The organism is Microbacterium hydrocarbonoxydans, from assembly GCF_000956475.1.
GTDB classification, from domain to species: Bacteria; Actinomycetota; Actinomycetes; order Actinomycetales; family Microbacteriaceae; genus Microbacterium; species Microbacterium hydrocarbonoxydans_A.
Window position 1 is genome coordinate 1 of sequence record NZ_JYJB01000010.1, and the last position, 113,530, is coordinate 113,530.

The window sequence follows — 113,530 nt, forward strand, 5'->3', positions numbered from 1 at the left end:
TTAGGTCGGCCATAGCGTGAGGGAAACGCCCGGTCACATTCCGAACCCGGAAGCTAAGCCTCACAGCGCCGATGGTACTGCAGGGGGGACCCTGTGGGAGAGTAGGACACCGCCGGACTTCTTTTAAGTAAAATGGCCACCCAAAGCTGGGTGGCCATTTTGCGTTTACAGGGATAAGGAAGAACCATGCCGGAAGAAGAAGAACGCCGTCCGCGTCGCAACGACAGCGGCGGGCGAGGAGATCGATCTTCCGGAGGCCCTTCGCAGAACCGTAACAGTGCCCCTCGTCGTGAGGGTGGCTACAACCGTGATGGTGGAGCGCCCCGTCGTGAGGGTGGCTACAACCGTGATGGTGGAGCGCCCCGTCGCGAGGGTGGCTACAGCCGTGATGCTGGCGCCCCGCGTCGCGATGGCGGTGCCCCGCGTCGCGAAGGCGGTTACAACCGTGATGGTGGTGCGCCTCGTCGTGAAGGTGGCTACAACCGTGATGGTGGTGCGCCTCGTCGCGAAGGTGGCTACAACCGCGATGGCGGTGCGCCTCGTCGTGAAGGCGGGTACAACCGCGATGGCGGTGCGCCTCGTCGTGAAGGTGGCTACAACCGCGATGGCGGTGCGCCTCGTCGTGAAGGTGGCTACAACCGCGATGGCGGTGCGCCTCGTCGCGAAGGTGGCTACAACCGCGATGGCGGTGCGCCTCGTCGTGAAGGCGGGTACAACCGCGATGGCGGTGCCCCGCGTCGTGAAGGCGGGTACAACCGCGATGGCGGTGCCCCGCGTCGTGAAGGCGGGTACAACGGCGATGGCGGTGCCCCGCGTCGTGAAGGCGGGTACAACCGCGATGGCGGTGCCCCGCGTCGTGAAGGCGGGTACAACCGCGACGGCGGTGCCCCGCGTCGTGAAGGCGGGTACAACCGCGACGGTGGTGCCCCGCGTCGTGAAGGCGGGTACAACCGCGACGGTGGTGCCCCGCGTCGCGAGGGCGGATACAACCGTGACGGTGGTGCCCCGCGTCGCGAAGGCGGATACAACCGTGACGGTGGGGATCGGCAGCGCAGCAATCGCTCGTTCCCGGAGCGGGGAGGCGTCGGGCGCGAGCGGTCGGCAGCCGTCGATCGGGACCGGCCCCGCCACAACGACCCCGTCGTTCCCGACGACGTCACGGCACGCGACCTGCATCCGTCTGCCCGCAATGAGCTGAAGACGCTGAGCAAGGAGAACGCCGAGCGCGTCGCCCGCCACCTGGCGATGGCATCGCGACTGATCGACGAAGACCCGCAGCTCGCGCACGAGCACGCCCTCGCGGCCTCACGCAGCGCCGGCCGCATCGCAATCGTGCGCGAGACGCTCGGGATCACCGCCTACGCGACCGGTGACTTCGCACTCGCGCTCCGCGAGCTGCGCACCTACCGTCGCATCTCGGGCAAGGACGACCAGATCGCACTCATGGTCGACAGCGAACGCGGCATCGGTCGCCCCGACCGCGCGCTCGAGACCGGTCGCGCCGTCGACAAGTCCGCGCTCAGCACCCCAGTGCGCGTGGCGCTCGCGATCGCGATGTCCGGCGCGCGCCTCGATCAGGGCGATCTCGAACTCGCACTCGGCGAGCTCGAGATTCCGGAGCTCGACCCCGACCGCGCCTTCGAGTGGAGCCCCGCCCTGTTCGCCGCACGGGCCGCTGTGCTCGAAGACCTTGGTCGCACTGATGAGGCGGAGTTCTGGGCGAAGCGTGCCGATGTTGCCGCTGAAGCGCTGGGAATCGACGAGGCAGGCGATGAGGAGATCTTCGTCGAGGACGGTCTGATCGAGGACGACGAGTTCTCCGACGACGAGCCTGCCGAAACGATCGAGGACGCCGCATCCGACCCCGAGCCGATCGACGCGGATGATGACGACCACGTGCCGGCTGTCTCGGAGGAGGAGCCGGCGATGGAAGTCGCCGAAGAGACCGAGCTGTCTGTCGAAGACGAGGTGCGCGAGCTCCTCGGCGAGGATGAGGACGGCACCGCGGACGACTCCGACCAGAGCGTCTGATGGGTCTGTTCTCGAAGAAGCCGGCGCTGCGCACCCCGCTGGATGGCGTCGACACGGTCCTGGCCGACCTCGATGGCGTCGTGTACGCGGGTCCCGGTGCTCTGCCCTACGCGGTGGAGAGCCTGAACCGGGCCGCGGAGAGCGCCCGGCTCGGCTACATCACCAACAACGCCTCGCGCACCGACGCTTCTGTCGCCGAGCATCTCACGAGTCTCGGCCTCACCGTGGCGGCATCCGACGTGGTGACCAGCCCACAGGCCGCGATGCGCCTGCTCAGCGAGATGGTTCCCGCGCCCGCGACGATCCTCGTCGTCGGGGGCGACGGCCTGATCGACGAACTGCAGAAAGCGGGCTACACGCCCACCCGCAGCGCGGAGGACTCCCCGGCTGCCGTCGTCCAGGGGTTCGCTCCCGAGGTCGCCTGGACGGATCTCGCCGAGGCCGCATTCGCGCTGAAGCTGCCCGAGGAAGAAGGCGGCATCCCATGGATCGCCACCAACACCGACTGGACGATTCCGCGTGAGCGCGGCGTCGCACCGGGCAACGGAACACTGGTGTCGGCTGTGCACACCGCGATCGGCCGCCTGGCGACCGTCGCAGGCAAGCCCGAGGTGCCCATCTTCGAAGAGGCCAAGGCGCGTTTCGATGCGAAGAACACGCTGTTCATCGGCGACCGGCTCGACACCGACATCCTCGGCGCCGTCCGCGCCGGCATCGGCTCGGCGCTCGTGCTGACCGGCATCGACCGGCCCAAGCACGTCCTCGCCGCTCCTGAGGGTTCGCGGCCGACATACATTCTCAGCGACCTGCGGGAGCTTCATCAGCCCTATCCGGCCGCAACGCAGAAGGATGACGTGCACTGGGTCAACCAGGCGGCCGTCCGCGTGGTCGGCGGCGATGTCGAGATCATCGCCGAGGGCGACGCGCAGATCGACCTGCTCCGCGCCGGGGCCTCGGCGATCTGGGCCTCCGGTACCCCCGTGTTCGTGCTCAACGTCCCCGAGCGGCTGTACGACGATCCTTTCCACAGACCCTGACGTGGCGACGGCGCAGGGTCGGCCGCCCCGCGTACAGTAGAAAGCGTGAGCGATGAGACGACGACTGCGCCGACCGATGGCCTGTGGAGCCGCCTGCGCCTGATCGAGGGGCAGCCCCTCGCAGATCGGGCCGCCGCCTATTCGGCTCTGCACGACGACCTCTCCCGGCGCCTCGAGAGCGGCGTGAAGCTCGAGCACCGCGAGGCCCCGGCAGCACGATGACGCGCCTCGACGCCGCCCTCGCCGCCCGAGGTCTCGCGCGCTCGCGCTCTCACGCGGCGACCCTGATCGCCGACGGGCTCGTCAGCGTCGACGGTCGACCCGTCATCAAGGCGTCGGCGCCTGTCGGCGACGATGCGGAGCTCACCGTCGCGGGAACCGACCACTACGTCGGTCGCGCCGCTCACAAGCTCATCGCCGCACTCGACGGCTTCGGCATCGCCGCCACCGACCGGCTCGCGCTAGACATGGGGGCATCCACCGGTGGTTTCACCCAGGTGCTGCGCGAACGCGGAGCCCGGAGCGTGCTCGCGGTCGATGTCGGACACGGCCAGCTCGCAGCTTCCGTCGCCGCCGACCCCGGCGTCGTCCTCGTCGAGGGGTACAACGTGCGGTACATGACGCCCGAGAACCTCGCGGCGGCGACCGGAGAAGATGCGGCGCCCGACCTGGTCGTCGGCGATCTCTCGTTCATCTCGCTCGAACTGGTCCTGCCGGCCGTCGCCGCCGTGTCCGCGCCCGGCTCCGACATCGTCCTTCTCGTGAAGCCGCAGTTCGAGGTCGGCCGAACGGCCGTTCGCGGCGGACTCGTGACCGATCCGGCCACGAGAGCGGATGCCGTCGCCCGCACGGTGTGGAGCGCGTGGGACAACGGCCTCGGAATGCTCGGCATCCTGCCGTCGCCCATCCTCGGCACGCACGGCAACACCGAGTACCTCGTCCACCTCGCGCCCGGCCGCGGCAGCGATCCGTCAGAATGGTCAGACCGCATCAACGCACTGGCAGGGAGCCGATGAACGAGCGCAACATCCTGGTGGTGGCGCACGCCGGTCGCCCCGACACCGTCGATGCAGCACGCCGCGTGGTCGATGCGCTGCGCGCCGCGGGCGCGCGTCCGGTGCTCGCAGCCGATGACCGTGCCGAGCTCGCCGACGTGGACGCGATGTTCGCCGACGTGGATGTGCTGGGGGAGACGGTCGACCAATCCGCGCTCGAGCTGGCGATCGTCCTCGGCGGCGACGGCACCATCCTCCGCGCCGCCGAGCTGGTGCGCGGGTGCGAGGCTCCGGTGCTCGGCATCAACATGGGCCATGTCGGCTTCCTCGCCGAGATCGACCGCGACGACATGGACGCGGCGGTTCACCGGGTCATCGAGCGCGACTACGACGTCGAGGAGCGTCTCGCTCTGTCGGTGCGCGTCAAGGACAGCAGCGGAGCGGTGATCTTCGAGACCTGGGCGCTCAACGAGGCGACGGTCGAGAAAGCGAGCCGTGAGCGGATGATCGAGGTCGTCCTCGAGATCGACGGCCTGCCGCTGTCGAGCTTCGGCTGCGACGGCATGGTGGTGTCGACTCCGACCGGATCGACGGCGTACAACTTCTCTGCCGGCGGGCCCGTGATCTGGCCGAGCGTCGAGGCGATCGCCGTGGTGCCGCTGTCGGCGCACGCGCTGTTCGCGAAACCGCTCGTGGTGAGTCCGGATGCCGCAGTGGCGATCGAAATGCTCGAGGGGACATCGGGAGCAGGCATCCTGTGGTGCGACGGTCGGCGATCGCATGATCTGCCGCCCGGCGCGCGTGTCGTCGTGCGCCGTTCGTCGCGACCGGTGCGGCTCGCCCGCCTGCATCAGGCGGAGTTCACCAACAGGCTGGTGCGCAAGTTCCAGCTCCCCGTCGCGGGGTGGCGGGGTCAGAGTGCGGGAGCGCAGTCATGATCGAAGAGATGCGGATGCAGGGGCTCGGCGTGATCGCCGACGCCGTGCTGCCGCTCGGCCCGGGATTCACCGCGATCACGGGTGAGACGGGCGCAGGCAAGACCATGGTCGTGACGGGGCTCGGCCTGCTGCTCGGTCAGCGTGCCGACTCTGGTGCCGTCCGCGCGGGCGCCGCACAGGCATCGGTGGCGGGCGTCTGGATCGTGCCCGAGCAGGGTGCGGTGGCCGACATCGTGACGGATGCCGGCGGCGAGCTCGAGCCGGCTGGCGGAGGCGCCGCAGAACTCTACGTATCCCGCACGCTCAGCGCCGAGGGGCGCAGCCGTGCGAGCGTCGGCGGCCGCGCCGCGCCCGCCGGGGTGCTGTCGGCTCTCGCCGAGGAGCTCGTCGTCGTGCACGGGCAGTCGGAGCAGCTGCGGCTGAAGTCGGCGACGGCGCAGCGCGACGCGCTCGACCGCTTCGGCGGCGCCCCGATCGCCGCGGCTCTCGCGGCCTACAGCGAATCGTTCGCGCGCTGGCGCGCTCTGGACGCCGAGATCACCGACATCACCCAGAACCGCGACAGGCGAGCCGAAGAGGCTGCGCGGCTGCGCGAAGCCCTGGCGCTGATCGAGGCGACGGCCCCAGAGCCGGGGGAGGACGAAGAGCTCACGACTCGCGCGGAACGGCTCGCGAACGCCGAAGAGCTGAGGCTCGCGGCATCCGTCGCCCACGGCGCCCTCTCAAACGAAGAGGGCGAGCCCGACGTCTTGGCGCTGATCGGCGAAGCGCGCCGCGTTCTCGAGCGTGCATCCGACTCCGCTCTCACCGAGATCGCGCAGGCGCTGGCCGATGTCGGCTATCGGGTCGCCGACATCGCCGGCCAGCTGTCCGCATACCTCGCCGACCTCGACGAATCGGGGCCCCACGAGCTGGCTGCCGTCGAGGAGCGGCGCGCCGCTCTCGGCGTGCTGATCCGCGCGCACGGCTCTCTCGAGCAGGCCCTCGAGCTGTGGCAGACGGGTTCTCTTCGGCTGGCCGAGCTCCATGACGACGACGACCGGCTCGGCCGTCTCGAAGCGGAACGCGACGCGGTGCGCGCAGAGCTCGACGAGCACGCCGCGGCGCTGACCGCAGCTCGATCGGACGCGGCGGCCCGCCTCGGAGCCGCGGTGAGCGCCGAGCTGCATGATCTGGCGATGCCGGATGCCCGGCTGGAGGTCTCCGTGACCCCGGGGGCGGAGAGCACGCACGGCCGCGACGACGTCGCAATCCTGCTGGCGCCGCACCCCGGAGCCGAGCCCCGCCCGGTGGGGAAGGGCGCGTCGGGCGGTGAGCTGTCGCGTGTGATGCTGGCGATCGAGGTCGTGATCGCCGGCACAGACCCGGTTCCCACGTTCGTCTTCGATGAAGTCGATGCCGGTATCGGCGGTGCCGCCGCGATCGAGGTCGGCCGGCGACTCGCCCGGCTCGCCGAGAACTCTCAAGTCATCGCCGTCACGCATCTCGCCCAGGTGGCGGCCTTCGCCGGCAACCACCTGTCGGTCGTGAAGGCCAATGACGGCGCGGTCACGGCGTCGAGCGTGCGGCGCCTGGAGGGCGCGGAGCGCGAGGCCGAGATGGCACGGCTGCTGTCGGGCCTTGCCGATTCCGACGCCGCGATCACCCACGCCCGAGAACTTCTCAGCCTCGGCGCCCCCGCCGCCTGATAGGATCGAAGCCCGTGATGAACTCTTCTTCTGCGGGGCCCAAGAACGACACGACCAGGCACATCTTCGTGACAGGTGGTGTCGTTTCGTCTTTGGGCAAGGGGCTCACCGCCGCCAGCCTCGGCAACCTCCTCACGGCCCGCGGACTGCGCGTCGTGATGCAGAAGCTCGACCCGTATCTGAACGTCGATCCTGGCACGATGAACCCGTTCCAGCACGGCGAGGTGTTCGTCACCGACGACGGCGCCGAGACCGACCTCGACATCGGGCACTACGAGCGGTTCCTCGACATCAACCTGTCGCAGGCGGCGAACGTCACCACGGGCCAGATCTACTCGCAGGTGATCGCGCGCGAGCGCCGCGGCGAGTACCTCGGAGACACCGTGCAGGTCATTCCGCACATCACCGACGAGATCAAGCGCCGCATGCGCCTACAGGCCGATGAGACGCCCAAGCCCGACGTCATCATCACCGAGGTGGGCGGCACGGTCGGCGACATCGAGTCGCAGCCGTTCCTCGAGGCGGCGCGCCAGCTCCGGCACGAGCTCGGCCGCGACAGCGTGTTCTTCGTGCACGTCTCGCTCGTGCCGTTCATGGGAGCGTCCGGAGAGCAGAAGACCAAGCCCACCCAGCACTCGGTGGCCGCCCTCCGCCAGCTCGGCATCCAGCCCGATGCCCTGGTTCTGCGCAGCGACCGTCCGGTGAGCGAGAGCAACCGCAACAAGATCGCTCTGATGTGCGACGTCGACGTCGAAGGCGTCATCAACACCGTCGACCTTCCGAGCATCTACGACATCCCGTCGACGCTGAACGATCAGGGGCTCGACTCCTACATCGTCCGTCGCCTGGGCCTTGCTGAGAAGGCCGTCGACGTCGACTGGACTCGCTGGAACAGGGTGCTGCACGCGGTGCACAACCCCAAGCACGAGGTCACGATCGGCCTCGTCGGCAAGTACATCGACCTCCCCGACGCCTACCTCTCGGTGACCGAGGCCATCAAAGCGGGCGGCTTCGCGCACGAGGCGAAGGTCAACATCCGCTGGATCCCCTCCGACCTGTGCGAGACCGCGGAGGGCGCCAAGGAGCAGCTCGGTCAGCTCGACGGCATCTGCATCCCCGGCGGATTCGGCATCCGCGGCATCGAGGGCAAGCTCGGAGCGCTGAAGTTCGCGCGCGAGCAGGGCATCCCGACTCTCGGCCTCTGCCTCGGCCTGCAGTGCATGGTCATCGAGTACGCGCGCGACGTCGCCGGCATCGAAGGCGCCTCGTCGAGCGAGTTCGACCCCGAGACCACTGAGCCGGTCATCGCGACCATGGCCGAGCAGGTCGAGATCCTCGACGGGGGAGACCTGGGCGGAACCATGCGCCTCGGTCTGTACCAGGCGGCTCTCGCCGAGGGATCGCTTGCACGTGAGCTGTACGGTGCGGAGGTGGCCTCCGAGCGCCACCGCCACCGCTACGAGGTCAACAACGCCTACCGCGGGCGGCTCGCCGACGCGGGGCTGGTCTTCTCGGGTCTCAACCCCGAGCTCGACCTCGTCGAGTACGTCGAGCTTCCGCGCGACGTGCACCCGTACTACATCGCCACGCAGGCTCACCCCGAGCTGCGCTCGCGCCCGACCGAACCGCACCCGCTGTTCCGCGGACTCGTCGGCGCCGCGATCGAGCGGCACCGCGCCAGCGAGCTGTTCAGCGAAGATGACTGACGTGTCGACGGGCTCGGCGCGGCAGCTGCGCGACGAGCCCCTCACGCCCGAGGTGCTCCAGAGCGACCTCGCGTTCCATGGCCGGGTGTGGGACGTCGTCTCCGACCGGGTCGCGTACGGCGAGGGCGAGATGGTCCGGCAGTACGTCAAGCACACCGGCGCCGTGGCGATCGTCGCGCTGGACGACCAGGATCGCGTCCTGCTGATCCAGCAGTACCGGCATCCGATCCGTCACCGCGACTGGGAGCTTCCGGCGGGCCTTCTCGACATCGAGGGGGAGGAGCCGCTCCTCGCGGCGCAGCGTGAGCTCGCAGAGGAGGCGGACCTTGTGGCCGCGCACTGGGAGCCCCTGATCTCGTCGTGGACCACGCCTGGCGGCAACGATGAGCTGATCAGGATCTTCCTCGCGACGGGCGTCGAGCAGGCCTCTGCGGTGCACGATCGGGAAGACGAGGAGGCGGACATCCGCCTCGAGTGGGTGCCGCTGGCGGATGCCATCGACGCCGTGCTCGAGGGGCGGATGCGCAACGGCATCCTCGCGATCGGACTGCTCGCAGCCGCACGGCGTCGCCCGAAGGTCTGACGATGCGGCTCGAGCGTGCGCTCGACGCATATCTGCGTCACGTCACGATCGAGCGCGGGCTCAGCGCGCACACCGTCTCGGCGTACCGTCGGGACCTCGACGGCTACGTGGAGTGGCTGGCTGCGGCAGGGATCGAGGACACGTCGGAGATCACGCAGGCGATCGTCGGTGGCTTCGTCGCCGAGCGGTCATCGGCGACGCCTTCGCCGGCGGCGACCAGTCTCGCCCGGCTGCAGTCGTCGGTGCGCGGCTGGCACCGCTTCCTCGTCCGTGAGGGCATCGAGCAGGACGATCCCACGGGGCGGCTGCGTCCCCCGAAGGCGCCCAGGCGGCTGCCGAAGGCACTGACGATCGACCAGGTCGGGCGTCTGCTCACGGCTCCCTCCGCCGACGACCCGATCGGAATCCGCGACCGTGCGCTGCTCGAGCTGCTGTACGCGACCGGTGCCCGCGTCTCGGAGGCGGTGGGTCTGGACGTCGACGACCTGGCGCACGGCGACGTCCTTCGGCTCCGCGGCAAGGGATCGAAAGAGCGCATCGTGCCGATCGGCTCCTACGCCAGGGACGCGATCGACGCCTACCTGACGCGCGTGCGGCCCGGGCTGGCGGCGAAGGGGCGGTCGTCTGCGCGGCTGTTCCTCGGTGCGCGCGGTGCTCCTCTGTCCAGGCAGAGCGCCTGGCTGGTGATCAGAGCCGCGGCCGAGACCGCGCAGATCACGGCTGAGATCTCGCCGCACACGCTGCGCCACTCGTTCGCCACGCATCTGCTGCAGGGCGGTGCGGATGTGCGTGTGGTGCAGGAGCTCCTCGGCCACGCCTCGGTCGCGACGACGCAGATCTACACGCATGTGTCTGTCGACGCGCTGCGGGACATCTACGCGACGTCTCATCCTCGCGCTGTATGAAATGTCCCCCGAAAGGGGGACGCGGGGTTTCGCAAAAGTCATTTATGCTTTCTCGGTATACACCCTCGGCCGCCGTCGGCCGGGCCGATGAAGGAGTAACGACATGCGTTCCACCGGTCCTCTTGCGGTCCTCGCCGCATCTGCGCTGGCGCTCACCCTTGCCGGATGCTCCGGGGGCGCGGGCGGTGAACTGACCTACGAGGATTCGCCGCTCAACGAGTACCTGAGCGCCGCGTACGGGGGCGACCTCTCGCCGGAGGAGCAGCAGAAGCAGTTCGACGAGCAGCAGCGCAAGCAGGAAGACCTCATGGCTGAATGCATGGCCAAGGAGGGCTTCGAGTACAAGCCGAACCTGCAGAACGGCTCCGTCGTGATGGCGGATGACGAGGATGCCGTCAAGTGGGAGCCCGACAAGAAGGATTGGGTCGAGAAGTACGGCTACGGCATCGTGAACAACCCCTACAACGCCGAGGGGGCGAGTACCCCGGGGGAGGAGTACGTCGACCCCAACCAGGAGTACCTCGACTCACTCTCGGAGTCGGAGCGCACCGCTTTCTACGAAACCGCGTACGGCGTACCTCCGGAAGAGGACGAGCTGAACGAGGACGGCAGCTACGAGTACAACTGGGAGGACTCGGGGTGCCAGGGCTGGGCCCAGCATGAGCTGCAGGGAGACGACCCGTGGCAGTCGGACGAATTCGCCGATCTCCGCGAGAAGATGACCGAGCTCTGGAGCACCTCGCAGGACGCGCCCGAATACAAGAAGCTCAACAGCAGATGGGCCGACTGCATGGCAGACGGCGGCGAGCCGGGCTTCACTGCGCAGACCGAAGCACAGCAGTCGATCTCGGATGCCCAGAACAAGCTCTACGAGTCCGCATACGGCGATGGAACCACCGAGGTCGATCCGGCGACCGTCGAAGACCCCAGCAAGAGCCCTGAGATGAAGGAGCTCGGCGAGAAGGAGATCGCACTCGCCCTGGTCGATCTCGGATGCCGTGAGAAGACGAACTACACCCAGGAGTCGCTGAAGATCCAGTTCGCTCTCGAGGAGAAGTTCATCAAGGACAACAAGGCCGACCTCGAGGCGTTCAAGGCCGCCGCCGAGCAGAGCAACTGACGCATGAAGGACGACGAGACCCCCACGACCGAGATGCCCGCCGATTTCTCCGAACTCATCGAGGGAGGCGACGGACCCGCCGCAGAGAAGACGGACTCGAGCGATGTCGACATGTCGCGCGTCAGCGGATGGCGCCGCATCCTCCGGGGCAACCGCACGCTCTGGATCGTCGCGCTGTGCGCGGTGGTCAGCCTGGTCGCCGGGCTCCTCGTAGGCCGGTTCCTGATCTCACCGGCCGAAGCCTCGGAGGCGCCGGAGCCTGGCCTGGTCACGGTGCCCGTCGAGTTCGGCTCCCTCAGCAACGACGTGACCCTTCGAGCGGACGTGGGCTATGCCGACGCCGTGGAGGTCACGATCGACACGACCGGAGGCGGCAGCGTCGTCACGGGCTCGGTCCCCGAGGTGGGCACCACGCTGAATCCGCTGTCGATCGCCCTGGAAGTGGTCGGCCGGCCGGTCATCGTGCTCCCAGGCGAACTGCCGGCATACCGGACCCTCCGCTTCGGGGTGTCAGGGCCAGACGTCCTCCAGCTCAAGCAGGCGCTCGTCAGCGTCGGAATCGACGCAGGGGACGTCACCTCGAACACCTTCGATCAGGCGACCGCGAATGCCGTGGGACAGCTGTATGCGCAGGCCGGCTATCCTGCTCCCGCTCCGGAGGAGGGCGCGGACGATGCCGTGCGCAGTGCGGAGCAGGGCGTGCGCGATGCGCAGAGCAGCGTGACGCAGGCGCAGCAGGCGCTCACGGCGGCGGGGGCCGGTCCGTCGAAACTCGAGAGCTGGCAGGCCGACGTCAAGGTTGCTCAGGCAGAACAGGCACTCGCCGACGCGAAGGCGTGCGTCCCGGGAGGAGAGTCGCCGTGCCCCAGTATCCAGCAGGCGGAGTGGGATGTGCAGACGGCCAAGCTCGAACGCGACCAGCTCTGGTCCGCCAAGAACACCGGCTCCGAGAAGGCGGCGCTCGACGCGGCCCGCTCGCAGGTCGATGCGGCCAATGAGGCTCTCGAGAGCGCGCGGCAGTCGGTGCTGCCGTACCTGCCCGCGGGAGAGGTGCTGTTCCTCACCGAGCTTCCCCGACGCGTCGACGCCGTGAACGTCAAGCGCGGCTCGACCATCCAGGGGTCCGTCATGACGGTGTCGGGCGCGGCTGTGCGTTTGACCGGCGCCGCCGCCGAAGCCGATGCCCGGCTGCTCAAGGTGGGCTCCGAGGCCACGTTCGAGCTGCCGGACGGCACGCAGCAGCGGGCCGTGATCACCGAGCTCAAGCCGGGCAAGGACAGCAAAGCCAGGTGGGATGTGCTGTTCGAACCCGACCCGCTGACAGCCGAGCAGATCACGCAGCTGCAGGGCAGCAACGTCCGGGTGCAGATCGCCGTCGGGGCCACGGAGGGCGATGTCCTCTCGGTGCCGCTCGCGGCGCTCACGGCCGGCCCCGGAGGCGAGTCCCGTGTCGAGGTCGTCGAGTCGGACCCTCGTGAGGGGAAGGATGCGGAGACCCGGACCGTGGTCGTGAAGACAGGACTCGCCGCCAAGGGAGCCGTGGAGGTGAGCGCTGTCGACGGAGACCTCGAAGAGGGCGACCTCGTGGTGGTGGGACGGTGACAGCGATGCAGATCGCCGACAGCGAGTCGCTGCCGGAGGCGGATGCTGCGGAGCCGGAGTTCGTCGTGGAACTGCGCGACGTCACCCGATCCTTCCCCGGTCCGCCCGAGGTGCAGGCGCTGAAGGCCGCGTCTCTCCAAGTGCGAGCCGGCGACTACATCTCGATCGTCGGACCCAGCGGCTCCGGAAAATCGACCATGCTCAACCTGCTGGGCCTCCTGGATCGCCCGAGCGTGGGGGAGTACCGGCTGGCGGGCTCGCTGACCGGTGATCTCTCCGACGACGAGCGCGCCGCAGTGCGCGCGAAGTTCATCGGCTTCGTCTTCCAGTCGTTCCATCTCATGCCGCGGCGCACGGTGCTCGACAACGTGCTGATGCCCATGCTGTACAGCGGCGTGCCCCGGCGGGAGCGCGAGTCGCGGGCTCGTGAGGCACTCGCCAGGGTCGGACTCTCGCATCGCGTCGACTTCTTCCCGAGTTCGCTGTCCGGTGGCGAGCGTCAGCGTGTCGCCGTCGCGCGCGCGGTGGTCAGCGGGCCGAAGCTCCTGCTCGCCGACGAGCCGACCGGCAACCTCGACCAGAAGACGTCGGGTGAGGTGATGTCGCTGTTCGAAGAGCTCAACAACGACGGTCTCACGCTGATCGTGATCACGCACGACGACAACGTCGCCCGGCGCGCACAGCGCAGCATCCGCATCACCGACGGCCGATTGAGCGAGCTGTGAAGCGCCCGTCCTGGCGCCGGAAGGCGCGAATGAAGCCGGGTGCGAAGCACGCGGACCGCTTCACGTTCCAGGACCTGGTGGCAGAGGCCACGGCCGACATCGGGTCGCGTCCGGCGCGTCTGGTGATGACGATCCTCGGCACGGTGCTCGGGATCGCCTCGCTCGTCGCGACGATCGGCTTCGCCCAGACGGCGGCGGCGCAGATCGCGAGCCAGTTCAACGGGGCAGCCTCCACCCAGGTCGTCGTCACGCCGGCGGAGGCGAAATCCGGCTCGGCGAACAAGAGCGTGGCAACCGGACGCCTGCCGTGGGACGCCCCCGATCGCGTGTCGCTGCTCGCAGGGGTCGAGAGCGCGAGCCTGGTCGGCGAGGTGGAACTCGCTGAGAACGAAACCATCACAGCCGTGCCCGTGAACGACCCGTCGGCCCCGGCGAGCGCATCGCCGCGTCTGTTCGCGTCATCGTCCGAGCTCCTCGACACCGCCGGAGGCGAGCTCGTCACCGGGCGCTTCTTCGACACCGGGCATGACGGCAGGGCCGATCGCGTGGCCGTGATCGGCACCCGACTCGCCGAGGAGATGGGGATCAACCGCGTCGATTCGCAGCCCTCGGTCTTCGTGGCGGGCGTCGCCTACGCGGTGATCGGCATCGTCGACGGGTTCGAGCGCAAGAGCGAGCTGCTGGATGCGGTGATCGTCCCGATCGGCGCGGCCCGTGCGGACTTCGGTCTCGCCGCACCCTCAGAGCTCGACATCCGCATCGTCGTCGGGGCGGGGCCACAGGTCGCCGAGCAGTCGGTGCTCGCGCTGCAGCCCGACGCTCCGGACACCCTCAAGACGCAGGCGCCCTCGGGCTCGTCCGACCTCAGCCAGAGCGTGCAGGCAGACGTGAACGTGGTGTTCCTGATCCTGGGAGTGATCGCGCTGCTGGCGGGCGGACTCGGCATCGCGAACGTGACCCTGCTCGGCGTCATGGAGCGGGTCGGCGAGATCGGCCTGCGGCGGGCGCTCGGCGCCACGCGCCGGCAGATCGGCGCCCAGTTCATGGTCGAGTCGATCGTGATCGGCTTCATCGGCGGACTGATCGGATCGGCTCTCGGAGTGCTCGCCGTCGTCGCGGTTGCCGTCGTGCAGGGGTGGACGCCTGTGACCGATCCGCTGATCGCCGTGGCGGGTGCCGTTCTCGGCGCACTCGTCGGCTGGGGTTCCGGATGGTATCCCGCTCGTCGCGCCGCACGCATCGAACCTGTCGCCGCTCTGCGCGGCGCCTGACGCTCGCGGCGAGCGGAGACCCCGCTCGCCGCGGCGCGGAGGCCCGGATCAGGGGATCGCCGGGGTCGTCCGCCCGCTTCGCCGCGCGCCTGCCGCTACAATCGAGCAAGCACGAAGGAGCGGGAGAATCGGTGGTTGAGAACGTGGGAACGTCCAAGGCGAAGGCGAAGAAGGCCGACGACACACCCATCGGACCCACCGGACGGCCGTACCAGGGGTTCGCGACACCGGAGCCGCTGAGCTCTCACGGTCCGGCACGCATCATCGCTCTGTGCAACCAGAAGGGCGGCGTCGGAAAGACGACGTCGACCATCAACCTCGCGGCGGCCCTCGCCGACTACGGCCGCAAGGTTCTCGCGGTCGACTTCGATCCGCAGGGTGCGCTGTCCGCGGGACTCGGCGTGCAGACCCACGACGTGCCCACGGTGTACGACCTGCTGCTCGACACCAAGCGCGACGCTCACGATGCGATCGTGCACTCGAGCGTCGAGGGTCTCGACGTGCTGCCCGCCAACATCGACCTCTCGGCCGCCGAGGTGCACCTCGTGAACGAGGTCGCGCGTGAGACGATCCTGTCGCGCGTGCTTCGCCAGGTGACGGCCGAGTACGACGTCATCCTGATCGACTGCCAGCCCTCTCTCGGTCTGCTCACGGTCAACGCGCTGACCGCCGCGCACGGCGTGCTGATCCCGCTCGAGTGCGAGTTCTTCGCGCTGCGCGGTGTCGCGCTGCTGATCGAGACGATCGACAAGGTGCGCGACCGGCTGAACCCCGCCATCAAGCTCGACGGGCTGCTCGCGACCATGTACGACCCGCGCACCCTTCACTCCCGCGAGGTGCTCGAGCGCGTGGTCGAGGCGTTCGGCGACGACGTGCTGGAGACCGTGATCGGTCGCACCGTGAAGTTCCCCGACGCCTCGGTGTCGGGCGTGCCCATCACCGAGTTCGCGCCGGAGCATGCGGCCGCCCAGGCATACCTGCGTCTGGCTCGGGAGCTGGTCGCCCGTGGTGCCGTCGCCTGAGGACACCCCTGACGCCGAGGAATCCTCGGGGTTCCGCGTCTCGCTGTCGAACTTCGACGGCCCCTTCGACCTGCTGCTGAACCTCATCTCCAAGCATGAGATGGACATCACAGAGGTGTCGCTCAGCGCCGTGACGAACGAGTTCATCGCGTACCTGAAAGAGCTCGACGACTCGGAGGAGCTCGACCAGGCGTCCGAGTTCCTCGTGGTCGCCGCGACCCTTCTCGACATGAAGGTCGCAGGTCTCCTTCCCCAGGGTGAGCTGGTGGATGCCGAGGCCGTCGCCCTGCTCGAGGCGCGTGACCTGCTCTTCGCCCGACTGCTGCAGTATCGCGCCTTCAAGGAGGTGTCTGCCTGGTTCGCGAGGTGCCTGCAGCGGGAGGACCGCCGGCACGCGCGGGCGGTGCGCCTGGATGAGAAGCACCGCAAGAAGACGCCGGAGCTGGTCTGGTCGCTGACGGCATCCGACTTCGCCGCCCTCGCGATGCTCGCCTTCGCACCCAAGGAGATCCCGCACGTCGGTCTCGATCATCTGCATGCTCCGCTCGTCAGCATCCGCGAGCAGGCGGCGATCGTCGTGACCCTCCTGCGTGGAGCCGAGTCGCTGAGCTTCCGCGAGCTCGTCGCAGGCATCAGCGAGCCGGGGATCGTCGTGGCGCGCTTCATCTCCGTGCTGGAGCTGTACCGGCACGCCGCACTCTCCTTCGAACAGCTCGAACCGCTCGGCGAGCTCACGCTGCGCTGGTCGGCCGACCACTGGTCGGATGAATCACTCGCGACCCTGGGGGCCGACTATGACCGATGACACTTCGCCCGCAGAGACGCAGGTCGAGACGCCGCTGACCGAGAAGGTCGAGGCGATCCTGCTCGTGATCGATGAGCCGATCGGGCTCGTCGCCCTCGCCGCCGCCGTCGGCGCACCCGTCGCCGCCGTCAGGCAGACCCTCGAGACCCTCGTGGCGGACTACGACGGAGAGGGGCGCGGTCCCCGCCGAGGCTTCGAGCTGCGCGAGGTCGGCGGCGGATGGCGTCTGTACGTGCGGGAGGATCATGACGACCTCGTCGCCGAGTTCATCGGCGGTCAGGCTCCCGCACGCCTGTCGCAGGCGGCGCTCGAGACTCTCGCGGTGATCGCCTACAAGCAGCCGGTGACGCGCAGTCAGGTAGCCTCGATACGTGCCGTGAACGTCGATTCGGTCGTGCGCACGCTGCTCGCCCGCGGTCTGATCACCGAGTTGTTCGCCGATTCCGAGACCGGCGCCATCAACTACGGCACGACCGACGCGCTGCTGCAGCACCTGGGGATCAACTCGATCGACGAGCTGCCCCCGATCTCGCCGCTCCTCGATGACGGCGCCGATGGTTTTGATGAAGGAGTGGTCCGATGACCGATGCGACGACAGGCTCAGTAACCCAGGGGGGTGCCGAGGGCGTCCGCCTGCAGAAGGTGCTCTCCGCCGCGGGCGTCGCGTCGCGCCGCGTCATCGAGGACTACATCGTCGCGGGGCGCATCCGCGTGAACGGCGTGGTGGTCTCGGAGCTCGGCAGGCGCATCGACCCCGAGAAGGACCTCGTCGACGTCGACGGCACGGCAGTGCAGCTCGACGTCTCGAAGCGCTACGTCATGCTCAACAAGCCCACCGGTGTCGTCAGCAGCATGCGGGACGAGAACGGGCGGCCCGATCTGCGCCGGTTCACGCAGGACTATGAGGAGCGCCTGTACAACGTGGGCAGGCTGGATGCCGAGACCAGCGGTCTGCTGCTCCTCACCAACGACGGCGAGCTCGCCCACGTGCTCGCGCACCCCTCGTTCGGTGTCACGAAGGTCTACATCGCGAAGGTCGAGGGTGCTGTCACCGCGCAGACCATCGCGAAGCTCACCAAGGGCGTAGACCTGGAGGACGGGCCGATCGCGGCCGACAAAGCCCGGCTGCTCGACGCTTCGACAGGCTCAGCGGCCCGTGGAAAGGCGGCCAGCCTCGTCGAGCTCACCCTCCACTCCGGCCGCAACCGCATCGTTCGCCGCATGATGGCGGCCGTCGGCCATCCGGTGACCGAGCTCGTGCGCCGACAGTTCGGACCGCTCCACCTGGGAACGCTCCCGGCGGGGAAGACGCGGGAACTGACTAAAATCGAGTTGGGCGCGCTGCTTACTCTGTCGCGCCGTGATACCCGTGCCGGAACGAGCGACGGCGAGCAGCAGGAGAACGAGTGACCGACACGACGAGTGCGCCGAGCGCGGTTCGCGCCGCCGGCGCCGTCGCCGCGCGCATCACCGGCACGGTCCGCATCGTCGGCACCGGCCTGCTGGGAGCGAGCATCGGCCACGCTCTGCGCGCCAAGGGCGTCGACGTGGTTCTCTCCGACACCTCGCCCGCTCAGCAGAGACTGGCGATCGACTACGGCGCCGGCCGCGCACCCGCTGAGGGCGATGCGCCGGTGCTGATCGTCGTGGCCGTTCCGCCCGATGTCACCGCCGACGTGATCCAGGCGGAGCTGGAGCGCTTCCCCGAGGCTGTCGTCACCGACGTCGCGAGCGTGAAGCTCGAGCCTTTCCGCGAGCTGAGCGCGCGCGGTGTCGACATTCGCCGCTACATCGGCTCGCACCCGCTCGCCGGCCGTGAGCGCGGGGGCGCGATCTCGGCGCGCGCCGATCTGTTCATCGGGCGCCCGTGGGTGGTGTGCCGCGATGAGGAGACCTCTGCTGCCGACCTCTCGCTCGTCGAGGCGCTCGCTCTCGACGTAGGCGCCGCGCCTCTCGAGATGACGCCAGAGGAGCACGACCGATCGGTCGCTTTGACGTCCCACGTCCCTCAGGTGGTCGCGAGTCTGCTCGCGGGCCGGCTCGCCGAGGCCGAAGAGGGCGCGCTGCGCCTCGCCGGCCAGGGCGTGCGTGACACCACCCGGATCGCGGCATCCGCCCCCGAGCTGTGGGTGCAGATCCTCGGTGCCAACGCCGCCCCCGTCGTGGAGATCCTCGACGCTCTCGCGGCCGATCTGCGCGAGGTGTCCGACGCGCTGCGTGCGCCTGATGCGCCCGGAGCCCGCCGCGCCGTCGCCGAGGCGATCAGCCACGGCAACGACGGCGTCGAGCGACTCCCAGGCAAGCACGGTCAGAACCGCCGCTTCGAGTCGCTGGTGGTGATGGTAGACGACACACCGGGCCAGCTCGGACGCCTGTTCGGCGAGCTCGGCGAGCTGGGCGTGAACGTCGAGGATCTGCGCCTCGAGCACTCGCCCGGTGCCCAGTTCGGCCTCGCCGAGATCAGCGTCGACCCGGCGGCCCTGCACGGAGCGATCTCCGGACTCACCGAGCGCGGATGGCGGATCGCGGGGAACACGAATGACTGACATGACGACAGATTTCATCGCGATCGACGGGCCCGCAGGCTCTGGCAAGTCCAGCGTCTCCAAGGCGGTCGCGCGCAAGCTCGGTTTCGGCTACCTGGACACGGGCTCGGCGTATCGCGCGCTGGCCTGGCACGTTCTCGACCGCGGCGCGGACACGGCGGATGCCGACGCGGTTCTCGCCGCGGCATCCGACTTCCCCGTGCGTCTCGGGCTCGACCCCGATGACCGCACCGTGCGCGTCGGCGAGACCGACGTCACCCAGGCCATCCGCGAGCCCCGCGTCTCCGGAGCTGTCAGCGGCGTGGCCCGTGTGCCCGCGGTGCGCGAGCAGGTCAATGTGCTGTTCCGCACCCTCGTCGCCGAGGCGCCATACGACGCCGTGGTCGTCGAGGGGCGCGACATCACCACAGTGGTGGCGCCCGACGCCCCCGTGCGCATTCTTCTGACCGCCGCACCCGAGGTGCGCGCGGCACGCCGTGCCGGCGAGCTCGCACGCGAGAGCGCCGAGACCGTCGCCGCCGCCCTGCACAAGCGCGACGCCTCAGACAGCGCGGTCGTCGACTTCCTGAACGCCGCAGAGGGCGTAGAGGTGGTCGATTCGACCGATCTTGATTTCACCCAGACCATCGATGCCGTACTCGCGGTGATCGAACGACTCCGAGGAGCACCCCGTGGCTGACGACGAATACGAAGGCGGCCCTGACCACCTCGCAGAGAAGATGGAGGCGCTCGACGAGCAGCTCGCCGAGCAGCGCGCCGAAACCCTGCGAGCGGGCCTCGCCGATTACGACCTCGACGACGAAGATGCCGCGCTCCTCGCCGGCATCACGATGGGCGAGGACGGCATCCAGTTCATGCCCGCCCTCCCCGTGGTGGCGATCGTCGGGCGACCGAACGTCGGCAAGTCGGCGCTGGTGAACCGCATCCTCGGCCGCCGTGAAGCCGTCGTGGAGGACACCCCGGGCGTCACGCGAGACCGTGTGACCTACAAGGCCGAGTGGAACGACCGGCGCTTCACGCTGGTCGACACCGGCGGCTGGGAGCCCGACGCCCGCGGCATCGACCGCTCGGTCGCCGCGCAGGCCGAGGTCGCGATCGATCTGTCGGACGTCGTGCTGTTCGTCGTCGACGCCATGGTCGGGTCCACGTCGACCGATGAGCACGTCGTGCGGATGCTGCGCAAGAGCGGCAAGCCCGTCTTCCTCGTGGCCAACAAGGTCGACGATGCCCGCCAGGAGCCCGAGGCCGCCGTGCTGTGGAACCTGGGCCTGGGCGAGCCGCACCCGGTGTCGGCCATCCACGGTCGTGGCGTCGCCGACCTCCTCGACGCCGTGCTGAAGAAGCTGCCGGAGATCTCCGCCGTCGCCAAGCAGGAGATCGGCGGGCCGCGCCGCGTCGCGATCCTCGGCCGGCCGAACGTCGGCAAGTCGTCGCTGCTGAACAAGGCCGCCGGTGAAGAGCGCGTGGTCGTGAACGACCTCGCCGGAACCACTCGCGACCCGGTCGACGAGATCGTCGAGCTCGGCGGCAAGCTGTGGCGCTTCGTCGACACCGCCGGCATCCGTCGTCGTGTGCACATGGCGCAGGGCGCCGACTTCTACGCATCGCTGCGCACCTCCGCCGCGCTCGAGAAGGCGGAGGTCGCGGTCGTCGTGCTCGACGTCTCCGAGTCGATCAGCGAGCAGGACGTCCGCATCATCGACCTGGTGCTGGAGTCGGGCCGTGCGCTCGTGCTGGCGTTCAACAAGTGGGATCGTCTGAACGACGACGACCTCGAGAACCAGGACCGCCGCCGTTACCTCGAGCGCGAGATCGAGCAGGACCTGGCGCACGTCGCCTGGGCCCCGCGCGTGAACATCTCGGCGAAGACCGGGCGCCACCTCGACAAGCTCGTGCCCGCACTCGAGACGTCGCTCGAGAACTGGGATCGCCGCATTCCGACCGGCAAGTTCAACGCGTTCCTCGCCGAGCTCGTGGCCGAGCACCCGCACCCGCTGCGCGGGGGCAAGCAGCCGCGCATCCTGTTCGGCACGCAGGCCTCGACGCGTCCGCCGACGTTCGTGCTCTTCACCACGGGTTTCCTCGACCCCGGCTACCGTCGGTTCATCCAGCGCCGCCTGCGCGAGCTGTACGAATTCGAGGGAACGCCGATCGTCATCAACATGCGCGTGCGCGAGAAGCGTCAGCGCTGACCTGTTCCCCTCCGTGTCGGAATCGACGACGCACCCCGGATGCTGTGAAAGGCTGAAGGGGTGACTGTCGTACCTCCTGCATCCGGTGAACCGCGTCGGCCCCACGGCCCGCTGAATCCCGGTGATGCCTGGGTGGTCGCCGACACGGGGGAGAAGTACTGGGGCCGGTTCGGCGCGGCGGGCCTGCTCGCCTACGATCCCGGTCGTGGCGTGCTGCTGCAGCATCGGGTCGCCTGGAGCCATTTCGGCGGCACCTGGGGTCTGCCCGGCGGTGCGCTGCACGAGGGCGAGAGCGCCCTGGTGGGAGCGGTGCGCGAGGCGCAGGAAGAGGCCGGCGTGCCCGACCGTGCGGTGGTCGCTCGATTCACGAGCGTGCTGGACCTCGGGATCTGGTCGTACACGACGGTCGTCGCCGATGTCGTCGAGCCCTTCGAGCCGGTGATCAGCGATCCCGAGAGCGTCGCGCTGGCGTGGGTTCCGCTCGACCAGGTCGAGGAGCTGCCGCTGCATCCGGGTTTCGGGGAGTCGTGGCCGCTGTTGCGATCGCTGCTCGAGGTGAGGCCCGCTGTCGTGGTGGATGCCGCCAACGTCGTGGGCTCGGTGCCCGACGGGTGGTGGAAGGACCGGGCGGGCGCGGCCGGGCGGCTGAGAGACCGCCTGGCGGGGTTCGCGGCGCCCGCGAGCGATCTCGGGCTCGCTGCGACGACGTGGTTCCCAGAGGTCTCGCTCGTGGTCGAGGGCCAGGCCCGGTCTGTGGCCGATGGCGGTGAGATCTCGGTGATCAGGGCGGATGCCGGCGGCGACGACGCGATCGTCGAGGAGGCACGGCGGCTGCTGTCGCTCGGGCGAGAGGTCACCGTGGCGACGAGCGATCGTGGGTTGCAGTCGCGGGCGGAGGCAGCCGGAGCCCGGACGCTGTCGGCCGGGGCGCTGCTGAAGACGATCGGGCGCTGAGCGCTTCAGGCAGGCGTCAGTCGAAGGGGTCGTCGTCGCGACCGCGCAGCCGGTCGATCTCGCGGCGCTCTCGCTTCGTGGGCCGCCCGGCGCCGCGGTCGCGCAGACCCAGGGCCGCCTGCGGCTCGCGCTCGGGTGTGCGGTCTTCGTAAGCGAGGGCGGCGACCGGCGCTCCGACGCGTTTCACGAGGATCTGACGGACGATGAGGATGCGGTCGAATCCGGAGATGCGGATGCGCACCTCGTCGCCGATGCGCACGTGCTGCGCCGCTTTCACCTTGTCGCCGTTCAGGCGTATATGCCCCGCCCGGCATGCGGTGGTCGCCGCAGAGCGCGTCTTGTAGGCGCGCACCGCCCACAGCCAGCTGTCGATCCGTGCGGCATCCATCAGCGAGTCCTCCCGTCTCGGGTCGAGATGAGCGCGCCTGCCACGATCAGGCCCTGTCCCACCGTGTAGGTGAGCATGACGGCGGGGCTGCTCCAGTCGGGGAGCGCGTCGGGGAGGAAGAGCCGGAACGCGAGGATCGAATCGCTCGCCAGGAAGAATGCGCCGCCCACCGCGACGAGCGGGTGACATAGGGTCGAGAACGCCGCGGTGCCGGCGAGCACGAGCCCGTATAGTGCGACGGCGATCAGCAGGCCACCCGCGTGCGGGCCGATCACGACGACCATGCCGATCCACCAGAGCACGTAGATCAGCGCCCACCACGGCATCCGTCGTCGGGCGAGATGGCGGGCGAACAGCACGATGTAGGCCACATGTGCGACGCCGAAGAACCCCAGCATGAGCGGAAGCTCGGGGAGGGACGGGAAGAACGCGCCCGCGCCGTCACCCAGCCATGAGAAGACCAGCGCGACGAGCAGGAGCACGGTCACAGAACGGGGGCGCAGGCGGCGGGCCATCACGAGCACCGGAATCGCGAGGAGCGGCATGAGAGCGAGCTTCGTCGGCCCGGCCAGGGAGTTGTGCGAGGCCAGCAGGATCACGTGGATGCCCGAGAGGACGACGTAGGGCGCGAAGGTCCAGGCGAGCGCGCGGGGTGCCATCAGGACTCGACGGTGACGTCGGTGACGTCGTCGTCGGGGCCGAGGTGCACGGCCGGCCAGTAGCCCTCGGGGAAGTGCTCTCCGCAGTCGTCGTTCAGATGCAGGATGATCGTGCCGTCGGCTGCGGCTTCGATCATCTCGAGGGTCAGATCGGATGCCGCCTCGTCGAGTTCGTGCGTCTCGGGCTCGCCCGTGCTGAACCGCGTGACGACGGCATCCGATGCTGTGCGGCGGAGCGCATCGATGCGCGAGACGACCTCGCGGAGGCGGGGGAGCAGCGGAGAGACCTGCTCGGGGTCGATGCCCTCGATCATCAGGCCGAGATCGCCGCCGTCGACGACGACGGAACCTGCGTACCAGTCGTGCGTGAGGATCTCGCCGTCGCTCAGCTCTGTGGTCGCGCGGACGAGGGTGCCGAGGACGTCGTCTTCGACGATCGGATGCTGGTCGCTCATGCCACAACGCTAGCGGTCAGCGCGTGAGATGGAGCGCGACGAGGGCGCGTCCGGGTTTCATCTCGGTCTTCTTCTCGAAGCCGGCCGCGAGGTACGTGCCCAGGGTGCCGTGGAACAGGTCGTTCGTGCGCATGGTCTCGCCCGCCGTGTCGACCGGGTAGCCCTCGATCAGACGCGCACCGGAGGATCTCGCGTAGTCGACCGCGGCATTCAGGAGAGCGAGATTGATGCCCTTGCCGCGGTGCTCGCGGCGCACGACGAAGCAGGTCACCGCCCAGACGCTCGCGTCATCGAAAGGCTCGTCGGTCGAGGCGGCGATGATGCGCGTGCGGGGGATGCGCGCCTGAGCAGTGCGCGGTCCGATGCGTATCCAGCCGGCGGCTTCGCCATCGACGTACGCGATGAGTCCCGGTGGGGGACCCGCATCGATCTCGTCGCGCAGCATCTCGGTGCGCTGCTCCTTCGTAGTCGCGTCCCACTCCTTGTTGCTCAGTACTGGCCAGATGCACTGGCAGCTCGCGCCGTCTCCACCGCCGGTGAGCGCGTGCTGCACATCGTCCCATCGAGGCGTCGTCGCCATTTCGGTCGTGATCGTCACCATGCACGCGACGCTACGCTCGGGCTCCGACACTCGCAACGTTCCTCGGTTCGCGAAGCGCGCGAGCATCAGGCTAAGATAGGGGAGTTGCCTGCGCGAGAGCGAAGGGCAACGGGCTGTGGCGCAGCTTGGTAGCGCACTTGACTGGGGGTCAAGGGGTCGCAGGTTCAAATCCTGTCAGCCCGACGTAAATGCAAGAAGAGGGTCGCACCGAAGGAGCGACCCTCTTCTTGCATTTACTCGCGCTCGTAAAGAGGGGCCCCGCAGCGCCGAGAGGCTCCGCGCGCCGCTCTTCTCGAATCCGTGCGTCGCTTCTGCGACTAGCGGCGCGTGGAGGGCGCCGTGGGGACGCAGCCCGACCGAGAGGTCCTTGCCACACGGCGCGCTCAGTTGGGGATTCAGACGGACTCTCGCCAACGCCCAAGGTGACCCCGTGTCCGGCGTAGCCCCCAGGAAGGTCGTCAACATACTCGCGATCGCGGGGACCGCCATCAAGAAGAAACCCCATGAGCTCAAAGCTAGCGAACGGGCCGCACAGTGGCCAGCGATAGCCCGTGCTGATTGAGGACGACGACCCTACCAGTCGATCGACAGGCTGACGCCTCCCTACATTCCTGGAGCACAGCACGAGCGACCTCATGAACCGTGACCGCTTTGCGCGTTCGAGTCGACCGAGCTGCGAGGCATGAGAGCGTGCTGAGCACAAGCTCGACCTCGTGCGTCAGGGCGACGCGCCCAGGACGCGTTATGCCGCGTGGTTGCGGCGACCGAGGTTCGTGCAACAGTCATCCGTATCTGGGCAATTCTCGTTGGCGGAGCCTCGCGGGTGGGCACCAAGAGTCGTGGAGGTAGTGAGTGACGCAGCGGAACGCGCGCACGGCGCATCGGAATTAGCGATATTGTGCGCGTGTGAGCGAGATTGTCGTACACCCCGTTTCCGATTCGACAGAGCTAGACGCGCTCCTTCGCCGGGCACGGGCCGGCGAAGAATTCACATTCGCCGCGAGAGCCGGTGCCGCGGGATTCTCAGGTCGAAGGCTTTGCCTTGTGTCTCTGCCAGCCGGTCGCGCGTGGATGTCGGATTATCTCGGCGACACGTACGACTGGCCGAGTTCGATCGTTGCGATCGCTATCGCTACCACGGGGCGTCGCATTACCACCGTTGATACGCAGATCCGGCTCGCGTCGATCCTTGCGCTCGCTGATTCCATTGACGAAGACACGCTGGTTGCGAATCTCCCCCTATCTCGAAGCCAACTCGACACTGTTACGGAGGCGATCGATCGCGGTCGGCGGCTGCCACCTGTGACCTCGCGGCGCATAGTCGATGCACTTGAGGGTCTCGCTGGGACCGACGGTCCGGCCGTTCGCGCAATGTTGTCGCAACTAACTGGAAGTGTCATTGAGCGCGGCCATCGCGGCGTCGTCCTGCAACAGGAGCGGGACGCTGTGATGCTTGCGGGGGAGATCTTTGGTGCTCGTGAGGCATTCCGACCAACGCTCAGGAGCATGGAGGCTGACCAGGGAGATCGCGCGCCATTCCTTGCGCGGCTTACTACCGCACATCAGCTGGAGGACCATGTCATAAATTCCGACGCGCGCAACTTTCTGGACTGGACTCGCGAGGAGGAGATCGCGGCGGCCGCTTTGACGTTTCGACAAGGAGATCGCGCCCTGACAATCATCAACGCCAACAAGGCTCCTCTTGAGCGATTGACAGGCGCCGACCTCATCTACTTTAACCACCCGACCGGATCCTTTGTTCTGGTCCAATACAAGATGATGGAGTCGGGCTCTGACGGATGGACCTATCGTCCCGACCACCAGTTCGATGCGGAACGGCGGCGGCTTAGGTCGGTCCAGCTGGCCCATGACCGAGCGCGTACATCCTCGATCGACGTCACGAACTACCGGCTCTCAGAGTCTGTGGCATATTTCAAGTTTTGCAAGCGGAATGGCGCGTTTAGTTCAGATGAAACACGACTCATGCCCGGCTATTACGTCGCTGACGAGTTCCTCGGACTCTATCTGGATGAGTTTCGGACCTCACGCGGGGCGCGCCTGGTCACCGAAGCGCATCTGGCAGACCGAGCAATGTACGGAGCCGGCTTTGCCCGCATGGTCGCGGCCGGGTTAGTCGGAACTCGCGCGTCAACCAGCGACGAGATCAACCGGGTGGTCGCCGAGTCGCTGAGCGGGAATCGAGCCGTGGTGTTCGCGTTCGAAGGTCCAGTTCCTGAGCGCTCCCGGGGGACCGATGGTGAAGAAGCAGAAGCCGAGCTCGTTGACCCGGATCCCGAAGCTCTCCGGGGCACACTTGGCTTGTAGCGGGTGAAGTGTCCGCAAACGAGCAAGAGCGCTCGCTCAACCCTATGCGTTCAGTTCAGAATAGCGGTTGCTACCCAGGCGCTACTATGCGACGAGGAACTTCTCGAAGTCGAGAAACTCGAACGCCAACTTTTCGCCGCAAGTTGGGCGGGCCTTGGGGTCGGCTTGCGACTCACGCATGCTGCCCATTGGGCGTTGTCGACCCGCATAAGGGCAGAGCGCGCCGATGGGACGTCTCCGTGCGCGAATGATCGATGTTCGTGTGGCGCGCGCAAGCGGCACCGCTACAAGCTGTCGCGGGCGTTGCGTCACTCAGCGGACGCCGGGGTTGCCTTGATTCGGTCGTTGATTGACTTCTCCATTGCGTTCCAGCCTCCGGCAGCGATTGGCCCGAGCCTTGTGCGATGCTCATCCAGTTGATCGCGAACCATGCGCCTGAGTACTCGTTCCTCTACCTCCGCGTGGCTAGATCTGAACTCATCCGAGAAATCGATCAGCTCGCGCGGGACATTCTCGAGGTGCGAAATATCAAGTATCACCGGCAGAGCGACCGAGTCGCCGCGTTCAAGGGAAGCTCGCATCGGCCCAAGCTGAAGATACTGGCTGAGAAAATCGGGGCTTAGAGCAGGCGAGGACTTCGGCGCGTCCGAACCCATGCGATCCCTGAGGTAGCTCTTGATACGAAGCGCGGTCCGGTCCATGGTCAGCCACCAACTTCGGTAGCCCATCGGACTTGCCGACTCCGACTTCCGCATTTCGAGGACACCGATCGTGTTCTCGACGTCGTGTGCGACTAGTCGAGCGACAGTGGCGGGATCCATCTGCCCCGGATCCATGGATTGACGTCGCTGGTCGTGTTGCTCCATCCAGAGCTCTTTGACCGCTGCTCGCAGAATCGGGTCAGCGGCGTCGGCGAGTTCCTCGAGGCTCTCTTCACTGATTGAGAACAAGTCATGCAGGTATTCCCGCACATCGTCTTCCGGCCTAGCCCGACCGCGGATGCCTTCAAGCCACGAAAGGAACATCCCGCTAGCACGGCCAGAGTATATGTACGCAGAATAAATGAAGGGCACTCGGCCGTTCCACTCGTCAAGGGGGACGTGACAAAAGGCCGCGCAGAGGTTCAGGTGGCGCTCGACTTCTTCAATCACACCTGGCGTGACGAGCAGCTCAAGTCCTGCGTCGGACGCTGCGCGGAGCAGTTGTGTGTAATGGCGGTGGTCCGGGGAGTCGAGAAGCGTTTCAGCGATCAGCGGAAGGACCGCTGATGTATCGAGCCAGATCTTGCCATCAGCGAAGACGGTGAGCACGACCTTCTGAACGTCGGGCGTCTGCCGAAGAAAAGCAAAGAGTGTGTATGAGTCCGCGAGTCGACGTAGGTGGGCTGTCGTCGAAGATGATGGGGTGGCGAGCACATCTTGGATGGCCTCGACGGCCGATTCAGGCGATACACGTAGTGAGGATCCCGCGCGACTCGTCTCGTTCAAGAGTGTCTGGGCGTCGACGTGGACGGATTCTCCCGTAGTCACGGCGGCGGCGAAGTCCTCAGCTCGTTGGAGAATCACGGTCTCGAGGATGCTACGCAGCTGAACTCCGAGCTCGTCCCTGTCGATCTCGCCTTGATCATCGCCCACGGCTCGAAGAGCGCGCGCGGCGAGTTCATCGCTCAGACCTTGTTCTTCGATGAGGAAGCGCGCCGTTTGCTCTTTGAGTAGAGTCGCCTCCGCGTGGCTGATGTGGAATTGATCACTAGAGCGGTGGTGCTTGATGGGGCCGTTCTTCTTTGCGACTCGCGCCAGTGCGCCGTCAATAAGCGCTTCAAGTTGTCCCGGCACACCGGCCGGAACAAACGCCGCGATGGCTCGGTGTACCTCGGCCCGAGTCCGCATATCATCTGACGAGGTTCCTCGGAGGGCGGCGATAACTAGGGATTCGAAGCAGCTCTTCGTGAGGTTGCGCTCGGAGCTTGTATCAGCCACATCCAGCGCGAGCTGGAGCAGCGCAATGCGCGCCTCCCCGTCCTTCAGCGGGACGGGGCTGCCCTGTACACCTGTGCTCATGATAAGGGGATCTACAAACTGCTTCGCCAGCGTCTCCGCTGCGACGGCTCGCTGAGCGGGAGCGCCCGCTCGTTCGACGAACCAATGACGATCACGGATGTCCAGGCTGATCTTCGCTTCTGTGCGCAGCTTCCGCTTCAGCGCGTCCCCGTCAGCTCCAATCGTTTGATTCGTTGCGTAGATGAGTTCCGTGACCCCGGGAAAAGTTTCACCTAGGCGTTTGACTGTCTGGCGAATCTTCGCATCCCAGTCCTGCTGGACCGACATCTGGACAACGACCGTCGAGTCTTCGAGCGGCGAGTAGAGCTCCGCGTCCCGGCCGCCGTCACCGGCCGGTGAAGCGGTCGTTCGCAGCGAAGGGAACTCGACAGCAAGAAACTCAGAGGCGAACTTCTCAAACACTCTCCAGTCGCTCGGAGAAAGGAGGCTCAGCGCCAGTTCGATTCGCGACTGCGGCATGAACTGACTCTAGCAACGGGCGACCTGATGCCGATTATCCTGATTCCTTGAGTTGCTCGCGGTGCTGCCCTCGGGCGCGAGCCACGTCGACATGCACATGCTGAATAGTGGTAGCGCCCCCGTGAGAACCGCGAAAGCACGCGGATTTCAATAACTCGCCACTCCACTCGGATCCCGCTCGAGCCCGTCAATTGTTCTTGGCGCGAGTCCGAAGCCTGACCCATCAGGAACCCACCGAAATCACCCGCCAGGACCCGCCACAGACCGGCTACACTCGGACCAAGCGAACCGCCCGGTTCCCTGTAAACACAAGGGAATCCGCGAGTTCCCGAGACGATCGTCGGAAACCGGAAATCGGCCGGATCCTCCAAGGGGTCGCAGGTTCAAATCCTGTCAGCCCGACAGAATGCGAAATGGATCGGCAGTTGGCTGGTCCCTTTCGTGATTCCCGAGCGCTTACAGAGAGCGCTGTGGGGAAAGCCCCCGACGCAAACGCGAGAGGCCTGCAGCGCGCGATGGCACGATCGAGACTCAGCCCGAGCTGAGTCTCCCACCGGAAACCCCGACCGTCGTAGAGTCTCGTGCATGGAAACCACCCCCGACAAGATCGTGACGCTGCGCTCGAACGAGGTGTTCGTGTTCGGGTCGAATGCCGGCGGGCTCCACGGAGGCGGTGCTGCCCGCTTCGCGCACGAGCACTTCGGCGCAGTGTGGGGTGAGGGGCACGGGCATCACGGGCAGACGTACGCCATCGACACGATGAGCGGCCTCGACGTGCTCGCGGACGAAGCGCGCACCTTCCTCGCCTACGCTGCGGCGCATCCCGATCTCAGATTCCTCCTGACGCCGGTGGGCTGCGGCATCGCCGGGTACACGCCTGCCGAGGTCGCGCCCCTGTTCGCGGACGCTCCCGGCAACGTCACGATTCCTGCATCGTTCTTGCCTTACCTCTGAGTGCCGCTGCGGCATCCCGCAGCATCGTCACCAGAGGAACGTGACCCCGACCGACGCTGCGACGCCGATGACAAGCACGGGCCACCAGAGCCACGCCCGCCGGGCGGGCAGGAACGGCATCCGCTGTCCCCTTACGCTCCGCAGCGCGAGCACGGCCACGGCGGCGAGCGACGGTGCCAGCGCGAGTCCCCACACCCCGCCGCCCACGGAGGACCACGGCCCGATGTTCCAGAGCAGCAGAAGGCCGAAGGCTGCCCACACGAGGTCGCTGATCGACGGGAGCCACGACTTGGCGCGCAGGGCACGGATCAGCGCGATCGCCCCGAAAAGCAGCGCGAGCGCTGCGACGATCCAGCCCATCGCGACATACGCCACGGGCGGGCCGGGGATCGGCGCGCCGGAGCCATAGGCGACGGCGACATCGTCGACCGTCGCGACGGTGTTCGAGAGGGCGAGAAACGCGGTGCCCGCGTCGAGATCCAGAGTCAGGAATGTGCGGAAGCCGCCCGTTCCCCCGTTGTGCCAGGTCTGGGTGCCCTCGCCGTCGAACGACGGCGACGTGATCCAGCCCCAGCCGATCTCGGTTCCCGCCCCCATCGGGGCAGTCGGCTCGAGCGCAGCGGCACCGGGAGCGGTGCCGTCGAGGTTCGCCTGCGCACAGAGCGCCAGATCCGATGCCGTGGTGAACGTCGACGATCCGGACGGCAGGTAGCCCTCACCGGTCCAACGAGGCGCCCGCGTGCCATTGAGCAGGAAACCGGGGACGGCATCCGCGGGGACCTCTTCCGCCGTGGCGGCGACGACCGTGTGATCCATACCCAGCGGACCTGTCAACCGGTCTGCGAGCAGAGTCGCGTAGTCATCGACCCCGGCCGCCTCGACGAGCGCGGCGCCGAGAAGCGAGACCGCGAAGTTCGAGTACACGGTGCCCTGCTCGGGGTCGACCGGCGCGACGGCGGCATCCGCGATCAACTGCTCCGTCGTCGTCGACGCATAGGCGTTATCGTTGAGAAGCAGAGCTGTCGCCGCGCTCTCTGCGGCAGTGGCGCCAAGGCCCGGCAGCCCCGAGGAATGCTGCGACAGCGATGCGAGAGTCACCTCACCCGCCGGGGTCCCCTCGAGCGCAGGCAGGTGCTGCGAGAGATGGTCGTCGGCGGCGACTTCGCCGCGATCGATCGCATCGGCGAAGAGGGCGCCCGTGAACGTCTTGGTGATCGAACCGAGCTCGAAAACGGTGTCAGGTCCTGGGGCGCCGGGCCTCGCGGGATCGGCATCGCCGAGACCTGCGAAGGTCGTGCCGTCCGGTCCGATCTCCGCCACGGACAGGGAACGGAAGCCGTCGAAGCTGCCGGGGAGAGAGCGGATGCTCTCGGCGAGAGCCTGATCGCCGGTCTGTGCGGCTCCCAGCGTCTGGTGATGAGGGCCGAGAGCGGCGCCGACAGCCACCGCGACGATCGCTGCACCGGTGATCGCGGCGAGCAGGGGCGCAGCAGATCTGCGGGGATATGAGATCTCAGCGGCCGGAACTGCGGAGTCTGTGAGGGTGGGGGAGGGCACGGTGATTCTCCTCAGCTTGCGGCGATCATGGTCAGGACGAGCAGAGGCACGATGCGCGAGACCGGCACTTCGTAGTGCCCGCGGCGCGGCGACGTCAGCCAGCCTGCGCTGACGAGCTGGCGGAGGTGGTGATAGAGCTGGCCCGATGAAGCGAACTGGTCGAGTTCGAGCAGCTCCGCCGTCGTCTGCGTCCCGTTGAGGATGCGGCGGACCAGCTCGAGGCGAACCGGGTGCCCCAGAGCCTCGACGGGGCGGGCGAGTTCGCTCCAGTCGCGCGCCAGGAGATCATCTGCGTGGAGGCCGTACTGCCAGCGGACCGGCCCAGCCGGAACCTCGACCGCGCCGGCCATCATGACGACGCCGGGGGCGTAGCGGCCCAGCGTGTTGACGAACCACAGGGGATCGGCGGGTGCGTCGGATGCCTCGGGCTCCGCGGCGGCCGCAGAGGCGGCATCCGCCTGACGTCCTTCTAACTGTTCGCGCAGGCGCTCGACCTCGCGTTCGAGGCGGTCGACGCGATGCTCGATCTCGTGGTCCGATTCGTTGTTCATGGCTACAGCCGTAGCAATAGTTCGTAATTACGAAGAATTGGCATGAACCACCTCGACCGTGCCCGGCCTATCATGGTCGCGAGGTGGTGCAGTGGACGATCGAGCTCGAGTGCGCCCGGTGCTGACCCCGGCACAGGAACGCGACCAGGCGATTCTCGATGCTGCGGCCGCACGCCGCGCGGCGGGGGAGAAGGTGCGAGCCCTCCGCGGTGCCGACGGCGTGCTGCGCATCTACACGAAGGCGGAAGCCGGCCCCGCCTGGACGCGCTCGACGTCATCGCGAGCCGTCTTCACGCTGAGCGGTCAGCTGGTCCTGTTCGCGATCGTCTCGGCTCTGCTCGGGCTTATGGTCGCCATGGCGGTGGGCACCGTCTCTTCCCACCAGGGCGCCGTCATTGTCGGCATCGTCGTCGTGGGTGCTGTGTGGATCGCGTCCGTCATCGTCTTGATCCGAAGCCTCGTGGCAGCGCGCCTCCGCCGACGCCGCGGGCTTCCCGCTCCGCTGCCCCACAGCGACCACCTCTGACAGGCGTTCTCGGAACGCGGGCTTTTGCATCGGCTGACACGTCCGCTACTATTTTGTTTGCATCGCTTACTTAAATCAGATTCCGAGTCATCCGGCTCGCCGTTCACTCCCGACTCGGCAACGCTGCGGAGTCCCCCTCACGAGGAGAGATCAATGAAGTTCTTCCAACGACTCGGGCGGTCGATCATGCTGCCGGTCGCGGTTCTGCCGGTCGCAGCGATCCTGTCCGGCATCGGGTACTGGATCAGCATGGCCGCGGGCGGACCCAATGTGGTCTCGACGTTCCTCAGCGCTGCCGGCGGTTCGCTGCTGGACAACATGGCGCTGCTGTTCGCGATCGGCATCTCGCTGGGCATGGCGACCAAGAGCGACGGAACGTCAGCACTCGCCGGGCTCGTCTCATGGCTCGTCGTCACCACTCTGCTCAAGCCTGATACCGTCGCGCTGTTCACCGGGGCGGCGGATGCTGCGGCGGTGGATCCCGCGTACAGCAAGGTCCAGAACGTCTTCGTCGGCATCATCTGCGGCCTGATCGGCGCGTGGTGCTACGACCGCTTCAAAGAGACGAAGCTCCCCGATGCGCTCTCGTTCTTCTCCGGCAAGCGCTCCGTCGCCATCGTGACCGCCGCATTCTCGCTCGTCGTCGCCGTAGCGCTGTTCTTCGTGTGGCCGGTCGTCTACGGAGGTCTCGTCGCGTTCGGCGAGTGGATCGTCACCCTCGGACCGGTCGGCACGGGCATCTACGGATTCCTCAACCGACTGCTCATCCCCGTGGGGCTCCACCACGCTCTCAACTCCGTGTTCTGGTTCGACGTCGCGGGGATCAACGACCTCAACAACTTCCTTGGCGGCGAGGGCACCTACGGGGTGACCGGCCAGTACATGACGGGCTTCTTCCCGGTCATGATGTTCGGTCTCCCAGGTGCGGCGCTGGCGATGTTCCTGACGGCGAAGACCACTCGCAAGAAGGTCGTCTACGGCATCATGCTCGGCGGCGCGATCTCCTCGTTCTTCGTGGGTGTCACCGAGCCCCTCGAGTTCGCATTCATGTTCGTCGCTCCGCTGCTCTACCTCGTCCACGCGGTGTTCATGGGCATCTCCATGGCGATCAGCGCGATACTCCCGGTGCGCATGGGCTTCGGCTTCTCGGGCGGGTTCATCGACCTCGTGCTCGGATGGGCGAACCCGATGGCGGAGAACCCCTGGTTGATCCTCGTCATGGGCGTCGCCTGGTTCTTCATCTACTTCTTCGTCTTCTACTTCCTCATCAAGCGGTTCAACCTGAAGACTCCCGGTCGTGAGGATGACGAGCTCGTTGAAGACGCGGCATCCGAGACGCGGCCCGGGGATGACACCTACCTGGCCACCGCGGGCCGATTCCTCGACGCGCTCGGCGGCAAGGAGAACATCATGGACCTGGAGAACTGCGCGACGCGACTCCGTCTCGAGGTCGCCGACGTGTCGAAGGTCGATGACGCCGCGCTCAAGCGCGCCGGCGCCGCGGGGACGATGAAGGCCGGCGGAAAATCCGTGCAGGTCATCTACGGCCTGAACGTCCAGTTCGTGAAGGACGCGATGGAGCGCATCATGTCCGGCGAAGCGGCGGCTCCTGCGGCATCCGCAGCGCCCGCGGCGACCGGTGCGGTCCTCACTGCGGCGCCTCCCAAGACAGATGCCTCCGTGCGCACCCTCCGTCAGCCGCTGGCCGGCACCGTGGTGCCGCTCTCGGAGGTTCCTGACCCGACCTTCGCGCAGGGCATCATGGGCCCGGGCGTCGCGATTCAGCCGAGTGGAGACACGGTCGTCGCTCCCGCAGACGGCACGATCGGTGCGACCTTCGACTCCAGCCACGCGATCGCGCTCGAGCTCGATGACGGCACTGAGCTGCTGATCCACGTCGGCATCGACACGGTGCAGATGAAGGGGGACGGGTTCGAGACCCTCGTCACGAAGGGCGACCGGGTCACTGCGGGCACGCCGCTCCTGCGCTTCGACACCGCGAAGATCGAGGCTGCCGGCTACTCGGCGATCACGCCCGTGATCGTGCTGAACGACGAGAGCGCCACGATCCGGTTCGCCTGATCGATCGACTGTGCCCGCCGGCTCCCGAGCCGGCGGGCACAGTCATGTCTCGAAGGCGCCGCCTCTCAGCTTGCCCAAATCTTGCAGTCATGTAATATTGCACGTCTGCAAAAATCTTTGAGCCTCCCTGAAAGGCTGGAATGTCAACTGTCTCCACCCGCACCGGATCCGTCCCGGTCGCGCAAACCGGCGAGTCGAAGCCGATCATGACGCACCGTCAGATCCTCTTCGTGATCTACGGCCTCATGGCCGGCATGTTCCTGTCATCCCTCGACCAGACCATCGTGGGCACAGCCATCCGCACGATCGGCGACGACCTGCAGGGCCTCGACCAGCAGGCGTGGGTCACCACCGCCTACCTGATCACGTCGACCATCTCGGTGCCGATCTACGGCAAGCTCTCCGACATCTTCGGCCGGCGGCCGCTGTTCATCTTCGGCATCACGGTGTTCATCCTCGGATCAGTGCTGTCGACCTTCTCGACGTCGATGCTGATGCTCGCCGGATTCCGCGCCTTCCAGGGCATCGGCGCGGGCGCGCTGATGTCTCTGCCGCTCGCGATCATGGCCGACATCCTGGCCCCGCGCGAGCGCGCGAAGTACCAGGGCTACTTCTTCGCCGTCTTCGGCATCTCCTCGCTGATCGGCCCTCTCGTCGGCGGAATCTTCGCCGGCGCGAACGAGATCCTCTGGCTCGCGGGGTGGCGCTGGGTCTTCCTGATCAACCTGCCGATCGGCCTGATCGCCCTCGGCATGGTCATCGCGTTCCTTCATCTGCCGAAGGTCGGCACGCACGCGAACCCGCGCATCGACTGGTGGGGCGCCACGGCCGTGATCGTCGCGCTCGTGCCGCTGCTGCTCGTCGCAGAGCAGGGGCGTGAGTGGGGCTGGGGCTCGGCCGCGTCGATCACCTGCTACGTGGTCGGCGTCGTGGGCGCGATCGCCTTCGTCCTGATCGAGATCGCGATGAAGAACGACGCGATCATCCCGATCAGACTGTTCCACTCGAACGCGTTCTCATGGGCGACCATCATCGGCGTCCTCGTCGGGTTCGGCATGTTCGGCGCCATGATGACGATCCCGCTGTACATGCAGATCGTCGCAGGACTCACCCCGACCGAGTCGGGCTTCGCGATGCTGCCGATGGTCGTCGGACTCATGGCGTCCTCCATGGCTGCGGGCCAGATCACCGCGCGCACCGGCAAGTACGGGTTCTTCCCGCGCACGGGCACCCTGACCACCGCCCTCGGATTCCTGCTGCTGACCTTCGTCTCCGCCGGCACCCCGGTGTGGTTCATGATGATCGGCATGTTCGTGGTCGGCCTCGGCCTCGGCCAGCTGATGCAGTCGCTCACGATGGCGAGCCAGAACGCGGTCGAGGCGCCGGACATGGGTGTGGCGACGAGCGCGGCGACCTTCTTCCGCCAGATCGGCGGAACGCTGGGCACGGCCATCATGCTGTCGGTGCTGTTCACGCTGCTGCCCACCAACATCACGCACAGCATGGGCGACAAGCCCACGCTGACCGCTGCCCTCGACGCTGCTCTCGACCCCGAGGTCGCGGGTGCCGAGCAGAACAAGGCGGTCATGGCGCAGCTGTGGACCCCGATCGTCGGGCCGCTGCAGGAGAACATCCAGACCCAGCTCGATGAGGGCGCGACCACGGCGAAGGCCGCAGCGTCGGATGCCGTGACCGCTGCCGTCACGGACGCCGTGAACCAGGCGGTCGCCGCGGGGCAGGTGCCGGCGAGCGCAGCCCAGACGGTGATCGACCAGAAGATCGCCGAGGCGCTGCCGGATGCGGAGTCGGAGGCGCTGCAGGCGGTCGCCGACAAGGCGCACGCCTCGGTCGCCGACGGCGCCGTGTCCGTCGACTGGTCGGACGACGCTCAGCGCACCTACTGGGTCGACAAGCTCGTGCCCGACATCGCCAAGGAGATCAACAAGGGAAGCTCCGAGGCGTCGAGCGGATCGAGCGACTCGGTCAGCGACACGTCGTTCCTGAACGGAGCGGATGCCGCGCTCACCAAGCCGTTCATGGTCGGCTTCACTCAGGCGATCGACGTGATCTACTGGGTGGGCTTCGGAGTGCTGATGCTCGCATTCGTGCTGAGCTGGTTCTTCAAGGCGCCGCCGCTGCGCACGCGCTCCGCGCTGCAGGAGCGGGCGGACGAAGCGGGTCTCAGCGAGACCGGAACGATCAAGGTGCACAGCTGACATGACGAACGACCAGAGCGCAGGGGAGCCGTCCGGGCTCCGCGAACGCAAGAAGAAGCAGAGGCGGGCGGCCCTCCACGACGCTGCCCTGCGCCTGGTCGAACGTCACGGGCTCGACGGCACGACCGTCGAGCAGATCTGCGAAGAGGTCGGGGTGTCGCCCAGGACCTTCTTCAACTACTTCCCCTCCAAGACGGCCGCCGCGCTCAACCTGCCCGAGCAGATCATCTCGCCCGAGGCCGCGGCGCGCTTCCGGTCGACGACCGGCGAGCTCATGCCCGCGATCTGCGAGCTGCTCGCCGACTCGATGAGCTCGGGCGTCGAGCGCAGGCGCTTGAAGAAGCTGATCACCGATCAGCCGGAGCTGGTCGCCGCGTTCACGCAGTGGATGGGGGCGCTGAAGGCGGAGTTCACGACGCTCGTCGAGGAGAGGGCGGGCTCGCCGGAGGTGGCGGATGCCGCGATCATGCTCGCGCTCGCATCCTTGCGGACGCTGATGCATCGCCCGGCCGACGACTCGCGTCCGGACGCCGTCCGGCTGCTGGAGACCATGGACCGACTGATCGCGGTGCGTCACGCCACGATGGTGGAGGCCTAGAAGCACGTCGGGTTCGTCGTGTCCAGAGGATGGACGATCCGGGGCAGGTGGCGTATACCGGACTCGAACGACCCAGACGAAGGAGTACGTCAATGGCCCATCGCATCGGATACATCGTCGGCAGCCTGTCGCAGGACTCGATCAACAGAATCCTCGCGAAGGCCCTCATCAGGGTTGCGCCGCCGAGCCTCGAACTCACCGAGATCTCGATCCGCGATCTCCCGCTGTACAACCGCGACGATGAGATGGACCCGGTGGCGGCTGTCACCGACTTCAAACGGGCGATCGAGAAGTCCGAGGGGCTGCTGATCGTCTCTCCCGAGTACAACCGCTCGATCCCCGGCCCGCTGAAGAACGCGATCGACTGGGGCTCCCGCCCGTGGGGACACAACTCGTTCGCGCGCAAACCCAGCGGCATCATCGGCGCCTCCACCGGCGCGATCGGCACCGCTGTCATGCAGTCGTCGATGCGCAGCGTGCTGAGCTTCCTGAACGCCCCGCAGCTGAACGCCCCCGAGGCGTACATCACGTTCAAGCCCGAGGTCTTCGACGATGACGGCGGAGTGTCGGATGCCGCCACCGAGCAGTTCCTGACCCACTACATGGGGGAGTACGCCGCGTTCGTCGAGCGGGTTCTCTCGCTCACTGCACCCGGACACGTCGGCGACCGGGAGTGATCTGACCGCGGCGCGCAAGGGGATGGGATCCAGAGATCCGGTCGCCTAGCGTCGCGCCATGACAGTCCGCAGGCAGGACGAGCGCCCAGGGGCGCAGGAATGGGTGCCGCAGGGCGGCGGGGTCGAGGACCTGCGCGAGGCGGCGGGCGGATGCCGTGGCTGCGAACTCTGGAAGGATGCCACGCAGACGGTGTTCTCGACAGGTGCGGCGCAGGCCTCGATGATGCTGGTCGGCGAGCAGCCGGGTGATCGAGAAGATCGGCTCGGAGAGCCGTTCGTCGGCCCTGCGGGGCGGATGCTCGACGATGCGCTGGACGCAGCGGGCATAGCGCGCACGAGTGTCTACCTCACCAATGCGGTCAAGCACTTCCGCTTCGAACTGCGAGGCAAGAGGCGCATCCACCAGAAGCCGGTCACCGGTCAGGTCGTGGCGTGCCATCCCTGGCTGGAGGCGGAGGTGGCCGCCGTCCGTCCGCGCGTGATCGTGGCGATGGGAGCCACGGCGGCCCGGTCGGTGCTCGGCCGGCCCGTCACGATCGGAGACGTTCGCGGCGCGGAGATCGACGCGCAGGTGTGGCCCGGCGTCGCGGTGCTCGTCACCGTGCATCCGTCGAGTCTTCTTCGCCTCCGAGACGACGCCGATCGGCATGCGGCGTTCCGCGGGTTCGTGGCCGACCTGCACGCAGCCACCGAGCTGGCGGAGAGGCGGTGACGGCGCTCAGGCGCGACGTTCGTCCACGAGAGCCGCGAGCGCGGCCGCGTCGTACGGGGCATGACCTCGCGCATCGTTGTCGAAGTACACGTAGACATCGCGCGGACGGCCGTCTCCCGCCCCGCTGCCATCGGCCCAGGCCGTTACGAGATGAGCCCACTCGTGCAGCTGCGCCGTCGTGTACGCGCTGTGGTAGAGCATCTCCGCGCCGTGCAGCCTCACGTACGCGAAGTCGGCCGTGAGCGCGTCGAAGCGCGGCCAGCGCCCTGCGGTGTCGGCCGCCACGAGGGCCACGCCGCGGCGCTGCAGCATCCGGAGACTCTGCGGTTCGCCCCACGTCGCCGACCGCGGTTCGAGCGCGTGACGGAGAGGCACGTCGGCCTCGATGTCCAGCCACGCACGCCCCTCGAGCCGGGCGTCATGCCTGCGGGCGAGCTGCAGGGCGTCCCCCGTGGTGGCCGGCAGAACCGTCAAGAAGCTCTCGAGCAGCTCGGCATCGAAGCGCAATCGCTCTGGGAGCTGCCACAGGAGCGGGCCCAGCTGCGGGCCGAGCGCGAGCAGACCGGAGGCGAAGAAGTTCGCGAGAGCCTGCTCGATGTTGTTCAGCCGGAGCATGTGCGTCACGTAACGAGAGCCCTTCACCGAGAAGATGAAGTCATCGGGCACCTCCGAGCGCCAGCGCTGGTAGCTGCTCGGCCGCTGCAGCGAGTAGAAGGAGCCGTTCAGCTCGACCGTGCGGAGGTGCTCGCCGATGTACTCCAGTTCGCGCCTCTGCGGAAGCCCCTTCGGGTAGAAGTCGCTACGCCAGCGCGGATACCTCCACCCGGAGACCCCGACCCGGACCGTGCCCGCGCGTCGTGACGAGGACATGCGCGTCAAGCCCCTTGGTCGTGGCGGTTTCCGTGGGGCACTCTGGAGGCACCACGGAGGAAGGAGAGCATCATGTCCCTGCCAGATGACCGACTCGACGACCTGAAGCCCCTCGCAGACCTGGCCGAGCAGGACCGCCCGGAGCTCGAGGAACCGGACGACCCTGAGCGCACGGTCGCTTCGGACCCCGGAGCTGAGGTCTCGGAGGCGGATGCCGCGGACGCCGCCGACCAGCGCGAAGAGGTTCCGCTGGACGACGACGAGATCCGCGAGTGACCTCGGATCACTCTTCGGGCCACCTCAGCACCGCGACGGGCTCGCGAGGACTCCGGTCCTCGCGAGCCTCGGCCTCGCCCTGATCGTCTTCGGCCACGACGACCTCGGCACCCGTCAGCAGGGCGGCGCGAGCAAGCGCTTCCGCCTCGGGGAGATGATCGACGATCTGCGCGTCGAGGGCGTCCTGCGCGTCGAAGGCGACCCAGGGGGCTCTGTCGAGCGCTTCCAGAGTGCGCTCGGAATCCTGCATCCGCCCATCCAGGAGGAGCCGGTCCACCCTGGCCTCGCGAAGCGCCTCGACCACAGGGCCGACCCCGCGGGCACCCGAGCGTCCGGATCTCTCTGAGGCGACAGCGTCGATCTCGTCCTCGGACTGCTGCAGCCGGTCGTGGATCGCATTCTGGATCGCGCTGTCCAGCGCCTCCCGGTCCGCACCGCGAGCGTGCGTATGCGCGTCCACGACGATGGCGAGCTTTCTCGCCGCCGATCCCAGCTGGTCCACGAGCAGCTGGCGCGCGCGGATGTCGCCCGAGATCACGATGAAGCTCGGCGAGTGCTGCCGAGTGAGTGAGTCGACGAGCTCGGCGACCTCGGCCTCGTTCTGCTTCCAGATCTCCTCCGAGCTGCGCTGATAGTTCGCCTGCGACCAGCCGCCCACGCTCACCTTGGGCAGCGCGTCGGTGCGGCCCTCGACGGTCTGCGCCCATTCGGGTTCGCGACCTGCGCGCTCGACGCGCACCTCAGCACTGCCACGTCCGGTCTCGACCACCAGATACAGGATGCTGTCGACGCGGTCTCTCAGCAGGGGGAGGACCGGCGGGAACGTGGAGTGCCCGAGGATCTCAGGGCCGGAGCGGGGGCCGGGGAGGGCTTCGTCGAGGATGACCTCTCCGTTCTCCGCCAGAACGTACCGCGCCGAGGGCGCGGGGAGGCCGGGCTCGCGCTCGAGAGCAGCCTCGACCGCCTGGGCATCGACGTCGGGAGCTCCGGCCTCGCGCAGACGCCGGGTCACCGCATCCCGGCGCTGCTCCTCGACGACCTGCGGGCCCGGCCCACGGCCGTCGACGTAGGCATAGGTGACCTTGTGCGGTCGCTCCAGCAGGGCAGTGATCTCTTCGCGGACGATCATGATTCCTCCTCCTCGCCGTCGTCCTCCTCGTCCTGGTCATGGCGGAACGCGCGCTCGACCTCCGCGCCGTCGGTGTCGTCGGGGAGCGGCTCGCTCTCGGAACGGCTCGGCGTGAGGGGCTCCGTGCCCCTGAACCATCCCGCGGGTCTCCTGCTCCATCTGTTCGTCGAGGCGCGGACCGTGCTTGGTGTTCCCGCGCTGCATGTCGCTCATGTCGCATCCTTCCTCGATCGTCGTCCTTCGACGCTACGTCGGGCCCAGGGCGAGCGCGCCGGGGTTGACGCATGCGGATGCGATCGCTATCGCCGGATGCACGGGAGGCGGTTCGGTTGCCCTCCCGAGTCATCCGCTCCCCAGCTGGATACCCCGAGAGGGCTCACCGCCCTTCCCGGACGGCAGGGGGAGGGCGGCGAAGAAATCGCGGCTCTCAATGGCTGATCTCCCCAGTGTCAGCCGGTAGCCCCCGCTACTCATACCAGAGTATCCCTGTTTTGTCATGTCCGCCATTTGGGGGACAAAGAAATATACGAAAGTTGAGGATTCGCGGCCGGGGTTGCCCCTCCGACGGGGAACCATAGAGTGGACCCATGGACAGGACGCTCGTGCTGAACATGCAACTCGCCATCGCGCGAGGGCATCGGGTCGAGGTGTCTGAGCGGGTCGTCGACGGCGGAGAGACCGCTGTCCTCTCGATCCTGGATCTCGACACCGGCATCCGCTATCGCCGCGCCGAACCGCTGCGGGGAGAGCTCGTCCTCTGGACGGGGCGGATTCTGGAGTGCACCGTGGTGATGGGCGGGGCGGGAACGCACACCGAACTCGTGCTGGCCCCGGAGGCTTCGGGCGGCACGGGAGCGAGAACGGCGCTGCACGAGGCGGATGCGGCAGCCGTTGCGGCCAAGGCGGAGGCGGAGCGCTGGGGCGGGACGGACAGAGCGCCGCAGGAGCCGGTCGAGCGGATCTGGTGAGACCGTGCCCGGCTGTGCCCGCCATCAACGGAAATCCCTCGAGCGATGGGCGAAGCCGGTGCGCAGATCCTCGAAGGCGTCGGCCAGAACATTCACCACGCCCTCTTCGGACCGTTCCAGGATGCCGCGGATGATGAGCGCCGGAGAATCGCGAGCGACGCGGCGGTAGCGGCCCCAGACTCCGGCCGAGCAGACGACGTTGACCAGGCCCGTCTCGTCTTCGAGGTTGAGGAAGGTGATGCCGGCCGCAGTCGCCGGTCGCTGCCGGTGCGTGACGAGGCCGGCGACCTCGATGCGCCGCCCGACCTCGTGCTCCTGCAGCTCTGCGGACGTGAGCACCCCGCGCTCCCGCAGTCGCGGGCGGAAGTGGGCGAGCGGGTGATCGTCGGTGGATACCCCCGTCGACCAGAGATCCGCAGAGAGCTGCTCGTAGCTGGACTGATCCGCGAACAGCGGGGGCTGCACGGCGACGACGGTGCCGGGGAGGTATCGCGCGCGGTCCTCAGCCGCGGCGCCCGCGAGCCAGATCGCCTCGCGCCGCTGCAGGCCGAGGCAGTCGAAGGCCCCGGCGGTGGCGAGCGACTCCAGCTGCGCGGCCGTGGCATCCGTCCGCCTGACCAGATCGCCCAGGTCGCGATAGCGGCCGTTCGCCTCGCGCTCGGCGACGATCCGCTCGGCAAGCTGCTGACCGATGCCGCGTACACCGCCGAGTCCGAGACGCACGGCGAAACCGCCGTCTCGGCGATGAGCACCCGACTCGTCGGGCAGTGAACGGTCGAAGCGCGCGGCCGGCGGCTGCGGGTCGTGCAGGCAGGAATAGAGCCAGGGGCCCGATGGGCCGGTTCGCTCGAGGATCTCGGTGGCGCCGGATGCATGCAGATCGGGGCGCAGCACCTCGACGCCGTGCCTGCGCGCATCCGCCGTCAGGGTCGACGCCGAGTAGAAGCCCATCGGCTGCGAGCGCAGGAGGCCCGCGAGGAATGCAGCGGGATAGTGCAGCTTCAGCCACGAGCTGGCGTACACGAGCAGCGCGAACGACAGCGAGTGCGACTCCGCGAACCCGAAGTTCGAGAACGCCTGGATCTGCGCGTAGATGCGGTCGGACTGGTCTTCCGACAGACCCCGCCTCTTCATCCCCGCGTACAGCTTGTCCTTCACCCGCTCGATCTTCTCCAGCCCGCGCTTGGAGCCCATCGCGCGGCGCAGCAGATCGGCCTCGTCGGCAGTGCAGTCCCCGATGGCCGTCGCCATCTGGATCAGCTGCTCCTGGAAGATGGGGATGCCGAGCGTCCGCTCCAGGATCGGCTTCAGATCGTCGTGCGGATAGAGGATCGGGAAATCCACGGGCTGCTCGCCGCGAGCGATCCGCTCCCGGTTCTCCTCGTCGACCTGATCTTTCGCCATCTTGCGGCGGACGAACGGGTGCACGGCTCCGCCCTGGATGGGACCGGGACGGATGAGCGCGATCTGGATCGCGAGATCGTAGAAGCATCGGGGCTGCAGCCGGGGGAGCAGTCCGATCTGCGCGCGCGATTCGACCTGGAACACCCCGATCGAATCCGCCCGGCAGAGCATGTCGTAGACCGCGGGTTCCTCCTTCGGGATGGTCTCCAGTGCCCAGTCCTCGCCCGTGGCGCCGCGGACCAGGTCGAAGCAGTGCCGCAGCGCCGCCAGCATCCCCAGCCCCAGCAGATCGAACTTGACCAGCCCCATGGATGCCGCGTCGTCCTTGTCCCACTGGATGATCGTGCGGTTCTCCATGCGCGCGTGCTCGACCGGCACCACCTCTCCGACCGGACGGGCGGTGAGCACCATGCCGCCGGAGTGGATGCCGAGGTGGCGGGGAGCCTTCAGCAGCTCACCCGCGTACTCGAGCACGTTCTCGGGGATGTCATGGTCTTCAGACACCTCGAGACCGGCCGACCAGCCGTCGACCTGACGCGACCAGGAGTCCTGCTGACCGGGGGAGTAGCCGAGAGCCCTCGCCATGTCGCGCACCGCGTTCTTGGGGCGGTACTGGATGACGTTCGCGACCTGCGCCGCCCGCTCTCTGCCGTACTGCTCGTAGGTCCACTGGATCATCTCCTCACGGCGGCTGGAGTCGAAGTCCACGTCGATGTCGGGCTCCTCCTGCCGGGTGGTGGCGAGGAAGCGCTCGAAGGGGAGGTTGTAGAGGATGGGATCGACCGCGGTGATCCCCAGCAGATAGCACACCGCGCTCGCCGCGGCCGAGCCCCGGCCCTGGCACAGGATGCCGCGATCCTTCGCCTCCGTGACGATGCCGTGCACGATGAGGAAGTAGCCGGGGAAGTCCTTCTCCTCGATCACATCGAGCTCGCGGGCGATGCGCCTTCGGCCCTCGTCGTCGATCCGCGGATACTTCGCCGGCACCGCCTCCCACACCAGATGACGCAGCCAGCTCATCGGCGTGTGGCCCTCGGGCACGTCCTGCCTTGGCAGGGCCGGTTTTGCCTGGATCAGCGGGAAGGCGGATGCCGCGGCCAGCTCGAGGCCGTAGGAGATCGCCCCCGGGTAGCGGCGGAAGCGGGCCGTCATCTCCGCGCCGCTGCGCAGGTGCGCGCCGCCGTGCGCCGGCAGCCAGCCGTCGAGCTCGTCCATGCTGCGCACGGCCCGCACCGCGGCCACTGCTTCGGCGAGGCCCGCCCGCTCAGGCGTGGCGTAGTGCACGTTGTTCGTGGCCAGCACGGGCAGCCGCAGCCGCCGGGCGAGATCGGCGAGCTCGTCGTTGCGCCTGGTGTCCAGCGGGTCGCCGTGGTCGAAGAGCTCCACGGCGATGCGATCGCGGCCGAACAGGTCGATCAGGCGGCGCAGGGGGGTCGCGGCGTCTCCGTTCTCGAGACCGCGCCGCACGGCGCCTTTGCGGCATCCGGTGAGGATCGTCCAGTGCCCGCCGGCGCTCGCCGCGAGCTCGTCGATGTCGTAGACCGGTCGCCCCTTCTCACCGCCGCGCAGCTGCGCGGTCGTGATCGCGCCGGAGAGACGGTGATACCCCTCGAGGCCGTCGGCGAGGACGAGCAGATGCTCGCCGATCGGATCGGCTGCTCCTCGCTGCGGGGCGTCGAGACCCAGCGAGAGCTCGGCGCCGTACACGGTCTGCACCGACGCCTCCATCATGCCGGCGACCTCGGCGAACCTGGCGGCCCCGTAGAAGCCGTCGTGGTCGGTGAGAGCCAGGGCCGAGAGACCCAGCCGCTCGGCCTCGACGAGCAGCTCCTGCGGAGAGGAGGCCCCGTCGAGGAAGGAGTACGAGGAGTGCGCGTGCAGTTCGGCATAGGGCACCGCGTCGACGGGGCGCTCGATCGGGGGAGGAGGGGTGTGGTCGCGCTTGCGGCTGACCGGCCCCGGGTCGGTCCGCGGGCTGCGCGGTTCGGCGCTCGGCGGCTCGTCGCCGCTGAGGGTTCGCTCGATCTCGCTCCAGGTGAGCGGCGGGTTGTGCCAGCCCATCAGCGGTACCTCCCCTCGGCCCACCAGCGACCGCCCGCGCAGAACACCAGCCAGGCGCGCTCCCGGTCGTCGACGATCTGCAGTCGATGCCCCTTCTTGCCGCCGTCAGCCGCCCATCGCCGTTCGGCGATCGGCCATGGGCCCGCCCACGCCTGCACTCGGGCCCCGTCTATGCGCGCGGGCGCGGCGGAGAGGGAGCCCCGGCCGTCGATGCCGACGCTCTCACCCGCAGCCGATTCCACACCGATGGGCCGAGGCGGGAGGAACACCTCTGCCGGCACCGGATCGGGAAGACTCCCGGGCCATGGGCGCACCGGGTCGCGAGGCGCGACGGCACGCTCGCCCCAGGGCGTGAGCACCTGACGGTCGGCGAGCCAGCGCCCGCCCGCGATCGCGGCGGTGACCACGCCCTCATGCCCCAGCATGGTCTGCACGCGGGAGACCGCGTGATGCAGGCGCTCGTCGGTGGCCGAGCCGAACAGTCCTGGCTGATGATGCGCCGCGTCGTCGACCGCGGTCGGAACGATGCGCACCGCCACGATGCCGCCGAACGCCCTGGCCTCGTCGACGGGCGCCTTCGCGGACTCCGCTGCCAGCGCCTCGAGCTGCCAGCGCACGCGGTCGACGAGATCGGCGGCATCGAAGCAGGTCGGATGCAGCCACGACCGTGAGTACACCTGTCCGTTGTCGTCGGTCAGATCGATGCGCACCTCGGTGCACACGACGCCGGCGGCATCGAGGGCGAGGAGCACGGCATCCGCGGTCTGCCTCACCGCGAAGGCGACCTGATCGGCACCGGCCAGGGCGGGCTCGAACTCCACGGCGCGCACGAGCTCGGGGTCGGGGGGTCTCGGGGCGGGCACCCGGGAGTCGGCGCCGGCTGCCAGAGCGTGCAGACGTGCCCCGCGCTCGCCGAAGCGATCGCGCACCTCGATGGCATCCAGCGCGGCGAACGCGCCGAGGGTGCGCACACCCAGGCGGGTCAGCAGACCTGCGAGCTGCTCGTCGCGGAGCGCCTGCACGGGGAGGGGAGCGAGGAACTCCGCTGAGCGCCCCGCAGGCACGACCGTGCACGGCTCGGACCCGTGCGCGGCGAGCTCAGCAGTGAACGGCCCGTCGGCCACGCCGATCCGGGCCTCGGCGTAGCCGGCCTCGGTGATGATGCCGAGCAGCGCGCTCGCCGCCTCGGCTTCGCCGCCGTGGTAGCGGGCGAGGCCTCTGGCGCGGATGACCGCGAGTCCCGGGCGCAGCAGCGTCGCCCCTGGTGCATGGCGCTCGATGAGTCGCAGCACGGGGAGGAACACGCGGTCGTCTTTCGCCGGATCGTGGAGGAGTACGCGCAGGGCGGCGAGCCGACCCTGCGCCTCGCGGCGACGCTGACCGATGCGCACTCCGTGCTCGCGCGCGGATGCCGTGCATGCCACGACCGCGTTCGCGTGCACGAGGGCCGTGGGCGGGTGCGGCGGCGGTCCGAGAGCGGCGCGCAGCGGCCAGTCGGGGAACCACAGCGCGAAGACGCGGAGCGGGGAGGTCATCCGGCCACCGCCAGGGGGGTGAACCGCGTCGGCAGCTCGGTGACGGTCGCGGGAGTGTCCTGGACGGCCTCGACCGCTCCGTGGCTTCCCGGCAGCCGCACCTGCACGCTCGAAGCGAGCGGGGCTCGTCTGGTCTGCGCGGTCACGGTCGCCGTGCAGTCCTGGAGCAGCCCCCACCCCTCGCCGAGCCCGTGCCAGTGCGGATCGCTCAGGCGGATGCTGCCTTCGCTCTGCGGCCAGGGGCCGATCGCCGCCGACTCGGCGACGAGCAGCGTGGTGCCGCGATCGCGCAGCCGGGCGCTCAGCCGTGAGATGTCGGCGTCGCGGACCCGCGAGCCGGGGTGCACGGCGATCAGCGGGACCACTTCTGCGAGCGCAGAGGTGACAGCCAGCCAGCGCTCTGCAGGATTCGGCACGAGGATCAGCCGATCGAGATCGACGCCGAAGGCGGCGGCGGCTTCGATTCCGAGCGTCGGCATGCCGATCACCGCGCACCAGTGCCCCTTCTGGGATGCCGCGCTGAGCAGCGCGAGGACGAGTGAGGGAGAGGGGGATACCGTGTAGGCGGACCCCGTGAGCAGCCCGTCATCGGGAAGCAGCGAGGAGAAGGCGGTGTCGAGGGGGAGCAGAGGCTGCTCGCTGCGTCGCCGTTGCATGCGACTGATCTCACGGCGCAGCCGCAGCACCTCTCCGGCGCGGACGTCGTCAGGCGCGGAGAGCGAAGCCACGGTGTCGAGCATGTTCCCCATGTCTCCATCTTCGAATCTATGTACTAATAAATCAAGTGGACGTGTTGACGCTATTTCGAACGTCCGACATCGCCCTGGGGAGTTATCCACACCCTCGCTGCAGCGGCATCCGCGGATCTCCTACCCTTCGAGAATGGGTCTGCGCACCGTCCTCGTCGTCCTCGTGCATGCGGGGCTGATCGGCATCGGCGTGTGGCTCCTGGTGATCGACATCCGCACACACCGGCTGCCCAATCGCATCGTGCTGCCGACCCTCCTCGCCGTGGTGCTGCTGGCCGTGCTCGACGCCGTGGCGATGGGAGAGAGCGGCGCGCTCGTCCGTGCGCTGTGGGGACTCGTGATCCTCGGCGGCTTCTACGCTCTGCTCCGCATCGCGAGCCGAGCCGGGATGGGCGGCGGAGACGTCAAGCTCGCAGCCCTCATCGGCGTCGTGCTCGGCTGGCACAGCTGGACCGCGCTCGCCGTCGGCGCGGCATCCGCCTTCGTGCTCGCGGCCCTCTACGCGCTGGCCCTGATCGCACTGCGCAGGGCGACCGGCTCCACGAGGATCGCCTTCGGGCCGTGGATGATCATCGGCGCGGTTCTCGGCGTCGCGATCGCCTGACGTCGGCCATGAGGGCTAATCTGAACCACATGGCACTCGCACGGCTTCACGGCGGCCCGCTGGACGGGCAGATCATCCCCCTCGGCGACGCGGACGACAAGCTGATCGTCCCCTACAGCGAGACGCAGGTGGTGTACAACCGCCGCGGCGAGCCCTCGAACACGGGCGAGAACGACGGCCCCACCGAGGTCGACTACTGGTACGACGAGTCCCTCGAGGACCTCAATCCCGCAGATGACTGAGGCGCCAGACGGCTCAGGGCACTCCCGCACGGTCGAGGTCGAGCGCAAGTACGACGTCGACGCTGCCACTCCGTTGCCGCAGTGGCAGGGGATCCCCGGCGTCGACGCGGTGAGCGACGCAGAGGTGCGCGAGCTCGACGCCCGCTACCTCGACACCGCGGATGCCGCGCTCTCCCGCGCCGGCGTAGCCCTGCGCCGGCGCACAGGAGGCCCCGACGCCGGCTGGCACATCAAGGGACCGCGTGAGGGCGACGGCCGGCTCGAGATCGGCTGGCCGCTGGGCGACGATGAGAGCATTCCGGATGCCGTCTCTGAAGTGCTCTCCCGCTGGACGACGGAGGAGCTGACTCCGCTCGCCCGCATCGAGAACACCCGCACCGCGTATCTGCTCACAGGTCCCGACGGCGTGGTGGCGGAGTTCGTCGACGATCGAGTCCGCGCCACCGACCTCCGCGCGGGCATCGAGCGCGAATGGCGGGAGTGGGAGCTCGAACTCGGACCCGCGGCCCCCGCCGACGAGGCGGGCCGCGCCGAACTGTTCGCCGCAGCGGAGCGCGTGATCTTCGCCGCAGGGGCGCGGGACGCGGCATCCGGCTCCAAGCTCGCCCGCGCACTCGGATACTGAGCCGGAGCGCAACCCCTTTCGCGAAATCGGCGGTGCATGCTTGAGTGACAGCATGCACCCACCTGTCAGGCTCCGTTCGCTGCACACGATCGTCCCCGACACCGTCCTCCTGCAGGACGAGGTGCGAGACGTCTTCGCCGCGCAGCCCGACATCGGGCGGCTGGCGCGGCGCATCGTCGGCGCGTCGTTCAACGGCTCCGGCATCGACTCGCGGCATACCGTGATCGACGAGCTCTCCTTCGACGTCGAGGTCGAGGAGCCGGTGTTCTTCGACAGGGCGACCGGGGCGCTGCTCTCCCCGGGGACGAAGACCCGCAACGAGGTCTACGTCCGCGAGGCGAGCCGCTTGTTCGTCGAAGCGGCGAGGGGCTCGATCGACGCCGATCCCGATATCAGCGCGTCCGACATCACGCACGTCATCACGGTCTCCTGCACGGGATTCCACGCGCCGGGCCCGGAGTACGAGATCGTCAGAGCGCTCGGGCTCGCCGATTCGGTGCAGCGCTATCACCTCGGCTTCATGGGCTGCTACGCCTCCATGCCCGCGCTGCGCGCCGCGCGCCAGTTCTGCGCCGCCGATCCCGAGGCCGTCGTCCTGGTGGTGAGCGTCGAGCTGTGCACCCTGCACCTGCGCTCCTCGGAGGACCCCGACACGATCGTGGCCTCTTCGCTGTTCGCCGACGGCGCCGCTGCGGGCATCGTCACCGCCCGCGACCTCCCAGCGTCCACCAGGGCGCTCAGGCTCGACCGGTTCCACACGGCCATCGCCCCGGAGGGCGAGAAGGACATGGCCTGGACCATCGGCGACAGCGGCTTCGAGATGATCCTCTCCACGGCTGTTCCGCAGATCATCGGCGAGACGATCATCGGGGCGCTGCGACCGCTCTACGCGGGGGAGCAGGAACTCGCGAACGCCTTCGAGGAGGGTCGGGTCGGCGATCGCGTCGCGCACTGGGCGATCCATCCCGGCGGGCGCAGCATCCTCGACCGCGTGCAGGAGCGCCTGCACCTCAGCGACGAGCAGCTGCACCCGGCCCGCGAGGTGCTGCGCGTGAACGGCAACATGTCGAGCGCGACGATCCTCTTCGTGCTGCAGCACATCCTCGAGCAGCAGGACGCACGGCACGGAGATCGTGTCGCCGCCATGGCGTTCGGGCCGGGACTGACGGCCGAGAGCGCGCTGCTGACGGTCGAGGCCGCAGAGGCGAAATGAGTCCCGACCTCTCGGTTCGCGCCGTCGATGCGCGCGAGCTCATGGACGATCCGCACGCGGATCTGCGGATGCTGGAGCGCACCTATCTGCGCTTCGCGCCCGTGAACCGCCTCGTCTCGAGGCCCGGGCTGCTGTACCGCCGCGACATCCGGCCGCGCGGCGCACCTGGCCGCGCCCTGCGCATCCTCGACATCGGAGCAGGAGGCGGCGATCTGTGCCGGCTGCTGGCGAGTCGGCTGCGGCGCGACGGCATCGCCGCCGAGATCACCGCGCTCGACCCCGATGAGCGGGCGATCGCCTGGGCGCGTGCGCATGACGGCGGCGCCGGCATCCGCTACCGTCCCGCCTTCACCTCCGAGCTGGTCGACGCCGGCGAGCGCTTCGACGTGGTCGTGTCGAACCATCTGCTGCATCATCTGTCCCCGCAGGAGCTGCGGACGCTCCTTGACGACAGCCGCCGGCTCGTCGATCAGGGAGGGGCCGTGGTGCACCGCGACATCGCGCGCGGTCGAGCGGCCTACGCCCTTTTCGGCGCGGCGACGTTCCCCTTCGCATCCAACCTCCTCGCCGGTTCCTTCATCCGCGAGGACGGGCTCATCAGCATCCGTCGCTCCTACACCGTGCCGGAGCTGCGCGAGGCCGCCCCTGCCGGCTGGCGGGTGCGCGGCGGCTTCCCGGCGCGGCTCGAGTTGCGGTGGGAGCACGGCGATGCCGCACCATGACGTGGTGATCGTCGGCGCGGGGCCGGTCGGTCTGATGCTGGCCTGTCTGCTCGCGCAGCGGGAGGTCGACGTGGTGGTGTGCGAGCGGCGGCCGGACGCCGACACCAGAAGCCGCGCGATCGGGATCCATCGACCGGGACTCGACGCCCTCGACGCGGCCGGCATCGGAGCGGCGGTGCGGGGCGAGGCTCTGGCTCTCGAGGGCGGGGAGGTGCGCAGCCGGGGACGGATGCTGGCGGAGCTCGACTTCGCGCCGGAGCGGCCGGTGCTCGTGCTTCCGCAGCGGCGGACCGACGATCTGCTCCGGCATCGCCTCGGCGTGCTGGCGCGAGGGGCGCTGCGCCAGGGGCACGTCGTGCGGTCGGTGCGGGACGAGGAGGAGTTCGTGCGCGTGGCGGTGGATGCCGGGCACGGACTGCGCGAGATCACCGGGTCGTTCGCGGTCGTCGCGGACGGCGTGCACAGCGGGATCCGCGAGCAGCTGGGCATCGAGTGGCGCGAGCGCGCAGGAGCCGGCCGCTACTCGATGCTCGATGTTCCCGACGACGCCGAGCGCGCGCGTGCGGTGCTGCACTGCGAACCTGCGGGGCTCGTGGAGTCGTTCCCGATGCCGGGAGCACGCCGGCGCTGGGTCGTGCGCCATGGCGGTGCGCGACCGCTCGACACGGCCACGGCCCTCCGCTCGGAGATCGAGAGGCGCACCGGCATCCGTCCTGCGTTCCCCGACGACCTCGTCCCGGTGGTCTTCGATGTCGCGCAGCACGCGGCCGCCGCCTTCGCCGACGGTCGAATCGTGCTGCTGGGCGATGCCGCGCACGAGGTCAGCCCGATCGGCGGGCAGGGCATGAACCTCGGATGGGCGGATGCCGTGCGCCTCGCGGTCGGCATCATCCGCGGACTCGAGCGCGGGCAGCCGGACTTCCGCAGTTATGCCCGCCGGAGCGCGAGAGCGGCCCGCAGGGCGCAGCGGCGTGCGGCGTTCTACATGTCGATGGGGGCGCCGGCCGCAGGGGCGCCGCTCGTGATGCGCGAGCAGGTGATCCGTGTCCTGGGCTCGAGGCCGCTGCGCGGCTGTGCCTCCGGTCTCATCACCATGCGCGGGGTCTGAGCGGCCGCGCCCGGGAACGCAGAAGCCCCGGATCCGAGGATCCGGGGCTTCTGGCGCGATCACAGGTTGATCATGTGCCCCGCGAGACCGTGGAAGGCCTCCTGCAGAGCCTCGGACAGTGTGGGGTGCGTGTGCACGTTGCGAGCGGCCTCGAGTGCGGTGAGGTCCCACTTCTGAGCGAGGGTCAGCTCGGGCAGGAGCTCGGAGACGTCGGGACCGATCAGGTGCCCGCCGATGAGCTCGAGGTGCTCGGCGTCGGCGATGAGCTTGACGAAGCCGACGGGCTCGCCCAGGCCGTTCGCCTTGCCGTTGGCGCTGAACGGGAACTTCGCGACCTTGATCTCGCGACCCTCGGCGCGGGCCTGCTCCTCGGTGAGGCCGAAGCTCGCGACCTGCGGCTGGCAGAACGTCGCGCGCGGCATCATCCGGTAGTCGCCCAGGGTCATGGTCTCGGCCTTGCCGATGGTCTCGGCGGCCACGACAGCCTGAGCCTCGGCGACATGCGCGAGCTGCAGCTTGGCGGTGACGTCGCCGATCGCGTAGATGCCCTCGACGTTGGTGCGCATGTGGTCGTCGATATCGATCGCACCGCGCTCGGTGAGCGTGACGCCGGTGTTCTCGAGCCCGTAGCCGTTCACGTTGGGTGCGAAGCCCACGGACATGAGGACCTTGTCGGCGGTGATCTCGCCGGGCTGGCCGTCGCGGGTCTCATACGTGACGTGCACGGAGGAGCCGTTGTCGGTGACGGTCTTCACCGCGGTCGAGGTGAGGATGTCGACGCCGAGCTTCTTGTACTGCTTCTGGATCTCCTTCGAGACCTCGACGTCCTCGTTCGGGAGGGCGCGGTCGAGGAACTCGATGATCGTGACCTTCACGCCGTAGTTCGACAGCACATAGCCGAACTCCATGCCGATGGCGCCGGCGCCGACGATGACGATCGACTCGGGCAGGTCGCGGGTCAGGATCTGCTCTTCGTAGGTGACGACGTTGTCGCTGAGCTCGACGCCGGGCAGCAGGCGCACGGTCGAGCCCGTCGCGATGATGGCGTTGTCGAAGGTGACCTCTTCGGTCGTGCCGTCCGACTTCGCGACCGAGATCGCCTTCGGGCCGGTGAAGGTGCCGCGGCCGTCGTACTCGGTGACCTTGTTCTTCTTCATCAGGAAGTGGATGCCCTTGACGTGCGTCTCGGCCACCTTGCGGCTGCGGTCGAAGGCCGCGCCGAAGTCGAAGTGCACATCGCCGGAGATGCCGAAGAACTCGGCCTTGTGCGTGAACGTGTGCGCGATCTCGGCGTTCTTGAGGAGCGACTTGGAGGGGATGCAGCCCACGTTGAGGCAGACACCGCCCCAGTACTTCTCTTCGATGATCGCGGTGGACAGGCCGAGCTGCGCGCTGCGAACCGCAGCGACATATCCGCCAGGACCTGCACCAAGGATGACGACGTCGTAGTGTGGCATGCCTTCAGCCTAGCGCGACGACTGGTCGTCAGACCCTGCGCTGGAGCGGTTTCCACGTCGTGAAAGAAGCAGGATCACGACCGCCGCGACGACGAGTACTCCGACGATGCCGAGCACCCAGAATCCGACGGCGTCGCCCGAGTCCTCGGTCGTCTCCGGCGCGGTGCTCACCGGGGCATCCGGCGTCTGCGCAGGCGTCGCGGTCGGGGCGGTGGACGGCTCGGCGGTCGCGAGCGTGTCGGTCGTGACGGTGAAGGAGAACTCGCCGGACGTCGGGTGGCCGTCGCTCGAGACGATCTTCCACACCACGTGGTACGCGCCGGCAGCGGCCTGAGCCGCGAGGGGCTGCGTGACGATCGCGCCGTTCACGGTTGCCGGTCCGTTCACGACCGAGGTGCCGGAGGCGTCGGTGACGAGCAGCTCGGTCGCACCCTCGCCGGTGATCAGCTTGTCGCTGAAGGTGAGCGTGATCTCCGCGGGCAGGGTCTCGACCGTGCTGTCGGCGGCGGGTGACGAGCTCACCAGCGTGTCGTGGGCCGACGCCGAGAGCGGCGCGAACAGCACGAGGAACGCGGCGAGCAGGCTCACGGCGAGAGCGACGGGGGCGAAAGAGATGCTGCGGGCTGCGGTTTTCACGTGTCCAGCCTATGAATGTCCGGTATGCGGCGGCTGAGTGCGAACCGGCCTCCCGCGAGCGGCTCCGCATCAGTTAGTCTGGACGACCAGGAGGGCACAGTGACAGACAACGACAGCCGACCAGCCGGCGACGCCGCGATCCACCGTTCCGGCGAGCAGAGGCACGACGTGACCCAGACGTTCGGGCACGACTCGGATCTCTCCTTCGTGCCCTTCGGTGTCGAGCTCACAGACGTGGAGCAGAGCGCCATCGCCGCGCTGCCCGCCGGCAGCGCACTGCTGCTGGTCCGCTCCGGCGCACTCGCGGGCGCCCGCTACCTTCTCGACACCGACGTCACCACGGTCGGCCGCCACCCCGAGGCGGACATCTTCTTCGACGACGTGACGGTGTCGCGTCGTCATGCCGAGATCACGCGCAACGGCAGCTCGTTCGAGATCATCGATCAGCGCTCGCTGAACGGCACCTACGTCAACGGCGAGCGGGTCGACCGTGCGCCCATCGTCGACGGCGCCGAGCTGCGCGTCGGCAAGTTCCGGCTGAACTTCTTCGCCTCGCCCCTCGACCGTGCGGCGGCGAACGACTGATGGCGTCCTCTCCCGCCCGCGAACGCAGTGCGTCCGCGGGCCTGCTGAGTATCGGCCAGGTCCTGGCCCGGCTGACGCCGGAGTTCCCGGATCTCACCTCCAGCAAGCTGCGCTTCCTCGAGGTGCAGGGGATCGTCACCCCGTCTCGTACCGAGTCCGGGTACCGCAAGTTCTCGCAGGCCGACATCGAGCGGCTGCGACTGGGTCTCACCCTGCAGCGTGACCACTATCTGCCGCTCAGCGTCATCCGCGAGCAGCTCGATGAGGCGGAGGCATCAGGGGAGTCCGCGGCGATCGTGCCGCCCCCGTCCATCGCGCCCTCGCCTCGCCGGTATCGCCGGGACGAGCTGCTGGCCGCTGCAGGCGCCGGCCCGCAGCTGTTGAACGATGCGATCAGCACGGGCGTGATGGCCGCCCAGGAGACGTACACCGAGGCATCCGTCACGCTGCTGCGCAGTCTTGTCGGCCTCGACCGTCACGGCATCGAGCCCCGGCACCTGCGGTCGCTGCGTCAGGGCGCCGAACGAGAGGTGGCGCTGATCGAGTCCGCGCTGTCGGCGCTGCTGCGCAGGACGGATGCCGCATCGCGCGCGAAGGCGAGCGAGATGGCCCCGGAGCTCGCGGGCAAGATCGACGAAGTGCGCTCGCTCTTCGTCAAAGACGCGCTGGCCCGGCTGCTTTCGTAACGAACTGATTGCGACACACCTTCGGGGTCGCACGGATGTCGTTGCCGGGGTCAGGGCACTGCTCTAGCGTGGAGGTATCAGCTTCCAGGGAGGACTTCAGATGAATGCGGACGAGCGTGCAGGCGACCCGCGGTTCGTGCCGGAACTCCTCTTCACCGACGGGCTCCCGGCGATGGACGACGAGGTCGGCTACCGCGGTGCGGTAGCGGCGCGTGCGGCCGGCATCACGTACCGTCAGCTGGACTACTGGGCCCGCACCGAGCTCGTCGAGCCCACGGTGCGCGGCGCGAGCGGATCCGGATCGCAGCGCCTCTACGGCTTCCGCGACATCCTGGTCCTCAAGCTCGTCAAGAGCCTTCTCGACACGGGCATCTCGCTGCAGCAGATCCGCACCGCCGTCGACGAACTGCGTCGTGCAGGCATCCGCGATCTCGCAGGCACCACGCTCATGAGCGACGGCGCCTCGGTCTACCTGTGCACCTCGAACGACGAGGTCATCGATCTCGTCAGCCGCGGGCAGGGCGTGTTCGGCATCGCGGTCGGCAAGGTCCTCCGCGAGGTGGAGTCGACTCTCGTGCAGTTCGATCCCACGGCTCCCGACCCCGTCGACGAGCTCACCGCACGTCGGGCCAAGCGCTCCGCGTAGTCTCTCCAGACGGAGAACGCCCGCTCGATGAGCGGGCGTTTCGCGTATGAGGCGGGGCGAGCGTCAGGCGCTGCCCTCGGGAACCTGGATGCGGCCGGTGCGGATGATCCTGTCGAGCAGGGAGTCGAAGTCGGCTGCGAGCTCCTGCGCGGAGTCTCCGGGCCAGATGTGCAGCGGCTTCGCAGCGCCCTGGGCCTGCTGCAGCGAGGTGCGCTCCGGCAGCTGCGGCGAGAGCACGAGGGGGCCGAACATGTCGCGCAGCTCCTTGATGCGGAACTGGTGCTCGATGGACTGCGGTCGCACGCGGTTGACGACGATGCCCAGCGGCTGCAGACGGGGGGAGAGACCGCGGCGGATCTCCTCGATCGCACGCAGCGCACGGTCGGCTGCAGCCACGGAGAACAGGCCGGGCTCGGTGACCACCATGACGCGGTCGCTCGCGGCCCATGCGGTGCGGGTGAGGGCGTTCAGAGAGGGAGCGCAGTCGATCAGGACGAGATCGTAATCGGCTTCGACCGCGGCGAGAGCCTCTTCGAGCTTCCAGACGTCGCGGACGCTCGGGTGAGGGCCGTCGAAGTTGATCGCCGAGGGGCTGCCGATCAGGACGTCGATCGTGCCGGGGTGCACCTTCGCCCAGCCGCTGGAGGTGATCGCCTGACGGACGACCTTCTCCTTCGGGTTCGCCAGGACATCGGCGATGTTGAGCCGGCCCGCCACCTGGATGTCCATCCCGGTGGAGACGTCGGACTGCGGGTCGAGGTCGACGACGAGCGTCCGCACACCCCGGGCGAAGGCCGCTGAGGCCAGGCCGAGAGTGACGGTCGTCTTGCCGACGCCCCCCTTGAGAGAGCTGACGCTGAGTACGTGCACGGACTCCACGTTACCTTCCCCTAGGCTGAGGGAACACTCAGCCCCGCCCCATGCGCGTCGAAATCGCCGCGCATCGAGCTTTCAGAGGTGTGCATGTTCAAGAAGATCCTTGTGGCGAACCGCGGCGAGATCGCGATCCGCGCCTTCCGTGCGGCTTTCGAGGTCGGGGCGAGGACGGTCGCCGTCTTCCCTCATGAGGACCGCGGCTCGGTCCACCGGCTGAAGGCCGACGAAGCGTATGAGATCGGTGAGCGCGGCCATCCGGTGCGCGCGTACCTGAACGTCGACGAGATCATCCGGGTCGCCCGCGAAGCGGGGGCGGATGCGATCTACCCCGGCTACGGATTCCTCTCCGAGAACCCGGAGCTCGCAGAGAAGGCGGCCGCGAACGGCATCGTCTTCATCGGTCCGCCGGCGGACGTGCTGGAGATGGCGGGGAACAAGGTCGAGGCCAAGCGGCACGCGATCGAGGCGGGCGTGCCCGTGCTCCGGTCGACCGAGGCATCTGATGACGTCGACGCCCTCGTCGCCCAGGCGGACGAGATCGGTTTCCCGCTGTTCGCGAAGGCCGTCGCCGGCGGTGGAGGCCGCGGCATGCGCCGTGTCGAGACCAAGGGCGATCTCGCACCCGCGCTCGCTGAGGCGATGCGCGAGGCGGCGAGCGCGTTCGGCGACCCCCGCATGTTCCTCGAGCAGGCGGTGCTGCGTCCGCGACACATCGAGGTGCAGATCCTGGCGGACAAGACTGGTGAGACCGTGCACCTGTTCGAACGCGACTGCTCTGTGCAGCGACGGCACCAGAAGGTGGTCGAGATCGCTCCGGCCCCGAACCTGGACGACGGCATCCGCACCGCGCTGCACGGCTACGCCGTGGCATTCGCCCGCTCGATCGGCTACGAGAACGCCGGCACCGTGGAGTTCCTGCTCGAGACGGCGGGGGAGCGCGCGGGTGAGGTCGTCTTCATCGAGATGAACCCGCGGATCCAGGTCGAGCACACGGTCACGGAAGAGGTCACCGACGTCGACCTCGTGCAGAGCCAGATGCGCATCGCCTCGGGTCAGACGCTCGCCGATCTCGGGCTCCAGCAGGAGAACCTGCACCTGCGAGGCGCTGCCCTGCAGTGCCGCATCACCACGGAGGACCCCACTCAGGGCTTCCGCCCCGACACCGGCAAGATCACGACGTACCGCTCGCCCGGCGGTGCCGGCGTGCGTCTCGACGGCGGCACCGTGCACCAGGGCGCGCAGATCAGCCCGCACTTCGATTCGATGCTCGCCAAGCTCACGTGCCGCGGGCGCGACTTCCCCGCCGCGGTCGCGCGGGCTCGACGCGCCCTGGCCGAGTTCCGCATCCGCGGCGTCTCCACGAACATCCCGTTCCTGCAGGCGCTGCTCGACGATGCGGCATTCGTCGCGGGCGACGTGAGCACCTCGTTCATCGACGAGCGACCAGAGCTGCTGCGTGGGCGGGCCTCGAAGGACCGCGGCACGAAGATCCTCAACTGGCTCGTGGACGTCACAGTCAACAAGCCGCATGGCGTGCACCCCGGGGTCGTGGACCCGGCGAGCAAGCTGCCGCCGGTCGATCTGACGAGCGAGCCTGTGCCGGGCTCGCGTCAGCGCCTGCTCGAGCTGGGGCCCGAGCGGTTCGCGGCCGACCTGCGGGCGCAGTCCGCCCTGGCGATCACCGACACGACCTTCCGCGACGCGCACCAGTCGCTGCTCGCGACCCGCGTGCGCACCAAGGACCTGGTCGCTGCCGCGCCGTACATCGCGCGGCTGACGCCGGGACTGCTGTCGGTCGAGGCGTGGGGAGGCGCGACTTACGACGTCGCGCTGCGGTTCCTCGGCGAGGACCCATGGGAGCGGCTCGACAAGCTGCGCGCCGCTCTGCCGAACGTCGCGATCCAGATGCTGCTGCGTGGTCGGAACACGGTCGGATACACCCCGTACCCGACAGCCGTCACCGAGGCGTTCGTCGCCGAGGCCGCCGCGAGCGGCATCGACATCTTCCGCATCTTCGACGCGCTCAACGACGTCGAGCAGATGCGACCGGCCATCGAGGCCGTGCGCGCCACGGGCACTGCGGTCGCGGAGGTCGCCCTCTGCTACACCGGAGACCTGCTCAACCCCGCCGAGGACCTCTACACGCTCGACTACTACCTGAAGCTCGCAGACCAGATCGTGGCCGCCGGCGCCCACATCCTCGCCATCAAGGACATGGCGGGTCTGCTGCGCCCCGCGGCCGCCGCGAAGCTCGTCACCGCGCTGCGTGAGCGGTTCGATCTGCCCGTGCACCTGCACACGCACGACACCCCCGGCGGCCAGCTGGCGACCCTGCTCGCCGCGAGTGCAGCAGGAGTCGACGCGGTCGACGCGGCATCCGCTCCGCTGTCCGGAACGACCAGCCAGCCCTCGCTGTCGTCGCTGGTCGCCGCTCTCGCCCACACCGAGCGCGACAGCGGTATCGATCTCGACGGCGTCTCGGATCTCGAACCGTACTGGGAGGCGGTGCGCCGCACCTACGCGCCGTTCGAGTCCGGACTGCCCGGCCCCACGGGACGGGTGTACCACCACGAGATCCCCGGCGGACAGCTGTCGAACCTTCGTCAGCAGGCGAAGGCGCTCGGGCTCGCCGACGACTTCGAGCTCATCGAGGACATGTATGCGGCGGCCGATCGCATCCTCGGCCGGGTGCCCAAGGTCACCCCCTCGTCGAAGGTGGTGGGCGATCTCGCGCTGCACCTCGCGGCTGTGAAAGCCGACCCCGCTGACTTCGAGGCGAACCCCGAGAAGTACGACGTGCCCGATTCGGTCGTGGGCTTCATGGCGGGCGAACTGGGCGACCTGCCCGGCGGCTGGCCCGAGCCCTTCCGTACCAAGGTGCTCGCCGGGCGATCCGTGCGCACCGGTCTGACCGAGATCAGCGCCGATGACGAGGCTGCTCTCGCGGGTGACAGTGCGACGAGGCGGGCGCGGTTGAACACCCTGCTCTTCCCCGCTCCGACACGTGAGTACGAGCAGGCGCGCGAGCAGTACGGCGACCTGTCGGTCCTCGACACGGGCGACTACCTGTACGGACTGGTGCAGGGACAGGAGCACCTGATCGAGATCGACCGGGGCGTGCAGCTCTACGTCGGCCTCGAGGCCATCGGCGATGCGGACGAGAAGGGCATGCGCACGGTCATGACGACGCTGAACGGACAGCTTCGTCCGGTCTTCGTCCGCGACCGGTCCATCGTGGTCGACGCGCACGAGGTCGAGAAGGCCGACACCTCTGTCACCGGCCACGTCGCGGCCCCGTTCTCGGGAGTGGTCACGCTGAAGACCGAGGTGGGAGCGAGGGTGCGAGCCGGTGAGCCGGTCGCATCGATCGAGGCGATGAAGATGGAGGCCGCCATCACGGCACCCGTCGACGGCGTCGTCGAGCGTCTCGCGATCGGTGCCACGCAGCAGGTGGACGCGGGAGATCTTTTGGTCGTGATCAGCCCTTCGCACTAATCTTGTGCGGGTGAAGGCCGCGCACGCGATGCGCACCCGAGGCCTGCATCAGCTGGGAGTGACACCGTGACCATCAAGAAGACATCCGCGAAGGATGAGGAATCGAGAGGGGTGCTCGACGACGCGACGTCCCTGGATACGTCGGCCATCGGCATCCTGGGCACCGCACAGGTGAGCGTGACCCTCCCTCAGTCCGATGACGACGATCTCGCCGATGAGGACGTCGTCGACGGCGAGGTGGTCGACCTGATCATCGACGAGCCGGTCTTCGAACCGGCGACAGAGGCGCCAGAGGTGCCAGAGGCGGATGCCGTCATCCACTCGATCGTGATCGAGCTGCCTGCCGAGGACGACGAAGCCGGCACGGTGGAGTCGGATGCCGCAGCAGACGGGGACGCGGCGCGGCACGCTGCGTCTGAGGCGGCCGCTCCCGCCGAGCTCGAGATCACGGCCGAGCCTGCGGAGCCGGCCGAGCCGGCCGAGCCTGCGGAGCCGGCCGAGCCCCTCGAGTCCGCCGGGCCGGCCGAGCCGGACGCGCATGTGGTCGGGAGCGATGCGGTCGACGAATCCGCGCCCGCGGACGAAGAGGCCGCCGACATCGTCGACGAGGCGGAACCTGGCACGGACCGCGCCACTTCGCCCGCGCCGACCGACATCGTCGCCGAAGAGGCGGCGGCAGCCGCCGCTTTCATCGCACGCGCCAAGGCGGACATCGAGGCGAAGGCAGCAGCAGCCGCGGCATCCGTCTCCCGATCCGCACCCCTGAAGGAGAGCACTGTCGTGGACACCTCGAAGGACAAGACGGTGGCGCCGCAGGCGCGAGCACCTCGCGCCGAGGTGACGCTCACCTCGAAGCGGCTGGATGATCTGGGCGACGCCACGCGTGAGAGCGCCGACCTGCTCACCGCAGATCGTCTGCTCGATCCGCACCAGGTCTCGAAGCCCGAGCCGGAGGGCGCGTGGAGCCACTTCCTCTACACGGTCTCCGGTCGCCGCATCAACATCGGTGACGGGAGAAGAGCGCGCGAGCGCAAGGCGCTCAGCGCCAGGATCGCCGCCCCGCTGTCTGGCGGCGCGCGATTCGTCCCCGTGCTGTCACGCAAGGGGGGCGTGGGCAAGACCACGGTGACCGCGCTGCTCGGGATGGCGCTCGCGGATGCGAGGGAAGACCGCGTCATCGCCGTCGACGCCAACCCTGATCGCGGTACTCTCGCCGACCGCATCGCACGTCCGAACCACAGCCGCTCGGTGCGCGATCTCGTGCGCATCCACGACGAGGTGAAGGGGTATCACGACATCTCGGCCATCGTCGCGCGCGATGCGACCCGGCTCGACGTGCTCGCCTCCGATTCCGACCCCCGGATCGCCGAGGCCTTCAGCGACAGCGACTATCGCGATGTCGCCGATGTCGCGGCGCACTACTACTCGCTCGTGCTCACCGACACCGGCACCGGAATCGTGCACTCGGTCATGTCTGCCACGCTCGACCTCGCGGACCAGATCGTCATCGTGTCGGGTCTCAGCGTCGACGAGGCGAGGCTCGCCTCCGAGACCCTGACATGGCTCGAGACCAACGGCTACGCAGAGCAGGCCCGCGAGGCGATCATCGTGCTCAACCAGTCGACGCCGGGCGCGCCGCTGGTACGGCTGAACGAACTGGAATCGCACTTCCGCACCCGTGCGAAGAAGGTGGTCCGGATGCCGTATGACGCCCACATCGCCGGTGGCGGCACGATCGTGTTCTCGTCCTTGCAGCCCGAGACCCGCGTCGCCGCGCGCGAGCTGGCCGCTCAGCTCGTCGAGGGCCTTCGGGCGAAGGCCGCCTGATGGCGGTTCGCGAGATCCGGGTCTTCGGAGACCCCGTGCTGCGGACCGTGTGCGCGTCGATCGATGAGATCGACGACGGAGTGCGCGCCCTCGTGACCGACCTCGTCGACACGGTCGAACTGCCGGGGCGAGCCGGTGTCGCGGCCCCTCAGATCGGCGTCGCGCTGCGCGCATTCAGCTACAACATCGACGGCGACATCGGATACGTCCTCAATCCCGTGCTCACAGAGGTGCGCGGCGAGGCGGTGCCCACAGGGGAGGGGTGTCTCTCGGTGCCGGGGCTGTGGCACGACGCGCTGCGTCACCCCTGGGCTCGTGTCGAGGGCATCGATCTCGACGGCAACCCCGTCGTGCTCGAGGGCGACGGTCTGCTGGCCCAGGCGCTGCAGCACGAGACAGACCACCTCGACGGGAAGCTGTACCTGTCGCGGCTGGACCCCGAGATCCGAAAGATCGCGATGCGCGAGGTGCGCGAGAGCTCCTGGTTCTGACGCGTCGACGGGCTCACCGACCCGGCGCATGAAGAAAGGGCCCCGCCGAAGCGGGACCCTTTCTTCATGTCGGCTGCTGGGTCAGCCTCCGATGGCGACGTTCGTCGTGGCGACCGGCTCGTCGTAGATCGCGGCGATCTCATCGGCGAAGTCGCTCATGATCACGTTGCGCTTGATCGAGAGCTTCGGAGTCAGGTGCCCTGAGGCCTCGGTCCATTCCGAGTCGAGGATCGTGAACTTGCGGATCGACTCCGCCCGGGAGACGCGCCCGTTCGCGGCGTCGACGGCCTTCTGCACCTCGGCGCGCACGGCGGCGTTCGTCGAGGCCTCCGCGAGCGACATCTCGGCGGGGAGACCGTTGTTCGCGAGCCAGGTCGGCAGCATCTCGGGATCGAGCGTGACGAGCGCCGCGATGAACGGCTTCTGGTCGCCGACGACGACGACCTGACCGATGATCGGATTCGCGCGGATCGGATCCTCGAGAGCCGCGGGGGAGACGTTCTTGCCGCCGGCCGTGACGATGATCTCCTTCTTGCGTCCCGTGATCGTGAGGAAGCCCTCCGAGTCGAAGCTGCCGATGTCGCCGGTGTGGAACCACCCGCCCTCGCTGAACGCATCGGCGGTGGCCTGCGGATTGTTCCAGTACTCCTTGAAGACGTTGATGCCGCGCACCTCGATCTCGCCGTCGTCGGCGAGACGGACCCCGACGCCGGGAAGGGCAGGGCCGACCGTGCCGATCTTCGACTTGTCAGCGAGGTTGACGGTCGCGGGGGCAGTGGTCTCTGTGAGCCCGTACCCCTCGAGGATCACGACGCCGAGGCTGTGGAAGAAGTGTCCGAGGCGCGCGCCGAGCGGTGCGGAACCTGACACGGCGTAGACGACGTTGCCGCCCATGGCCTCGCGGAGCTTGCTGTACACGAGCTTGTTGAACAGGGCGAACTTCAGCTTCATGCCGAACGGCACGGGCTTGCCCTGTTCGAGGAGCTTGGAATGCTCGACGGCCACGTCTGCCGCGGCGCGGAAGATCTTGCCCTTGCCGCCGGCCTCGGCCTTCTGCTCGGCGGAGTTGTAGACCTTCTCGAAGACGCGGGGGACCGCGAGGAGGAAGGTGGGCTTGAACGAGCCGAGCGCGGGCAGAAGCTGGCGGGTGTCGGGCTGATGCCCGGTGCGGACTCCCGCGTGCACGTCGAGGATCGAGATGAACCGCGCGAACACGTGTGCGGTGGTGATGAACAGCAGAGTCGAGGCGCCCGGTGTCTGCACCACCTTGTCGAGCGCCTTGGCCGAGTTGCGCGCCAGCTCGACGAAGTTGCTGTGGGTCAGCACGCACCCCTTGGGGCGCCCGGTGGAGCCGGAGGTGTAGATCAGCGTGGCGATGTCGCTGCCCACGGCGAGGTTGCGGCGGCGCTCGATCTCGGCATCCGTCACCGAGGCGCCCTGGGCGGTGAGCGTGTCGATCGCCCCGAGGTGCATCTGCCAGACCTCGCGGATCAGCGGCAGGTCGCTGCGGACCTCGTCGACGCGGGCGAAGTGCTCCGGCGACTCCACGAGGAGCGCGATCGCGCCAGAGTCCTCGAGGATCCACTGGATCTGACTCGGCGAGCTGGTCTCGTAGATCGGCACCATCACGGCGCCGGCGTAGAAGAGCGCGAAGTCGACCAGAGACCACTCGTAGGTCGTGCGCGCGAGGAATCCGACCTTCTCGCCCGGCTGGATGCCTGCGGCGACGAAGCCCTTGGCGAGGGCGATCACGGCCGTCTGGAAGTCTGCGGCGGTGATGTCGCGCCAGCCGTCGCCTTCGGGCACCGAGAAGAGAGCGCGGTCCGGAGTCGCCTCGACGCGCTTCACCAGGATGTCGGCGATGTTCGCGTCGGGGTCGGCGGGGACGACGGCGGGGACTTCAAACTGAACCACGGCAGCTCCTTCGGTACCGGTCGGGCACGATGTCCTCCCGAGTCTAAGGCATGGCACTCAATATCACCCATCGTGGAACTCAGTCGCCCTTCGTCAACGGATGCCGGACTCGGCGCTAGACTTCACCCGATGTTCTACTGGCTGATGAAGTACGTGGTGATCGGCCCCGTGGTCAAGGCGGTCTTCCGCCCCTGGGTCGTCGGACGGGCCAACGTGCCCGCGAGCGGCGCGGCGATCCTCGCGAGCAACCACCTGTCCTTCGCCGACTCCATCTTCCTTCCGCTCATGATCGACCGGCCGATGTCCTTCCTCGCCAAGAGCGACTACTTCACCGGGCGGGGCATCAAGGGCTGGGCGACGAGGTTCTTCATGAGCGCCACCGGTCAGATCCCGATCGACCGCTCCGGCGGCAAGGCATCTGAGGCGTCTCTGAACACGGGTCTGCAGGTGCTCGGACGCGGCGACCTGCTCGGCATCTATCCCGAGGGGACCCGCAGCCCCGACGGCAAGCTCTATCGCGGACGCACCGGCATCGCGCGGATGGCGCTCGAGGCCAAGGTCCCGGTGATCCCCGTCATCATGGTCGACACCGACACGGCCATGCCGATCGGCCGCCGCGTCCCGAACGTGATGCGGGTGGGCATCGTGATCGGGGAGCCCCTCGACTTCTCGCGCTACACGGGCATGGAGAACGATCGCTACATCCTCCGCTCGGTCACCGACGAGATCATGGTCGCGCTGCAGAGGCTCGGCGAGCAGCAGTACGAGGACGTCTACGCCTCGACCGTGAAGGACCGCCTCCCGGCGACCGCCTCACGGCGATCGTGAGACCCGCCGACCAGTAGGCTGGGTGCATGCAAAAGCACCACATCGACGCGCTTGACGCGTGGCGCTCGCTCCCGATCAAGCAGCAGCCCCAGTGGCCCGATGCCGAACGCGTCGCAGAGGTGTCCCAGCAGATCGCCGCCCTCCCTCCGCTCGTCTTCGCGGGAGAGGTCGACAACCTCCGCGATCGCCTGGCGCGCGCGGCGTCCGGTCGTGCTTTCCTGCTGCAGGGCGGAGACTGCGCCGAGACCTTCGCCGGCGCCACCGCCGAGCAGATCCGCAACCGGATCAAGACGGTGCTGCAGATGGCCGTCGTCCTCACCTACGGAGCCTCGATGCCCGTGGTCAAGATGGGGCGCATGGCCGGTCAGTTCGCCAAGCCCCGCTCGAGCGACAGCGAGACCCGCGGAGACGTCACGCTCCCGGCGTACCGCGGCGACATCGTCAACGGCTACGACTTCACCGAGCTCTCACGTCAGGCCGACCCCGGCCGCCTGCTGCAGGGCTATCACACGGCAGCCTCCACGCTGAACCTCATCCGCGCCTTCACGCAGGGTGGCTTCGCCGACCTCCGCGAAGTGCACTCGTGGAACAAGGGCTTCGCGCAGAACCCGGCCAACCAGCGCTACGAGCGGATGGCGGCGGAGATCGATCGTGCGATCAAGTTCATGGAGGCGGCCGGCGCCGACTTCGACGAGCTCAAGCGCGTGGAGTTCTTCACAGGCCACGAAGGCCTCCTGATGGACTACGAGCGTCCGATGACGCGCATCGACTCGCGCACCGACACTCCGTACAACACCTCCGCGCACTTCCTTTGGATCGGCGAGCGCACGCGCGAGCTCGACGGCGCGCACGTCGACTACTTCTCGAAGATCCGCAACCCGATCGGTGTGAAGCTCGGCCCGACGACGACTCCCGAGACGGCTCTCGCGCTCATCGACAAGCTCGACCCGGACCGCGAGCCGGGCCGCCTGACCTTCATCACCCGCATGGGCGCAGGCAAGATCCGCGATGCGCTGCCGCCGCTGCTCGAGGCAGTGCGCGATTCCGGAGCGCAGCCGCTGTGGGTCACCGATCCGATGCACGGCAACGGGATCACGACGCCCACCGGCTACAAGACCCGTCGCTTCGACGACGTGGTCGACGAGGTGCGCGGCTTCTTCGAGGCGCACCGCGCGGTCGGCACGTTCCCCGGCGGCATCCACGTGGAGCTCACCGGTGACGACGTCACCGAGTGCCTGGGCGGATCGGAGCACATCGACGAGGCCGCTCTCGCGACCCGTTACGAGAGCCTGTGCGACCCGCGCCTGAACCACATGCAGTCGCTCGAGCTCGCGTTCCTCGTGGCCGAGGAGCTCGAGAAGCGCTGACCAGGGGAGGCCCCGCCGCTCCCGCCGCACGACACGAGGTGCGGCAGGGCGACGCGGGGCTCACCACGCCCATCGGCTGCGCGCTGGGCGTTGTAAACGGAGTCGCCGCGGTGTGCCGGAAGCTCGACATGGCCCGCACCTGGCGTCAGGTCAGTCCTTGAGCCCCATCTGCAGCACGATCGTCGCGCCCTTGCGCTGAGGGTCGGTGGGGCTGTACGACACGACCTTCGTGTTCTTGTTGTCGAGCAGGTCCCAGGCGACGTCGGGGATCATCGTGTCGCTCGTGTACGTCCACTGGAAGCCCGCGGCGCTCAGCGCCTCCTTGGCCTTGTCGCGCGTCATGCCCGTGACATCGGGGACGTCGTACAGCTGCGGACCCTTCGACACGATCAGCTGGATCGTGTCGCCGGGGCGCCAGGATCCGGCCTCGGCGCGGTCTGCGTAGCCGATCACCTTGTCCTTCGCGACGTCTTCGCTGAACACCGTCTGACTCTCGGGATTCACGACGAGGCCCTTGTCCGTGAGGGTCTTGGTCGCCTGATCGACGGTCATGCCGCTGACGTCGGGCACGGGGCCCAGGGAGACCTGGATCGTGGCGGTGTCCTTCTCGAACACGGTGCACCCCTGATCGCATCCGAAGGCGTCGCCCCCTGCACGGGGCGTGATGCGGACGTTGAGCACCTTGCCGTTGTCCAGGTCGTCGAAGTACTGCTCGTCGTCGGTGAGCTCGAGATTCGCCGCAGTGAGCGCCTGCCTGACGGCGTCGACGTCCTGGCCGGTGACGGGGGCGATGTCGTGCGACGCCGGCCCCTTCGACACGATGAGCACGACCGGCACGCCCTTGTCGAGCCGTTCACCTGCACCCGGATCGCTGTCGATCACGATCCCGGCGTCGACGTCGACGGAGAACTCGTCCTGCCGCTGCGGCTCGAAGCCCTCGGCCGTCAGGGCGTTCGCAGCATCCTCGTAGGCCATCCCTGCGACCGCCGGCACGGCGATCAACGACCCGGGACCCGACCCGAACCACCAGCCGACACCTCCCGCGACCACCGCGAGAAGCAGCACGAGCGTGAGGAGGAACGCTCCGCGCGCGCGACGCTTGGAGGTGCGCCGACGAAGGAGCGTGGCGTTGTCGATCGTCTGCGGGGCCGGCGCGGTCGGATCGGCAAGCACCGCGGTCTGCGGCATGACCTTGGTGAGGTCGCCCGAGTCATGCGCCCGCTGCGGAGCGTTCGCCGCGGCCACCGCGGGGGCGACGCCGAGGTCGCGCTCGATCTCACGGAGACGCTCGAGCATCTGTCCCGCGTCATCCGGCCGCTCGTCCGGCGACTTCTCGGTCGCCCACAGCACCAGCTCATCCAGCTGCTCCGGCACGCCGGGGTTGCGCACGCTCGGTCGCGGGACCGACTCGGTCGCGTGCTGGAAGGCGATCTGCATCGGCTGCTCGCCCTTGTACGGCTGCTCGCCCACGAGCATCTCGTACAGCATGATGCCGAGCGCGTAGATGTCGCTGCGCGCATCGGCCGTGCCGCGCGTGACGAGCTCGGGGGCGAGGTAGGCGATCGTGCCGAGCAGCTGCTGCCCTGTGGCGGTGTTCGCGGTGGTCGCGCGCGCGAGCCCGAAATCGCCGATCTTGATCCGGCCGTCCTCGGCGAGCAGCACGTTCTCGGGCTTGACGTCTCGATGCACGATTCCCGCACGGTGCGCTGCGGAGAGGCCGGCGAGCACCGCATCCATGATCGTGATTGTCTGCGAGATCGTGAGGCGCTTCTGCTCGCGCAGCAGCTCGCGCAGCGTGATGCCGGGCAGGTACTCCATCACGAGGTAGGCGAGCTCGCCGTCCTGGCCCTGGTCGAAGACGTTGACCACGTGCGGGTCCGCCAGACGGGCGGCCGCGCGAGCCTCCTGGATGAATCTGCTCTGGAAGTTCGAGTCATCGCTCAGGTGCGCGTGCATGACCTTGAGTGCGATGCGGCGTTCGAGCCGGAGGTCGGTCGCGACGTACACCGTGGCCATTCCGCCGCGGGCGATGCGGGCTCGTACGCGGTAGCGACCGTCGACAAGTCGCCCGATGAGGGGGTCGGCCTGCTGATTGGTCGTCACGTCAAGATTCTAGGGAAGGCAGACTGAAAGCCTGCGGAACGGCTCGCCCCTCGGGCCTGACGGTTTGCAGCGAGTCTCAGCCGTGCTGGGCGAGCCACTGATACGCCTGCGTCTCCCACTGCCCGTACTTGTCGGGGTAGGCGGAGATCTGCACGGCCTGCGCAGCCGCCGTGAACGGCATGGATTCCCAGCCGGGAATGTCCAGAAGACCGCGGGTGATCTGCCCGTTCGGGTCGCTCTGGCCGCCGAAGAACGCACGCGTGCTGCGATCGGGGTCGAGGATCTGCTCCGCCGCGCCCCAGCCCGTGCTCGGCCGCTGCTGGAACAGTCCGAGCGAGTCGCGGTCGCCATGGTCGACGTTGCGCAGACCGGATTCGACCATCGCCGTGGCCAGCGCGATGGCGAGCCCGCGGTCGGAGACGCCGAGCTGACGTCCGATCGCGATGATCAGCGCCGCATTCGCCGCCTGCTCGGCGTCAAGGGCGGCGCTGAGCTGTCCGCCGGCCTGTACCGGGGGAGCGGAGACCACGATGCTCTGGCCGGGGTAGATGATCGACTCCGCGGTCAGCGCATTCCATGCGTACAGGGATGCCGTCGACGTGCCGTACTTCTGCGCGATGCCGAAGAGGGTGTCTCCCGCGACGACGGAGTGGGTCTGCGCCCCCGGAGCGGTGACGGGAGTCGGCGAGTCCGCCGCAGCGGTCACGGCTGCCGGGGCAGCGGCGCCGGAGATCGCCAGGCTCTGGCCGGGATAGATCAGGGATGCGCGAGTGAGGCCGTTGGCCGCCAGGACGGCGTCGACAGAGGTGCCGTACTTCTGAGCGATGCCGTAGACGGTGTCGCCGGACACGACGACGTGGCTCTGCGAGGTCGGGGCAGCGGATGCCGGTGCGCTCGCCCCCGCGAGCGACAGCGTCTGGCCCGGGTAGATCACCGATCGCCACGTGAGGCTGTTCCAGGCGAGGACGTCGGCCGTGCGCAGCCCATGACGCTCTGCGATGGCGGAGATCGTGTCGCCTGGCTGGACGACATAGGTCGTCGGGACGGACGCCGGGATCACCCGCAGAGCAGGAACCGCCGGCACGTGAGCGTGCACGGGAGCTGCGTCGGCCGCCGCGGGTACGATCGCCATGCTTCCGGTGAGACTGCCGATGACGGCCGCCGGCACGCCGATCTGCAGATAGCGGGTGCGACGGGCTGTGGTGTTCAGTCTCACGGTTCCCCCTTGTTCGACGTCTGCCCACGCTGACACGTATGTAAACAGAAGTCAACAAGAGTTACTCAAGTGAACGATGTGACTGGAGTGAAGATATGCGCCTCGGGCGCGGAGGTGAGATAGTGGCAACGTGTCTGCACCAACTGAGAACTCGTCCGCCTGGCTGACCATGCCCGACCTCGTCGAGGTTCTCGACGTACCGCTCGGTCGCGTGCGTCGCTTGATCGACGAGCACTATCTGATCGGCTCCAAGCGCAGCGGCGTCTTCGCCGTCCCCGCGGTCTTCATCGTCGACGGACACCCGCTGCCGTCGCTGCGCGGCACCATCATCGCCCTGCAGGACGCCGGCCTCACCGATGACGAGGCCGTGGACTGGCTGCTCGCGGAGGAGGAGACCATGGGACGCTCCCCGATCGATGCTCTTCTCGCCGGTCACAAGAGCGAAGTGCGACGCATCGCGCGCACTCTGGCCTGATCAGGCCGACCGGGTCGTCGACGCTCGGGCGAGGTCCCGCAGATCGCCGACCGCCGAGTTCTCGAGACGGGCGCCGGACAGCGCGCGATCGGCCGCCGAGGCGTAGTCGTCGATCATCGACTCGACGCGGTGCAGAGCTCCCGAGGCCCTGATCGTGGCCTGCAGGAACGAGATCTGCTCGGCCGTGAGATCCGGGTCGCCCAGCATCTCGTCGAACAGGTTCCGGGCCGAGATGTCCAGACCCTCCCTCGTGAGCGCGACGAGCGCCGTGCGCTTGCCCTCCCGCAGATCGTCCCCTGCGGGCTTTCCGGTGACCGCCGAGTCGCCGAACACTCCGAGCACATCGTCGCGCAGCTGGAACGCCATGCCGACCGGGTGCCCGAACCGGCGGAGCGCCCGCAGCTGCTCCTCGTCGGCGCCCGCGACTGCGGCACCGAGGACCAGCGGCTGCTCGATGCTGTAGCGCGCCGACTTCAGCGACGCTATGCGGAGCGCTCGTTCCAGGTGCGAATCCGCCGAGTTCACGCTCCACGCGGACTCCTCGGCGATGTCGAGGAACTGCCCCACCGTCACGTCTCGACGCATGCGGGCGTACTCGCGGCGCACGGCATCGGCGAGCGGATGCTGCGCGAGCGCCTGCTCGAGAAGATCGTCGCTCCACGCGACGAGGAGATCCCCCAGGAGTATGGCGGCAGATCGGCCGAAGGCCGCGGCGTCTCCGCTCCAGCCGGCATCCACATGCGAGCCCTCGAGCGCCCTGTGCGCTGCGGGACGCCCGCGGCGCGTGTCCGAGTTGTCGATGAGGTCGTCGTGCACGAGCGCGGCCGACTGGAAGATCTCCAGGGCTGCGCAGACATCCCACACCGCCGTCGTCTCAGCGGCGTCCCGGTCGGAGAAGCGCGCGACGGCCTGCCATCCCGAGTGGCAGAAGCGGGCGCGCAGCCGCTTGCCGCCCACGAGCGTGCGGGCTCCCGCGTCGATCATGGCCGCGGCATCCGGGCCGTACTCCACCGCTTCGGCGCGCATCCGCTTCAGGAACAGACGCAGGCGATCGGCGACGGCGTCTGAGACGAGTTCGGGTGACGGCACGACTCCCAGCATACGTAAAGCCAATACCCCTCCGAACGGCTACCCCACTCGGGGATGGCGCGCGTAGAATGGTCGGAAGATACCCGAGGGGGACGAAATGCCACTCTCCGAACAGGAGCAGCGTCTGCTCGATGAGATGGAACGCCATCTCCTCCACAACGACGCCGACGTCGTGAGCGCGCCCAGCGGCGACCGCGCTCTGAGCTACCGCAATCTCGTGTACGGGGCACTGCTGCTCCTCGTCGGGATCGGCGGTCTCATCGCCGGCGTCATCGTCGGTGACGTCTGGGGCATCATCATCGGCGTCGTGGCCTTCGCCGCGATGCTGGGCGGTGTCATGCTCGCCGTCACTCCCGTGCGGCGCCCGATGTCGGCCGCGCCCCGTGAGAGCGCGAAGAAGAAGCAGCAGCAGAGTTCCGCATCGTTCATGGATCGAATGAACGATCGCTGGGATCGCCGCCAAGACGGTCACTGACCGCTTCACACTTCACAGGCCCGGATGCTGAGCATCCGGGCCTTTTTGCTGTCTGCCGCGAGGCCTCCACGAGGCTCCACTCGTCCTCCACTCACCCTCCACCTTCCTCCACCGCGGAATCATGCGGTTCTGAAGGGTGCCTCGTCGCGAAAGTGCTGGTATTTCCCAGAATGGCCGTAGGAAAGTGGAGGGAAGTGGAGTAAAGTGGGGCGCACCTCGAGTTGGCCGGACGCAGAGGGGGTGATGGCTGATGTTGCTGGGAACGCATTCTCCGAAGCTGGACGACAAGGGACGGGTCATCCTTCCTGCGAAGTTCCGCGAAGACCTCGGCGGCGGCATCGTCGTCACCCGAGGGCAGGAGCGCTGCCTCTACGTCTTCAGCACGGCCGAGTTCGAGTCCATGCACGAGCGGATCCGTCAGGCTCCGCTCGCGAACAAGCAGGCGCGCGACTTCATGCGCCTGTTCCTCTCCGGTGCCAGTGCGGAGATGCCCGACAGCCAGAACCGCATCACCATCCCGCAGCATCTGCGTCAGTACGCAGGACTGCAGAAAGAGCTCATCGTCACCGGAGTCGGCGCCCACGCCGAGATCTGGGATGCCGAGAGCTGGAACGCCTACCTCGCCGCCGGCGAGGAGACCTACTCCGAGCTGGAGCAGGAGGTGATTCCGGGCCTGTTCTGACCACGGCTGTGATGCCCCGCCGCTCCCGCCCCGACACACTTCCCCGGTGCCGGGTCGAGAAGCGGAGGGGGATCAGAGCCGAAGGTCTACCCGAGAAAGATCATGAACCTCCGAGACATCCACACCCCGGTCCTGCTCGAACGCTGCGTCGAGCTGCTCGCTCCCGCCCTCAAGGCGGACGGAGCGGTGCTCGTTGACGCCACTCTCGGGATGGGCGGTCACTCCGAGGCCCTGCTCGAGCGCTTCCCGAACATCCGCCTGGTCGGCCTCGACCGCGACACCGATGCGCTTCGCATCGCGGGAGAGCGGCTCGCGCGCTTCAAAGACCGGATCACCCTGGTGCATACGGTGTACGACGAGATCGGCCTGCACGCGCAGGGCGCCTCCGGCATCCTGTTCGACCTCGGCGTCTCGTCCCTGCAGCTGGATGAGGCGGAGCGCGGGTTCGCGTATTCCAAGGATGCTCCGCTCGACATGCGGATGGACCAGACCAAGGGCATCACGGCCGCCGAGGTGATCGCCACGTACAGCGAGGGCAACCTCCGCCGCATCTTCGAGCGCTACGGCGAGGAGAAGTTGGCCGGCCGGTACGCGCGCTTCATCATCGAGGCGCGGCAGAAGAAGCCGATCGCCCGCTCAGGCGAGCTCGTCGACATCCTGATCGCCGCGACGCCCGCCGCGGCACAGCGTGCAGGCCACCCTGCCAAGCGCGTGTTCCAGGCGCTGCGTATCGAGGTCAACGCCGAGCTCAACGTGCTCGCCGACGCGATCCCCGCGGCGATGGATGCTCTCGCCGTCGGCGGCCGCATCGTCGTGATGTCGTATCAATCGCTCGAGGACCGTCTGGTCAAGCAGGCGTTCGCGGCAGGCGCGGCCTCGACGGCGCCGAAGGGACTGCCGGTCGAGCTTCCCGAGCACGCCCCGAAGTTCAAGATCATCACCCGCGGCGCCGAACTCGCCGACGACGACGAACGCGCCCGCAACCCGCGGGCGATCCCCGTGCGACTGCGCGCGGCAGAGAAGGTGCGAGAGAACGCATGAGCCTGAACGCCACTGCACGCAAACCCCTCGTCGCACCCGACGCGCCCACCAGGGCTCCTCGTCCTCGGCTCACGCCGGTGCCGAAGACGGCGGCCCGTCGCAAGCCGAAGCTGGCGTATGCGCTGGTCGCGCTCGGCGGCGCGATGGCCATCGGCGCCGCGCAGATCGGTCTGTCGCTCGCGATCACGCAGGACTCCTACACGCTCGCCTCGCTGAACACGCAGCAGCGCACGCTCGACCTGCAGACCGACGCGCTCCAGGAGGAGCTCACCGGTCTGAGCTCGCCGCAGGCTCTCGCCTCCAGCGCCGCGGCGCTGGGCATGGTGGTCGCCGGCTCGCCTTCGTACCTGCGGCTCAGCGACGGCGCCGTGTTCGGCACCGGCGCGGGGGCGGGGTGGTCGTCGACGGTCGACCCCACCGGTTCGGGAGCGGTCAGCAACTCGCTGCTCGTCCCGCCCGCGCACGCCGACGCGAACGACGGGCCGGTCACCGACGATGCGGTCGCAGAGAGCGAGCAGCTTCCGCCGGCGATCACCGACGGCCTGCCGAGCCCCGAGACCCACTGACGACACGACCACGAAAGAATTGACGGAGAGAGTCCATGACGACACGAGCCACCCGGAGCCCCCGGCGACGCACGGTCGTCGCCCTCGCCGTGATCCTGTCGATCCTCGGCGTCTTCATCGTGCGTCTCGTAGACATCCAGGTCGTGAGCGCCGATGAGCACGTCTCGCAGTCGCTGAAGTACCTCGGCGACCGCACCTCGATCCCCGGTCAGCGCGGTTCGGTGGTCGACGCCAACGGCACGGTCCTCGCCGAGAGCGTCACTGTTTACGACTGGAACATGGATCCGAAGGCGATGAACGCGGTCGAGACGAACGAAGACGACCCGCCCGAGATCCCCTGGGCAGAGGCGTCGACGAAGATCGCCGAGATCATGGGGCTGAACGCCGACGAGCTGCGGGCAGGCGTGGCCGCGGCTCGGGAGGAGAACCCCGACACGCAGTGGTACCAGCTCGCCAAAGGGCTCAACGCCAAGACGTTCACCGAGCTCAAGGCGCTCAAGCTCCCTTACCTGCACTTCGATGAGCGCGAGACGCGGGTGTACCCGAACGGCGCCGTGGCCGGCAACGTGATCGGGTTCCTCGACGGCTCTGGCGCGCCTCAGGCCGGCATCGAGAAGATGGAGACCCAGTGCCTCGCGCCGACCAACGGCGAGGAGACCTACCGCAAGGGCACGAACAACGTCGTGATCCCGGGCAGCGAGCAGCGCACGGATGCCGTGAACGGGGGCACCGTGCAGCTGACGATCAACAGCGACCTGCAGTGGTACATGCAGCAGATGATCGCCGAGGAGGCGCAGGCGCAGGGCGCGCAGGGCGGAACGGTCACCGTCGTCGAGGTCAAGACGGGGAAGATCCGGGTGGCGGCCGAATGGCCGACGATGGACCCCAACAACCTGAACGCCTCATCGCCCGACACCTGGGGCAGCAAGCTCTTCACCTATCCGTTCGAGCCGGGCTCGACCTTCAAGCCCGTCACCGCCGCAGCCATCATCGAGAACGCGGGAGTGACGCCCACCAGCCCGACGGTGTCGGCATCGTCGAAGGAGCACTTCCCGAACGGCGCCGTGATCAACGACGCCTTCGCGCACCCCACGTACAACTACACGCTGGCAGGCGCACTCATCGACTCCTCGAACGTCGCGCTCTCGAAGTTCGGCACGATGGTCAGCCCTGACGTGCGCTTCGACTACCTGCAGCGCTTCGGCGTCGGAACGCCTACGGTCGACTTCCCGGCAGAAGCCCGGGGTGACCTTCCGCCCACCAGCGAGTGGGACAACCAGTCGCTGTACACGACGACGTTCGGACAGCACTTCACCGTCACGGCTCCCCAGGTCGCGGGCGCGTATCAGGCGATCGCGAACGGCGGCGAGAAGATCGACCTCTCGCTGATCGAGTCCTGCACGGACGCTGACGGCACGGTCCACAAGGCGGCCGACCCCGAGAAGAAGCAGATCATTAAGCCCGAGACCGCTGCAGAGCTCACTCGCATGCTCGAGAACGTCGCGGTGCAGGGCGGAAACGCCGAGCGCATCAAGGTCCCCGGCTATCGCGTGACGAGCAAGACCGGCACCGCGCAGATCCCTGACGGCAACGGCGGCTACAAGGCGGGCGTGTACTACACGAGCATGGTCGGCTTCGCTCCGGTCGACGATCCGCAGTACGTCGTGATCGTCACTCTGGACCAGCCGACTAGAATCACATCATCGGCTGCGACGGCATCCGCCTTCCAGAAGGCGATGACGCAGGTCATGAAGACCTACCGCGTGATGCCCTCGACCGTCCCGATGGACGCGCTGCTTCCCAAGTTCGAATAGCCGGCACGAGCCGTGCCTGGAGATGTCATGATCGCCCTGTCGCTCGCTGAGATCGCCGCCATCATCGGCGGTGAACTGCGCCTCGTCGACCCCGACACGGCGGACACCGTCGTGGACGGCGTCGTCGACACCGATTCCCGCACGATGACCGAGGGGTCGATCTTCGTCGCCAAGCCAGGGGCGGAGACCGACGGGCATCGCTTCGTCGGGAACGCCGTCGCCGCAGGCGCCGCGCTCGCGATCGTCGAGCATCCTGTCGACGAGAACGTCTCGCAGATCGTCGTCGCCGATGTCGTGGCGGCTCTGGCCGCGCTGGCGCGCGAGGTCGTCGCGCGCGTGCGGGCGGCGGGCGATCTCAAGATCGTCGGCATCACGGGCTCCAACGGCAAGACCACGACCAAGAACTTCCTCGCGCGCATCCTCGCGGACGAAGGCGAGACCGTCTCGCCGATCAACTCGTACAACAACGAGGTCGGCGCCCCCGTGACGATGCTGCGGGTCACGTACGGCACGCGCTACCTCGTGAGCGAGTTCGGAGCGGCGGCGCCCGGCAGCATCGCGCATCTCGCCGGTCTCGTCGAGCCAGACGTCGCCGTGGTGCTCATGGTCGGCATGGCCCATGCTGGCGGGTTCGGCGGCATCGAGGCGACCGCCAAGGCGAAGTCCGAGCTCGTGGCCGCCGCACGCCCCGACGGCACCGCGGTGCTGAACATCGACGACCCGAGGGTCGCGGCGATGCGCGAGCTCGCCGAGTCGCGCGGTATGAGCGTGGTCGGGTTCGGGCAGTCGGCGGCTGCCGACGTGCGCGCGCACGACCTGGTCGTGACGGCCTCGGGGACCACATGCGAGATCGAGGTGGCAGGCGAGCGGATGCCGCTGCACCTGCGCGTCCTCGGCGCCCACCATGTGAACAACGCGATGGCGGCGATCGCGGCGGCAGGGGTGCTCGGCGTTCCGGCATCCGACGCCATCGCGCGTCTGGAGACGCTCGACATCGCAGAGCGCTGGCGCATGCAGCCCATGGGCAACGACCGGGTCCGCATCATCAACGACGCGTACAACGCGAGCCCCGACTCGATGGCCGCGGCTCTTCGCACGCTGGCTCAGATAACGGGCCCTGGCGAGCGCACGGTCGCTGTCCTCGGCGCGATGAGCGAGCTCGGCGAGACCGCGGGGGAGGAGCACGACCGCATCGGCCTGCTCGCCGTGCGGCTGAACATCCAGCGCATCGTGGTCGTCGGCCCCGAGGCGCGCAGGCTCTACATCTCCGCGATCGGCGAGGGCTCGTGGGACAGCGAGGCCGTGCACTTCCCGGACCAGGACGCGGCGTTCGAATATCTGCGCACCGAGCTGCGCGACGGCGACCGCGTGCTCGTGAAGTCATCCAACTCCGTAGGCCTCCGGCATCTCGGCGATCGTCTGGGAGAATTGTTCTCGTGAGGTCACTCATCATGGCGGCGGCCATCTCGCTCGCCTTCACCCTCTTCCTGACTCCCGTCTTCCTGCGGCTGTTCCGCAAGTGGGGCTGGGGCCAGGTCATCCGAACCCCTGAGGCGATCGAGAACCCGAGCCACGAGGCCAAGCGCGGTACTCCCACCATGGGCGGCGTCATCTTCATCCTCGGCACGCTGGTCGGCTATTTCACCGGCGTCTTCGTCGGCGGAGGAGTGCCGTCCGTGTCGGCCCTGCTGCTGATCTGGGTCATGATCGGCTTCGGAGCGGTCGGATTCATCGACGATTACATGAAGGTGCGCAGCCAGCGCAGTCTCGGTCTCTCGGGCTGGCGCAAGATCATCGGCCAGCTGCTCGTGATGGTCCCCTTCGGCATCGTTGCGCTGAACTTCCCGAACCGCTCGGGGCAGACCCCGGCATCCGGCGCCGTCTCGCTCTTCCGTGACATCCCCTGGCTGAACCTGTTCGTCTTCGGCGTGATCGGCGGGTGGATCCTCTACCTGGTCTGGATCTCCGTGATCGGCGTCGCCACGTCGAACAGCGTGAACCTCACCGACGGCCTCGACGGCCTCGCTGCCGGAGCGGGGATCCTGGTCGTCACCTCCTACGGGCTGATCGCCTTCCGCCAGTTCCAGCAGTCGTGCGTGGGGGAGTCGATCGAGAAGGCGGCGATCGGCGGATGCTACGAGGTGCGAGACCCTCTGGATCTCGCCGTGATCGCGGCGGCCTTCGCGGCCAGCCTGATCGGCTTCCTGTGGTGGAACGCGCCCAAGGCGAAGGTTTTCATGGGCGACGTCGGCTCGATGTCGATCGGCGGCGTGATCACGGCTCTGGCCATCCTCACCCGCACCGAGCTGCTGCTCTTCGTGATCGCGGGCGTCTTCGTGCTCTCCTCGGGGTCGGTGATCCTGCAGCGCGCCTATTTCAAGATCACGCGCGGCAAGCGGCTCTTCCTGATGAGTCCGTTCCATCACCATCTCGAGATGCGCGGCTGGTCCGAGGTCACGATCGTGGTGCGCCTGTGGATCATCGCCGGGCTCCTCGCGGTGTCGGCGGTCGGCCTCTTCTACGTCGAATGGCTCACCCGTGTCAGCTGAGTCGCGCCTCGCGACGCTGACGAGCTGGAACTCCGACTGGTCGGGACTCCGCGTCGCGGTGCTCGGACTGTCCATGACGGGCTTCGCTGTGGCGGACACGCTCACAGAACTGGGCGCCAAGGTGCTCGTGCTCTCGGAGTCGGCGGAGGAGGAGTACGAGCGACTGCTGCCGGTGATCGGTGCGGAGCTCGAACTCGGATCCCTCGCGGCCGTTCCTCAGACCCTCGTCGACTTCGAGCCGGAGGTCGTGATCGCCTCGCCGGGCTTCTCTCCGGCTCATCCTGTGATCCGCTGGGCTCAGAGCGAGGGCATCGCGATCTGGGGTGACGTCGAGCTCGCCTGGCGCGTGCGCGACAAGGTGACCCGCGCAGACGGAACGCCCGCGGAATGGGTGCTCATCACGGGGACGAACGGCAAGACCACGACCACGCAGCTCACCGCGTCTCTGCTCGTGGAAGGCGGACTGCGAGCGGCGCCCTGCGGCAACATCGGGGTTCCGGTGCTCGACGCCGTGCGCGACCCGGCGGGCTTCGACGTACTGGTTGTCGAGCTGTCGAGCCATCAGCTCTGGTACATCGGCCAGTCCCAGCTCGAGGGGCAGCTGATCCCCTACGCCTCGGTGTGCCTGAACCTTGCGGATGACCACCTGGTCTGGCACGGCAGCGCCGAGGCCTACCGCGCCGCGAAGTCGTTCGTCTATCGCAACACGAAGGTCGCCTGCGTCTACAACAAGGCCGACGAGGCCACGCGTCGCATGGTGGAGGAAGCCGATGTCGTGGAGGGCGCCAGGGCGATCGGCTTCGACCTGGGCACCCCGGGGCCCAGCGACGTCGGCATCGTGGAAGGTCTCCTGGTCGACCGCGCGTTCCTCGACGATCGGGCGCGCAGCGCCCTGGAGCTCACCACGCTCCGCGATCTCGAAGAGGCCGGTCTCGCCGCACCGCACATCGTGCAGAACATCCTCGCCGCCAGCGCTCTCGCCCGGTCGCTCGGAGTCGAGCCGGAGGCCATCCACTCGGCCCTGCAGAAGTTCGCGCTCGACGCGCACCGCATCCAGGTCGTGGCGCGGCACGCCGGTGTCACCTGGGTCGACGATTCGAAGGCCACGAACCCGCACGCGGCGGCGTCGTCGCTGCGCGCCTATCCCGGCGCGGTCTGGGTCGTCGGCGGGGATCTGAAGGGCGTCGACATCGCCGATCTCGTCGCCGAGGTCGGCGGCACGGCTCGCGCCGCGGTCGTGATCGGCGTCGAGCGTGAAGCCGTCATCACGGCATTCCGGCGACACGCGCCCGTGGTGCCGGTCTTCGAAGTGGATGCTGGCGAGACTGGTCAGGTCATGAACCGTGTCGTGGAGATCGCGGCGGGGATCGCTGGTGACGAGGGGACGGTTCTGCTGGCCCCTGCGGCAGCATCCTTCGACCAGTTCTCCGGTTACGCGGATCGTGGCCGCCGCTTCGCCGAAGCGGTGCGGGAATGGATCGACCGGGGGAGAGCCGATGACTCAGGTGGCTCGCACTCCGCGCACTGACACTTCCGGCGCATCGTCGCGCGGGTTCGCCGCCCGGGTCACGCTCGGCCGCCGCTTCACACCCGTGTCGACGGAGTTCCTGATGATCGCGTCGACGGCGCTGCTGCTGACGATCTTCGGGCTCGTGATGGTGCTCTCGGCGACCAGCGCCGACGCCGTGTCGAAGGGCGCCAACCCGATGGACGGCGCCATGAGGCAGGGCATCTTCGCCCTGCTCGGCATCCCGCTCATGTTCGTGATCTCACGGATGCCGATCTCGCTGCTGAAGAAGCTGGCCTGGCCCGCGCTGTTCGGCGCGGTGGCGCTGCAGATGCTCGTCTTCACCCCACTCGGCATCGAGGACGCAGGAAACCGCAACTGGATCAAGATCGCAGGGTTCACGCTGCAGCCGTCGGAGTTCCTCAAGCTCGCCCTGGCGGTCTGGATCGGCTACGTCCTGATGCGCAAGCAGACCATGCTCGGCACGTGGCACCAGGTGTTCATCCCCGTCGTTCCCGTGTCGGCACTCGCCATCGGGACCGTGCTGGCGGGCAAGGACCTGGGCACCTCGATGGTGCTCGTGCTCATCATGCTCGGCTGCCTGTTCTTCTCCGGCGTCAAGCTGCGGCTGTTCATCATCCCCGTGATCCTGGGCGTGCTCTCGGTGCTCGCGCTCGCCCTGACGAGCGAAGACCGGATGCGCCGCATCACGGCCGTCTGCTCGGACATGAGCGACTACGAGAAGAACTGCTACCAGTCCATCCACGGCATGTGGGGCATGGCGACCGGCGGGATCTTCGGTGTCGGGCTCGGGAACTCGCAGGAGAAGTACGGCTGGCTTCCCGCAGCCGGCAACGACTTCATCTTCGCGATCGTCGGCGAGGAGCTCGGGCTCATCGGTTGCCTCGTCGTGCTCGCTCTGTTCGCGACCTTCGCGATCGGCGTCTTCCACATCATCCGCAAGACGAACGATCCGTTCATCCGCATCGCCGCGGGGGGGATCACCGTCTGGATCGTCGGCCAGGCCATCTTCAACATCGGCGTCGTGATCGGCCTCTTCCCGGTCATGGGCGTGCCGCTGCCGTTCATGTCGCAGGGCGGCACGGCGCTGCTCGCGGTGCTCATCGCGTGCGGGGTGCTGCTCGCCTTCGCTCGCACGATCCCCGCAGTCGAGCGGGGTAAAGTCACCAGGTGACCACGTACCTTCTTGCCGGCGGAGGCACCGCCGGCCATGTCAACCCCCTGCTCGCCGTCGCCGATGGGCTGCGCGAGCGGGATTCCGCGGCATCCGTCCTCGTGCTCGGCACGGCGGAAGGCCTCGAGTCGCGGCTGGTTCCGGCGCGCGGATACGAACTGCTCATCGTCGACAAGGTGCCATTCCCCCGACGGCCGAACCGTCAGGCCGCCGCGTTCCCCGGTCGGTTCCGCAGGGCGATCGCGCAGGTCCGCGAGCACATCCGCACTCATGGTGTCGATGTGGTCGTCGGCTTCGGCGGGTACGCCTCTGCTCCGGCGTACGTCGCGGCGCGTCGTGAGGGCGTGCCCTTCGTGGTGCACGAGGCCAATGCGAAGCCCGGCCTCGCGAACGTGCTCGGCGCCCGTCGCGCGGCCGCGACGGGTGTCGCGTTCGACGGCACGCCGTTGCGCGGTGGCGAGGTCGTCGGCATGCCGCTGCGTCGCGAGGTCATCGATCTCGATCGTGCGGCCCGCCGCGACGAAGCCGCGGAGTACTTCGGATTGGATGCCGCGCGCCCCGTGCTCCTGGTGTTCGGCGGCTCCCTCGGGGCGCAGCGGCTGAACGATGCCCTGGCTGGATCGTGGGCCGACATCCTCGCGGCGGGCTGGCAGCTGCTGCACGTGACGGGTGAGCGCAGCGACCTCGAGGATCCGCAGGTGCCCGGCTACGCGATGCGCCGCTACGTCGACCGCATGGACCTCGCCTTCGCTCTCGCCGACCTGATCGTGTCGCGCTCCGGTGCGGCGACCGTCAGCGAGATCAGCGCACTCGGAATCCCCGCCCTGTACGTGCCCTACTCGGTCGGCAACGGCGAGCAGCGGCTGAACGCGGCGTCGGCCGTGGCCGCAGGAGCCGCCGAGCTGCTCGACGACGCGACCTTCGACGGCGACGCGGTGCGTCGCATCGTCGTCCCCCTGCTCGGCGATGCCGAACGCCTCGAGCGGATGTCGGCGGCGGCCGAGCAGGTCGGAACCCGAAGCGGTACCGACAACGTCATCGCGCTCGTCGACCGGGCGCTGTCGGCCGCCGATCGCTGAGCGCGCACCTCGTGACGAAACGTAGACTGGACAAGCCATGATCAGACCCGACCTCTCCCTCCCGATTCCCGAGAGCATCACCTCCGCGCACTTCATCGGCATCGGCGGCTCGGGGATGAGCGGCCTCGCCAGGATGTTCCTCGACGCCGGCATCCGCGTGTCTGGTTCCGATCGCGCCGACAGTGCGAATCTGCGAGCGCTGGCCGCGGCGGGGGCCACCGTCCACGTCGGTCACGACGCCGCCCATCTCGGTGACGCCGACACCGTCGTGCACACGGGGGCGATCTGGCCCGAGAACCCCGAGTTCGTGCTCGCCAAGGAACGCGGTCTGCATGTCATCCACCGCTCCCAGGCGCTGCACTGGCTCATCGGGTCCCGCCGCCTCGTCTCCGTCGCCGGTGCTCACGGCAAGACGACGTCCACCGGGATGATCGTGACCGCGCTCCAGGCGCTCGGCGCGGACCCGAGCTTCGTCAACGGCGGCGTGATCGAGCAGCTCGGCACGTCGAGCGCGACCGGCTCCGGCGAGCTCTTCGTGATCGAGGCCGACGAATCCGACGGCACCTTCCTGCTGTACGACACCGCGGTCGCCCTCATCACGAACGTCGACCCCGATCACCTCGATCACTACGGTTCGGACGAGGCGTTCCATGACGCCTTCGTGCGATTCGCGAATGCTGCGACCGAGGCCGTCGTCATCTCGAGCGACGACGCTGGTGCACTGCGCGTGACCGCGGGGATCACCCACCCGAACGTGATCACGTTCGGGCTCGCGGACACGGCGAACGTGCGTATCAGCGAGGTCAGGGCGGAGGCGGGCGTGTCCGCGACGATCACCCACGCGGGCGAGAGCGTCCGCCTGCAGCTCGCGGTTCCGGGGCTGCACAACGCGATCAACGCGGCCGGTGCCATCACGGTCCTGCGAGCCCTGGGCTTCGGCCTGGAGGAGTCGGCACGTGCGGTCGAAGGATTCGCCGGTACGGTCCGTCGCCTGGAGAAGCATGGGCAGGAGCGCGGCGTCACGGTATACGACGACTACTCGCACCATCCGACCGAGGTGCGCGCAGCGCTCGAGGCCATGCGCTCGATCGCGGGCACGGGGCGGATCATCGCCATCCAGCAGCCGCACACCTACTCGCGCACGCAGCACATGTTCCGGGAGTTCGCCGAGGTTCTCGAGACCTATGCGGATCACACCGTGATGCTCGACGTGTACGGAGCCCGGGAGGATCCGGTGCCCGGTGTCACCGGCGAGCTGGTGAGCGGCGCGTTCGAGGACCAGACCAACGTGCACTATGTCGCCGACTGGCAGCAGGCCGCCGACTACACCGCAGGCGTCGCTCGCGAGGGTGACTTCGTCATCACTCTCGGCTGCGGCAACGTGTACCAGATCATCCCGCAGGTGCTGGAGTCGCTGCGCGGATCCGCCGAGGGCTGATCCGTGCGCCGGCCCGCTCCGCTCCCGGCAGAACGGGAGAGCGCACGCGAGAAGGCGGCGCCGGCTCGGCCGGTCTCCCGCATCCGCGAGATCGCGGAGCCGGATGACGCTGTCGAACCGGCAGCAGAGACGGCGGAGGTCGAGCAGCCGACGAGTGCGCGCGACGTCTGGCGTGCAGCGCGCGCCAGACGTCGCGCGCTGCGTTCGGAGATCCGCCGTTTCACGCAGCGGTCCCGCCGTCGGCGCATCATCTGGCTGAGCGCGATCGGCGCCGTCGTCCTCTTGATCGGCGGCAGCCTCGCCGCCGCGTACAGCCCTCTGTTCGCCGTGCAGAAGATCACCGTCGTCGGCGCGACGACGCTCGACCCGGCCGCGGTGGAGTCGGCGCTCGACGCCCAGCTCGGCACGCCGCTGGCCCTCGTCGACACGAGCAAGGTCAAGGCCGCTCTGCTCGCCTTTCCGCTGATCGAGACATACGCGCTCGAGGCGAGGCCGCCGCACGATCTCACGGTCCGGATCGTCGAGCGCACCCCGGTCGGAGTCATTCGCTCGGATGCCGGCTACACCCTCGTGGACGCAGCGGGCGTCGTGCTCTCGACCACGACCGACCAGCCCGCGGGGCAGCCGCTGCTGGAGATCACCGGCGGTACCGATTCGAGGGCGTTCGAGAGCGCGGGCCTGGTGGTCCGCTCCCTCCCGGCCGACGTCCGCGCGGCACTGACCGGCGTGCGCGCGAGCACGGCAGACGACGTGACGCTCACGCTCAGCAGCGGCCTCACGGTGATATGGGGGAGCGCCGACGAGTCTGCGCTCAAGGGAATCGTCCTCGCGGATGCGATCGCGGCTCACCCCGATGCAGCGTCGATCGACGTCACCTCGCCTGACGTCGCCGTCATCGGCTGACCGGTTTCACCGGCAAACGCGCGACACGCCCGCGTGGCTGCGGGCGCGCGCAACCGTGGCGCTTACCTTCGAACAAGAGAAACCGATACTGGGAAATACTTTACACCTCTAGTTGAGGTTTAAGGTTCACATTCCGATATCGGCCAGAAAACGTAGAAGGCTCGACTATTCGGAGGCCGGCCATGAGCCAGAACCAGAACTACCTCGCCGTGATCAAGGTCGTCGGCGTCGGCGGTGGCGGCGTCAACGCCGTCAACCGCATGATCGACCTCGGCCTCCGCGGAGTCGAGTTCATCGCCGTCAACACGGACGCGCAGGCGCTGCTGATGAGTGACGCCGACGTCAAGCTCGACGTTGGACGAGAACTCACTCGCGGCCTCGGCGCCGGTGCGGACCCGGAGGTCGGCCGTCGTGCCGCCGAGGACCACGCGGAGGAGATCGAGCAGGCGCTGACCGGCGCAGACATGGTCTTCGTCACTGCCGGCGAGGGCGGCGGCACCGGAACCGGTGGCGCTCCCGTCGTCGCGCGCATCGCGAAGTCGATCGGCGCGCTCACCATCGGCGTCGTCACGAAGCCCTTCTCCTTCGAGGGTCGCCGCCGGCAGAGCCAGGCCGAGGCGGGCGTCGCGAAGCTGAAGGAAGAGGTCGACACTCTCATCGTCGTCCCCAACGACCGTCTGCTGGAGATCAGCGATCGCGGCATCTCGATGATCGAGGCCTTCGCCACGGCAGACCAGGTGCTCCTCGCCGGTGTGCAGGGCATCACCGACCTGATCACGACCCCGGGTCTGATCAACCTCGACTTCGCCGACGTCAAGTCGGTCATGCAGGGTGCGGGGTCGGCGCTCATGGGCATCGGCTCCGCGCGCGGCGCCGACAGGGCGATCAAGGCGGCCGAGCTGGCCGTCGAATCGCCACTGCTCGAGGCCTCGATCGAGGGAGCGCACGGCGTGCTGCTCTCGATCCAGGGTGGTTCGAACCTCGGCATCTTCGAGATCCACGACGCTGCCGATCTCGTCAAGGAAGCGGCACACCCCGAGGCGAACATCATCTTCGGTACGGTCATCGACGACACCCTCGGCGACGAGGTGCGGGTGACGGTGATCGCCGCGGGCTTCGACGGCGGCGAACCGTCTCTGCGCCTCGACCCGATGGTCGTCTCCCGGCCCGAGCCCGCCGTTCTTCCCGAGGTCTCCCTCTCCGAGACCGAGCCGGAGAAGAAGGACGCCGTCGAGGTCGACACCACGCCGCGATACACGACCACCAGCATCGAGCCGGCGATCGTCGATGACGACATCGACATCCCCGAATTCCTGAAGTGACTGAGGGGTGGGTTGCTGAGCCTGTCGAAGCACAGGAACCCATGGGCCTGCAGTCGCGGCTGTCGGCGGTCGATCAGAAGATCGCCGACGCCGCGCGCCTCGCCGGGCGCGATCCGGGTGAGATCACCCGAATCGTCGTGACGAAGTTCCATCCCGCATCTCTCGTGCGCGACCTGCATTCGCTGGGCGTGCGCGAGGCGGGGGAGAACCGCCAGCAGGAACTCAGCGCGAAGACGGCGGCACTCGCCGATCTCGACGACCTGCGCTGGCACTTCATCGGACAGGCGCAGACCAACAAGGCCGTGGCCATCCGGCGCAGCGCCGATGCGGTGCATTCGGTCGACCGCGATCGTCTGGCCGATGCGCTGCACCGTGCCGCGGAGGATGACAGCATCCTCGACGTCCTGGTGCAGATCAACCTCACCGACGACCCTGGTCGGGGCGGGGTGGCCCCCGAACGCGCGGACGCCCTTGCGGAGCACGTGCTCTCGCTTCCGTCGCTGCGGCTGCGCGGGGTCATGGCGGTCGCGCCTCTCGACGAGGAACCCGCGTCGGCGTTCGCGCGTCTGCGAACCGTGGCCGACGGCATCCGCTCGCTCGAGCCGGCAGCCGACTGGATATCCGCGGGTATGACCGGCGATTTCGCCGAGGCCATCTCTGCGGGTGCGACACACCTGCGGATCGGTTCCGCAATCACGGGACCCCGGCCGGACCGGGGTTAACCTGTGACAAGACCCGCCCGAATCGTTCGAACCGGAGGACACAATGGGTAACCCGCTGAAGAAGACCATGGTGTATCTCGGCCTCGCCGACGAGGAAGAGGTCTACGAAGAAGAGACGCAGGCGCCGGCCCGCTCGCACCGCGAGCGCGAGCGTGAAGAGCCGGCACCGGCTCCCGTCACGCCGCTTCGCCGTCCCGTCGCCGTGCGTCAGCCCGCAGGAGGGGCAGTGAACGAGATCCTCACCGTGCATCCCAAGCAGTACCGCGATGCTCAGCTGATCGCTGAGAGCTTCCGCGAGGGCGTGCCGGTCATCATCAACCTCTCGCAGATGAGCGATGCGGACGCCCGCCGTCTGATCGACTTCGCCAGCGGTCTCTCCCTCGGCCTGTACGGCCGGATCGAGCGCGTCACCTCGAAGGTGTTCCTGCTCTCGCCGGAGAACATCGCGGTCTCGGGTCACGGGGGAATCGCCCACGCAGACGCCGAGTCTGCGGGCTTCGACCAGCAGTAACCCGTGGGGTTCGTCTCGCCTATCGCGAGCATCGTCCATCTGGCGCTGCTGCTGTATCTTCTCGTCCTGTTCGCACGTCTGATCCTCGACTACATCCCGATGTTCAATCGCGGGTGGCGTCCGAAGGGCGCGGGCCTGGTCGCCGCCGAGGTCGTGTACACCGTGACCGACCCGCCCATCCGGTTCTTCCGGCGCATCATCCCGCCGTTGCGAATCGGCGCGATCTCGCTGGACTTCGGCTTCTCGCTGGTCGTCCTCGTCGTGCTCATACTCATGAACATCGTGCGGATCTTCATCTGACATATCGCCGGGCAGTTCCCCGTGCCTGAGTGTCGCGGCATCGCGGCTGACAGACGCGGGGACTATGCTTGGCTCGCAGGTGCGCGCCCCGGGTTCGCGCCACATAACGAAACGCCGTTCATCGAACTGGCACCGAACTCATCGAAGGAGCCACCATGGCACTTACCCCGGATGACGTCGTCACCAAGCAGTTCCAGCACGTCCGCTTCAAGGACGGGTTCGACCCGGACGAGGTCGACGACTTCCTCGACGAGATCGTGATCGAGTGGCGCAAGGCCCTCGAGGAGAACGCCGAGCTCAAGGCGAAGCTCGCAGCATACGAGTCGGGCGAGGCTGCGGCCGCACCGGCCGTCGCAGAGGCACCGGCTCCCGCCCCCGTCGTCCAGGCGGCTCCCGCCGCGGAGGCCGCTCCTTCCGGCTCCGCCACGGCCACCGCGGGCATCATCGAGCTCGCGCAGCGCCTGCACGACGAGCACGTCGCCGAGGGTGAGGCGAAGCGCAACCAGCTCATCGCCGACGCCGAGAACGAGGTCAACCGCATCCGCACCGAGGCCGAGGCCAAGCAGCGCGAAGAGACCGCGCGTCACGAGCGCGAGCGCAACACGCTCGAGGCCCGCATCACGGAGCTCCGCAACTTCGAGCGCGACTACCGCACCCAGCTGCGCAGCTACATCGAGGGTCAGCTCCGCGACCTCGATGAGAAGTCTGCGTCGACGGACTCGACGCCGGTCTCCGCGATCGGTCTGTAAGGCGCCCTCTTGTCAGGACGCCGTCCTCTTCGTCGGTCGGCGGCCGGTGCGATCGTTGCGATCCTCGCAGCGCTCGTGCTGGCCGCCGATCAGTTTGTGAAGTACTTGACCGTCGCGAACCTGCCGGTCCAGGAGCCTGTGCCGGTGCTCGGCGAGTTCCTGCAGCTATACTTCATCCGCAACTCCGGAGCGGCGTTCTCGCTGGGCTCCGAGGTGACCTGGATCTTCACGATCGCCCTGTCCGTCGTTGCGGTCGTGATCATCTGGAAGGCCCTCGGTCTTCGCTCGCGCCTCTGGGCCGTCGTGCTCGGGTGCCTGCTCGGCGGTGTGCTGGGCAATCTGACCGATCGCCTCTTCCGCGAGCCCGGGTTCGGCGTCGGCCATGTCGTCGACATGATCTCGATGCCGTGGATGCTGCCGGCGATCTTCAACGTCGCCGACATCTTCATCGTCACGGGCATGATCTCGGTCGCGCTGCTCGTGGTGTTCGGCCTGCGGTTCGACGGCACACGCGAACGCGATCACGTCGTCGTCGAGACCGAGGAGGAGGCCGAGGCTGTCGCGGCCGCGTCCGAAGTCCATGACCTCGACGCAGACGAGACGCGTCCGGAGCCCGAGCCCCAGATCGACGCAGACGCCTCTGCCGAAGGACGCTGAGGGTGGAGTCCCGATCCCTGCCCGTCCCCGACGGTCTCGATGGCGTGCGCGTGGACGCGGCGCTGTCCAAGCTGCTGGGGTTCTCCCGCACCTTCGCCGCGGACGTCGCGTCCGCCGGGGGTGTCCTGCTTGACGGCGTGACCCTCGACAAGTCCGACAAGCTGCGCGCCGGAGCGTGGCTCGACGTCGAGTGGCAGCCCAAGCAGGAGCCGCGGATCGTTCCCATCGCGGTCCCTGACCTCGGGATCGTGTATGACGACGACGACATCGTCGTGGTCGACAAGCCCACGGGAGTCGCGGCGCACCCGTCGCTCGGCTGGGAGGGCCCGACCGTGGTCGGCGCGCTGGCTGCCGCGGGCTTCCGGGTCGCGACGAGCGGCGCCCCTGAGCGCCAGGGCGTCGTGCATCGGCTCGACGTCGGCACGAGCGGCCTGATGGTCGTCGCCAAGACCGAGACGGCCTACACCGCGCTCAAGCGCGCCTTCAAGGAGCGCACGGTCGAGAAGATCTACCACGCCGTCGTCCAGGGCCATCCTGATCCGCTGGTGGGGACGATCGACGCCCCGATCGGCCGGCATCCGAACCACTCCTGGAAGTTCGCCGTCACGCCAGACGGCAAGCCGTCGGTCACCCACTACGAGACGCTCGAAGCCTTCCGCGGTGCGTCTCTTCTGGAGATCCATCTCGAGACCGGACGCACGCACCAGATCCGCGTGCACATGGCCGCGCTGCGGCATCCGTGCGTGGGCGATCCCCTGTACGGCGCCGACCCGAGCCTGTCGGTCAAGCTCGGGCTGACGCGCCAGTGGCTGCATGCGCATCAGCTCGCGTTCACGCACCCGAGCACGGGGGACTGGGTGCAGTTCGCCTCGCCCTATCCCGCCGACTTCGTGCACGCACTCGACGTGCTCAGGGCGGGCGACTACTAGAAGCGCGCGCGGGCGGCGGCTGCCACCACGCCGTCCAGAGTCTGCTCGAGAAACTCCACGACGGCCTCGTCATCGACGCGGCGGTCGACGATCAGCTCGAGCAGCGTGTCTTCCGTGAACGCGACCCAGGCGCGCAGCGCGACGCGCAGAGCCGGGGTATCGGCGTTTCCGAGCTCGGTGAACGCCTCGAGAAGCCGCTGGGCGTTGAGCTCGCGCGATTCGTCGACGATCGCGCGCACCGCGGGGTCGCCGCTGGCGACACCGCGGATCAGGGATGAGAACGTACCGCCGTGCTCGCGGACGAAGCCGGCGATGCGCAGCAGTGTGTCGTGCACGCGCTCGCGCGGCGGCAGTTCCGCGCGCGGTTCGGATGCGAGCAGCAGGCTGTCGCGAGCCGTGGTGACGATCGCCCGTTCGACGCCCTGACGACTGTCGAAGTAGTGGAAGATCAGCGCTCTGGACACGCCGGCGCGGGTCGCCAGCTCATCGATGGTGAGCTCGTCGAGCGGGTGCTCGGCGAGGAACGCGACACCGATCGCGATGAGCTGGGCTCGCCGCTGCTCGGGGCTGAGGCGGGAACGCGGCTCGGACGTCATGCCAGAAGCCTAGCCAGGTCGAGTGTTGACTCTGAGTCAATTAGGTTTAGGATCGAGGGGGATCGCCGCACGGAGTCGTGCGCGCGCAGGAGGAGGATCAATGAAGTTCTCGAAGGTGTCGAAGACCCTTTCCAAGGCCACCGCATCGCACGCGGGGCGTGTCACGCTCGCGGCTGTGCCGGTGGGAGTCGTGGCGGCCCTGCTGCTCGGAGGCGTCGCGCAGGGTGCGGTGCCCGTGTCGTTCGCGGTCTCCGGCAGCCAGTTCCAGATCGGGGCCAGCCAGCTCGAGGGCACGGGATTCTCGCAGTACGCGGGAGTCGCGACCGATTCCGAGGGCGTCGAGCACACCGTCGCGATCGCGAACATCAAGAGCGCCACTCTCGATGACCTCTGCCAGTCCGTGATCACCGAGACTCCTCTCGGCACGGTCGGCGTGCTGATCAAGGCGGGCGGCGACGGCAAGCCGGCCACCGCGAGCGACCTTCAGATCGGCATGACCGGCCTGAAGGGCGATGCGTCATTCGGGCAGATCCGCATCGGCGTCGACGCGTCGACGGTCAACACCGAGGCGAAGGGCAGCGCCGGCGACTTCGCGCAGGACTCCGACACGATCTCGATCTCGAACCTCCAGCAGACCGCGTGGAGCACGCAGGCATCCGTGTTCACGCTGACCGGGATGACTCTCGAGCTCACGGACGGCTCGCAGGGATGCTTCTGAACGGAGCGGATGCCGTGACGGAGGAGAGCGTGGAATCCGACGCGCCCCGATCCGGAGGTTTCCGGGTGTGGCGGCGCCAGCGGCCGTTCGTCGGCGGACTGCTGACGGCGATCGGCGGCGTGGAGATGTTCTTCTCGGGGCAGCTCGACATCGGCCACCTGCACGTGCAGATGGGCATCGAGGGGATGCAGGCGACGCTCATCCCTGTGGTGCTGGTGCTCCTCGGCATCCTCTCGATGGCGATGCCCGCTCACCACATCTTCTACGGCGTGATCACTCTCGCCGTGTCGATCTATTCACTGATCGGCGTCAATCTCGGCGGCTTTCTGATCGGGATGCTGCTGTCGACCGTGGGTGGCATACTCGTCGTCGCCTGGATGGGACCGAAGGCCATCGCCCCCTCCGACGACGGAGACCGCGCTGAGGAGGTGACGCCGACGTGATCCGGAGACGCATCGGCATCTCGTCCGTCATCGTCGCGATGGTGATCGCCACGCCGCTCACACTCGGCGCCGCGTCTGCACCCGAGGCCCGCGACGCGGGTGTCTGCATCCCGCTGATCTACTGCCCGCAGCCGACTCCCACACCGGCGCCGACGACGCCGAGCACTCCGACGACGCCGGTGCTGCCGATCGACCCCGCGGTTCCTCCGGTCGCGCCCGTGGATCCTCAGACCACCCCGGCGCCCGCCGAGCCTGTGGACGCTCCGGTCGACGCGGGGGCGCCCGTCTTCACGGGAACGCCCGCGTCGATGGGATCCGAGTCGCTGTCGTTCACCGGACTCAAGGGGATCTCGATCGTGAGCGTGCCCACCGCAGATGGCGGAAGCATCCGGGCGCTCAAGATCAGCGCCGACTCGATCACGATCAAGGGATTCTCCCTCACCGTCCGCCCTCCCGGCGGCCCTGGCCTCGTCACGACCGCCGACACGATGTCGCTGCAGGGCAACGTGACGGTCTACATCGGGTCGATCACGGCGTCGTCGATGGGCGGAGCGCCGCTCACGATCGGGACCGACACGCCGCCGCCGCTCACTGACGTCGAGCCGGGACTGCTGAACGTGAGCATGGGGCTCGTCGGCAGCATCGCCGACCTGATCAGCTACTCGAACACGGACCAGCAGATCGTCGAGGCGAAATAGAAAATCGTGTCGGTGGTATGGGCCACACTGGGTGCATGAGCATCGAGGTGCGCCCCGCCACCGTCTTCGACGACGTGGCAGCCGTCGTGGGCCCGAAGAATCCGACGTCGAACGTGTGCTTCTGCCTCAATTACCGGCTGGGCAGCACGGAGGCGAAGAAGCTTCGAGAACCCGCACGCTCGGCCAAGGTGCGCGAGCTGTGCCACCAGGACCCGCCGCCCGGCGTGATCGCCTATCTCGACGATGAGCCGGTCGGCTGGGCAGCGCTGCATCCGCGCCGCGAGACGAGCTTCGCCCGCAACCGGCTCATCCCGCACGTCGACGATCTCGACGTGTGGTCGCTCTGGTGCTTCCGGGTGCGTCCGGGGCATCGCGGGCAGGGGGTCCTGCACGCACTCATCGCCGACGCGGTCGAGTACGCGCGTGAGCGCGGGGCGCCTGCGATCGAGGGGTATCCGCTCGACAACGCAGGGGAGAAGGTGAACCTCACGATGGCGTACGTCGGCACGCGCGCCCTGTTCGAGTCGGCCGGCTTCACGAAGGCCGCGGACACCGGGTCCGTGCTCGACGGCTTCCCCCGGGTTCTCATGCGGCTCGACCTGCGGTGAGTCGCGCGAATCGACTTTCGAACCGGATGTCGCGGCTCAGGCAATACACAGTGTGAGCACAGACAGCGAGATCATCAGACGATCGCTCGATGACCCCGGAGCATTCTCCGAGATCTTCGAGCGGCACGTCCGTCCCGTCGGCGGGTACGTCCGGCGGCGGATCGGGGCGGATGCCGTCGATGACGTCCTGAGCGAGACGTTCCTCGTCGCGTTCCGCAAGCGCGCGACGTTCGATCATCGTCAGGAATCGTCGATCCCGTGGCTGCTGGGCATCGCCACTCGCGTGGTGAAGAGTCACCGAGCGGCCGAGGCAAGGCAGTGGCGCGCGTTCGAGTCCTCGTCTGCGGCGGTCGTCGATCCCGAGTCGCCGCACTCGGCGTCCGACTCCCGTCTCGATGCGGATGCCGCGCTGCGTGCACTCGCGCCTCGCATCGCCGCGCTGTCGCAGAAGGAGCGGGACACGCTTCTGCTGCACGCATGGGCGGATCTGACATACGAGCAGATCGCCGACGCCCTGAACGTGCCGGTCGGCACGGTCCGGTCGCGGTTGAACCGCATCCGTCGCAAGCTCGCACCGCCAGGCTCGCGTTCTGCAGTCCGGCTGACCTGGATGGTGAAGGAGGAGAACGATGGATCTTATCGAGCAGGTGCGTGAGATCGGGTCGGACCAGACGCGACTGGACGAGGCGAGCGTGCAGACGGCGCGACAGGCCCTCGCGCGTGAGACGGTTCGGAACGAACGGTCGAAGACGATCCGCCGGCCCGTTCGCACCTGGGCGGGCGTCGGCGGGCTCGCCGCAGGCGCTGCTGCGGTGGCGTTCGTGATCGGCTCCGTCGTCGCTCCCGCAGCGCCGCCACAGGCGTCGGCCGCCGAGGTGCTGAACGCGGCAGCCGACGCGACGCTCACAGCCGCAGCGCTCGATCCGGCGCCCGGGCAGTACATCCGCATCCAGGAGGTGTCGACGCAGACCCTCGGCTGGCGGACGGATCGGAGCAGCCCCGAGGGGGGATACTGGGACAGCCAGGACCAGCCGACCACGGCGGTCGTCCGCCAGTCTCGCTCGCTATACGTCCCTGCAGACCGTTCCGGCGATTGGGTGGAGGATTACGGGGAATCGACCGAGCTGCTGAGCATCAGCGGCCCCGATGCGACGGAAGCCGAAGCAGGCCTGTCGCAGCTGGAGTTCAACGTTCGAGTGGACGTGTACCCGGGAGGGCTCTTCGAGCAGCCCGACGCGATCGATCCTGAGCAGAAGTTCCATCGCAATGCGCTCGACTGCTACTACGACGAGATGCCTCGGGATCCTGCAGAACTCGCCCGCTGGCTGGAGGACTACGACTACGAGTACATGTCGGACTGCGCTCCGCCGCGGCTCGGCGAGCCCGTCGAGTTCAACCTCGCCCCGGCGGACCTCCGTGCCTCGATGTTCCGTGCGCTCGCCCTCGTCGACGGGGCGCGCGTCGAACGTGTCGACGGCGACATCACGACGATCGCGTTCCCCGAGGGCGGGGAGAGCGACTGGATGCAGACCGTCGACGTCGACACCGCGCAGGGGCTGATCGTCGGCCGCGGGAACCTTGACGACACCCGCTGGTCGAGCCGGATCTTCGTGACGATCGTCGACGGGATACCTTCGTCGGTTCCGTTGCCCTGACGCCCGGCATCCGCTCTCCGAGCCCCGGCACCGACCTTCGGTGTCGGGGCTCCGCCGTAGACTCGAAGCATGGCTTCAGATTCCTTCGTGCACCTGCATGTCCACAGCGAATACTCCATGCTGGACGGTGCGGCGAAGATCGGGGCGATGACGCAGGCGGCCGCGGAATACGGGATGCCGGCGATCGCTGTGACCGACCACGGGAACACCTTCGCGGCGTTCGAGTTCTACCGTGCGGCGCAGGGCGCGGGTGTCAAGCCGATCATCGGGCTCGAGGCGTATGTGACCCCCGGCACGCACCGCAGCGACAAGTCGCGAGTGCAGTGGGGGTCGCCCGATCAGAAGAGCGACGACGTCTCCGGTTCCGGTGCCTACACCCACATGACCATGTGGAGCCAGAGCACCCAGGGCATGCACAATCTGTTCCGGCTGAGCTCGAAGTCGAGCATGGAGGGCTACTACTTCAAGCCCCGCATGGACCGCGAGCTGCTGCAGACCTACGGCAAAGGCCTCATCGCCACCACGGGCTGCCCGTCAGGCGAGGTGCAGACGCGTCTCCGGCTCGGCCAGTACGACGCGGCTCGGGCTGCGGCCGCCGAGTTCCAGGACATCTTCGGCAAGGAGAACTACTTCGCCGAGATCATGGATCACGGGTTGTCGATCGAGCGACGCGTGATGACCGACCTGCTGAGGCTCGCGAAGGACCTCGGCATCCCGCTGGTCGCCACCAACGACTCCCACTACACGCATCAGCACGAAGCCGACGCCCATGCCGCGCTTCTCTGCGTGCAGTCCGGCTCGACCCTCGACGACCCGAACCGGTTCAAGTTCGACGGCGACGGCTACTACATCAAGACGGCGGCCGAGATGCGGCAGCTGTTCCGCGATCACCCCGAGGCGTGCGACAACACGCTCCTGATCGCAGAGCGGTGCGAGGTCGAGTTCAACACCTCGGCGAACTTCATGCCGCGCTTCCCCGTCCCCGACGGCGAGACCGAAGACAGCTGGCTCATCAAAGAGGTCGAGAACGGTCTGCACTACCGGTACCCGAACGGCATCCCCGACAAGGTCCGCAAGCAGGCCGAGTACGAGACCGACATCATCCTGCAGATGGGGTTCCCCGGCTACTTCCTCGTGGTCGCCGACTTCATCAACTGGGCGAAGGACAACGGCATCCGTGTCGGGCCGGGCCGTGGCTCCGGTGCGGGATCCATGGTCGCCTACGCGATGAAGATCACCGACCTCGACCCGCTCGAGCACGGCCTCATCTTCGAGCGCTTCCTCAACCCGGACCGCGTCTCGATGCCCGACTTCGACGTCGACTTCGACGACCGCCGCCGTGGCGAGGTGATCGACTACGTCACCGAGAAGTACGGCTCCGAGCGCGTCGCGCAGATCGTGACATACGGCACGATCAAGTCGAAGCAGGCGCTCAAGGACGCCGGTCGCGTGCTCGGCTTCCCGTTCAGCATGGGGGAGCGGCTGACCAAGGCGATGCCGCCGCCCGTGATGGGCAAGGACATGCCTCTGGACGGCATGTTCGACTCCGCGCACCCGCGCTACAAGGAGGCGAGCGAGTTCCGCGCGCTCATCGAGACCGACCCTGAGGCGAAGACTGTCTTCGATCGCGCTCTGGGTCTCGAGGGGCTCAAGCGTCAGTGGGGCGTGCACGCGGCCGGGGTGATCATGTCGTCGGAGCCGCTTCTCGACATCATCCCCATCATGCGCCGCGAGCAGGACGGCCAGATCGTCACGCAGTTCGACTACCCGTCGTGCGAGACCCTCGGCTTGATCAAGATGGACTTCCTGGGGCTGCGAAACCTCACGATCATCTCCGACGCGCTGGACAACATCCGCACGAACCGCGGCGAGGAGCTTGACCTCGAGCACCTCACGCTGGATGACAAGGCGGCATACGAGCTGCTCACGCGAGGCGACACCCTGGGCGTGTTCCAGCTCGACGGCGGGCCCATGAGGTCGCTGCTTCGCCTCATGAAGCCCGACAACTTCGAAGACATCTCGGCTGTGATCGCGCTGTACCGCCCTGGTCCCATGGGCGCGAACTCGCACACGAACTACGCGCTGCGCAAGAACGGCCTGCAGCCGATCACTCCGATCCATCCCGAGCTCGAAGAGCCTCTCAGGGACATCCTCGACACGACTTACGGCCTGATCATCTATCAGGAGCAGGTCATGGCGATCGCGCAGAAGGTGGCCGGGTTCTCGCTCGGACAGGCAGACATCCTCCGTCGCGCGATGGGCAAGAAGAAGAAGTCCGAGCTGGACAAGCAGTACGAGGGCTTCGCAGGCGGCATGACCGAGCGCGGCTTCGGCGAGGGAGCGATCAAGGCGCTCTGGGACATCCTGCTGCCCTTCTCGGACTACGCCTTCAACAAAGCGCACTCCGCCGCTTATGGCCTCGTCTCCTATTGGACCGCCTACCTCAAGGCGCACTATCCCGCCGAGTACATGGCCGCGCTTCTGACGAGTGTCGGCGACTCCAAGGACAAGATGGCGCTGTACCTCAACGAGTGCCGTCGCATGGGCATCAAGGTGCTCCCGCCGGACGTCTCCGAGTCGATCAGATTCTTCGCCGCCGTCGGCGATGACATCCGCTTTGGTCTCGGCGCCGTGCGCAATGTCGGCAGCAACGTCGTCGACGGCATCGTTCAGGCGCGCAAGGACGAGCGATTCACGTCGTTCCATCACTTCCTCGACAAGGTGCCGCTGCACGTCGCGAACAAGCGCACCGTCGAGTCCCTCATCAAGGCGGGCGCGTTCGACTCGATGGGAGACACCCGGCGTGCACTCATGGAGATCCATGAGGATGCCGTCGAGGCGGCGGTCGACCGCAAGCGCAACGAGGCTCAGGGCGCGATCGGCTTCGACTTCGACAGCCTTTACGACGAGATGGAGGAGGCGCCGCCCGCGAAGGTGCCGGATCGCCCGGAATGGATCAAGAAGGACAAGCTGGCGTTCGAGCGCGAGATGCTCGGACTGTACGTGTCCGACCACCCGCTCGCGGGCCTGGAGGTGCCGCTCGCGAAGCACGCGTCGATCTCGATCCACGACCTGAACAACTCGGAGGACCTGCAGGACGGCGACCAGGTCACCGTCGCCGGGCTCGTGACGAGCGTGCAGCACCGTGTCGCGAAGGCGAGCGGCAATCCGTACGGCATGATCACGGTCGAGGACTTCAACGGCGAGGTGACGGTCATGTTCATGGGCAAGACCTACACCGAGTTCCAGCACGTGCTCCAGCAGGATTCGATCCTCGCCGTTCGAGGACGCGTCTCCCGGCGAGATGACGGGCTCAATCTTCACGCGCAGTCGGCTTTCGCCCCCGATATCGGCTCCTTCGACGCATCGGGGCCGCTCGCCCTGGTGCTCGCGGAGCAGCGGGCCACGGAGCGCGTCATGCACGAGCTCGCCGAGGTGCTGCGCCGCCACAACGGAGACACAGAGGTCGTGCTGCGGGTGCACCGAGGCGGCACCGCCAAGGTGTTCGACGTGCCCATGCCGGTGAAGGTCTCCGCCGATCTCTTCGGCGATCTCAAGTCGCTCCTCGGGCCGTCCTGCTTGGGCTGAACCCGGTTCCCTGCGGCCGCTGACCGCTGCGGGAACCGGTCACGAAACGTCACCGCCACCATTTGCTGAGCATGCTCTCCGGCGCACCCGGTAGTATCGGGTCGCGTTGGGTGCGCCCTATCCCGCAGGCGCCGCACCCGGACGAAAGGACCTCTCTCATGAGCACGGACTTCCCCCTCCGCAACGACGAGAACACCGACGAGACGGTCGATCCCTCCCCGACCGAAGACGAAGCCTTCATCGAGGACGGCGTGCTGTACGACGACGACGTCACACCGGAGTACGGCATCCTGGGCTTCACCCTGCGCGAGCTGCTGATCGTCGGCGTCTGGCTCGTGCACTTCCTGCTCTCGTTCTTCCCGATCGTGGTGAACGCCACACTGTGGTCGACGGGCATCGAATGGCTGCTCCCGGTGGGCCTTCCCACGGCGGCGGTCTTCCTGCTCGTGCTCCGGAGGTTCTCGCCCGACGGCATCCGGCGAGTCGGGTCCCTCGGTATCGACCAGTTCGCCTCCGTCGCGTTCTCCGTCGCGGCCATCGATCTGATCGGACGGCTCTGGCTCGCCATCTCCGGTGTGATCGGCACCGGGTTCTGGGCCCTCAGCTGGAACGGTGTCGCGCTCGTCGTCACCGCCCTCGCACTGGTCGTGCTCACGGTGTTCGCACCGATCGTCCCCGGCCTCAAGGAGGACTTCCAGGGTCGGCTGGTGACCCTCGCCCACCGTGCCGCGAATCCCGTGCGTCCGGTGGTCGCCCGCCCGCGGCCCGAGCAGGCTGCCCCGGCATCCGCCCCTGCACCTGCCGACGGTGCGCTCGACGTCGAGCTCTCGGGCGCGAACACGACCGACGAGATCGCGCGCGTCGACGTCGCCTCGCAGATCCCGCTGTCGGCTCACGCCTCAGGCGGCGGCATCGGCGCCGACCAGGTGGCGACCGATGAGGACTACAAGCCCGCCTACTCGCGTCGCTCATCGGGCGAGGAGATCGCATACGACACAGACAGCATCGTCGCGCTGGTCACACCGGAGACGGATGCCGTCGAGCCGATCTCTGCGTCGACGACCGCTCTTCCGACGACCGCGTCGCCCATCATCGAGTCGGCGGCCGAGCCCGCCGCCGCGGAACCAGCGGTCACGGAGATCGACGTCGAGGCGACGAACCCCCGATACCCGGTCGCAGAGCCGCAGCCGCAGCAGCCCTTCTGGATCCTGGCACCCACCGAGCGCGACGTCCACGATGAGCGCGGCGAGGTCATCTTCCGGATCGGTCCGAGCGCCTGGGCTCTCGTGATCGAGGACCGCGGCGGCGCCTATGTCATCCGCCATGACGACGGCCGCATCGGGTACCTGCACGACATCTCTGACATCACGAAGGGCTGACGCGTTTGCGCACCATCGATCTGCGCGGGCGAGAGCTCTCGCCCGCAGACATGCTCGCCGCCGTTCCCCGCGCCGCCCAGGCCCGCGCGGAGGCGCTGGAGACGGCCGCGCGCATCGTCGACGACGTCCGCGACAGGGGAGAGCGGGCTCTGCGCGAGCAGGCCGAGCGGTTCGACCGCGTCTCCGGTCACGAGATCCGCGTGCCGGCCGAGCACATCGCCGAAGCGCTCGCTTCGGTGGACCCGGGTGTCAGAGCGGCCCTCGAAGAGGCCATCCGCAGAGTGCGGCTCGCCTCGGCCGCCCAGGTTCCCGAACCCCGCCGCACCGAGATCGGACCGGGTGCCGTGATCACGCAGCGCTGGCAGCCCGTCGCGCGCGCGGGCGTCTATATCCCCGGCGGCAAGGCCCCGCTCTCCTCCAGCGTCGTGATGAACGTGGTGCCTGCGCAGGTCGCCGGAGTCGCGGTTGTGGCACTGGCGTCTCCGCCGCAGGAGGCGTTCGGTGGACGCGTGCACCCGACGATCCTCGCCGCTGCCGGCCTGCTCGGCATCGACGAGGTCTACGCGATCGGGGGAGCAGGAGCGATCGGCGCCCTCGCATACGGCGTCGACGAGATCGGCCTCGACCCCGTCGATGTGGTCTCCGGGCCAGGCAACAACTACGTCGCCTCCGCGAAGCGCGCTGTCGCAGGTGTCGTCGGCACCGACTCCGAGGCTGGTGCGACAGAGATCCTCATCGTCGCGGACTCCTCAGCCGACCCGCGTCTGATCGCGGCCGACCTCATCAGCCAGGCCGAGCACGACGAGCAGGCCTCGGCGGTTCTCGTCACCGACTCGCCCGAACTCGCAGCTCAGGTCGCCTCGGAGATCTCCGGCCGCGCCGCGAAGACCCGACACGCTGAACGCGTCGCCGTGTCCCTCGCCGGCGAGCAGTCCGCGATCGTGCTCGTCGACGATCGCGCCATGGCGACGGCATTCAGCAACGCCTACGCTCCCGAACACCTCGAACTGCACATCGACGGCGCGGAGGATGCGGCATCCGCCTTCACCAGCGCCGGTGCCGTCTTCGTCGGCGACCAGACCCCCGTGAGCCTGGGCGACTACATGGCGGGCAGCAACCACGTCCTGCCCACCGGCGGACAGGCGCGGTACGCGCCAGGCCTCGGCGCCTACACGTTTCTGCGGCCGCAGCAGGTGATCAGCTACGACCACGCGGCGCTCGCGCAGGTGCGCTCCGGCGTCGTCTCGCTCGCGGCGGCCGAGATCCTTCCGGCGCACGGCGAAGCCGTCGAAGCACGCTTCGCAGATCCCTCCGCCGGCTGACCGGGTACGCTGAGTCACCATGCACTGCCCCTTCTGCCGCCACCCCGACTCGCGCGTGATCGATTCCCGCACCAGCGACGACGGGCTCTCGATCCGCCGTCGCCGACAGTGCCCCGAGTGCGGCGGACGCTTCACGACGACGGAGACCGCGAGTCTCAACGTGATCAAGCGCAGCGGAGTGATGGAGCCGTTCAGCCGTGACAAGGTGATCTCGGGCGTGCGGAAGGCCTGCCAGGGTCGACCGGTCACCGAGGGGGATCTCGCCGTTCTCGCGCAGAAGGTCGAAGAAGCCGTTCGTCAGACCGGCGTCTCGCAGCTGGACGCGAACGAGATCGGTCTCGCGATCCTCGGTCCGCTGCGGGATCTCGACGAGGTCGCGTATCTGCGGTTCGCGAGCGTCTATCAGGCGTTCGATTCGCTCGAGGACTTCGAGAGCGCGATCTCCGATCTGCGCGCCGATCACGTGAAGGCGCCTCAGGCCGAATGACCCGGTCGCGCGACCGGTAATCTGGCAGGGATGTATCCGCTGCTCTTCCGCGCTGTCCTCTCGCGCTTCGATCCTGAATTCGCCCATCACGCCGGCATGGCGGTGATCCGCGTCCTCGGCGTGCCGCCGTTCTCCTGGGCTACGAGTGCGCTGACGAAGCCTGACCCGTCGCTCGCGGTCGACGCGCTCGGGCACACCTTCCGGTCCCCCTTCGGAATCGCGGCGGGATTCGACAAGAACGCGGTCGGCGTGCGAGGGCTCGCAGCTCTCGGCTTCGGCCACGTCGAGGTCGGCACCGTGACGGCGATCCCGCAGGAGGGCAACCCCAAGCCCCGCCTGTTCCGGCTGATCGCCGATCGCGCGGTCATCAACCGCATGGGCTTCAACAACCAGGGAGCGGATGCTGTGGCGCGCCGCCTCGCAAAGCTCCGCCGCGGTGCACCGGACACCGTCATCGGGGTGAACATCGGCAAGAGCCGTGTCGTCGAGGTCGAGAACGCGACGGCCGACTATATGGCTTCGGCCACCAGGCTCGCACCGCTCGCCGACTACCTTGCGGTCAACGTGTCGTCGCCGAACACGCCGGGGCTCCGAGGCCTCCAGGCTGTCGACACCCTCGCACCGCTGCTCCGGGCGGTCAAAGCCGCGTCGGGGAACACGCCGCTGCTGGTGAAGATCGCTCCCGATCTCGCTGACGAGGAGATCATCGCGATCGCGCAGATGGCGGTCGCGGAGGGGCTTGCCGGCATCATCACCCACAACACCACGATCTCTCGCGACGGGCTGCACACCGATGCCGCGACGGTCGAGGCTGCGGGTGCCGGAGGGCTCTCCGGCGCCCCGCTCAAGGCACGATCGCTCGAGGTGCTGCGTCTGGTGCGGTCAGTGGTGCCGCCCGAGTTCTGCGTGATCGCGGTCGGCGGCGTGGAGACGGCGGACGACGTGCGGGAGCGGCTCGACGCGGGCGCCACCCTGGTCCAGGGGTATACCGCGTTCCTCTACCGCGGTCCGTTCTGGGGGCGTGAGATCAACCGGGGGCTTCGCCGCCGCTGACGGGGGCCGCAGAGACGACGATGCCCCGTGCTCGAACGAGCACGGGGCATCCTTCTGTCCGAAAGGTCAGGCGGGGCGGTCGCCGCGCTTGACCTGAGGCTTCGGAAGACGCATGAACCGCATCTGCAGTGAGCGCATGGCGGCGTACCAGCCCAGGCCGCGCTCCAGGCGCTCCTTGCCGAACTTCGCCGCCGCCTTGCTCTTCACCCGCCATCCGAGCAGGATCATGCCGCCGATGGCCAGAACCAGATAGCCCATCATCACGAGGTACGCCCAGGCTCCGACGGACACGCCGCCGATCGCCCACGCGGGCGGAAGCAGGGACACGAGGATGACGAGCACCATGATGCCCATCACGAACTCCGCCGGGTGCCAGCCGGAGTCCACGTAGTCGCGCACCCAGCGGCGCTGAGGCCCCTTGTCACGCGCGGGGAGGTACTTCTCCTCGCCGGCGGCGAGGCCGGCCTGGGCGCGATTGCGACGCTCGTTCATCTCGGCCTTGGCAGCGGCGCGCGCTTCTTTGGTGTTCGCGACGAGCGGCCGGCGGCGGGCCGCCTCCTGCTCCGCGCGGGTGGGCGTCGCGCGTCCCTTGCCGACGTTCGTCTCGGGGGCGTCGTCGTTCGACGGGCGGGAGGCAGGGGTAGTGGGCACGACGTTCCTCGGTTCGCTTGCGGTGGATCACCTTAAGATTACTCGCATGACCTCTCCTGCTCTTCCCCGCGACAACGACCAGGCGATCCGGGAAGCGGTGGCAGCCGGCATCCCGTCCGCACTCAGCGATCTCGGCGACCTGGTGCGCATCCCCGGCATGGCCTGGCCCGCCTTCGACCAGACGCAGCTCGAGCGCAGCGCTGACGCCGTCGCCGGCCTCGCACGGGGAACCGGCGTGTTCGATGAGGTGCGCGTGCTGCGCGCAGCGATTCCCGGCACAGATGAGCAGGGACAGCCCGCGGTGCTCGCGAGGCGGGCTGCCCGCAACGGCAAGCCGACCATCCTTCTCTATGCGCACCACGATGTGCAGCCGCCCGGGGCGGATGAGCTCTGGGAGACGCCGCCGTTCGAGCCGACGGTGCGGGACGGCCGCCTGTACGGACGCGGCGCCGCCGACGACAAGGCGGGCATCATGGCGCACATCGCCTCGATCCGCGCCGTGGCCGAGACTCTCGGCGACGAACTCGAGCTCGGCATCGCGATGTTCATCGAGGGGGAGGAGGAGTACGGCTCCCGCTCCTTCGCCCAGTTCCTCTCCGACAACAAGGAGGCGCTTCGCGCGGACGCGATCGTGGTGGCCGACTCCGGCAACTGGGACTCGTCGACTCCCGGGCTCACCGTCTCGCTTCGCGGCAACGCGCGATTCACGCTGCGCGTGCGCACGCTCGACCACGCTTCGCACTCCGGCATGTTCGGCGGCGCCGCCCCCGACGCGATGATGGCCACGGTGAAGCTGCTGTCGACCATGTGGAACGACGACGGCTCGGTCGCGGTCGAGGGCATGACCGTGCGCGACGCCGAGACACCGGAGTACAGCGAGGAGACTCTGCGCGACGAGGCCGGACTGCTGCCGGGCACCGATCCGATCGGCGACGGCACGATCCTCAGCCGGATCTGGAACAAGCCCTCGGTGACCATCATCGGGATCGATGCGACCTCGGTGGCCGAAGCATCCAACACGCTCCTCCCCGAGGTCACGGTCGTCATCAGCGCTCGCGTCGCCCCCGGCCAGAGCGGCGAAGACGCCTACCGGGCACTGGAGGCGCACCTGCGCGCGCACGCTCCCTTCGGCGCCGAGCTCGCCTTCTCGGACCTCGACCTCGGCGATGGGTTCCTCGTCGACACCAGCGGCTGGGCCGTGGAGCTCACTCGCGACGCCATGCGCGACGCGTACGGCAAGGCGCCGGTCGATCTCGGCGTCGGGGGATCCATTCCCTTCATCGCAGACCTCGTGAGGGAGTTCCCGGAGGCGCAGATCCTGGTGACGGGTGTGGAGGACCCCTATTCCCGTGCTCACAGCCCCAACGAGTCTCTGCATCTCGAGACCTTCCGCAACGCCGTGGCCACCGAGGCGCTCGTCCTGGCGCGGATGAACGAGATCACGCGCTGAGCCGACCCCGCAGGGCGCACCTGCGGGTAAAATCTGAACAACAGCCGCGCGCGAGCGCGGCCCGTCACAAGGAGCGACATGAGCGACACCACCCTGACCGCAGCAGAAACCACCCGCGCACACGGCGTGAGCCTCACCGACGCCGCGGCGACCAAGGTGAAGAACCTCCTCGAGCAGGAGGGCCGCGACGACCTCCGTCTTCGCGTGGCAGTTCAGCCCGGCGGATGCTCCGGCCTCATCTACCAGCTGTATTTCGACGAGCGCTTCCTCGAGGGCGACGAGACGGTCGAATTCGACGGCGTCGAGGTCATCGTCGACAACATGAGCGTGCCGTATCTCGACGGTGCGTCGATCGATTTCAAGGACACGATCTCGGAGCAGGGCTTCACGATCGACAACCCGAACGCGGCCGGTTCCTGCGCCTGCGGCGACAGCTTCCACTGAGCGGATCACCCTCGGTCAACCTGCGTGGTTGGCATGAATCAGGTGTGAGGTTGCCCTAGACTTGGGTGTGCCCTGTCCGCAATCTGAAAGGTGCATCGTGCCCTCGAAACGCCGCCTTCGTTGGGCCGCACTCCCTCTGGGAGTCGTGGCAGCTGTGGCTCTGGCCGGTTGTACAACCGCCGAGCAGCACGGCTATCTCCCGGGCTTCGTGGAGGGTGGACCTGCGACCACCAACCAGACCGAACGCGTGTCGTCGCTCTGGGTCAACTCCTGGATCGTCCTCCTCGCCGTCGGCGTGATCACCTGGGGCCTGATGGGCTGGGCGGCGATCGCGTACCGTCGCCGCAAGGGTCAGACCGGCCTTCCGGTGCAGATGCGGTACAACATGCCGATCGAGATCTTCTACACGATCGTGCCGCTCATCCTCGTCGTCGGAATGTTCTTCTTCACGGCTCGCGACCAGGAGGAGATCGAGACGAAGTGGGACAACCCGGACGTCGAGATCACGGCCATCGCCAAGCAGTGGGCGTGGGACTTCCAGTACAACGGCGAAGAAGAGGACAACTCCGACGCCGTGTGGACCATGGGCATCCAGGCCCAGCCGAACGCGAACGGCGACATCGACCAGTCGCAGCTGCCCACTCTGGTGCTGCCGGTCGACAAGAAGGTCACGATCAACCTGCAGTCCCGCGACGTCATCCACTCCTTCTGGATCATCGACTTCCTCTACAAGAAGGACATGTACATCGGGAAGGACAACTCCTGGTCCTTCATCCCGACCCGAGAGGGCGAGTACAAGGGCAAGTGCGCCGAGCTCTGCGGCGAGTACCACTCGATGATGCTCTTCAACGTGAAGGTCGTCTCTCAGGCCGAGTACGACGCCTACCTCGACTCGCTCGAGGAGAAGGGCAACACCGGCGACATCACGGACGAGTACGACCGTCTGTCGAACTACCCCGGTACGACCGAGAAGACCGACTCCACGGAAGGAGAGGAGTAAGCCATGTCGACCACTGAAGCACCCCGCACCGACGAGGCTCCCCGCTCCCGTCCGACGGCCCTGCCCGCGCGCCAGGCGGCTCTGATGAGCTCTTCGCGCGTCGAGCAGAAGGGCAACATCGTCGTCAAGTGGATCACCTCCACCGACCACAAGACGATCGGGTACATGTACCTCATCGCCTCGGTTCTCTTCTTCCTCCTCGGCGGCGTGATGGCGCTGATCATCCGGGCAGAGCTGTTCGCCCCCGGGATGCAGATCGTCCCGACCAAGGAGCAGTACAACCAGCTCTTCACGATGCACGGCACGATCATGCTGCTGATGTTCGCGACCCCGCTGTTCGCGGGATTTGCGAACGCGATTCTGCCGCTGCAGATCGGCGCCCCTGACGTCGCGTTCCCGCGTCTGAACGCGTTCGCCTTCTGGCTCTTCCTGTTCGGCTCGACGATCGCGGTCGCCGGCTTCCTCACCCCGCAGGGTGCAGCATCCTTCGGATGGTTCGCCTACCAGCCGCTCGCGAGCGCCTCGTTCTCGCCTGGAGCCGGCGGAAACCTCTGGATGCTGGGCCTCGGCATCTCCGGTTTCGGAACGATCCTCGGTGCGGTGAACTTCATCACCACGGTCATCACCATGCGCGCACCTGGTATGACCATGTGGCGCATGCCGATCTTCTCGTGGAACACGCTCATCACGAGCCTCCTGATCCTCATGGCGTTCCCGGTGCTCGCCGCCGCGATCTTCGCCGCGGGAGCCGACCGCGTGCTCGGTGCCCACATCTACGACCCGGCCAACGGCGGCGTGCTGCTCTGGCAGCACCTGTTCTGGTTCTTCGGTCACCCCGAGGTGTACATCATCGCGCTGCCGTTCTTCGGCATCGTGTCCGAGATCTTCCCGGTCTTCAGCCGCAAGCCGATCTTCGGTTACAAGACGCTCGTCTACGCGACCATCGCGATCGCGGCTCTTTCGGTCGCCGTGTGGGCGCACCACATGTACGTCACCGGCTCCGTGCTTCTGCCCTTCTTCGCGGTCATGACCATGCTCATCGCCGTTCCGACCGGCGTGAAGATCTTCAACTGGATCGGAACGCTCTGGCGCGGATCGGTGACGTTCGAGACCCCGATGGTCTTCGCCCTCGGATTCCTGGTCTCGTTCGTCTTCGGCGGTCTGACGGGCGTCATTCTGGCGGCCCCGCCGCTGGACTTCGCGCTCTCCGACTCGTACTTCGTCGTCGCGCACTTCCACTACGTCGTCTTCGGCACCGTCGTGTTCGCGATGTTCGCCGGCTTCTACTTCTGGTGGCCGAAGTGGACCGGACGGATGCTCAACGAGCGTCTCGGATACATCCACTTCTGGATGCTGTTCATCGGCTTCCACATGACCTTCCTCATTCAGCACTGGCTCGGTGTCGAAGGAATGGTGCGCCGTTATGCGGACTACTCCTCGTACGACAACTTCACGTGGCAGAACCAGGTGTCGACCATCGGCGCGATCATCCTCGGCGCGTCGATGCTGCCGTTCTTCCTGAACGTGTGGATCACGGCGCGCAAGGCGCCCAAGGTCACGGTCAACGACCCGTGGGGCTACGGCGGATCGCTCGAGTGGGCGACCAGCTGCCCGCCGCCTCGCCACAACTTCACGTCGATCCCGCGTATCCGCAGCGAGCGTCCTGCGTTCGACCTGAACCACCCGGAGGCCGTCGACTACCCGGTCGCCGGAGCAGAGCGAGAGGTGCACTGAGACATGCGCGACAACGTCATCCTCTGGTGGATCCTCACCGCGTTCTTCGCCCTGATCGGCGTGGTCTACACGGGCTGGAACATCCTCGCTCACCCTGATCTCCCGCTCGTGAACCAGATCGAATGGGTCGGCACGGTCGCCCTGTTCTTTGCGGCCTTCATGGGCGCGATGATCGCGTTCTATCTCGACCGCACGCACTCCGCGCAGGGTGGCGAGCTGCCCGAGGACATCCTGACGAGCGACATCGACGACGGCGATCCCGAGCTCGGCGAGTTCAGCCCGTGGTCCTGGTGGCCGCTCGTGCTGGCCGGCTCGGCCGCGGTGTTCATCATCGGCCTCGCCGTCGGACACTTCCTGCTGCCGATCGGACTGGCGATCTTCGTCGTCGCCATCGTCGGCTGGGTGTACGAGTACTACCGCGGGAACTTCGCGCGCTGACACGACTCACACGAGAAAGGCCCCTGCTTCGGCAGGGGCCTTTCTCATGTGCTCGGTCATCGAGGAGGTCGGACCGGATCAGGCGCGGGTGCGAACACGCGCAACTCCTGTCAGCGGATCGATGGGACGCCGGTGGACGCCGTCCGCATCTTCGACCGGATAGCCCTCTCGCACCCAGTACTCGAATCCGCCGATCATCTCGCGGACGTCATAGCCGAGCTTCGCGAACTCGAGAGCGCCTTTGGCGCCCGCGTTGCAGCCGGGGCTCCAGCAGTACACCACGACGCTGGCGTCGCCGGGGATCTCCTGCGGCGCTCGCTCGGCGATCTCGCTGTAGTGCATGTGGATCGCGCCGGCCACACGGCCCTGTGCCCACGCCTCGTCCGACCGCACGTCGACCACGTAGACGGTCTCGTCGGCCTTGCGGGCGGCGTGCACGTCACTGGCGTCGGTCTCGTAGGCGAGTTTGGCGGCGTAGTAGTCGGTGCGTTCGATCATGCCTTCAGCCTAGAGCCGGACGCGTGAGCCAGCCTCGTCGATTACTGCCGCGAGGGAGCGGAATCCCGCCAACGGGGGAGCGCGGCTGCCATCTGGAGCCGAGGTCCGTACTGGGTGAGCCCGAGCGCCTCCTCCACGCCGACCAGTGAACGCAGAAAGTCCGAATCTGGTTCGGAGGGAACGAAGCCACACGTCCGGTAGAACGGTGCGTTCCATGGGACGTCAGCGTACGTGCGAAGTGTGATCAGCGCATACCCACGCCGGGATGCTTCGTCCAGCGCCGCGTCGACGAGCAGCCGGCCGAGCCCGCGTCGCGAGTGTGAGGGGAGAACGGACAGCTGCTCGAGGTGTGCGTGACCGGCGATCTCGAGGACGTGGACGAACCCGACTGGCGTCGGTATCTGCTGATCCTCGGCGATCAGCACGAAACCGGGTGCAGCCGCGCGCTCCTCGGCAGTGCTCGGGCCCGGCCAGTGTCGTGCGTCGAAGAGATCGACCAGGAGGGCATCGGCGGCCGCCTCGATCAGAACCGTCGCCGGATAGTCCTCGGCCTTGGCGACGCGGATGCTGTGCGTCATGCGCCGATCTCCTCGATCGCGGCGATGGCTTCGATCTCGACGAGCTGGTCCGGGTAGCCGAGAACAGTGACTCCCATCAAGGTTCTGAGGCGACAAGAACGCGAGTGGAGCTGCACGACGGATGGCACCCCTCGAGGATAACGAAGAAGGCCCCGTCGCGAACTGATCGCGACGGGGCCTCGAGAAGATCGGCGTCGTTACTCGCCGTCCTCCGACTTCTTGCGGGGCTTCTTCACCGGCTCGGTGGCGATCACGGAACTCGGAGTGTTCGGCGTCTCGTCGATGTGCGTCTCCTCGGCGGGGGAGAGAGGAGCGTCCGGGAAGCCTGCGCGCTCGTGCGCACCCTGGATCTCAGCAGCCTCGGTCTCTTCGTTCTGAGCCGTGACGTGGTGCTGGTGAGCATCCGCTTCATCGATCTCGGCCTGCGTGAGCGGCGCCAGGCGGTCCTCGTAGAACCAGCGCGAGATCGCCGAGCGCAGATTCTCGGTCCACGGGATACGGCCCTGATCGTTCGGGCGCACCACGAGGGGCTCGTAGCCGTCGACATCGATGAGCTTCCAGCGGTCGTAGGTGTCGACGGGCTGGTGCACCTCGATGAACTCGCCGCCGGGGAGGCGGACGATGCGTCCTGACTCGTAGCCGTGCAGCACGATCTCGCGATCCTTCTTCTGCAGGGCGATCGCGATCCGCTTGGTCACGAAGTACCCGAGGATCGGGCCGAGGAACAGCAGAGCCTGGAGCGTGTGGATCACGCCCTCCATCGTCAGCATGAAGTGCGTGGCGATGAGGTCGGACGAAGCCGCCGCCCACAGCACCGCGTAGAAGATGACGCCGGCGACGCCGATCGCGGTGCGGGTTGCCGCGTTGCGCGGACGCTGTGCGATGTGGTGCTCGCGCTTGTCTCCGGTCACCCAGGCCTCGATGAACGGGTAGAGCGCCACGACTACGAGGAAGAGGCCGAGGACGGCGACCGGGATCAGAATGCCGAACGACCAGGTGTGGTCGAGGAAGACCACGTCGAGGTTGGACGGCGCCAGACGCAGAGCGCCGTCAGCGAAGCCGATGTACCAGTCCGGCTGCGTACCTGCCGACACCGGTGACGGGTCGTACGGGCCGTAGTTCCAGATCGGGTTGATCTGGAAGAACGTCGCGATCATGACGATCGTGCCGAACACGATGAACAGGTAGCCGCCCATCTTGGACATGTAGACCGGCATCATCGGGTAGCCCACGACGTTGTCGTTCGAACGGCCGGGGCCGGCGAACTGCGTGTGCTTGTTGATGACCATCAGCATCAGGTGCACGACGACGAGCGCGATCACCAGCAGCGGCAGCAGGAGGATGTGCAGCGTGTACAGGCGTCCGACGATCGCGGTGCCGGGGAACTCTCCGCCGAAGACGATGAACGAGGTCCAAGTGCCGATCAGGGGGAGACCCTTGACCATGCCGTCGATGATGCGCAGGCCGTTGCCCGACAGCAGATCGTCGGGGAGCGAATACCCGGTGAAGCCCTCGGCAAGGACGAGGATGAACAGCACGAAGCCGATCAGCCAGTTGAGCTCGCGCGGCTTGCGGAAGGCGCCGGTGAAGAAGACGCGCAGCATGTGCACGCCGATTCCGGCCACGAAGACGAGAGCGGCCCAGTGGTGGATCTGGCGGACCAGGAGACCACCGCGGAGGTCGAAGGAGATGTGCAGGGTCGACTCGAGCGCCGCCGACATCTCGATTCCGCGCATCGGCGCGTACGCGCCGGTGTAGTGGGTCTCGACCATGGAGGCCTGGAAGAAGAACGTCAGGAACGTGCCCGACAGGAACACGACGACGAAGCTCCACAGGGCGATCTCGCCGAGCATGAACGACCAGTGATCAGGGAAGATCTTCCGGCCGAGCTCCTTGACGAAGCCGGAGAGGCTGGTGCGCTCGTCGATGTAGTTCGACGCGGCACCGACGAAGCGGCCGCCAAGGGGTGCCTTGGTGTCCTGCTCGTCCTTGGACAGCGTTGCGGTGCTCAATGGCGCTCCCAGAAGCTCGGGCCGACGGGCTCGGTGAAGTCACTGCGTGCGATGAGGTAGCCCTCGTCGTCGACGGTGATGGGCAGCTGAGGCAGCGGACGAGCGGCCGGTCCGAAGATGACCTTGGCGTGATCCGTCACATCGAACTGCGACTGGTGGCAGGGGCAGAGAAGGTGGTGGGTCTGCTGCTCATACAGGGCGACGGGGCAGCCGACGTGAGTGCAGACCTTGGAGTAGGCGACGATCCCGTCGTAGGACCAGTCCTTGCGGTCCTCGGCCTCGATGAGCTGCTCCGGGCGCAGGCGCATCATCAGCACGATCGCCTTCGCCTTCTCCTCGAGATAGCCGTCGTGGTGGCTGAGCTCGGCGAGGTCCTCGGGGATCACGTGGAACGCCGATCCGAGAGTGACGTCAGCCGCGCGGATCGGCGTTCCGTCAGGGTCGCGCACAAGGCGCTGGCCCTTGTCCCACATGGTCTGCTTCAGCAGGACGACCGGGTCGCCCGCCGTGGGGTCTTCGGGCGTGGAATGCGGAGCGAGTCCGCGGAACAGCGTGACACCCGGGATGATCGAGGCGACCACGGCTGCGAGCAGCGAATTGCGGATCATCGTGCGGCGTCCGAAGCCGGACTCCTCGTTGGCGTCCGCGAACGCCTTGATGGCGGCCTCGCGAGTCGAGTCCTTTCCGCGGGTGGGATGCCGGTGCTCGATGTGCTCCTTGTCGCTCATCAGAGCCTTGGACCAGTGGATGGCGCCGATGCCGAGAGCGAGCAGCGCGAGAGCGATGCCGAGACCGATGAAGAGGTTGTTCTGGCGGATGTCGATCAGCGCGCCGCTCTCGATCGGGAAGAGCATGTAGGCGGCGACCGCCCAGATGCTTCCCGCGAGAGACAGGTAGAACAGCGTGTAGACGGTGCGGACTGCGGCCTTCTCGGCGCGCGGGTCCTTGTCGGTCATCCGCGCGCGGTGCGGCGGAAGCCCGGGGTTCTGCACGGGATCGCTGACTGCGACACCCAGCCCCGGAGAGGGCTGGTAGGCCCTGTCAAGAGCCTGCGAGTCGTCGTCGTGTGCCATGGTGCTCCTCGTACGTTCCTCTTCGATGATCAATCGTCAGTTGGACTTGGCCGTGATCCACACGGTGATGGCGACCAGAGCGCCGATACCGAAGATCCACACGAACAGGCCCTCCGACACGGGTCCGAGCGACCCGAGGGATGCGCCGCCGACCTGGACGGACTGCTGCTGGTAGAGCAGCGCCGAGATGATGTCGCGCTTGTCCTCGTCGGACAGGTTCATGTTGCCGAAGACCGGCATGTTCTGCGGGCCCGTGACCATGGCCGCGTACATGTGCAGCGCACTGGTCTCGGTCAGCGCCGGGGCGTACTTACCCTCCGTGAGCGCGCCGCCGGCGGCAGCCACGTTGTGGCACATCGCGCAGTTGACGCGGAAGAGCTCGGCACCGTGCGCCACGTCGCCCTTGCCGTCGAGGATCTTGTCCTCGGGGAAGGTCGGACCGGGGGCCTCGGACTGGATGTACGAGGAGATCGCGAGGATCTGCTCCTCGGTGAACTGCGGCTTCTTCTGCGGAGCCTGGGGCCCCTGC

109 protein-coding genes, 1 tRNA gene and 1 rRNA gene (1 of these 111 cut by a window edge) are annotated in these 113,530 nt (G+C 67.9%); 84 read left to right on the forward strand and 27 right to left on the reverse strand.

The window, feature by feature from the left end; genetic code table 11:
• The 23 genes from rrf to RS84_RS12635 all read left to right on the forward strand — a co-directional run bounded on the left by rrf (nt 1) and on the right by RS84_RS12635 (nt 22,120).
• Nucleotides 1–118, forward strand: a 5S ribosomal RNA gene (gene rrf / locus RS84_RS12530).
• Between the two features lie 159 nt (nt 119–277).
• On the forward strand, nt 278–1,198 hold the full coding sequence (locus RS84_RS19200) for a hypothetical protein (RefSeq protein ID WP_152641823.1): 921 nt from the start codon (nt 278–280) through the stop codon (nt 1,196–1,198).
• Nucleotides 1,199–1,245: 47 nt separating this feature from the next.
• On the forward strand, nt 1,246–2,031 hold the full coding sequence (locus RS84_RS12540) for a hypothetical protein (protein ID WP_045258177.1): 786 nt from the start codon (nt 1,246–1,248) through the stop codon (nt 2,029–2,031).
• The gene (locus tag RS84_RS12545) at nt 2,031–3,068 is read left to right on the forward strand and encodes an HAD-IIA family hydrolase (protein ID WP_045258178.1); all 1,038 of its coding nucleotides are present in this window, start codon (nt 2,031–2,033) and stop codon (nt 3,066–3,068) included. Before RS84_RS12540 ends, RS84_RS12545 begins: the two co-directional genes overlap by 1 nt.
• Nucleotides 3,069–3,113: 45 nt before the next feature.
• Nucleotides 3,114–3,290 (forward strand): hypothetical protein, encoded by a 177-nt coding sequence (locus tag RS84_RS19475; RefSeq protein WP_192627222.1) that lies wholly within the window; start codon nt 3,114–3,116, stop codon nt 3,288–3,290.
• Nucleotides 3,287–4,084 (forward strand): TlyA family RNA methyltransferase, encoded by a 798-nt coding sequence (locus RS84_RS12550; RefSeq protein ID WP_045258179.1) that lies wholly within the window; start codon nt 3,287–3,289, stop codon nt 4,082–4,084. Before RS84_RS19475 ends, RS84_RS12550 begins: the two co-directional genes overlap by 4 nt.
• Nucleotides 4,081–5,001, forward strand: a complete 921-nt coding sequence (locus RS84_RS12555) for an NAD kinase (protein ID WP_045258180.1) — start codon at nt 4,081–4,083, stop codon at nt 4,999–5,001. Before RS84_RS12550 ends, RS84_RS12555 begins: the two co-directional genes overlap by 4 nt.
• Nucleotides 4,998–6,689 carry a DNA repair protein RecN gene (recN, locus tag RS84_RS12560; RefSeq protein WP_045258181.1) on the forward strand — a complete coding sequence of 564 codons (1,692 nt, stop codon included), beginning with the start codon at nt 4,998–5,000 and terminating at the stop codon, nt 6,687–6,689. The genes RS84_RS12555 and recN overlap by 4 nt, the downstream gene beginning before the upstream one ends.
• 17 nt (nt 6,690–6,706) lie before the next feature.
• On the forward strand, nt 6,707–8,395 hold the full coding sequence (locus tag RS84_RS12565) for a CTP synthase (RefSeq protein ID WP_045258182.1): 1,689 nt from the start codon (nt 6,707–6,709) through the stop codon (nt 8,393–8,395).
• Nucleotides 8,388–8,978, forward strand: a complete 591-nt coding sequence (locus RS84_RS12570) for an NUDIX domain-containing protein (protein WP_045258183.1) — start codon at nt 8,388–8,390, stop codon at nt 8,976–8,978. Before RS84_RS12565 ends, RS84_RS12570 begins: the two co-directional genes overlap by 8 nt.
• A 2-nt stretch (nt 8,979–8,980) precedes the next feature.
• Nucleotides 8,981–9,883 carry a site-specific tyrosine recombinase XerD gene (xerD, locus tag RS84_RS12575; RefSeq protein WP_045258184.1) on the forward strand — a complete coding sequence of 301 codons (903 nt, stop codon included), beginning with the start codon at nt 8,981–8,983 and terminating at the stop codon, nt 9,881–9,883.
• A 103-nt stretch (nt 9,884–9,986) separates the two neighbouring features.
• Complete coding sequence (locus tag RS84_RS12580; RefSeq protein WP_045258185.1) at nt 9,987–11,003, forward strand: hypothetical protein; 1,017 nt, start codon at nt 9,987–9,989, stop codon at nt 11,001–11,003.
• A gap of 3 nt (nt 11,004–11,006) precedes the next feature.
• Nucleotides 11,007–12,605: a hypothetical protein gene (locus RS84_RS12585; protein WP_052676355.1), complete on the forward strand. Its 1,599-nt coding sequence runs from the start codon at nt 11,007–11,009 to the stop codon at nt 12,603–12,605.
• A gap of 5 nt (nt 12,606–12,610) precedes the next feature.
• Entirely contained in the window at nt 12,611–13,330 is a 720-nt protein-coding gene (locus RS84_RS12590; RefSeq protein ID WP_045259164.1) for an ABC transporter ATP-binding protein, read from the forward strand.
• Between the two features lie 29 nt (nt 13,331–13,359).
• Entirely contained in the window at nt 13,360–14,601 is a 1,242-nt protein-coding gene (locus tag RS84_RS12595; RefSeq protein ID WP_045258186.1) for an ABC transporter permease, read from the forward strand.
• A gap of 143 nt (nt 14,602–14,744) precedes the next feature.
• A complete protein-coding gene (locus RS84_RS12600; protein WP_045259165.1) occupies nt 14,745–15,623 on the forward strand; it encodes a ParA family protein in 879 nt (292 codons plus the stop codon).
• Nucleotides 15,607–16,428 (forward strand): segregation and condensation protein A, encoded by an 822-nt coding sequence (locus RS84_RS12605; protein WP_045258187.1) that lies wholly within the window; start codon nt 15,607–15,609, stop codon nt 16,426–16,428. The genes RS84_RS12600 and RS84_RS12605 overlap by 17 nt, the downstream gene beginning before the upstream one ends.
• Nucleotides 16,418–17,011 carry an SMC-Scp complex subunit ScpB gene (gene scpB, locus RS84_RS12610; protein ID WP_045258188.1) on the forward strand — a complete coding sequence of 198 codons (594 nt, stop codon included), beginning with the start codon at nt 16,418–16,420 and terminating at the stop codon, nt 17,009–17,011. The genes RS84_RS12605 and scpB overlap by 11 nt, the downstream gene beginning before the upstream one ends.
• The gene (locus RS84_RS12615; protein WP_045258189.1) at nt 17,008–17,838 is read left to right on the forward strand and encodes a pseudouridine synthase; all 831 of its coding nucleotides are present in this window, start codon (nt 17,008–17,010) and stop codon (nt 17,836–17,838) included. Before scpB ends, RS84_RS12615 begins: the two co-directional genes overlap by 4 nt.
• Nucleotides 17,835–18,974 carry a prephenate dehydrogenase gene (locus RS84_RS12620; RefSeq protein ID WP_045258190.1) on the forward strand — a complete coding sequence of 380 codons (1,140 nt, stop codon included), beginning with the start codon at nt 17,835–17,837 and terminating at the stop codon, nt 18,972–18,974. The genes RS84_RS12615 and RS84_RS12620 overlap by 4 nt, the downstream gene beginning before the upstream one ends.
• Nucleotides 18,967–19,653, forward strand: coding sequence for a (d)CMP kinase (cmk, locus tag RS84_RS12625; RefSeq protein WP_045258191.1), 687 nt, complete (start codon nt 18,967–18,969; stop codon nt 19,651–19,653). Before RS84_RS12620 ends, cmk begins: the two co-directional genes overlap by 8 nt.
• A 40-nt stretch (nt 19,654–19,693) precedes the next feature.
• Nucleotides 19,694–21,166: a ribosome biogenesis GTPase Der gene (gene der, locus RS84_RS12630; protein ID WP_192627386.1), complete on the forward strand. Its 1,473-nt coding sequence runs from the start codon at nt 19,694–19,696 to the stop codon at nt 21,164–21,166.
• A gap of 60 nt (nt 21,167–21,226) precedes the next feature.
• On the forward strand, nt 21,227–22,120 hold the full coding sequence (locus RS84_RS12635) for an NUDIX domain-containing protein (protein ID WP_045258193.1): 894 nt from the start codon (nt 21,227–21,229) through the stop codon (nt 22,118–22,120).
• Nucleotides 22,121–22,136: 16 nt separating this feature from the next.
• On the opposite strand, the gene RS84_RS12640 is transcribed toward RS84_RS12635, so the two are convergent.
• From RS84_RS12640 to RS84_RS12655, 4 genes are read right to left on the reverse strand one after another with little or no spacing between them, the layout of a single operon-like run.
• Nucleotides 22,137–22,508: an RNA-binding S4 domain-containing protein gene (locus RS84_RS12640; RefSeq protein WP_192627210.1), complete on the reverse strand. Its 372-nt coding sequence runs from the start codon at nt 22,506–22,508 to the stop codon at nt 22,137–22,139.
• Entirely contained in the window at nt 22,508–23,167 is a 660-nt protein-coding gene (locus RS84_RS12645; RefSeq protein WP_045258194.1) for a lysoplasmalogenase, read from the reverse strand. Before RS84_RS12645 ends, RS84_RS12640 begins: the two co-directional genes overlap by 1 nt.
• Entirely contained in the window at nt 23,167–23,622 is a 456-nt protein-coding gene (locus tag RS84_RS12650) for a hypothetical protein (RefSeq protein WP_045258195.1), read from the reverse strand. Before RS84_RS12650 ends, RS84_RS12645 begins: the two co-directional genes overlap by 1 nt.
• A gap of 16 nt (nt 23,623–23,638) precedes the next feature.
• Nucleotides 23,639–24,223 carry a GNAT family N-acetyltransferase gene (locus RS84_RS12655; protein WP_045258196.1) on the reverse strand — a complete coding sequence of 195 codons (585 nt, stop codon included), beginning with the start codon at nt 24,221–24,223 and terminating at the stop codon, nt 23,639–23,641.
• A 109-nt stretch (nt 24,224–24,332) separates the two neighbouring features.
• Between RS84_RS12655 and RS84_RS12660 the strand changes: the two genes are divergently transcribed.
• Together RS84_RS12660 and RS84_RS12665 are read left to right on the forward strand one after the other, a co-directional pair.
• A tRNA-Pro gene (locus RS84_RS12660) sits at nt 24,333–24,406 on the forward strand.
• Between the two features lie 861 nt (nt 24,407–25,267).
• On the forward strand, nt 25,268–26,548 hold the full coding sequence (locus tag RS84_RS12665) for a hypothetical protein (RefSeq protein ID WP_152641824.1): 1,281 nt from the start codon (nt 25,268–25,270) through the stop codon (nt 26,546–26,548).
• Between the two features lie 308 nt (nt 26,549–26,856).
• On the opposite strand, the gene RS84_RS12670 is transcribed toward RS84_RS12665, so the two are convergent.
• The gene (locus tag RS84_RS12670; RefSeq protein ID WP_045258198.1) at nt 26,857–29,067 is read right to left on the reverse strand and encodes a hypothetical protein; all 2,211 of its coding nucleotides are present in this window, start codon (nt 29,065–29,067) and stop codon (nt 26,857–26,859) included.
• Nucleotides 29,068–29,652: 585 nt separating this feature from the next.
• On the opposite strand from RS84_RS12670, the gene RS84_RS12675 reads away from it, so the two are divergent.
• Nucleotides 29,653–30,021, forward strand: a complete 369-nt coding sequence (locus RS84_RS12675) for a hypothetical protein (RefSeq protein ID WP_045258199.1) — start codon at nt 29,653–29,655, stop codon at nt 30,019–30,021.
• Nucleotides 30,022–30,048: 27 nt separating this feature from the next.
• Here the strand turns inward: RS84_RS12675 and RS84_RS12680 are convergent, their stop codons facing one another.
• Nucleotides 30,049–31,578, reverse strand: a complete 1,530-nt coding sequence (locus tag RS84_RS12680; RefSeq protein ID WP_052676356.1) for a serine hydrolase domain-containing protein — start codon at nt 31,576–31,578, stop codon at nt 30,049–30,051.
• Between the two features lie 11 nt (nt 31,579–31,589).
• Entirely contained in the window at nt 31,590–32,129 is a 540-nt protein-coding gene (locus RS84_RS12685; protein WP_045258200.1) for an ArsR/SmtB family transcription factor, read from the reverse strand.
• Between the two features lie 91 nt (nt 32,130–32,220).
• Between RS84_RS12685 and RS84_RS12690 the strand changes: the two genes are divergently transcribed.
• The 6 genes from RS84_RS12690 (at nt 32,221) to RS84_RS12715 (ending at nt 38,940) form a co-directional block, all read left to right on the forward strand.
• Entirely contained in the window at nt 32,221–32,655 is a 435-nt protein-coding gene (locus RS84_RS12690) for a hypothetical protein (RefSeq protein ID WP_152641826.1), read from the forward strand.
• 153 nt (nt 32,656–32,808) lie between these two features.
• Nucleotides 32,809–34,737, forward strand: a complete 1,929-nt coding sequence (nagE, locus tag RS84_RS12695; RefSeq protein ID WP_045258202.1) for an N-acetylglucosamine-specific PTS transporter subunit IIBC — start codon at nt 32,809–32,811, stop codon at nt 34,735–34,737.
• A gap of 140 nt (nt 34,738–34,877) precedes the next feature.
• On the forward strand, nt 34,878–36,953 hold the full coding sequence (locus tag RS84_RS12700; protein WP_414738821.1) for an MDR family MFS transporter: 2,076 nt from the start codon (nt 34,878–34,880) through the stop codon (nt 36,951–36,953).
• 1 nt (nt 36,954) lies between these two features.
• Nucleotides 36,955–37,551 carry a TetR/AcrR family transcriptional regulator gene (locus RS84_RS18715; protein WP_052676357.1) on the forward strand — a complete coding sequence of 199 codons (597 nt, stop codon included), beginning with the start codon at nt 36,955–36,957 and terminating at the stop codon, nt 37,549–37,551.
• 92 nt (nt 37,552–37,643) lie between these two features.
• A complete protein-coding gene (locus RS84_RS12710; protein WP_045258203.1) occupies nt 37,644–38,228 on the forward strand; it encodes an NADPH-dependent FMN reductase in 585 nt (194 codons plus the stop codon).
• A 58-nt stretch (nt 38,229–38,286) separates the two neighbouring features.
• Nucleotides 38,287–38,940, forward strand: coding sequence for a UdgX family uracil-DNA binding protein (locus RS84_RS12715; protein WP_052676358.1), 654 nt, complete (start codon nt 38,287–38,289; stop codon nt 38,938–38,940).
• Between the two features lie 6 nt (nt 38,941–38,946).
• On the opposite strand, the gene RS84_RS12720 is transcribed toward RS84_RS12715, so the two are convergent.
• On the reverse strand, nt 38,947–39,810 hold the full coding sequence (locus tag RS84_RS12720) for a DUF72 domain-containing protein (protein WP_045258205.1): 864 nt from the start codon (nt 39,808–39,810) through the stop codon (nt 38,947–38,949).
• 72 nt (nt 39,811–39,882) lie between these two features.
• On the opposite strand from RS84_RS12720, the gene RS84_RS12725 reads away from it, so the two are divergent.
• On the forward strand, nt 39,883–40,086 hold the full coding sequence (locus tag RS84_RS12725) for a hypothetical protein (RefSeq protein ID WP_045258206.1): 204 nt from the start codon (nt 39,883–39,885) through the stop codon (nt 40,084–40,086).
• A 7-nt stretch (nt 40,087–40,093) separates the two neighbouring features.
• Here the strand turns inward: RS84_RS12725 and RS84_RS12730 are convergent, their stop codons facing one another.
• Nucleotides 40,094–41,215 carry a Vms1/Ankzf1 family peptidyl-tRNA hydrolase gene (locus RS84_RS12730; protein ID WP_045258207.1) on the reverse strand — a complete coding sequence of 374 codons (1,122 nt, stop codon included), beginning with the start codon at nt 41,213–41,215 and terminating at the stop codon, nt 40,094–40,096.
• A gap of 587 nt (nt 41,216–41,802) precedes the next feature.
• Between RS84_RS12730 and RS84_RS12735 the strand changes: the two genes are divergently transcribed.
• A complete protein-coding gene (locus RS84_RS12735) occupies nt 41,803–42,183 on the forward strand; it encodes a hypothetical protein (RefSeq protein ID WP_045258208.1) in 381 nt (126 codons plus the stop codon).
• Between the two features lie 24 nt (nt 42,184–42,207).
• Here the strand turns inward: RS84_RS12735 and RS84_RS12740 are convergent, their stop codons facing one another.
• The 3 genes from RS84_RS12740 to RS84_RS12750 are packed head-to-tail and all read right to left on the reverse strand — an operon-like array spanning nt 42,208 to nt 47,932.
• Nucleotides 42,208–45,648, reverse strand: coding sequence for an error-prone DNA polymerase (locus tag RS84_RS12740; RefSeq protein ID WP_045258209.1), 3,441 nt, complete (start codon nt 45,646–45,648; stop codon nt 42,208–42,210).
• Nucleotides 45,648–47,183: a DNA polymerase Y family protein gene (locus RS84_RS12745; protein WP_045258210.1), complete on the reverse strand. Its 1,536-nt coding sequence runs from the start codon at nt 47,181–47,183 to the stop codon at nt 45,648–45,650. The genes RS84_RS12740 and RS84_RS12745 overlap by 1 nt, the downstream gene beginning before the upstream one ends.
• The gene (locus tag RS84_RS12750; RefSeq protein ID WP_235281491.1) at nt 47,180–47,932 is read right to left on the reverse strand and encodes a hypothetical protein; all 753 of its coding nucleotides are present in this window, start codon (nt 47,930–47,932) and stop codon (nt 47,180–47,182) included. The genes RS84_RS12745 and RS84_RS12750 overlap by 4 nt, the downstream gene beginning before the upstream one ends.
• 133 nt (nt 47,933–48,065) lie before the next feature.
• Between RS84_RS12750 and RS84_RS12755 the strand changes: the two genes are divergently transcribed.
• The 6 genes from RS84_RS12755 to RS84_RS12780 are packed head-to-tail and all read left to right on the forward strand — an operon-like array spanning nt 48,066 to nt 52,446.
• On the forward strand, nt 48,066–48,536 hold the full coding sequence (locus RS84_RS12755) for a prepilin peptidase (protein WP_045258211.1): 471 nt from the start codon (nt 48,066–48,068) through the stop codon (nt 48,534–48,536).
• A 29-nt stretch (nt 48,537–48,565) separates the two neighbouring features.
• On the forward strand, nt 48,566–48,778 hold the full coding sequence (locus RS84_RS12760) for a hypothetical protein (RefSeq protein ID WP_045258212.1): 213 nt from the start codon (nt 48,566–48,568) through the stop codon (nt 48,776–48,778).
• Nucleotides 48,771–49,403: a CYTH domain-containing protein gene (locus RS84_RS12765; protein WP_045258213.1), complete on the forward strand. Its 633-nt coding sequence runs from the start codon at nt 48,771–48,773 to the stop codon at nt 49,401–49,403. The genes RS84_RS12760 and RS84_RS12765 overlap by 8 nt, the downstream gene beginning before the upstream one ends.
• Nucleotides 49,404–49,455: 52 nt before the next feature.
• Complete coding sequence (locus tag RS84_RS12770) at nt 49,456–50,616, forward strand: type III polyketide synthase (RefSeq protein ID WP_045258214.1); 1,161 nt, start codon at nt 49,456–49,458, stop codon at nt 50,614–50,616.
• Nucleotides 50,613–51,338 (forward strand): methyltransferase domain-containing protein, encoded by a 726-nt coding sequence (locus RS84_RS12775; protein ID WP_045258215.1) that lies wholly within the window; start codon nt 50,613–50,615, stop codon nt 51,336–51,338. The genes RS84_RS12770 and RS84_RS12775 overlap by 4 nt, the downstream gene beginning before the upstream one ends.
• Complete coding sequence (locus RS84_RS12780) at nt 51,325–52,446, forward strand: FAD-dependent oxidoreductase (protein WP_045258216.1); 1,122 nt, start codon at nt 51,325–51,327, stop codon at nt 52,444–52,446. Before RS84_RS12775 ends, RS84_RS12780 begins: the two co-directional genes overlap by 14 nt.
• 59 nt (nt 52,447–52,505) lie before the next feature.
• On the opposite strand, the gene lpdA is transcribed toward RS84_RS12780, so the two are convergent.
• Both lpdA and RS84_RS12790 read right to left on the reverse strand, forming a co-directional pair.
• Entirely contained in the window at nt 52,506–53,903 is a 1,398-nt protein-coding gene (gene lpdA, locus RS84_RS12785) for a dihydrolipoyl dehydrogenase (RefSeq protein ID WP_045258217.1), read from the reverse strand.
• 9 nt (nt 53,904–53,912) lie between these two features.
• Nucleotides 53,913–54,539, reverse strand: coding sequence for a copper resistance protein CopC (locus RS84_RS12790; protein WP_045258218.1), 627 nt, complete (start codon nt 54,537–54,539; stop codon nt 53,913–53,915).
• Nucleotides 54,540–54,638: 99 nt separating this feature from the next.
• Between RS84_RS12790 and RS84_RS12795 the strand changes: the two genes are divergently transcribed.
• From RS84_RS12795 to RS84_RS12805, 3 genes are all read left to right on the forward strand, one after another.
• Entirely contained in the window at nt 54,639–55,124 is a 486-nt protein-coding gene (locus tag RS84_RS12795) for an FHA domain-containing protein (RefSeq protein WP_045258219.1), read from the forward strand.
• The gene (locus RS84_RS12800) at nt 55,124–55,810 is read left to right on the forward strand and encodes a MerR family transcriptional regulator (RefSeq protein ID WP_045258220.1); all 687 of its coding nucleotides are present in this window, start codon (nt 55,124–55,126) and stop codon (nt 55,808–55,810) included. The genes RS84_RS12795 and RS84_RS12800 overlap by 1 nt, the downstream gene beginning before the upstream one ends.
• Before the next feature lie 100 nt (nt 55,811–55,910).
• Complete coding sequence (locus tag RS84_RS12805) at nt 55,911–56,456, forward strand: MerR family transcriptional regulator (protein WP_045258221.1); 546 nt, start codon at nt 55,911–55,913, stop codon at nt 56,454–56,456.
• Nucleotides 56,457–56,519: 63 nt separating this feature from the next.
• Here RS84_RS12805 and RS84_RS12810 read toward each other — a convergent pair whose 3' ends face one another.
• Entirely contained in the window at nt 56,520–57,326 is an 807-nt protein-coding gene (locus RS84_RS12810; protein WP_045259171.1) for a ParA family protein, read from the reverse strand.
• A 93-nt stretch (nt 57,327–57,419) separates the two neighbouring features.
• Between RS84_RS12810 and RS84_RS12815 the strand changes: the two genes are divergently transcribed.
• From RS84_RS12815 to RS84_RS12825, 3 genes are all read left to right on the forward strand, one after another.
• Nucleotides 57,420–60,827, forward strand: coding sequence for a pyruvate carboxylase (locus tag RS84_RS12815; protein ID WP_045258222.1), 3,408 nt, complete (start codon nt 57,420–57,422; stop codon nt 60,825–60,827).
• Between the two features lie 66 nt (nt 60,828–60,893).
• Nucleotides 60,894–62,654, forward strand: a complete 1,761-nt coding sequence (locus tag RS84_RS12820; RefSeq protein ID WP_045258223.1) for a MinD/ParA family protein — start codon at nt 60,894–60,896, stop codon at nt 62,652–62,654.
• Nucleotides 62,654–63,145, forward strand: a complete 492-nt coding sequence (locus RS84_RS12825) for a peptide deformylase (protein ID WP_045258224.1) — start codon at nt 62,654–62,656, stop codon at nt 63,143–63,145. Before RS84_RS12820 ends, RS84_RS12825 begins: the two co-directional genes overlap by 1 nt.
• An 81-nt stretch (nt 63,146–63,226) precedes the next feature.
• On the opposite strand, the gene RS84_RS12830 is transcribed toward RS84_RS12825, so the two are convergent.
• Nucleotides 63,227–65,059, reverse strand: a complete 1,833-nt coding sequence (locus tag RS84_RS12830; RefSeq protein ID WP_045258225.1) for an AMP-dependent synthetase/ligase — start codon at nt 65,057–65,059, stop codon at nt 63,227–63,229.
• Between the two features lie 129 nt (nt 65,060–65,188).
• On the opposite strand from RS84_RS12830, the gene RS84_RS12835 reads away from it, so the two are divergent.
• Entirely contained in the window at nt 65,189–65,887 is a 699-nt protein-coding gene (locus tag RS84_RS12835) for a lysophospholipid acyltransferase family protein (protein ID WP_045258226.1), read from the forward strand.
• 26 nt (nt 65,888–65,913) lie between these two features.
• Nucleotides 65,914–67,254: a class II 3-deoxy-7-phosphoheptulonate synthase gene (locus RS84_RS12840; protein WP_045258227.1), complete on the forward strand. Its 1,341-nt coding sequence runs from the start codon at nt 65,914–65,916 to the stop codon at nt 67,252–67,254.
• A 150-nt stretch (nt 67,255–67,404) separates the two neighbouring features.
• On the opposite strand, the gene pknB is transcribed toward RS84_RS12840, so the two are convergent.
• Nucleotides 67,405–69,357, reverse strand: a complete 1,953-nt coding sequence (gene pknB / locus RS84_RS12845; protein ID WP_045258228.1) for a Stk1 family PASTA domain-containing Ser/Thr kinase — start codon at nt 69,355–69,357, stop codon at nt 67,405–67,407.
• 76 nt (nt 69,358–69,433) lie between these two features.
• The gene (locus RS84_RS12850) at nt 69,434–70,573 is read right to left on the reverse strand and encodes a LysM peptidoglycan-binding domain-containing protein (RefSeq protein WP_052676359.1); all 1,140 of its coding nucleotides are present in this window, start codon (nt 70,571–70,573) and stop codon (nt 69,434–69,436) included.
• Nucleotides 70,574–70,703: 130 nt separating this feature from the next.
• Here RS84_RS12850 and RS84_RS12855 point away from each other — a divergent pair, with 130 nt between their 5' ends.
• A complete protein-coding gene (locus RS84_RS12855) occupies nt 70,704–71,048 on the forward strand; it encodes an Rv2175c family DNA-binding protein (RefSeq protein ID WP_414738822.1) in 345 nt (114 codons plus the stop codon).
• On the opposite strand, the gene RS84_RS12860 is transcribed toward RS84_RS12855, so the two are convergent.
• Nucleotides 71,049–72,149, reverse strand: coding sequence for a polyprenyl synthetase family protein (locus RS84_RS12860; RefSeq protein ID WP_045258230.1), 1,101 nt, complete (start codon nt 72,147–72,149; stop codon nt 71,049–71,051).
• Between the two features lie 85 nt (nt 72,150–72,234).
• Between RS84_RS12860 and RS84_RS12865 the strand changes: the two genes are divergently transcribed.
• The 19 genes from RS84_RS12865 (at nt 72,235) to RS84_RS12955 (ending at nt 90,576) form a co-directional block, all read left to right on the forward strand.
• On the forward strand, nt 72,235–72,612 hold the full coding sequence (locus tag RS84_RS12865; protein WP_045258231.1) for a DUF3040 domain-containing protein: 378 nt from the start codon (nt 72,235–72,237) through the stop codon (nt 72,610–72,612).
• Between the two features lie 250 nt (nt 72,613–72,862).
• On the forward strand, nt 72,863–73,294 hold the full coding sequence (gene mraZ / locus RS84_RS12870) for a division/cell wall cluster transcriptional repressor MraZ (RefSeq protein ID WP_045258232.1): 432 nt from the start codon (nt 72,863–72,865) through the stop codon (nt 73,292–73,294).
• A 102-nt stretch (nt 73,295–73,396) separates the two neighbouring features.
• A complete protein-coding gene (rsmH, locus tag RS84_RS12875; RefSeq protein ID WP_045258233.1) occupies nt 73,397–74,335 on the forward strand; it encodes a 16S rRNA (cytosine(1402)-N(4))-methyltransferase RsmH in 939 nt (312 codons plus the stop codon).
• A complete protein-coding gene (locus tag RS84_RS12880) occupies nt 74,332–74,901 on the forward strand; it encodes a hypothetical protein (RefSeq protein ID WP_045258234.1) in 570 nt (189 codons plus the stop codon). The genes rsmH and RS84_RS12880 overlap by 4 nt, the downstream gene beginning before the upstream one ends.
• 35 nt (nt 74,902–74,936) lie before the next feature.
• Nucleotides 74,937–76,715 (forward strand): peptidoglycan D,D-transpeptidase FtsI family protein, encoded by a 1,779-nt coding sequence (locus tag RS84_RS12885; RefSeq protein WP_045258235.1) that lies wholly within the window; start codon nt 74,937–74,939, stop codon nt 76,713–76,715.
• Nucleotides 76,716–76,742: 27 nt separating this feature from the next.
• Nucleotides 76,743–78,155 carry a UDP-N-acetylmuramoyl-tripeptide--D-alanyl-D-alanine ligase gene (locus tag RS84_RS12890; protein ID WP_045258236.1) on the forward strand — a complete coding sequence of 471 codons (1,413 nt, stop codon included), beginning with the start codon at nt 76,743–76,745 and terminating at the stop codon, nt 78,153–78,155.
• Nucleotides 78,152–79,264 carry a phospho-N-acetylmuramoyl-pentapeptide-transferase gene (gene mraY, locus RS84_RS12895; RefSeq protein WP_045258237.1) on the forward strand — a complete coding sequence of 371 codons (1,113 nt, stop codon included), beginning with the start codon at nt 78,152–78,154 and terminating at the stop codon, nt 79,262–79,264. The genes RS84_RS12890 and mraY overlap by 4 nt, the downstream gene beginning before the upstream one ends.
• The gene (gene murD / locus RS84_RS12900; protein ID WP_045258238.1) at nt 79,254–80,792 is read left to right on the forward strand and encodes a UDP-N-acetylmuramoyl-L-alanine--D-glutamate ligase; all 1,539 of its coding nucleotides are present in this window, start codon (nt 79,254–79,256) and stop codon (nt 80,790–80,792) included. The genes mraY and murD overlap by 11 nt, the downstream gene beginning before the upstream one ends.
• Nucleotides 80,761–81,966 carry a putative lipid II flippase FtsW gene (gene ftsW, locus RS84_RS12905; protein ID WP_045258239.1) on the forward strand — a complete coding sequence of 402 codons (1,206 nt, stop codon included), beginning with the start codon at nt 80,761–80,763 and terminating at the stop codon, nt 81,964–81,966. The genes murD and ftsW overlap by 32 nt, the downstream gene beginning before the upstream one ends.
• The gene (locus RS84_RS12910; RefSeq protein ID WP_045258240.1) at nt 81,963–83,045 is read left to right on the forward strand and encodes a UDP-N-acetylglucosamine--N-acetylmuramyl-(pentapeptide) pyrophosphoryl-undecaprenol N-acetylglucosamine transferase; all 1,083 of its coding nucleotides are present in this window, start codon (nt 81,963–81,965) and stop codon (nt 83,043–83,045) included. Before ftsW ends, RS84_RS12910 begins: the two co-directional genes overlap by 4 nt.
• A 37-nt stretch (nt 83,046–83,082) precedes the next feature.
• Nucleotides 83,083–84,483, forward strand: a complete 1,401-nt coding sequence (gene murC / locus RS84_RS12915) for a UDP-N-acetylmuramate--L-alanine ligase (RefSeq protein ID WP_045258241.1) — start codon at nt 83,083–83,085, stop codon at nt 84,481–84,483.
• A gap of 3 nt (nt 84,484–84,486) precedes the next feature.
• Nucleotides 84,487–85,386, forward strand: a complete 900-nt coding sequence (locus tag RS84_RS12920; RefSeq protein WP_045258242.1) for an FtsQ-type POTRA domain-containing protein — start codon at nt 84,487–84,489, stop codon at nt 85,384–85,386.
• 182 nt (nt 85,387–85,568) lie between these two features.
• Entirely contained in the window at nt 85,569–86,708 is a 1,140-nt protein-coding gene (ftsZ, locus tag RS84_RS12925; RefSeq protein ID WP_045258243.1) for a cell division protein FtsZ, read from the forward strand.
• A gap of 41 nt (nt 86,709–86,749) precedes the next feature.
• The gene (locus tag RS84_RS12930) at nt 86,750–87,430 is read left to right on the forward strand and encodes a YggS family pyridoxal phosphate-dependent enzyme (protein ID WP_045258244.1); all 681 of its coding nucleotides are present in this window, start codon (nt 86,750–86,752) and stop codon (nt 87,428–87,430) included.
• A gap of 43 nt (nt 87,431–87,473) precedes the next feature.
• On the forward strand, nt 87,474–87,941 hold the full coding sequence (locus RS84_RS12935; RefSeq protein ID WP_045258245.1) for a cell division protein SepF: 468 nt from the start codon (nt 87,474–87,476) through the stop codon (nt 87,939–87,941).
• A 3-nt stretch (nt 87,942–87,944) separates the two neighbouring features.
• Nucleotides 87,945–88,241, forward strand: coding sequence for a YggT family protein (locus tag RS84_RS12940; protein ID WP_045258246.1), 297 nt, complete (start codon nt 87,945–87,947; stop codon nt 88,239–88,241).
• Between the two features lie 155 nt (nt 88,242–88,396).
• The gene (locus tag RS84_RS12945; RefSeq protein WP_045258247.1) at nt 88,397–88,990 is read left to right on the forward strand and encodes a DivIVA domain-containing protein; all 594 of its coding nucleotides are present in this window, start codon (nt 88,397–88,399) and stop codon (nt 88,988–88,990) included.
• A gap of 9 nt (nt 88,991–88,999) precedes the next feature.
• Nucleotides 89,000–89,647 (forward strand): signal peptidase II, encoded by a 648-nt coding sequence (lspA, locus tag RS84_RS12950; protein WP_045258248.1) that lies wholly within the window; start codon nt 89,000–89,002, stop codon nt 89,645–89,647.
• 2 nt (nt 89,648–89,649) lie between these two features.
• Nucleotides 89,650–90,576, forward strand: a complete 927-nt coding sequence (locus RS84_RS12955) for an RluA family pseudouridine synthase (protein ID WP_045258249.1) — start codon at nt 89,650–89,652, stop codon at nt 90,574–90,576.
• On the opposite strand, the gene RS84_RS12960 is transcribed toward RS84_RS12955, so the two are convergent.
• Nucleotides 90,573–91,172, reverse strand: coding sequence for a TetR/AcrR family transcriptional regulator (locus RS84_RS12960; RefSeq protein ID WP_045258250.1), 600 nt, complete (start codon nt 91,170–91,172; stop codon nt 90,573–90,575). The genes RS84_RS12955 and RS84_RS12960 overlap by 4 nt on opposite strands.
• 100 nt (nt 91,173–91,272) lie before the next feature.
• Between RS84_RS12960 and RS84_RS12965 the strand changes: the two genes are divergently transcribed.
• The 11 genes from RS84_RS12965 (at nt 91,273) to RS84_RS13015 (ending at nt 103,123) form a co-directional block, all read left to right on the forward strand.
• Nucleotides 91,273–91,890: a DUF6230 family protein gene (locus tag RS84_RS12965; protein WP_045258251.1), complete on the forward strand. Its 618-nt coding sequence runs from the start codon at nt 91,273–91,275 to the stop codon at nt 91,888–91,890.
• The gene (locus RS84_RS12970) at nt 91,881–92,333 is read left to right on the forward strand and encodes a DUF6114 domain-containing protein (RefSeq protein WP_235281492.1); all 453 of its coding nucleotides are present in this window, start codon (nt 91,881–91,883) and stop codon (nt 92,331–92,333) included. Before RS84_RS12965 ends, RS84_RS12970 begins: the two co-directional genes overlap by 10 nt.
• Nucleotides 92,330–93,031: a hypothetical protein gene (locus RS84_RS12975; RefSeq protein WP_052676360.1), complete on the forward strand. Its 702-nt coding sequence runs from the start codon at nt 92,330–92,332 to the stop codon at nt 93,029–93,031. The genes RS84_RS12970 and RS84_RS12975 overlap by 4 nt, the downstream gene beginning before the upstream one ends.
• Before the next feature lie 35 nt (nt 93,032–93,066).
• The gene (locus tag RS84_RS12980) at nt 93,067–93,639 is read left to right on the forward strand and encodes a GNAT family N-acetyltransferase (protein WP_045258252.1); all 573 of its coding nucleotides are present in this window, start codon (nt 93,067–93,069) and stop codon (nt 93,637–93,639) included.
• Between the two features lie 52 nt (nt 93,640–93,691).
• Nucleotides 93,692–94,294, forward strand: a complete 603-nt coding sequence (locus RS84_RS12985) for an RNA polymerase sigma factor (RefSeq protein WP_045258253.1) — start codon at nt 93,692–93,694, stop codon at nt 94,292–94,294.
• Nucleotides 94,269–95,294, forward strand: coding sequence for a hypothetical protein (locus RS84_RS12990; protein ID WP_045258254.1), 1,026 nt, complete (start codon nt 94,269–94,271; stop codon nt 95,292–95,294). The genes RS84_RS12985 and RS84_RS12990 overlap by 26 nt, the downstream gene beginning before the upstream one ends.
• A 69-nt stretch (nt 95,295–95,363) precedes the next feature.
• Complete coding sequence (dnaE, locus tag RS84_RS12995) at nt 95,364–98,882, forward strand: DNA polymerase III subunit alpha (RefSeq protein ID WP_045258255.1); 3,519 nt, start codon at nt 95,364–95,366, stop codon at nt 98,880–98,882.
• Between the two features lie 158 nt (nt 98,883–99,040).
• The gene (locus tag RS84_RS18720; protein ID WP_052676361.1) at nt 99,041–100,261 is read left to right on the forward strand and encodes a hypothetical protein; all 1,221 of its coding nucleotides are present in this window, start codon (nt 99,041–99,043) and stop codon (nt 100,259–100,261) included.
• A 5-nt stretch (nt 100,262–100,266) separates the two neighbouring features.
• A complete protein-coding gene (gene hisD / locus RS84_RS13005; protein ID WP_045258256.1) occupies nt 100,267–101,583 on the forward strand; it encodes a histidinol dehydrogenase in 1,317 nt (438 codons plus the stop codon).
• 19 nt (nt 101,584–101,602) lie between these two features.
• Nucleotides 101,603–102,070: a transcriptional regulator NrdR gene (gene nrdR, locus RS84_RS13010; RefSeq protein WP_045258257.1), complete on the forward strand. Its 468-nt coding sequence runs from the start codon at nt 101,603–101,605 to the stop codon at nt 102,068–102,070.
• A 30-nt stretch (nt 102,071–102,100) separates the two neighbouring features.
• Nucleotides 102,101–103,123 carry a quinone-dependent dihydroorotate dehydrogenase gene (locus RS84_RS13015; RefSeq protein WP_045258258.1) on the forward strand — a complete coding sequence of 341 codons (1,023 nt, stop codon included), beginning with the start codon at nt 102,101–102,103 and terminating at the stop codon, nt 103,121–103,123.
• 66 nt (nt 103,124–103,189) lie between these two features.
• On the opposite strand, the gene RS84_RS13020 is transcribed toward RS84_RS13015, so the two are convergent.
• Nucleotides 103,190–103,774, reverse strand: coding sequence for a DUF3043 domain-containing protein (locus tag RS84_RS13020; RefSeq protein ID WP_045258259.1), 585 nt, complete (start codon nt 103,772–103,774; stop codon nt 103,190–103,192).
• 46 nt (nt 103,775–103,820) lie between these two features.
• Between RS84_RS13020 and RS84_RS13025 the strand changes: the two genes are divergently transcribed.
• From RS84_RS13025 to RS84_RS13045, 5 genes are all read left to right on the forward strand, one after another.
• Nucleotides 103,821–105,224 carry a dipeptidase gene (locus RS84_RS13025; RefSeq protein WP_045258260.1) on the forward strand — a complete coding sequence of 468 codons (1,404 nt, stop codon included), beginning with the start codon at nt 103,821–103,823 and terminating at the stop codon, nt 105,222–105,224.
• 78 nt (nt 105,225–105,302) lie between these two features.
• Nucleotides 105,303–105,668 carry an iron-sulfur cluster insertion protein ErpA gene (gene erpA, locus RS84_RS13030; RefSeq protein ID WP_045258261.1) on the forward strand — a complete coding sequence of 122 codons (366 nt, stop codon included), beginning with the start codon at nt 105,303–105,305 and terminating at the stop codon, nt 105,666–105,668.
• Nucleotides 105,669–105,765: 97 nt separating this feature from the next.
• Complete coding sequence (gene coxB, locus RS84_RS13035; protein WP_045258262.1) at nt 105,766–106,668, forward strand: cytochrome c oxidase subunit II; 903 nt, start codon at nt 105,766–105,768, stop codon at nt 106,666–106,668.
• A 3-nt stretch (nt 106,669–106,671) separates the two neighbouring features.
• Nucleotides 106,672–108,402, forward strand: coding sequence for a cytochrome c oxidase subunit I (ctaD, locus tag RS84_RS13040; RefSeq protein WP_045258263.1), 1,731 nt, complete (start codon nt 106,672–106,674; stop codon nt 108,400–108,402).
• Between the two features lie 3 nt (nt 108,403–108,405).
• Nucleotides 108,406–108,840 carry a cytochrome c oxidase subunit 4 gene (locus RS84_RS13045; RefSeq protein WP_045258264.1) on the forward strand — a complete coding sequence of 145 codons (435 nt, stop codon included), beginning with the start codon at nt 108,406–108,408 and terminating at the stop codon, nt 108,838–108,840.
• 78 nt (nt 108,841–108,918) lie between these two features.
• On the opposite strand, the gene RS84_RS13050 is transcribed toward RS84_RS13045, so the two are convergent.
• From RS84_RS13050 to RS84_RS13070, 6 genes are all read right to left on the reverse strand, one after another.
• Entirely contained in the window at nt 108,919–109,338 is a 420-nt protein-coding gene (locus RS84_RS13050; RefSeq protein WP_045258265.1) for a rhodanese-like domain-containing protein, read from the reverse strand.
• A 41-nt stretch (nt 109,339–109,379) separates the two neighbouring features.
• Nucleotides 109,380–109,916 carry a GNAT family N-acetyltransferase gene (locus RS84_RS13055; protein WP_045258266.1) on the reverse strand — a complete coding sequence of 179 codons (537 nt, stop codon included), beginning with the start codon at nt 109,914–109,916 and terminating at the stop codon, nt 109,380–109,382.
• Nucleotides 109,913–110,044 carry a hypothetical protein gene (locus tag RS84_RS19700; protein ID WP_268748616.1) on the reverse strand — a complete coding sequence of 44 codons (132 nt, stop codon included), beginning with the start codon at nt 110,042–110,044 and terminating at the stop codon, nt 109,913–109,915. The genes RS84_RS13055 and RS84_RS19700 overlap by 4 nt, the downstream gene beginning before the upstream one ends.
• A 69-nt stretch (nt 110,045–110,113) precedes the next feature.
• Nucleotides 110,114–111,928 (reverse strand): cytochrome b, encoded by a 1,815-nt coding sequence (locus tag RS84_RS13060; protein WP_045258267.1) that lies wholly within the window; start codon nt 111,926–111,928, stop codon nt 110,114–110,116.
• Nucleotides 111,925–113,001: a ubiquinol-cytochrome c reductase iron-sulfur subunit gene (locus tag RS84_RS13065; protein WP_045258268.1), complete on the reverse strand. Its 1,077-nt coding sequence runs from the start codon at nt 112,999–113,001 to the stop codon at nt 111,925–111,927. Before RS84_RS13065 ends, RS84_RS13060 begins: the two co-directional genes overlap by 4 nt.
• A 36-nt stretch (nt 113,002–113,037) precedes the next feature.
• A protein-coding gene (locus RS84_RS13070; RefSeq protein ID WP_045258269.1) for a c-type cytochrome crosses the window boundary here: on the reverse strand, nt 113,038–113,530 show its 3' portion. The gene runs 311 nt beyond the window's last position; only the last 493 of its 804 coding nucleotides appear in the window; its start codon lies beyond the right edge, outside the window — the gene reads right to left on this strand; the stop codon is at nt 113,038–113,040.

What these genes read in the sequence shown, in the direction of transcription:
- RS84_RS12555 (WP_045258180.1), top strand. Translation starts at nt 4,081, where the DNA reads ATGAACGAGCGCAACATCCTGGTGGTGGCGCACGCCGGTCGCCCCGAC.
- RS84_RS13015 (WP_045258258.1), top strand. Translation starts at nt 102,101, where the DNA reads ATGTATCCGCTGCTCTTCCGCGCTGTCCTCTCGCGCTTCGATCCTGAA.
- RS84_RS12720 (WP_045258205.1), bottom strand. Translation starts at nt 39,810, where the DNA reads ATGTCCTCGTCACGACGCGCGGGCACGGTCCGGGTCGGGGTCTCCGGG.
- recN (WP_045258181.1), top strand. Translation starts at nt 4,998, where the DNA reads ATGATCGAAGAGATGCGGATGCAGGGGCTCGGCGTGATCGCCGACGCC.
- RS84_RS12580 (WP_045258185.1), top strand. Translation starts at nt 9,987, where the DNA reads ATGCGTTCCACCGGTCCTCTTGCGGTCCTCGCCGCATCTGCGCTGGCG.
- dnaE (WP_045258255.1), top strand. Translation starts at nt 95,364, where the DNA reads ATGGCTTCAGATTCCTTCGTGCACCTGCATGTCCACAGCGAATACTCC.
- RS84_RS12545 (WP_045258178.1), top strand. Translation starts at nt 2,031, where the DNA reads ATGGGTCTGTTCTCGAAGAAGCCGGCGCTGCGCACCCCGCTGGATGGC.
- rsmH (WP_045258233.1), top strand. Translation starts at nt 73,397, where the DNA reads ATGAACCTCCGAGACATCCACACCCCGGTCCTGCTCGAACGCTGCGTC.
- murC (WP_045258241.1), top strand. Translation starts at nt 83,083, where the DNA reads ATGATCAGACCCGACCTCTCCCTCCCGATTCCCGAGAGCATCACCTCC.
- RS84_RS12670 (WP_045258198.1), bottom strand. Translation starts at nt 29,067, where the DNA reads ATGCCGCAGTCGCGAATCGAACTGGCGCTGAGCCTCCTTTCTCCGAGC.
- RS84_RS12825 (WP_045258224.1), top strand. Translation starts at nt 62,654, where the DNA reads ATGGCGGTTCGCGAGATCCGGGTCTTCGGAGACCCCGTGCTGCGGACC.
- RS84_RS12800 (WP_045258220.1), top strand. Translation starts at nt 55,124, where the DNA reads ATGGCGTCCTCTCCCGCCCGCGAACGCAGTGCGTCCGCGGGCCTGCTG.
- RS84_RS12815 (WP_045258222.1), top strand. Translation starts at nt 57,420, where the DNA reads ATGTTCAAGAAGATCCTTGTGGCGAACCGCGGCGAGATCGCGATCCGC.
- RS84_RS12840 (WP_045258227.1), top strand. Translation starts at nt 65,914, where the DNA reads ATGCAAAAGCACCACATCGACGCGCTTGACGCGTGGCGCTCGCTCCCG.
- RS84_RS12710 (WP_045258203.1), top strand. Translation starts at nt 37,644, where the DNA reads ATGGCCCATCGCATCGGATACATCGTCGGCAGCCTGTCGCAGGACTCG.
- RS84_RS12835 (WP_045258226.1), top strand. Translation starts at nt 65,189, where the DNA reads ATGTTCTACTGGCTGATGAAGTACGTGGTGATCGGCCCCGTGGTCAAG.
- RS84_RS12700 (WP_414738821.1), top strand. Translation starts at nt 34,878, where the DNA reads ATGTCAACTGTCTCCACCCGCACCGGATCCGTCCCGGTCGCGCAAACC.
- RS84_RS12590 (WP_045259164.1), top strand. Translation starts at nt 12,611, where the DNA reads ATGCAGATCGCCGACAGCGAGTCGCTGCCGGAGGCGGATGCTGCGGAG.
- RS84_RS12750 (WP_235281491.1), bottom strand. Translation starts at nt 47,932, where the DNA reads ATGGGGAACATGCTCGACACCGTGGCTTCGCTCTCCGCGCCTGACGAC.
- RS84_RS12685 (WP_045258200.1), bottom strand. Translation starts at nt 32,129, where the DNA reads ATGAACAACGAATCGGACCACGAGATCGAGCATCGCGTCGACCGCCTC.
- RS84_RS12675 (WP_045258199.1), top strand. Translation starts at nt 29,653, where the DNA reads ATGGAAACCACCCCCGACAAGATCGTGACGCTGCGCTCGAACGAGGTG.
- RS84_RS12650 (WP_045258195.1), bottom strand. Translation starts at nt 23,622, where the DNA reads ATGAGCGACCAGCATCCGATCGTCGAAGACGACGTCCTCGGCACCCTC.
- cmk (WP_045258191.1), top strand. Translation starts at nt 18,967, where the DNA reads ATGACTGACATGACGACAGATTTCATCGCGATCGACGGGCCCGCAGGC.
- RS84_RS12725 (WP_045258206.1), top strand. Translation starts at nt 39,883, where the DNA reads ATGTCCCTGCCAGATGACCGACTCGACGACCTGAAGCCCCTCGCAGAC.
- RS84_RS12770 (WP_045258214.1), top strand. Translation starts at nt 49,456, where the DNA reads ATGCACCCACCTGTCAGGCTCCGTTCGCTGCACACGATCGTCCCCGAC.
- RS84_RS12885 (WP_045258235.1), top strand. Translation starts at nt 74,937, where the DNA reads ATGACGACACGAGCCACCCGGAGCCCCCGGCGACGCACGGTCGTCGCC.
- RS84_RS12730 (WP_045258207.1), bottom strand. Translation starts at nt 41,215, where the DNA reads ATGATCGTCCGCGAAGAGATCACTGCCCTGCTGGAGCGACCGCACAAG.
- RS84_RS12715 (WP_052676358.1), top strand. Translation starts at nt 38,287, where the DNA reads ATGACAGTCCGCAGGCAGGACGAGCGCCCAGGGGCGCAGGAATGGGTG.
- ctaD (WP_045258263.1), top strand. Translation starts at nt 106,672, where the DNA reads ATGTCGACCACTGAAGCACCCCGCACCGACGAGGCTCCCCGCTCCCGT.
- RS84_RS12865 (WP_045258231.1), top strand. Translation starts at nt 72,235, where the DNA reads ATGCCACTCTCCGAACAGGAGCAGCGTCTGCTCGATGAGATGGAACGC.
- RS84_RS12890 (WP_045258236.1), top strand. Translation starts at nt 76,743, where the DNA reads ATGATCGCCCTGTCGCTCGCTGAGATCGCCGCCATCATCGGCGGTGAA.
- RS84_RS12550 (WP_045258179.1), top strand. Translation starts at nt 3,287, where the DNA reads ATGACGCGCCTCGACGCCGCCCTCGCCGCCCGAGGTCTCGCGCGCTCG.
- ftsW (WP_045258239.1), top strand. Translation starts at nt 80,761, where the DNA reads ATGACTCAGGTGGCTCGCACTCCGCGCACTGACACTTCCGGCGCATCG.
- RS84_RS12645 (WP_045258194.1), bottom strand. Translation starts at nt 23,167, where the DNA reads ATGGCACCCCGCGCGCTCGCCTGGACCTTCGCGCCCTACGTCGTCCTC.
- RS84_RS12965 (WP_045258251.1), top strand. Translation starts at nt 91,273, where the DNA reads ATGAAGTTCTCGAAGGTGTCGAAGACCCTTTCCAAGGCCACCGCATCG.
- RS84_RS12655 (WP_045258196.1), bottom strand. Translation starts at nt 24,223, where the DNA reads ATGGTGACGATCACGACCGAAATGGCGACGACGCCTCGATGGGACGAT.
- RS84_RS12860 (WP_045258230.1), bottom strand. Translation starts at nt 72,149, where the DNA reads ATGCTGGGAGTCGTGCCGTCACCCGAACTCGTCTCAGACGCCGTCGCC.
- RS84_RS12960 (WP_045258250.1), bottom strand. Translation starts at nt 91,172, where the DNA reads ATGACGTCCGAGCCGCGTTCCCGCCTCAGCCCCGAGCAGCGGCGAGCC.
- RS84_RS12880 (WP_045258234.1), top strand. Translation starts at nt 74,332, where the DNA reads ATGAGCCTGAACGCCACTGCACGCAAACCCCTCGTCGCACCCGACGCG.
- RS84_RS12745 (WP_045258210.1), bottom strand. Translation starts at nt 47,183, where the DNA reads ATGACCTCCCCGCTCCGCGTCTTCGCGCTGTGGTTCCCCGACTGGCCG.
- RS84_RS12780 (WP_045258216.1), top strand. Translation starts at nt 51,325, where the DNA reads ATGCCGCACCATGACGTGGTGATCGTCGGCGCGGGGCCGGTCGGTCTG.
- RS84_RS13050 (WP_045258265.1), bottom strand. Translation starts at nt 109,338, where the DNA reads ATGATCGAACGCACCGACTACTACGCCGCCAAACTCGCCTACGAGACC.
- RS84_RS18715 (WP_052676357.1), top strand. Translation starts at nt 36,955, where the DNA reads ATGACGAACGACCAGAGCGCAGGGGAGCCGTCCGGGCTCCGCGAACGC.
- RS84_RS12990 (WP_045258254.1), top strand. Translation starts at nt 94,269, where the DNA reads ATGGATCTTATCGAGCAGGTGCGTGAGATCGGGTCGGACCAGACGCGA.
- RS84_RS12740 (WP_045258209.1), bottom strand. Translation starts at nt 45,648, where the DNA reads ATGGGCTGGCACAACCCGCCGCTCACCTGGAGCGAGATCGAGCGAACC.
- erpA (WP_045258261.1), top strand. Translation starts at nt 105,303, where the DNA reads ATGAGCGACACCACCCTGACCGCAGCAGAAACCACCCGCGCACACGGC.
- RS84_RS12935 (WP_045258245.1), top strand. Translation starts at nt 87,474, where the DNA reads ATGGGTAACCCGCTGAAGAAGACCATGGTGTATCTCGGCCTCGCCGAC.
- lpdA (WP_045258217.1), bottom strand. Translation starts at nt 53,903, where the DNA reads ATGCCACACTACGACGTCGTCATCCTTGGTGCAGGTCCTGGCGGATAT.
- RS84_RS12775 (WP_045258215.1), top strand. Translation starts at nt 50,613, where the DNA reads ATGAGTCCCGACCTCTCGGTTCGCGCCGTCGATGCGCGCGAGCTCATG.
- nrdR (WP_045258257.1), top strand. Translation starts at nt 101,603, where the DNA reads ATGCACTGCCCCTTCTGCCGCCACCCCGACTCGCGCGTGATCGATTCC.
- RS84_RS12735 (WP_045258208.1), top strand. Translation starts at nt 41,803, where the DNA reads ATGGACAGGACGCTCGTGCTGAACATGCAACTCGCCATCGCGCGAGGG.
- RS84_RS12540 (WP_045258177.1), top strand. Translation starts at nt 1,246, where the DNA reads ATGGCATCGCGACTGATCGACGAAGACCCGCAGCTCGCGCACGAGCAC.
- RS84_RS13025 (WP_045258260.1), top strand. Translation starts at nt 103,821, where the DNA reads ATGACCTCTCCTGCTCTTCCCCGCGACAACGACCAGGCGATCCGGGAA.
- ftsZ (WP_045258243.1), top strand. Translation starts at nt 85,569, where the DNA reads ATGAGCCAGAACCAGAACTACCTCGCCGTGATCAAGGTCGTCGGCGTC.
- xerD (WP_045258184.1), top strand. Translation starts at nt 8,981, where the DNA reads ATGCGGCTCGAGCGTGCGCTCGACGCATATCTGCGTCACGTCACGATC.
- RS84_RS13045 (WP_045258264.1), top strand. Translation starts at nt 108,406, where the DNA reads ATGCGCGACAACGTCATCCTCTGGTGGATCCTCACCGCGTTCTTCGCC.
- RS84_RS12805 (WP_045258221.1), top strand. Translation starts at nt 55,911, where the DNA reads ATGAATGCGGACGAGCGTGCAGGCGACCCGCGGTTCGTGCCGGAACTC.
- RS84_RS13055 (WP_045258266.1), bottom strand. Translation starts at nt 109,916, where the DNA reads ATGACGCACAGCATCCGCGTCGCCAAGGCCGAGGACTATCCGGCGACG.
- RS84_RS18720 (WP_052676361.1), top strand. Translation starts at nt 99,041, where the DNA reads ATGAGCACGGACTTCCCCCTCCGCAACGACGAGAACACCGACGAGACG.
- mraZ (WP_045258232.1), top strand. Translation starts at nt 72,863, where the DNA reads ATGTTGCTGGGAACGCATTCTCCGAAGCTGGACGACAAGGGACGGGTC.
- RS84_RS12615 (WP_045258189.1), top strand. Translation starts at nt 17,008, where the DNA reads ATGACCGATGCGACGACAGGCTCAGTAACCCAGGGGGGTGCCGAGGGC.
- scpB (WP_045258188.1), top strand. Translation starts at nt 16,418, where the DNA reads ATGACCGATGACACTTCGCCCGCAGAGACGCAGGTCGAGACGCCGCTG.
- RS84_RS12760 (WP_045258212.1), top strand. Translation starts at nt 48,566, where the DNA reads ATGGCACTCGCACGGCTTCACGGCGGCCCGCTGGACGGGCAGATCATC.
- RS84_RS12640 (WP_192627210.1), bottom strand. Translation starts at nt 22,508, where the DNA reads ATGGATGCCGCACGGATCGACAGCTGGCTGTGGGCGGTGCGCGCCTAC.
- RS84_RS12980 (WP_045258252.1), top strand. Translation starts at nt 93,067, where the DNA reads ATGAGCATCGAGGTGCGCCCCGCCACCGTCTTCGACGACGTGGCAGCC.
- der (WP_192627386.1), top strand. Translation starts at nt 19,694, where the DNA reads ATGGAGGCGCTCGACGAGCAGCTCGCCGAGCAGCGCGCCGAAACCCTG.
- RS84_RS12755 (WP_045258211.1), top strand. Translation starts at nt 48,066, where the DNA reads ATGGGTCTGCGCACCGTCCTCGTCGTCCTCGTGCATGCGGGGCTGATC.
- RS84_RS12945 (WP_045258247.1), top strand. Translation starts at nt 88,397, where the DNA reads ATGGCACTTACCCCGGATGACGTCGTCACCAAGCAGTTCCAGCACGTC.
- RS84_RS13065 (WP_045258268.1), bottom strand. Translation starts at nt 113,001, where the DNA reads ATGGCACACGACGACGACTCGCAGGCTCTTGACAGGGCCTACCAGCCC.
- RS84_RS12570 (WP_045258183.1), top strand. Translation starts at nt 8,388, where the DNA reads ATGACTGACGTGTCGACGGGCTCGGCGCGGCAGCTGCGCGACGAGCCC.
- RS84_RS12565 (WP_045258182.1), top strand. Translation starts at nt 6,707, where the DNA reads ATGAACTCTTCTTCTGCGGGGCCCAAGAACGACACGACCAGGCACATC.
- RS84_RS12585 (WP_052676355.1), top strand. Translation starts at nt 11,007, where the DNA reads ATGAAGGACGACGAGACCCCCACGACCGAGATGCCCGCCGATTTCTCC.
- RS84_RS12970 (WP_235281492.1), top strand. Translation starts at nt 91,881, where the DNA reads ATGCTTCTGAACGGAGCGGATGCCGTGACGGAGGAGAGCGTGGAATCC.
- nagE (WP_045258202.1), top strand. Translation starts at nt 32,809, where the DNA reads ATGAAGTTCTTCCAACGACTCGGGCGGTCGATCATGCTGCCGGTCGCG.
- RS84_RS12595 (WP_045258186.1), top strand. Translation starts at nt 13,360, where the DNA reads ATGAAGCCGGGTGCGAAGCACGCGGACCGCTTCACGTTCCAGGACCTG.
- RS84_RS12930 (WP_045258244.1), top strand. Translation starts at nt 86,750, where the DNA reads ATGGGCCTGCAGTCGCGGCTGTCGGCGGTCGATCAGAAGATCGCCGAC.
- RS84_RS12765 (WP_045258213.1), top strand. Translation starts at nt 48,771, where the DNA reads ATGACTGAGGCGCCAGACGGCTCAGGGCACTCCCGCACGGTCGAGGTC.